Annotated in this window: 101 protein-coding genes and 7 tRNA genes (2 of these 108 cut by a window edge); 83 read left to right on the forward strand and 25 right to left on the reverse strand. The window is 56.0% G+C overall.

The genetic code is table 11. The features are described from left to right. Positions 1-110, reverse strand: the 5' end (the start) of a protein-coding gene (locus tag OK409_RS17900; protein WP_010671044.1) for a PTS lactose/cellobiose transporter subunit IIA. 199 nt of this gene lie to the left of the window's left edge; 110 of the gene's 309 nt are visible here — the first part of the coding sequence; it begins with the start codon at positions 108-110; the stop codon falls past the left edge of the window. 178 nt (positions 111-288) lie between these two features. On the opposite strand from OK409_RS17900, the gene OK409_RS17905 reads away from it, so the two are divergent. The 5 genes from OK409_RS17905 (at position 289) to OK409_RS17925 (ending at position 4,723) form a co-directional block, all read left to right on the forward strand. Continuing rightward, positions 289-1,647, forward strand: a complete 1,359-nt coding sequence (locus tag OK409_RS17905) for a PTS sugar transporter subunit IIC (protein ID WP_010248669.1) — start codon at positions 289-291, stop codon at positions 1,645-1,647. Next, the gene (locus OK409_RS17910) at positions 1,644-3,071 is read left to right on the forward strand and encodes a glycoside hydrolase family 1 protein (protein ID WP_010671043.1); all 1,428 of its coding nucleotides are present in this window, start codon (positions 1,644-1,646) and stop codon (positions 3,069-3,071) included. Before OK409_RS17905 ends, OK409_RS17910 begins: the two co-directional genes overlap by 4 nt. Before the next feature lie 15 nt (positions 3,072-3,086). Continuing rightward, a complete protein-coding gene (locus OK409_RS17915) occupies positions 3,087-3,404 on the forward strand; it encodes a PTS sugar transporter subunit IIB (RefSeq protein ID WP_010248665.1) in 318 nt (105 codons plus the stop codon). Positions 3,405-3,500: 96 nt separating this feature from the next. Continuing rightward, entirely contained in the window at positions 3,501-4,274 is a 774-nt protein-coding gene (locus tag OK409_RS17920) for an FCD domain-containing protein (RefSeq protein WP_010248663.1), read from the forward strand. Next, the gene (locus tag OK409_RS17925) at positions 4,271-4,723 is read left to right on the forward strand and encodes a GNAT family N-acetyltransferase (protein ID WP_167430391.1); all 453 of its coding nucleotides are present in this window, start codon (positions 4,271-4,273) and stop codon (positions 4,721-4,723) included. Before OK409_RS17920 ends, OK409_RS17925 begins: the two co-directional genes overlap by 4 nt. Positions 4,724-4,763: 40 nt before the next feature. Here OK409_RS17925 and OK409_RS17930 read toward each other — a convergent pair whose 3' ends face one another. The 4 genes from OK409_RS17930 to mutH form a co-directional block, all read right to left on the reverse strand. Continuing rightward, entirely contained in the window at positions 4,764-5,804 is a 1,041-nt protein-coding gene (locus OK409_RS17930) for an NADP(H)-dependent aldo-keto reductase (protein ID WP_010248659.1), read from the reverse strand. 140 nt (positions 5,805-5,944) lie between these two features. Next, positions 5,945-6,163, reverse strand: a complete 219-nt coding sequence (locus OK409_RS17935; RefSeq protein WP_003853956.1) for a YgdI/YgdR family lipoprotein — start codon at positions 6,161-6,163, stop codon at positions 5,945-5,947. Between the two features lie 118 nt (positions 6,164-6,281). Then, entirely contained in the window at positions 6,282-6,992 is a 711-nt protein-coding gene (locus tag OK409_RS17940; RefSeq protein ID WP_010248654.1) for a TerC family protein, read from the reverse strand. Positions 6,993-7,091: 99 nt separating this feature from the next. Beyond that, positions 7,092-7,769 carry a DNA mismatch repair endonuclease MutH gene (gene mutH / locus OK409_RS17945; RefSeq protein WP_010248652.1) on the reverse strand — a complete coding sequence of 226 codons (678 nt, stop codon included), beginning with the start codon at positions 7,767-7,769 and terminating at the stop codon, positions 7,092-7,094. A gap of 684 nt (positions 7,770-8,453) precedes the next feature. On the opposite strand from mutH, the gene rppH reads away from it, so the two are divergent. From rppH to recD, 12 genes are all read left to right on the forward strand, one after another. After that, positions 8,454-8,981, forward strand: a complete 528-nt coding sequence (rppH, locus tag OK409_RS17950; RefSeq protein WP_009087042.1) for an RNA pyrophosphohydrolase — start codon at positions 8,454-8,456, stop codon at positions 8,979-8,981. 12 nt (positions 8,982-8,993) lie between these two features. Then, positions 8,994-11,240: a phosphoenolpyruvate--protein phosphotransferase gene (ptsP, locus tag OK409_RS17955; protein WP_010248647.1), complete on the forward strand. Its 2,247-nt coding sequence runs from the start codon at positions 8,994-8,996 to the stop codon at positions 11,238-11,240. 326 nt (positions 11,241-11,566) lie between these two features. Further along, entirely contained in the window at positions 11,567-12,448 is an 882-nt protein-coding gene (gene lgt / locus OK409_RS17960; RefSeq protein ID WP_010248645.1) for a prolipoprotein diacylglyceryl transferase, read from the forward strand. Continuing rightward, on the forward strand, positions 12,445-13,239 hold the full coding sequence (thyA, locus tag OK409_RS17965) for a thymidylate synthase (protein WP_010248642.1): 795 nt from the start codon (positions 12,445-12,447) through the stop codon (positions 13,237-13,239). Before lgt ends, thyA begins: the two co-directional genes overlap by 4 nt. A 187-nt stretch (positions 13,240-13,426) precedes the next feature. Continuing rightward, the gene (locus OK409_RS17970) at positions 13,427-13,897 is read left to right on the forward strand and encodes a prepilin-type N-terminal cleavage/methylation domain-containing protein (RefSeq protein ID WP_264367293.1); all 471 of its coding nucleotides are present in this window, start codon (positions 13,427-13,429) and stop codon (positions 13,895-13,897) included. Further along, complete coding sequence (locus OK409_RS17975; protein ID WP_264367306.1) at positions 13,894-14,421, forward strand: prepilin peptidase-dependent protein; 528 nt, start codon at positions 13,894-13,896, stop codon at positions 14,419-14,421. Before OK409_RS17970 ends, OK409_RS17975 begins: the two co-directional genes overlap by 4 nt. Next, complete coding sequence (locus tag OK409_RS17980; protein WP_264367294.1) at positions 14,418-14,822, forward strand: YgdB family protein; 405 nt, start codon at positions 14,418-14,420, stop codon at positions 14,820-14,822. The genes OK409_RS17975 and OK409_RS17980 overlap by 4 nt, the downstream gene beginning before the upstream one ends. Before the next feature lie 25 nt (positions 14,823-14,847). Then, complete coding sequence (locus OK409_RS17985) at positions 14,848-15,108, forward strand: prepilin-type N-terminal cleavage/methylation domain-containing protein (RefSeq protein WP_370513289.1); 261 nt, start codon at positions 14,848-14,850, stop codon at positions 15,106-15,108. A gap of 101 nt (positions 15,109-15,209) precedes the next feature. Further along, complete coding sequence (gene recC, locus OK409_RS17990) at positions 15,210-18,587, forward strand: exodeoxyribonuclease V subunit gamma (protein ID WP_264367295.1); 3,378 nt, start codon at positions 15,210-15,212, stop codon at positions 18,585-18,587. A 108-nt stretch (positions 18,588-18,695) separates the two neighbouring features. After that, entirely contained in the window at positions 18,696-21,599 is a 2,904-nt protein-coding gene (gene ptrA, locus OK409_RS17995) for a pitrilysin (RefSeq protein WP_264367296.1), read from the forward strand. Further along, positions 21,596-25,135, forward strand: coding sequence for an exodeoxyribonuclease V subunit beta (recB, locus tag OK409_RS18000; RefSeq protein WP_264367297.1), 3,540 nt, complete (start codon positions 21,596-21,598; stop codon positions 25,133-25,135). Before ptrA ends, recB begins: the two co-directional genes overlap by 4 nt. Further along, the gene (recD, locus tag OK409_RS18005; protein ID WP_010671032.1) at positions 25,132-26,973 is read left to right on the forward strand and encodes an exodeoxyribonuclease V subunit alpha; all 1,842 of its coding nucleotides are present in this window, start codon (positions 25,132-25,134) and stop codon (positions 26,971-26,973) included. The genes recB and recD overlap by 4 nt, the downstream gene beginning before the upstream one ends. 49 nt (positions 26,974-27,022) lie before the next feature. On the opposite strand, the gene argA is transcribed toward recD, so the two are convergent. Next, entirely contained in the window at positions 27,023-28,351 is a 1,329-nt protein-coding gene (gene argA / locus OK409_RS18010; RefSeq protein WP_010248624.1) for an amino-acid N-acetyltransferase, read from the reverse strand. A gap of 232 nt (positions 28,352-28,583) precedes the next feature. Here argA and amiC point away from each other — a divergent pair, with 232 nt between their 5' ends. Next, positions 28,584-29,828 (forward strand): N-acetylmuramoyl-L-alanine amidase AmiC, encoded by a 1,245-nt coding sequence (gene amiC / locus OK409_RS18015; RefSeq protein WP_010248623.1) that lies wholly within the window; start codon positions 28,584-28,586, stop codon positions 29,826-29,828. Positions 29,829-29,938: 110 nt separating this feature from the next. On the opposite strand, the gene OK409_RS18020 is transcribed toward amiC, so the two are convergent. The 3 genes from OK409_RS18020 to OK409_RS18030 form a co-directional block, all read right to left on the reverse strand. Next, positions 29,939-30,015 (reverse strand) — tRNA-Met (locus OK409_RS18020). Between the two features lie 54 nt (positions 30,016-30,069). Continuing rightward, a tRNA-Met gene (locus OK409_RS18025) sits at positions 30,070-30,146 on the reverse strand. A 65-nt stretch (positions 30,147-30,211) separates the two neighbouring features. Next, positions 30,212-30,288: transfer RNA gene (locus OK409_RS18030), tRNA-Met, on the reverse strand. Positions 30,289-30,491: 203 nt separating this feature from the next. Here OK409_RS18030 and mltA point away from each other — a divergent pair. Together mltA and tcdA are read left to right on the forward strand one after the other, a co-directional pair. After that, entirely contained in the window at positions 30,492-31,640 is a 1,149-nt protein-coding gene (gene mltA, locus OK409_RS18035) for a murein transglycosylase A (protein ID WP_010248620.1), read from the forward strand. Between the two features lie 48 nt (positions 31,641-31,688). Continuing rightward, on the forward strand, positions 31,689-32,501 hold the full coding sequence (tcdA, locus tag OK409_RS18040) for a tRNA cyclic N6-threonylcarbamoyladenosine(37) synthase TcdA (RefSeq protein ID WP_033786744.1): 813 nt from the start codon (positions 31,689-31,691) through the stop codon (positions 32,499-32,501). Here the strand turns inward: tcdA and csdE are convergent. Beyond that, positions 32,480-32,935: a cysteine desulfurase sulfur acceptor subunit CsdE gene (gene csdE / locus OK409_RS18045; RefSeq protein ID WP_010248617.1), complete on the reverse strand. Its 456-nt coding sequence runs from the start codon at positions 32,933-32,935 to the stop codon at positions 32,480-32,482. The two genes, tcdA and csdE, sit on opposite strands and share 22 nt — an antisense overlap. Before the next feature lie 2 nt (positions 32,936-32,937). Continuing rightward, a complete protein-coding gene (csdA, locus tag OK409_RS18050; RefSeq protein ID WP_264367298.1) occupies positions 32,938-34,146 on the reverse strand; it encodes a cysteine desulfurase CsdA in 1,209 nt (402 codons plus the stop codon). Positions 34,147-34,355: 209 nt separating this feature from the next. On the opposite strand from csdA, the gene OK409_RS18055 reads away from it, so the two are divergent. The 4 genes from OK409_RS18055 to rlmM all read left to right on the forward strand — a co-directional run bounded on the left by OK409_RS18055 (position 34,356) and on the right by rlmM (position 37,371). Continuing rightward, positions 34,356-34,580 carry a YgdI/YgdR family lipoprotein gene (locus tag OK409_RS18055; RefSeq protein WP_010248613.1) on the forward strand — a complete coding sequence of 75 codons (225 nt, stop codon included), beginning with the start codon at positions 34,356-34,358 and terminating at the stop codon, positions 34,578-34,580. Between the two features lie 334 nt (positions 34,581-34,914). Then, entirely contained in the window at positions 34,915-35,832 is a 918-nt protein-coding gene (locus tag OK409_RS18060) for a transcriptional regulator GcvA (protein ID WP_003854641.1), read from the forward strand. Positions 35,833-35,882: 50 nt separating this feature from the next. After that, positions 35,883-36,278, forward strand: coding sequence for a DUF423 domain-containing protein (locus OK409_RS18065; protein WP_010248611.1), 396 nt, complete (start codon positions 35,883-35,885; stop codon positions 36,276-36,278). Further along, positions 36,271-37,371: a 23S rRNA (cytidine(2498)-2'-O)-methyltransferase RlmM gene (gene rlmM, locus OK409_RS18070; protein ID WP_010248609.1), complete on the forward strand. Its 1,101-nt coding sequence runs from the start codon at positions 36,271-36,273 to the stop codon at positions 37,369-37,371. Before OK409_RS18065 ends, rlmM begins: the two co-directional genes overlap by 8 nt. A 24-nt stretch (positions 37,372-37,395) precedes the next feature. Here rlmM and xni read toward each other — a convergent pair whose 3' ends face one another. The 3 genes from xni to queF form a co-directional block, all read right to left on the reverse strand. After that, positions 37,396-38,151 carry a flap endonuclease Xni gene (gene xni / locus OK409_RS18075; RefSeq protein WP_258993549.1) on the reverse strand — a complete coding sequence of 252 codons (756 nt, stop codon included), beginning with the start codon at positions 38,149-38,151 and terminating at the stop codon, positions 37,396-37,398. A 34-nt stretch (positions 38,152-38,185) separates the two neighbouring features. Beyond that, entirely contained in the window at positions 38,186-39,550 is a 1,365-nt protein-coding gene (gene ppnN, locus OK409_RS18080; RefSeq protein ID WP_010248605.1) for a nucleotide 5'-monophosphate nucleosidase PpnN, read from the reverse strand. A 169-nt stretch (positions 39,551-39,719) separates the two neighbouring features. Beyond that, the gene (gene queF, locus OK409_RS18085) at positions 39,720-40,565 is read right to left on the reverse strand and encodes an NADPH-dependent 7-cyano-7-deazaguanine reductase QueF (protein ID WP_022623809.1); all 846 of its coding nucleotides are present in this window, start codon (positions 40,563-40,565) and stop codon (positions 39,720-39,722) included. Positions 40,566-40,627: 62 nt separating this feature from the next. Between queF and syd the strand changes: the two genes are divergently transcribed. The 4 genes from syd to OK409_RS18105 all read left to right on the forward strand — a co-directional run bounded on the left by syd (position 40,628) and on the right by OK409_RS18105 (position 43,331). Next, positions 40,628-41,176 carry a SecY-interacting protein gene (gene syd / locus OK409_RS18090; protein WP_033772510.1) on the forward strand — a complete coding sequence of 183 codons (549 nt, stop codon included), beginning with the start codon at positions 40,628-40,630 and terminating at the stop codon, positions 41,174-41,176. A gap of 587 nt (positions 41,177-41,763) precedes the next feature. Next, entirely contained in the window at positions 41,764-42,093 is a 330-nt protein-coding gene (locus OK409_RS18095) for a YqcC family protein (protein ID WP_022623807.1), read from the forward strand. After that, positions 42,093-42,872 (forward strand): tRNA pseudouridine(65) synthase TruC, encoded by a 780-nt coding sequence (gene truC, locus OK409_RS18100; RefSeq protein WP_033772508.1) that lies wholly within the window; start codon positions 42,093-42,095, stop codon positions 42,870-42,872. The genes OK409_RS18095 and truC overlap by 1 nt, the downstream gene beginning before the upstream one ends. A 12-nt stretch (positions 42,873-42,884) precedes the next feature. After that, positions 42,885-43,331, forward strand: coding sequence for a flavodoxin (locus OK409_RS18105; RefSeq protein WP_010248594.1), 447 nt, complete (start codon positions 42,885-42,887; stop codon positions 43,329-43,331). Positions 43,332-43,408: 77 nt separating this feature from the next. On the opposite strand, the gene garD is transcribed toward OK409_RS18105, so the two are convergent. Next, positions 43,409-44,968 (reverse strand): galactarate dehydratase, encoded by a 1,560-nt coding sequence (gene garD, locus OK409_RS18110; protein ID WP_010672140.1) that lies wholly within the window; start codon positions 44,966-44,968, stop codon positions 43,409-43,411. A gap of 574 nt (positions 44,969-45,542) precedes the next feature. Between garD and OK409_RS18115 the strand changes: the two genes are divergently transcribed. The 6 genes from OK409_RS18115 to OK409_RS18140 all read left to right on the forward strand — a co-directional run bounded on the left by OK409_RS18115 (position 45,543) and on the right by OK409_RS18140 (position 52,524). After that, complete coding sequence (locus OK409_RS18115) at positions 45,543-46,904, forward strand: MFS transporter (RefSeq protein WP_010248591.1); 1,362 nt, start codon at positions 45,543-45,545, stop codon at positions 46,902-46,904. Continuing rightward, positions 46,901-48,247 carry an enolase C-terminal domain-like protein gene (locus tag OK409_RS18120; RefSeq protein ID WP_010248589.1) on the forward strand — a complete coding sequence of 449 codons (1,347 nt, stop codon included), beginning with the start codon at positions 46,901-46,903 and terminating at the stop codon, positions 48,245-48,247. Before OK409_RS18115 ends, OK409_RS18120 begins: the two co-directional genes overlap by 4 nt. Positions 48,248-48,257: 10 nt before the next feature. Next, positions 48,258-49,589 (forward strand): glucarate dehydratase, encoded by a 1,332-nt coding sequence (gene gudD / locus OK409_RS18125; RefSeq protein WP_010248587.1) that lies wholly within the window; start codon positions 48,258-48,260, stop codon positions 49,587-49,589. Between the two features lie 45 nt (positions 49,590-49,634). Next, complete coding sequence (gene garL / locus OK409_RS18130; protein ID WP_010248585.1) at positions 49,635-50,405, forward strand: 2-dehydro-3-deoxyglucarate aldolase; 771 nt, start codon at positions 49,635-49,637, stop codon at positions 50,403-50,405. 19 nt (positions 50,406-50,424) lie between these two features. Beyond that, entirely contained in the window at positions 50,425-51,309 is an 885-nt protein-coding gene (gene garR, locus OK409_RS18135; RefSeq protein WP_010248583.1) for a 2-hydroxy-3-oxopropionate reductase, read from the forward strand. Positions 51,310-51,384: 75 nt separating this feature from the next. Continuing rightward, complete coding sequence (locus OK409_RS18140) at positions 51,385-52,524, forward strand: glycerate kinase (protein WP_031291930.1); 1,140 nt, start codon at positions 51,385-51,387, stop codon at positions 52,522-52,524. A gap of 54 nt (positions 52,525-52,578) precedes the next feature. Here OK409_RS18140 and barA read toward each other — a convergent pair whose 3' ends face one another. Then, positions 52,579-55,308, reverse strand: a complete 2,730-nt coding sequence (gene barA / locus OK409_RS18145) for a two-component sensor histidine kinase BarA (RefSeq protein ID WP_069025325.1) — start codon at positions 55,306-55,308, stop codon at positions 52,579-52,581. A 94-nt stretch (positions 55,309-55,402) separates the two neighbouring features. On the opposite strand from barA, the gene rlmD reads away from it, so the two are divergent. The 6 genes from rlmD to queE all read left to right on the forward strand — a co-directional run bounded on the left by rlmD (position 55,403) and on the right by queE (position 64,238). Continuing rightward, entirely contained in the window at positions 55,403-56,719 is a 1,317-nt protein-coding gene (rlmD, locus tag OK409_RS18150) for a 23S rRNA (uracil(1939)-C(5))-methyltransferase RlmD (RefSeq protein WP_179257607.1), read from the forward strand. A gap of 29 nt (positions 56,720-56,748) precedes the next feature. After that, complete coding sequence (gene relA, locus OK409_RS18155) at positions 56,749-58,980, forward strand: GTP diphosphokinase (RefSeq protein WP_010248576.1); 2,232 nt, start codon at positions 56,749-56,751, stop codon at positions 58,978-58,980. A gap of 158 nt (positions 58,981-59,138) precedes the next feature. Then, on the forward strand, positions 59,139-59,927 hold the full coding sequence (mazG, locus tag OK409_RS18160) for a nucleoside triphosphate pyrophosphohydrolase (protein ID WP_064703516.1): 789 nt from the start codon (positions 59,139-59,141) through the stop codon (positions 59,925-59,927). A gap of 229 nt (positions 59,928-60,156) precedes the next feature. After that, positions 60,157-61,794, forward strand: a complete 1,638-nt coding sequence (pyrG, locus tag OK409_RS18165) for a glutamine hydrolyzing CTP synthase (RefSeq protein WP_010248572.1) — start codon at positions 60,157-60,159, stop codon at positions 61,792-61,794. A gap of 76 nt (positions 61,795-61,870) precedes the next feature. Continuing rightward, entirely contained in the window at positions 61,871-63,166 is a 1,296-nt protein-coding gene (gene eno, locus OK409_RS18170) for a phosphopyruvate hydratase (RefSeq protein WP_010248571.1), read from the forward strand. Between the two features lie 400 nt (positions 63,167-63,566). Further along, the gene (gene queE / locus OK409_RS18175) at positions 63,567-64,238 is read left to right on the forward strand and encodes a 7-carboxy-7-deazaguanine synthase QueE (protein WP_010248569.1); all 672 of its coding nucleotides are present in this window, start codon (positions 63,567-63,569) and stop codon (positions 64,236-64,238) included. 109 nt (positions 64,239-64,347) lie between these two features. Here the strand turns inward: queE and queD are convergent, their stop codons facing one another. Continuing rightward, on the reverse strand, positions 64,348-64,707 hold the full coding sequence (gene queD, locus OK409_RS18180) for a 6-carboxytetrahydropterin synthase QueD (protein WP_010248568.1): 360 nt from the start codon (positions 64,705-64,707) through the stop codon (positions 64,348-64,350). 299 nt (positions 64,708-65,006) lie between these two features. On the opposite strand from queD, the gene cysJ reads away from it, so the two are divergent. Genes cysJ through OK409_RS18195 form a run of 3 tightly spaced genes read left to right on the forward strand, consistent with a single transcriptional unit; the run spans position 65,007 to position 69,270 of the window. After that, positions 65,007-66,818, forward strand: coding sequence for an NADPH-dependent assimilatory sulfite reductase flavoprotein subunit (cysJ, locus tag OK409_RS18185; RefSeq protein WP_264367299.1), 1,812 nt, complete (start codon positions 65,007-65,009; stop codon positions 66,816-66,818). After that, the gene (cysI, locus tag OK409_RS18190) at positions 66,818-68,539 is read left to right on the forward strand and encodes an assimilatory sulfite reductase (NADPH) hemoprotein subunit (RefSeq protein WP_022623798.1); all 1,722 of its coding nucleotides are present in this window, start codon (positions 66,818-66,820) and stop codon (positions 68,537-68,539) included. The genes cysJ and cysI overlap by 1 nt, the downstream gene beginning before the upstream one ends. Beyond that, positions 68,536-69,270: a phosphoadenylyl-sulfate reductase gene (locus OK409_RS18195; RefSeq protein WP_010248562.1), complete on the forward strand. Its 735-nt coding sequence runs from the start codon at positions 68,536-68,538 to the stop codon at positions 69,268-69,270. Before cysI ends, OK409_RS18195 begins: the two co-directional genes overlap by 4 nt. Positions 69,271-69,330: 60 nt before the next feature. Here OK409_RS18195 and OK409_RS18200 read toward each other — a convergent pair whose 3' ends face one another. Further along, positions 69,331-69,615, reverse strand: a complete 285-nt coding sequence (locus OK409_RS18200) for a YciI family protein (RefSeq protein ID WP_158131416.1) — start codon at positions 69,613-69,615, stop codon at positions 69,331-69,333. 9 nt (positions 69,616-69,624) lie between these two features. After that, positions 69,625-70,638, reverse strand: coding sequence for an aminopeptidase (locus OK409_RS18205; RefSeq protein ID WP_264367300.1), 1,014 nt, complete (start codon positions 70,636-70,638; stop codon positions 69,625-69,627). 363 nt (positions 70,639-71,001) lie between these two features. Here OK409_RS18205 and cysG point away from each other — a divergent pair, with 363 nt between their 5' ends. The 13 genes from cysG to rpoS all read left to right on the forward strand — a co-directional run bounded on the left by cysG (position 71,002) and on the right by rpoS (position 82,374). After that, positions 71,002-72,417, forward strand: coding sequence for a siroheme synthase CysG (cysG, locus tag OK409_RS18210; protein WP_228312472.1), 1,416 nt, complete (start codon positions 71,002-71,004; stop codon positions 72,415-72,417). A 9-nt stretch (positions 72,418-72,426) separates the two neighbouring features. Next, a complete protein-coding gene (gene cysD, locus OK409_RS18215; RefSeq protein ID WP_010248554.1) occupies positions 72,427-73,335 on the forward strand; it encodes a sulfate adenylyltransferase subunit CysD in 909 nt (302 codons plus the stop codon). A gap of 11 nt (positions 73,336-73,346) precedes the next feature. Beyond that, positions 73,347-74,774, forward strand: coding sequence for a sulfate adenylyltransferase subunit CysN (gene cysN, locus OK409_RS18220; protein ID WP_010248552.1), 1,428 nt, complete (start codon positions 73,347-73,349; stop codon positions 74,772-74,774). Further along, positions 74,774-75,379: an adenylyl-sulfate kinase gene (cysC, locus tag OK409_RS18225; RefSeq protein WP_013358869.1), complete on the forward strand. Its 606-nt coding sequence runs from the start codon at positions 74,774-74,776 to the stop codon at positions 75,377-75,379. Before cysN ends, cysC begins: the two co-directional genes overlap by 1 nt. A gap of 54 nt (positions 75,380-75,433) precedes the next feature. Next, positions 75,434-75,754, forward strand: coding sequence for a DUF3561 family protein (locus OK409_RS18230; RefSeq protein ID WP_010248547.1), 321 nt, complete (start codon positions 75,434-75,436; stop codon positions 75,752-75,754). A 177-nt stretch (positions 75,755-75,931) separates the two neighbouring features. After that, complete coding sequence (ftsB, locus tag OK409_RS18235) at positions 75,932-76,249, forward strand: cell division protein FtsB (RefSeq protein WP_010248545.1); 318 nt, start codon at positions 75,932-75,934, stop codon at positions 76,247-76,249. A gap of 3 nt (positions 76,250-76,252) precedes the next feature. Further along, positions 76,253-76,969 (forward strand): 2-C-methyl-D-erythritol 4-phosphate cytidylyltransferase, encoded by a 717-nt coding sequence (gene ispD, locus OK409_RS18240; protein WP_010248543.1) that lies wholly within the window; start codon positions 76,253-76,255, stop codon positions 76,967-76,969. After that, entirely contained in the window at positions 76,969-77,451 is a 483-nt protein-coding gene (ispF, locus tag OK409_RS18245; RefSeq protein WP_010248541.1) for a 2-C-methyl-D-erythritol 2,4-cyclodiphosphate synthase, read from the forward strand. The genes ispD and ispF overlap by 1 nt, the downstream gene beginning before the upstream one ends. Then, entirely contained in the window at positions 77,448-78,488 is a 1,041-nt protein-coding gene (gene truD / locus OK409_RS18250) for a tRNA pseudouridine(13) synthase TruD (RefSeq protein ID WP_033786729.1), read from the forward strand. Before ispF ends, truD begins: the two co-directional genes overlap by 4 nt. A 191-nt stretch (positions 78,489-78,679) precedes the next feature. Beyond that, positions 78,680-79,441 carry a 5'/3'-nucleotidase SurE gene (gene surE, locus OK409_RS18255; protein ID WP_003849099.1) on the forward strand — a complete coding sequence of 254 codons (762 nt, stop codon included), beginning with the start codon at positions 78,680-78,682 and terminating at the stop codon, positions 79,439-79,441. Beyond that, positions 79,435-80,061: a protein-L-isoaspartate(D-aspartate) O-methyltransferase gene (locus OK409_RS18260; RefSeq protein ID WP_010248537.1), complete on the forward strand. Its 627-nt coding sequence runs from the start codon at positions 79,435-79,437 to the stop codon at positions 80,059-80,061. Before surE ends, OK409_RS18260 begins: the two co-directional genes overlap by 7 nt. A gap of 162 nt (positions 80,062-80,223) precedes the next feature. After that, on the forward strand, positions 80,224-81,324 hold the full coding sequence (gene nlpD, locus OK409_RS18265) for a murein hydrolase activator NlpD (RefSeq protein WP_033772486.1): 1,101 nt from the start codon (positions 80,224-80,226) through the stop codon (positions 81,322-81,324). Between the two features lie 57 nt (positions 81,325-81,381). Then, a complete protein-coding gene (rpoS, locus tag OK409_RS18270; RefSeq protein WP_003849090.1) occupies positions 81,382-82,374 on the forward strand; it encodes an RNA polymerase sigma factor RpoS in 993 nt (330 codons plus the stop codon). A 139-nt stretch (positions 82,375-82,513) separates the two neighbouring features. Here rpoS and mutS read toward each other — a convergent pair whose 3' ends face one another. Both mutS and narL read right to left on the reverse strand, forming a co-directional pair. Then, the gene (mutS, locus tag OK409_RS18275) at positions 82,514-85,075 is read right to left on the reverse strand and encodes a DNA mismatch repair protein MutS (protein WP_163637630.1); all 2,562 of its coding nucleotides are present in this window, start codon (positions 85,073-85,075) and stop codon (positions 82,514-82,516) included. A 306-nt stretch (positions 85,076-85,381) separates the two neighbouring features. Further along, positions 85,382-86,029 carry a two-component system response regulator NarL gene (gene narL, locus OK409_RS18280; protein ID WP_264367301.1) on the reverse strand — a complete coding sequence of 216 codons (648 nt, stop codon included), beginning with the start codon at positions 86,027-86,029 and terminating at the stop codon, positions 85,382-85,384. A 316-nt stretch (positions 86,030-86,345) separates the two neighbouring features. Between narL and OK409_RS18285 the strand changes: the two genes are divergently transcribed. The 7 genes from OK409_RS18285 (at position 86,346) to OK409_RS18315 (ending at position 96,188) form a co-directional block, all read left to right on the forward strand. Then, positions 86,346-87,737, forward strand: a complete 1,392-nt coding sequence (locus OK409_RS18285) for a NarK family nitrate/nitrite MFS transporter (RefSeq protein WP_010248529.1) — start codon at positions 86,346-86,348, stop codon at positions 87,735-87,737. A 101-nt stretch (positions 87,738-87,838) separates the two neighbouring features. Then, the gene (locus OK409_RS18290; RefSeq protein ID WP_010248527.1) at positions 87,839-91,600 is read left to right on the forward strand and encodes a nitrate reductase subunit alpha; all 3,762 of its coding nucleotides are present in this window, start codon (positions 87,839-87,841) and stop codon (positions 91,598-91,600) included. After that, positions 91,597-93,141 (forward strand): nitrate reductase subunit beta, encoded by a 1,545-nt coding sequence (gene narH / locus OK409_RS18295; protein ID WP_010248525.1) that lies wholly within the window; start codon positions 91,597-91,599, stop codon positions 93,139-93,141. The genes OK409_RS18290 and narH overlap by 4 nt, the downstream gene beginning before the upstream one ends. After that, positions 93,138-93,866, forward strand: coding sequence for a nitrate reductase molybdenum cofactor assembly chaperone (gene narJ / locus OK409_RS18300; RefSeq protein WP_033772484.1), 729 nt, complete (start codon positions 93,138-93,140; stop codon positions 93,864-93,866). The genes narH and narJ overlap by 4 nt, the downstream gene beginning before the upstream one ends. Then, positions 93,863-94,540 (forward strand): respiratory nitrate reductase subunit gamma, encoded by a 678-nt coding sequence (gene narI / locus OK409_RS18305; RefSeq protein ID WP_022623789.1) that lies wholly within the window; start codon positions 93,863-93,865, stop codon positions 94,538-94,540. Before narJ ends, narI begins: the two co-directional genes overlap by 4 nt. Before the next feature lie 149 nt (positions 94,541-94,689). Further along, positions 94,690-95,772, forward strand: a complete 1,083-nt coding sequence (gene mltB, locus OK409_RS18310; protein ID WP_010248519.1) for a lytic murein transglycosylase B — start codon at positions 94,690-94,692, stop codon at positions 95,770-95,772. 80 nt (positions 95,773-95,852) lie between these two features. After that, on the forward strand, positions 95,853-96,188 hold the full coding sequence (locus tag OK409_RS18315) for a zinc ribbon domain-containing protein YjdM (RefSeq protein ID WP_010248517.1): 336 nt from the start codon (positions 95,853-95,855) through the stop codon (positions 96,186-96,188). A 34-nt stretch (positions 96,189-96,222) separates the two neighbouring features. Here OK409_RS18315 and OK409_RS18320 read toward each other — a convergent pair whose 3' ends face one another. Next, complete coding sequence (locus OK409_RS18320) at positions 96,223-97,110, reverse strand: dihydrodipicolinate synthase family protein (protein WP_124890289.1); 888 nt, start codon at positions 97,108-97,110, stop codon at positions 96,223-96,225. A gap of 167 nt (positions 97,111-97,277) precedes the next feature. On the opposite strand from OK409_RS18320, the gene tam reads away from it, so the two are divergent. The 14 genes from tam (at position 97,278) to luxS (ending at position 108,312) form a co-directional block, all read left to right on the forward strand. After that, on the forward strand, positions 97,278-98,048 hold the full coding sequence (tam, locus tag OK409_RS18325; protein ID WP_264367307.1) for a trans-aconitate 2-methyltransferase: 771 nt from the start codon (positions 97,278-97,280) through the stop codon (positions 98,046-98,048). A 105-nt stretch (positions 98,049-98,153) separates the two neighbouring features. Then, positions 98,154-98,648, forward strand: a complete 495-nt coding sequence (pncC, locus tag OK409_RS18330) for a nicotinamide-nucleotide amidase (protein WP_010672121.1) — start codon at positions 98,154-98,156, stop codon at positions 98,646-98,648. 95 nt (positions 98,649-98,743) lie between these two features. After that, positions 98,744-99,811, forward strand: a complete 1,068-nt coding sequence (recA, locus tag OK409_RS18335) for a recombinase RecA (RefSeq protein WP_010248510.1) — start codon at positions 98,744-98,746, stop codon at positions 99,809-99,811. A 123-nt stretch (positions 99,812-99,934) separates the two neighbouring features. Further along, positions 99,935-100,453, forward strand: coding sequence for a regulatory protein RecX (locus tag OK409_RS18340; RefSeq protein WP_010248508.1), 519 nt, complete (start codon positions 99,935-99,937; stop codon positions 100,451-100,453). Between the two features lie 133 nt (positions 100,454-100,586). Further along, the gene (gene alaS / locus OK409_RS18345) at positions 100,587-103,214 is read left to right on the forward strand and encodes an alanine--tRNA ligase (RefSeq protein ID WP_264367302.1); all 2,628 of its coding nucleotides are present in this window, start codon (positions 100,587-100,589) and stop codon (positions 103,212-103,214) included. A gap of 250 nt (positions 103,215-103,464) precedes the next feature. Continuing rightward, complete coding sequence (gene csrA, locus OK409_RS18350; RefSeq protein ID WP_008927091.1) at positions 103,465-103,650, forward strand: carbon storage regulator CsrA; 186 nt, start codon at positions 103,465-103,467, stop codon at positions 103,648-103,650. 283 nt (positions 103,651-103,933) lie between these two features. Next, positions 103,934-104,026, forward strand: a tRNA-Ser gene (locus tag OK409_RS18355). A gap of 8 nt (positions 104,027-104,034) precedes the next feature. After that, positions 104,035-104,111 (forward strand) — tRNA-Arg (locus OK409_RS18360). A gap of 83 nt (positions 104,112-104,194) precedes the next feature. After that, positions 104,195-104,271, forward strand: a tRNA-Arg gene (locus OK409_RS18365). Positions 104,272-104,342: 71 nt separating this feature from the next. After that, positions 104,343-104,419, forward strand: a tRNA-Arg gene (locus OK409_RS18370). Between the two features lie 596 nt (positions 104,420-105,015). After that, a complete protein-coding gene (gene yqaB, locus OK409_RS18375) occupies positions 105,016-105,582 on the forward strand; it encodes a fructose-1-phosphate/6-phosphogluconate phosphatase (protein WP_031594176.1) in 567 nt (188 codons plus the stop codon). After that, complete coding sequence (locus tag OK409_RS18380; RefSeq protein WP_010248498.1) at positions 105,579-106,007, forward strand: YqaA family protein; 429 nt, start codon at positions 105,579-105,581, stop codon at positions 106,005-106,007. The genes yqaB and OK409_RS18380 overlap by 4 nt, the downstream gene beginning before the upstream one ends. Before the next feature lie 31 nt (positions 106,008-106,038). Beyond that, the gene (gene gshA / locus OK409_RS18385) at positions 106,039-107,646 is read left to right on the forward strand and encodes a glutamate--cysteine ligase (RefSeq protein WP_264367303.1); all 1,608 of its coding nucleotides are present in this window, start codon (positions 106,039-106,041) and stop codon (positions 107,644-107,646) included. A 150-nt stretch (positions 107,647-107,796) separates the two neighbouring features. Next, positions 107,797-108,312: an S-ribosylhomocysteine lyase gene (luxS, locus tag OK409_RS18390; RefSeq protein ID WP_009086888.1), complete on the forward strand. Its 516-nt coding sequence runs from the start codon at positions 107,797-107,799 to the stop codon at positions 108,310-108,312. Between the two features lie 61 nt (positions 108,313-108,373). Here luxS and OK409_RS18395 read toward each other — a convergent pair whose 3' ends face one another. Both OK409_RS18395 and OK409_RS18400 read right to left on the reverse strand, forming a co-directional pair. Continuing rightward, positions 108,374-109,660: an HlyC/CorC family transporter gene (locus OK409_RS18395; RefSeq protein WP_022623780.1), complete on the reverse strand. Its 1,287-nt coding sequence runs from the start codon at positions 109,658-109,660 to the stop codon at positions 108,374-108,376. Between the two features lie 15 nt (positions 109,661-109,675). Further along, a complete protein-coding gene (locus OK409_RS18400) occupies positions 109,676-110,476 on the reverse strand; it encodes an inner membrane protein YpjD (protein ID WP_010248489.1) in 801 nt (266 codons plus the stop codon). A 165-nt stretch (positions 110,477-110,641) separates the two neighbouring features. Between OK409_RS18400 and ffh the strand changes: the two genes are divergently transcribed. From ffh to rplS, 5 genes are all read left to right on the forward strand, one after another. Further along, positions 110,642-112,003, forward strand: a complete 1,362-nt coding sequence (gene ffh / locus OK409_RS18405; RefSeq protein WP_010248486.1) for a signal recognition particle protein — start codon at positions 110,642-110,644, stop codon at positions 112,001-112,003. 142 nt (positions 112,004-112,145) lie between these two features. Further along, the gene (gene rpsP / locus OK409_RS18410; protein ID WP_003849041.1) at positions 112,146-112,394 is read left to right on the forward strand and encodes a 30S ribosomal protein S16; all 249 of its coding nucleotides are present in this window, start codon (positions 112,146-112,148) and stop codon (positions 112,392-112,394) included. Positions 112,395-112,412: 18 nt separating this feature from the next. Continuing rightward, positions 112,413-112,961 carry a ribosome maturation factor RimM gene (gene rimM / locus OK409_RS18415; RefSeq protein WP_010248480.1) on the forward strand — a complete coding sequence of 183 codons (549 nt, stop codon included), beginning with the start codon at positions 112,413-112,415 and terminating at the stop codon, positions 112,959-112,961. Positions 112,962-112,996: 35 nt separating this feature from the next. Further along, positions 112,997-113,761 carry a tRNA (guanosine(37)-N1)-methyltransferase TrmD gene (trmD, locus tag OK409_RS18420; RefSeq protein WP_010248477.1) on the forward strand — a complete coding sequence of 255 codons (765 nt, stop codon included), beginning with the start codon at positions 112,997-112,999 and terminating at the stop codon, positions 113,759-113,761. Between the two features lie 44 nt (positions 113,762-113,805). Beyond that, positions 113,806-114,153, forward strand: a complete 348-nt coding sequence (gene rplS / locus OK409_RS18425) for a 50S ribosomal protein L19 (protein ID WP_003849035.1) — start codon at positions 113,806-113,808, stop codon at positions 114,151-114,153. A 96-nt stretch (positions 114,154-114,249) separates the two neighbouring features. Here the strand turns inward: rplS and OK409_RS18430 are convergent, their stop codons facing one another. Continuing rightward, positions 114,250-114,786 carry a GNAT family N-acetyltransferase gene (locus OK409_RS18430; protein WP_010248470.1) on the reverse strand — a complete coding sequence of 179 codons (537 nt, stop codon included), beginning with the start codon at positions 114,784-114,786 and terminating at the stop codon, positions 114,250-114,252. A 288-nt stretch (positions 114,787-115,074) separates the two neighbouring features. Here OK409_RS18430 and OK409_RS18435 point away from each other — a divergent pair, with 288 nt between their 5' ends. Next, positions 115,075-115,343, forward strand: partial view of a 3-deoxy-7-phosphoheptulonate synthase gene (locus OK409_RS18435; RefSeq protein WP_111535045.1) — the 5' portion only. 811 nt of this gene lie beyond the right edge of the window; only the first 269 of its 1,080 coding nucleotides appear in the window; it begins with the start codon at positions 115,075-115,077; its stop codon lies beyond the right edge, outside the window.

Consider the following 115,343-nt stretch of genomic DNA (forward strand, 5'->3'; position numbering starts at 1 on the left):
TCAGCCCCGGTCCAGTCGCGTTTGCGCGCACACTGAATCGCCATCATCGCCGACGAACGGGCTTCCCCTGCATTGATCAGCAATTCCATCATGGTCTGTTCGTAATCCATAACGCCTCCGCTATTGGTATGCCAAATTGGCCGTTTTAATCATACTGGAATGCCAATAAGCGTTTCCGGGAGGCTCGTCACAGAAAAAACCGAGGGGATTCGTCATTTTGGTATGCCACTAACAGGGAAGACCATGACGATTACAGGAATACCGATCTTACATCTCTGAGGGTTGATCATGTCTCTACAGGACCGCCTTATCGATTCCCTGGGCAGCTTTGCTACCCGCTTTAACAGTTATCGCTACATCATGGCGATTAAAGCCTCATTCATTACCCTGATGCCGGTGATCATTGTTGGCGCCTTCTCGGTATTGATCTCTAACATGGTGCTGGACAGCAAAAATGGCCTTGCCAGCTTTGCCGCCCTGGCTTTTTTAGCTGACCTCAAGCCCATCACCAGCAGTATCAATTACGCTACGCTCAGCTTTCTCAACATTGGTGCGGTGTTCCTGATTGGTATTGAGCTTGGGCGCATCAACGGTATAAAAACGCTGTTTCCCGGCCTGCTGGCGATCATCTGCTTTGTATCCGTAACGCCGACCACCTTACAGATGATGGTCGATGGGCAGATGCACCTGGTCACCGACGTGCTGGCCAAACAATTCTCCGATACCAAAAGCCTGTTTCTCGGCATGTTTATCGCCATTCTGTCGGTAGAGATCTACTGCCGCCTCGAACAGGTTGAACGGCTGAAAATCAAAATGCCCGACACGGTGCCGCCCAATGTGGCCGCCTCTTTCTCCGCGCTGATCCCCTCAATCATCACCGTGACGCTGATAGCGACTTTTGGCTTTATCTTCCATCGCGTCACCGGCATGTACCTTTACGACGCGGTATACCAGGTGGTGCAGCAGCCGCTGGAGTCGGTGGTGCAGAGCCTGTGGGGCATTCTGATTCTGATGTTCGTTGCCCAGCTGTTCTGGGTGATTGGTATTCACGGCAATCAGATGGTGAAGCCGATCCGTGAGCCGCTGTTGCTGGGCGCGATTATGGTCAACATGACCGCTTTTGAGCAGGGAAAAGAGGCACCGAACATCATCACCATGCCGTTCTGGGATGTTTATATGAGCATCGGCGGCTCCGGCCTGACCATCGGGCTGCTCACCGCCGTGATGCTGGCAACGCGACGCAAAGAGATGCGTGAAATCGCCAAACTGTCGTTCGGGCCAGGCATTTTCAATATCAACGAGCCGGTTATATTTGGTATGCCGATTATGCTTAACCCGATCCTGGCTATCCCTTTCATCATCACACCGCTAGTGACAGGTTCTATCGGTTACTTCGCTACGGTGATGGGATTTGCCGGGAAAGCCGTGGTGATGGTGCCATGGACCACGCCTCCGATTATCAATGCCTGGCTGTCAACGGCCGGATCGATGGGTGCGGTGGTGACGCAGATCGTCTGCATTCTGGTGTCAGTACTTATCTATCTGCCATTTGTGAAAGTCGCAGCCCGCCGCGCGGATGCAGCAGAAGCAGCGGAAGCAAAGAGCCTGCAACCTGAGCTGAACCCCAACCGAACGGAGGTGTTATGAGTCGTCAGACTGTCCATATACCTGAGAATTTCATTCTGGGAGCTGCTGCCTCCGCCTGGCAGACGGAAGGCTGGAGCGGAAAAAAAGCGGGGCAGGACTCCTGGCCTGACGCCTGGTATCAGCAGGATCGTCACGTCTGGCACAACGGCTACGGCCCGGCGGTTGCCACCGACTTTATCAACCGCTTTAGTGAGGATGTGGCGCTGATGAAGGCCAGCGGGCTGACCCACTACCGCACTTCGATCAACTGGTCGCGTTTCCTGATCGATTACGAAACCGCTACGGTCGATGAGGAGTACGCGGCTTACTATGACCGGCTCATTGATGAAATGCAGCGCCAGGGCATTGAACTGATGCTCTGTCTGGAGCATTACGAGCTGCCCGCCACGCTGCTGGACCAGTATGGCGGCTGGCAGTCAAAGCATGTCGTTGAACTCTTTATCCGTTATGTCGAACAGGTGTTTAAACGCTATGCCGGTCGGGTCACGCGCTGGTTTGTGTTTAACGAGCCGATTGTGGTGCAGACCCGCGTCTATCTCGACGCGCTGCGCTGGCCTTATGAGCAGAACACCCATAAATGGATGCAGTGGAACCACCACAAGAATCTTGCTACCGCCCGGGTAGTGCAGCTGTTCCGCGCGGCAGGCTATGCCGGTCGCATTGGTACCATACTCAATCCGGAAGTCACCTATCCGCGATCGTCAGCCCCGCACGACCAGAAAGCGGCGCATATTTATGACCTGTTCTACAACCGGGTGTTTCTCGATCCCGCCATTAAAGGCGAGTATCCGGCGGAGCTGCTGGCGCTGCTTGATAAGCATCAGATTGAGTGGGAAACCACCCCGGAAGAGCTGGCGATTATTGCCGCCAATACCGTCGATGAAGTCGGGCTTAATCTCTACTATCCGCATCGCGTGAAGGCACCGTCCCGCGCCTGGCATCCCGAGACTCCCTTTCATCCAGCCTGGTATTACGAACACTTTGAACTGCCGGGGCGACGTATGAACCCTTCGCGCGGCTGGGAAATTCAGCCTGAAATTATCTGGGATATGGCGCAGCGGATGCGCGATGAGTACGGCAATATCCCGTGGTTTGTGGCGGAAAGCGGTATGGGAATTGAGAACGAAGCGCAGTTCAAAAATGCCGACGGGGAGATTCAGGACGATTACCGCATCGCATTTATCAGCGAGCACCTGCATCAGGCGATACGCGCCAGTCAGGCGGGTATTAACTGTCAGGGCTACATGCTGTGGGCGTTTACCGACAATGTCTCGCCAATGAATGCCTTTAAAAATCGCTATGGTCTTATCGAAATCGACTTAGATAAGCAGCGTCAGCGCCGTATGAAGAAATCTGCCCACTGGTTCCGTACGCTGCGCGACACGCAGCAATTTACTCTGTGGCTTGATGATGAGCCGAAATAACGCGAGGAAACGAGCATGAAACGAATTGTTCTGGCCTGTGCTGCGGGCATGTCGACCTCAATGGTGGTGACGCGGATGGAAAAGGAGGCTGCCGCTCGCGGACTGGCATTTCAGATCTACGCCATTCCGGAGCAAAATCTGCGTGAAGAGCTGCAAAACTACGGCAACGAGGTGGTGGTCGTGCTGCTGGGGCCACAGGTGCGCTTCAAACTGGAGGAGAACAGAAAACTCACCGACAGCTATCAGTTGCCCATCGCGGTGATCGATACGGTTGCTTACGGCACGCTGAATGGTGCAAAGGTACTCGATCAGGCGCTGGCTTTGATACACTGAGCCCCAGTTTGCGAGCCAGCCTCTCCGGTTCGCGGGCATTGTCGCGCAGGGAACCGCGGCAATGCCGTTAGCGCATTGATTGCAAAGGGTGACAGTGTGGACAAAGCCGAAGCGCCGCAAGAAAAAAAGCAGTATCAGGAAATTGGTCAGCACCTGCGTCAGCAGATCTGTGACGGGCACTATCCGGTGGGATCGCGCCTGCCGCCTGAACGTCAGCTGGCTGAAACCTGGGGCGTCAGCCGGACCATCGTGCGCGAGGCATTATTGATGCTGGAGCTGGAAGGTACGGTGGATATCCGCCAGAGCTCCGGCGTCTATGTGATGCGTATTCCTTCCGCCAGTGATGACGAAGAAGAGGCCTTCTTCCGCAGCGACGTTGGCCCGTTTGAAATGCTACAGGCACGTCAGTTGCTGGAGAGCAATATTGCAGCCTTTGCCGCAAAAATGGCGACCAAAGCGGACATTGAAAATCTGCGCCGAACGCTGGAACAGGAGCAGCGTGCTATCGCCGCCAACGACAGCAGTCAGGACAACGACAAGTTGTTTCATCTGCTGCTGGCGGGTGCCAGTCAGAACCAGATGCTGCTCGATACCGTCACCAGTATCTGGCGACATCATGACAGCAGCCCGCTCTGGCAGCAGCTGCGCCCGCAGTTTGAAACCCGCGCCTATCGCCTGAAGTGGCTCGGCGATCACCAGACAATCCTGGCCGCTCTGCGTCGGCGTGATGTGATGGGGGCCTGGCAATCCACCTGGCAGCACCTTGAGAACGTCAAGAATACGCTGCTGGAGCTTTCCGACGCCGATGCGCCTGACTTTGATGGCTACCTGTTTGATTCAGTCCCGATCTTTCAGGGGAAACTGATGTGATTGAGATTGTATCGCTCAGCGATGCCCCCCAATTTGCCGATCAGATCATCGACTGGCAGTGGCGCGCATTTGGTGAAGCCACCAGCCGGGCGTTCTTTGCCAGTGTGGTGAACAGCAGCCTTATCGGTGCTGATTTTCCAGTGACTTTCGTTGCCGTGGAGGCGGGCAGGGCAGTCGGCACGGTGGGATTCTGGCGCTGCGACCTGATCAGCCGTCAGGATCTTTTCCCCTGGCTGGCGGCGCTCTATGTTGATGAGTCGGTGCGCGGCAAAGGTGTCAGTCAAGCGCTGCAGCAGCATGTCATCGCCTATGCACAGGCACGGGGCTATCCACAGTTGTGGTTATGGTCAACGTTTGAGGGTTACTACGAACGTTATGGCTGGCTGCCACAGGGTGAAGCGCTGGAGTATCCCGCTAAGCCGGTAAAACTCTATTATCGCGACCTGTAAGAGATGCCAGCCGCCATCGCGGCAGCTGGCAACAGAGCGCTCAGGGAGCCGGATAGGTATAACGACGGTGGATCGCCTCAATGCCTTCCAGGATCTCTGCATTTAAGGTCAGATTGAAGCTGTCGATATTGATCTGCAACTGTTCAGGCGTGGTAGCGCCCAGCAGCGTGCTGGCCACAAACGGCTGCTGACGCACATAGGCCAGGGCCATCTGCGACGGGTCAATCTGATGCTGCTGAGCCAGTGCCACATATTCGGCAATCGCCTTTTGTGACTGCTCACCGCTGTAGCGGGTAAAGCGGCTGAACAACGTGTTGCGTGCGCCCGCAGGCTGCGCGCCATTCAGGTATTTGCCGCTCAGCGTTCCAAACGCCAGGCTGGAATACGCCAGCAGCTCTACGCCTTCATGCTGGCTGATTTCGGCCAGACCCACTTCAAAGCTGCGGTTCAGCAGGCTGTAGGGATTCTGAATGCTGATAATGCGCGGCAGCTCATGCTTCTCCGCCAGCTGCAGATAGCGCATCACGCCCCACGCGGTTTCGTTCGACACCCCGATATAGCGGATCTTACCGGCGCGCACCTGTTCGGTCAGCGCTTCCAGCGTCTCCAGCAGCGTCACCTGAGCAGTGGTTTCGCTGTACTGATAGCCGAGCTTGCCAAAATAGTTGGTCTGACGCTGTGGCCAGTGCAGCTGGTAGAGGTCAAGGTAGTCAGTATTCAGGCGTTTCAGGCTGGCATCGAGTGCTGCGCGGATATTTTTACGGTCCAGCGCCATATCCGGGCGAATCGACGCATCATTGCCACGTGAAGGCCCGGCCACTTTACTGGCCAGAATGATTTTGTCGCGGCTGCCGCGCTGTTTAAGCCAGCTGCCAATATATTGTTCGGTCAGACCCTGGGTTTCCGGACGCGGGGGCACCGGATACATCTCGGCAGTATCAATAAAGTTGATGCCGGAACGGATAGCTAAATCCAGTTGAGCATGGGCGTCGGCTTCGCTGTTCTGTTCGCCAAACGTCATGGTGCCCAACCCCAGCTGACTCACTTCCAGCGTGCTGTGGGGAATACGATGATAGTGCATTGCCAGCTTCCTTTTCTTTATGGAATGGAATGTTGTGTCCTCAGGGACTATAGCGCGAGCAATGGCGGGGAAGGAAGGGGGAAAAGTCGGGGAAATAACCTGCCAGCCGGGAATGGGTGGCAGGTGATTAAATCGGGCACTTAACGTTCAATGATCGTAGAAACCTCATCGCTGTTAATCTGCACCATATGACCCGTCTGGTCAGTGTACTCCACCAGGCCGGTCTCTTTATCAATGCTCGGCTTGCCTTCGGTCATGATCATCCGGCCATCTTTGGTCGCCATGACATAATCAGAACTGCATCCACTTAAGAATGCGGCGGTTACCATCACCAGTGCTACTCCTGCCAACCCTTTCATCACGCCTAATCCTCACAAATGGTCAAGTGCAAACAGTGTAGTAATAAATGGTTTTGCCGGCAGGGTTAATCGTATGAATCTGAAAATAACCGGGCGAGCAGGCTCGCCCTTGACTTTATCAGGCGTGCTTTTTCTTACTGCGCATCAGGTTAAGACACTCAACCGCCATTGAGAAGAACATAGCGAAATAAATGTAACCTTTTGGTACGTGGACCGCAAAACTCTCCAGGATCAGCGTGAAGCCGACCAGAATCAGGAAAGAGAGAGCCAGCATTTTCACTGACGGATGGCGGTCAACAAACTCACCGATCGCGCGCGCAGCGAACATCATCATCAGCACGGCAATAACCACCGCCGCCATCATAATGAACAGATGATCGGAGAGGCCGATGGCCGTGATCACCGAGTCGAGGCTGAAAATAATGTCGAGCATCATGATCTGCACAATCGCACCCAGGAAGGAATGGACGCGGGTGTTGTGTTCGCCTTCGCTGCCTTCGATCGTTTCATGGATCTCCATGCTCGATTTCCACAGCAGGAACAGTCCGCCAAACAGCAGAATCAGATCGCGCGCCGAGAACGCATGATCCATCAGCGTAAAGAGCGGGTTAGTCAGACGGGCTACCCACGCGATAGAAGCCAGCAGGCCAAGACGCATCAGCATCGCGCCCATCAGACCAATGCGACGTGCGCTGGCTTGCTGGTGTTTTGGCAGTTTAGCGACCACCAGCGACAGGAAAATGATGTTATCAATACCCAGCACCACCTCAAGGATGGTCAGGGTGCCCAGCGCCAGCCAGGCGTTGGGATCGGAAATCCACTCAAACATACCGACATTTAATCCTAAACGAAAAGTAAACGGCGATTATACGCATTCATTTCGCCGATCTCCCACAAAATTGCGACACATCAACGCGGGTGGCGACGTTCAGAGGAGAAAATGACGCGCCAGCAGGGGCCCGGTGAAGCTTTTCTTCAGGTAGAAACCGCGCGGCAGCGTCATGATTGGCTGGCCCTGATCGCCGATTCCTTCTGTCAGCGCTTTGCTATTGGCGGCTTTGGGCCGTATTTGCAGCCAGGCACCATGTCGCGCGGTAATCTGCTCTACGCGACCCAGCACAATCATATCCATCAGCTCTTCCCAGTCCTGTCGCAGCATCTCATCTTCTTCCGCATCGGGGCTCCATAACAGCGGCGCGCCGACACGGCGTTCCCGCAGCGGAATCTCACGCCCGCCTTCAACCGGGATCCACAATACCCGCGCCAGCTTGTGGCGCACATGGCTGGTGAGCCAGGTCACGCCGCTGTTGCCGGTCAGAGGTGCCACGCAGACAAAGGTGGTTTCCAGCGGCTTACCCTGCGCATCAATCGGGATAGTTTTCAGTTCGATACCCAGATGGGCAAAGTCCTGCTCCGCTTTGCTGCCTGCGCTGGCACCAAGATGCCACTCCAGCAGCATGCCGACCCAGCCCTTGTCGCGTTTGAGATCCGCAGGCATGGGCAGACCGGCGCGCGCGGCCAGGGTTTCCAGGGTTAAACCGGCTAAATCCTGCGCGCGTGCCAGCAGGCTGGCTTCATCTTCAGGTGGTCCTGGCTGGTAACTCATGGTGAACACTCGCAATGATTAAAATTTGTACAGCAGCGGGTGAGTCACGTTTCTCACATAAATAATCCGCGTCAGGGATCGATAATAACATGATAGATCGTGCTTTTTTTAGCGGATTGCACGCTCGCCGCCCCAGGTGCTTCAGGGTTATCCCAGCTTACCCGCAACAATGAACAGGATCTCCAGCCCGGTTATCCACAGAAAAATGGGATAACCACCGTCTGAGTGCGGTACTGGTTCCATTTACAGCCTTGACTTTTCACGATCTGGCCATAATTTCGCCGCTCTGGCCTAACCCTGAGCGATTATCTGTGGATAAAAAGCAGTGTGCTTATATTTTAAGCAATTGTCAGTTGCCATGAAAATATTCACTATTTATAAAAGATTTACCGGTAAGGTTTTCGATTTAATTTCATTAAAAATCAGATGGATGTGTTGCTGTCTCATTTTGGCTCTTCAGCGCGCACGGAAAAGGTTATTCAGATAACTCCCGCGTTCTGCACAAAGCTATCCACAGAAAAGGTGAATAAGATCGATCTTTTTCTCGGTCATTGTTTATAACTTTGCCATTTTCTGTGAGTTATCCCGGCGATGATGGCTTAACCCCCCATGAATCCAGTGGTTTACCGCCTGTAAGGAGTGTGAAACAATCAGCTCATTCAAATTTTGCTTTGAGGTAGTCCGGTGATCGATGATGATGGCTACCGCCCGAATGTTGGTATCGTAATCTGTAACCGGCAGGGACAAGTGTTATGGGCCAGGCGCTTTGGACAGCACTCCTGGCAATTTCCTCAGGGAGGCATCAATCCCGGTGAAACCGCAGAACAGGCGATGTATCGCGAACTGTTCGAAGAAGTCGGATTACACCGGAAAGATGTTCGAATACTTGCTTCTACCCGTAACTGGTTACGTTACAAGTTGCCAAAACGTTTGGTGCGTTGGGACACAAAGCCGGTATGTATCGGCCAGAAACAAAAGTGGTTTCTTCTGCAGTTAATGTGTAATGACGCGGATATCAATGTGCAGCACAGCAGCACGCCCGAGTTCGATGGCTGGCGCTGGGTCAGTTTCTGGTATCCGGTGCGTCAGGTTGTCTCCTTTAAGCGCGACGTTTATCGTCGGGTGATGAAGGAATTCGCTGGCGTGGTGATGTCTATGCAGGAGAGTGCGGGGCAGCGAAATAATCCTGCCCATCGACGTAAGAGAGGATAGGCCACGCCCTTTATGCTCACTCAGTTGCGCGAAATTGTAGAAAAAGTGGCGAGTGCGCCGCGTCTCAATGAAGCACTCGACATCCTGGTTAATGAGATCTGTCTGGCGATGGATACGGAAGTCTGTTCCGTTTACCTCGCCGACCACGATCGTCACTGCTACTACCTGATGGCGACGCGCGGACTTAAAAAACCGCGTGGCCGCACCGTGACCCTGGCGTTTGACGAGGGGATCGTCGGTTTAGTGGGCCGTCTGGCCGAACCGATTAACCTTGCTGACGCCCAGAGTCATCCCAGCTTTAAATATATCCCCGCAGTGAAAGAGGAGCGCTACCGCTCCTTCCTCGGCGTGCCGATTATCAGCCGTCGCCAGTTACTGGGCGTGCTGGTGGTGCAGCAGCGCGAGCACCGTCAGTTTGATGAAAGCGAAGAGTCGTTTCTGGTCACCCTTGCCACCCAGATGGCGGCATTGCTGTCGCAGTCGCAGATGGCTCAACTATTTGGTCAGTTCCGGCAGACGCGGGTGCGCGCAATTGCAGCTGCGCCTGGCGTGGCGGTAGCACCGGGCTGGGTAGATGAGACGCAGCCACTGCTCGATCAGGTTTCGGCTGCCTCAACGCTGGATGTTCATCGCGAACGTGAGCGTCTGTCGCTCGCCATGAGTGAAGCCACCAGTGAATTTCGTCGCTTCAGTAAACGCTTCAGCGCCAGCGCTCAGAAAGAGAGTGCGGCCATTTTCGACCTTTACTCTCACCTGTTAACCGATGCCCGACTGAAAAAAGATCTGTTCGATGAGATCGAACGCGGATCGGTCGCCGAATGGGCAGTGAAACAGGTCATCGAGAAGTTTGCTGAACAGTTTGCCAGCCTGACGGACACCTACCTGCGTGAACGCGCAGGCGATCTGCGGGTGCTGGGTCAGCGCCTGCTGTTTCACCTTGACGATACGCTGGTCGGGACCAATGCCTGGCCGGAACGCTTTGTGCTGGTGGCCGATGAGCTGACCGCCACCACTTTAGCTGAGCTGCCGCATGAGCGGCTGGCGGGCGTGGTGGTGCGTGACGGCGCAGCCAACTCCCATGCGGCGATTCTGACCCGCGCGATGGGGATCCCGACGGTCATGGGCGCTGACATCCAGCCTCATCAGCTCAACAAACGTTTGCTGATCGTCGATGGGTATCGCGGTGAGCTGTTGATCGATCCCGAGCCGGTGCTGGTGCAGGAGTACCAGCGTTTGATCAGCGAAGAGAATGCGCTGAGCAAAATGGCCGAAGGCGTGGTCGATCAGCCCGGTGAGCTGAAAAGCGGCGAGCGCGTGCAGGTGATGCTGAATGCCGGCTTAAGTCCGGAGCATGAGCAGACGCTGGGCAACTGGGTAGATGGCATCGGTCTCTACCGCACCGAAATCCCGTTTATGCTGCAGAACGGCTTCCCGTCGGAAGAGGAGCAGGTGGCACAGTATCAGGGCATGTTACAGCTGTTTCACAACAAGCCTGTGACGCTGCGTACCCTGGATGTGGGGGCAGATAAACAGCTACCCTACATGCCTATCAGTGAAGAGAATCCCTGTCTGGGCTGGCGCGGCATCCGCCTGACGCTTGACCAGCCGGAAATTTTCCTGGTGCAGGTGCGCGCGATGCTGCGTGCCAACGCCGCATCCGGCAACCTCAGTATTCTGCTGCCGATGATCAGCCATATCGATGAGATCGACGAAGCGAAAAAGCTGATCGATCGCGCAGGACGCGAAGTCGAAGAGATGCTGGGCTATACGATCCCCGCGCCGCGCATCGGCATCATGATTGAAGTGCCGTCGATGCTGTTTATGATCCCGCATCTGGCGTCGCGGGTCGATTTTGTCTCGGTTGGCACCAACGATCTGACCCAGTATCTGCTGGCGGTGGATCGCAACAACACCCGCGTGGCCAATCTCTACGACTCGCTGCATCCGGCGATGCTGCGTGCACTGAATACGATTGCGCAGGAAGCCCGTCTGGCCAATCTGGAATTGTGCCTGTGTGGTGAAATGGCCGGCGATCCAATGTGCGTGGCGCTGCTGGTCGGGCTGGGGTATCACCATCTCAGCATGAACGGCAAAAACGTACCACGGGTGAAATACCTGCTGCGCCATCTGGATCACGAAGAAGCGCAGCAACTCAGCGAGCAGGGTATGAATGCTCATACCGCCACCGAGGTTCGTCATCTGGTCTCGACCTTTATGGAGCGTCGCGGGCTGGGCGGTTTAATCCGCGGCGGTCGCTAAGCGCGACTTCAGGCTATTTTATTTGCCATTCTGGCCCTGGGCAGTGCTCACACAGGCTGCTTTAGCAACCTGAACGCCCGTCAGGGCGGCCCTGAAGGGGCGAGCACAGCGAGTAATCCTCACGTACTATGTGTACGCTCCGGTTGTTGCGCGCTGTCCGTGACCAGTCTGGCTGCAACAATATACGCCTGACGGGTCAGACTCTGGGCGTTATCCGCGTTTACATTTGCGGGACAATTCACAAAACCGGCTGTGCTATGATGCGCAGCCTTAATTTATGTGCCTGACAACGCCCCTTTTCAGGGTAGAAAAATAGACGGTGAATGATGAATAACGGCTATATTGCATTTCCGCAGTTCGATCCGGTGATCTTCTCGATTGGACCGGTTTCGCTTCACTGGTACGGTCTGATGTATCTGGTGGGCTTTGTTTTCGCCATGTGGCTGGCTGTCCGCCGCGCCAATCAGCCGGGCAGCGGCTGGAAAAAAGAGGAAGTGGAGAACCTGCTTTATGCCGGTTTCCTGGGGGTCTTCCTGGGTGGACGCATCGGCTATGTGCTGTTCTACAACTTACCGCTGTTCCTGGAAAATCCACTCTATCTGTTTAAAGTCTGGGATGGCGGCATGTCGTTCCACGGTGGCCTCATCGGGGTGATTGTCGTCATGCTGGTCTTTGCCCGCCGCACCCGACGTAATTTCTTCCAGGTGGCTGATTTCATCGCGCCGCTGATCCCGTTCGGTCTGGGTGCCGGTCGTCTCGGCAACTTCATTAACGGTGAGCTCTGGGGCCGTGTCGATCCGGGCTTCCGCTATGCCATGCTGTTCCCTGGCTCCCGCAGCGAAGATGTCGCGCTGGCCGCCACCAATCCGCAATACCAGGCGCTGCTCAACACCTACGGCGTGCTGCCGCGTCATGCTTCGCAGCTCTATGAACTGGTGCTGGAAGGGATAGTGCTGTTTATCATCCTGAATCTGTTTATTCGTAAGCCACGCCCGATGGGCAGCGTCTCTGGCCTGTTCCTGATTGGCTATGGCGCCTTCCGTATTATCGTTGAGTTTTTCCGCCAGCCGGATGCCCAGCTTGGCCTGTTTGAAGGCGGAATCAGTATGGGACAGATCCTCTCTGTGCCAATGATTATTGCCGGTATTATTATGATGATCTGGGCGTATCGTCGTCGCCCGCAGCCACAATTTCGCGAGGAAAAATGAAACAGTATCTGGATTTAATGCAACATGTGCTGCACGAAGGCACGCCAAAAGCTGACCGTACCGGCACCGGTACGCTTTCAATTTTTGGTCACCAGATGCGTTTCAATCTGCAGGATGGTTTTCCGCTGGTCACCACCAAGAAATGTCATATCCGCTCGATTATTCATGAGCTGCTGTGGTTTCTGAAAGGCGATACCAACATCGGTTATCTCAAAGAAAACAACGTCTCCATCTGGGATGAGTGGGCGGATGAGAATGGCGATCTCGGCCCGGTGTATGGCAAACAGTGGCGCAGCTGGGGAACGGCCAGCGGCCAGGAGATTGACCAGTTAAGCCAGGTGATGGAGCAGCTGAAGCGCGATCCCGACTCACGCCGGATTATCGTTTCTGCCTGGAACGTCGGCGAGCTGAGCGAGATGGCGCTGGCTCCTTGCCACGCGTTCTTCCAGTTCTACGTGGCGGACGGCAAACTCTCCTGCCAGCTCTATCAGCGCTCGTGCGACATCTTCCTGGGCCTGCCGTTTAACATCGCCAGCTATGCGTTGCTGGTACATATGGTGGCGCAGCAGTGCGATCTGCAGGTGGGCGACTTCGTCTGGACCGGCGGTGATACCCACCTCTACAGTAATCATCTGGAGCAGGCGCGCCTGCAGCTGACCCGCGAACCGCGTCCGCTGCCATCACTTGTTATCAAACGCAAACCGGCGTCGCTGTTTGACTATCAGTTCGAAGATTTTGAGATTGAAGGCTACGATCCGCATCCCGCGATCAAAGCCCCTGTCGCCATCTGATTCGCGATAAAAGATAACGCCCTGGCTTCATCGCCGGGGCTTTTTTTTACCCGCAAACCGGTAAATCTGCGGCAACGCTCGCACGCTTCTGCCAATTCATGCTGTTGGGGAAGCTTCTCTGCGACGTACTTTCCAGCCTGCCAAACCGCGCCTTGTTTCATCTGTTCATCACCCGCATTCTGACGCTATGAAAACAGCACACTTACGCGGTTTTACCCTGCCGGAACTGCTGCTGGTGATGGTGATTGCCGGCATGCTGAGCGTTGCCGCGCTGCATGGCTGGCAGCGCTGGCAACAGCGGCTGCAACTGCGCGACAGCGCCCAGCAACTGCAGGGATTCCTGCTTCGGCTGCGTGCCCAGGCCAACCGGCAAAATAGCGATCTGGTTTTATGGTCACGGCCTGGCGATCCCTGGTGCATCGGTGCCGGAAGCCTCCCCGTTGCAGGGTGTGATAGCCGAAAACGGCTGCAATTCGTGGCGCCGCACGCTGGCGTTTCGCTCTATGGCATCCGGGGTGAACCGGGCTTCTATGGCCGACGTAATGTGGCCCGGGCGGGTAGCATTGAGCTGGGTAATAGCGCCGGACGAATGCGGCTGATTATCTCGGCCAGAGCCCGTATTCGCCTCTGCATGACGGATGAGGAGACGTGTCGTTGAAAATGGCCGGATTCAGCCTGCTGGAGATGCTGATCGCCTTAGCAATCAGCGCCGTCGTGATGTTAAGTGCTGGCCGTTTTCTGCCGCTGCTGCTGGCAGAGAACGCCGGCGTGATGCAACGGGCGCAGCTGCGTCAGGAGTTACAGCAGATGATGGCGACACTGGAAAAAGCGGTGCGGCGTGCCGGTTATTGTCACGGTGAGTGTGGCAGTGGGGCGCTGCAAATCAGAGAGAACTGCCTGCTGCTGCGCTGGGATGAGAACAGCAACGGTAAATGGGAAGGGGTGAGCTATGCAGAGAGTGACTATTACGGTTATCGCCTGCGACAACAGCAGCTTGAGATGCAGCGAGGTGTTGACCAGTGTCAGTCAGCGGGCTGGGAGCGGCTCTCCGATCCCGCGTTTATGACGCTGGAGCAGTTCAGCGTCAGCCAGCAGGGCACGCAGGTCAGGATAGTGCTGCAGGCACGGGCCGGACGCTGGCTTGAAACGGTGGAGAGCTGGGTTGAGGCAGATAACCTGTGAAGCAGCGAGGCAGCAGCGCTCTGGGCATGGTGTTGATGATTATGGTCATTGGCAGCTTTACGCTGCATGCCAGCCGTAAGATGTCTGAGCAGGGAATGCGACTGCTGGCGGATGAGCAGCAGTTTATTCAGGGTTTCTGGCGGGCGCAGTCTGCGCTGCAATGGGGCATCTCCCTGAGCTGGTCAGCCAGTGAGGCGGCTAGCTGTCAGCAGGATGATCGCCAGGGCTGGCGCAGCTGTTTACAACGAGGTGAAAAGGATGAAGGTCTGCTTAAAGGGGAGGCCAGCGGCAGTGGTATGGCGGTCTGGCAGTGGGTGCGGTTACGGGGCAATCAGATTACCGCGTTGCCGCACGGCTGGATCGATTACTGCCCGCTTACGCCCCCGGCCACCTGCCAGTAAGCGCGGTGGATTCAGCCTGCCGGAAGTGTTGTTTGCTCTGCTGTTAATGGCATTAAGCAGCAGCACGCTGTTGCACTATCATCGCGCACTGGCACTGGGATTCAGCCAGCAGTGGTATCAGCGTGAAGCATGGCGGGTGGCTGAGCAGCAACTGATGGGACATGAGAGTCCCGGCTGGACTTCAATACTGCAACAGCAGAGCGGCCCTTCAGGTTGCACCCTGGATCGGGCTGACGTGACGGGGCCTTATCAGCGCAGTGCCACCCTGACGCGGCTGCGATGTTAACTCTCCCCGGTCGCCCTTTTGATGGGTTTCAACCGCGATACGCGGTAAAGTGACAGAGCCGCAATACCGCAGTCACGTTCTGAGTTATCACAGGAGTTTTCATGTTTCACGTTTATCACTCAAATCAGCTTGATATGCTGAAGATTCTGGCGGCTGAGGTGATTAAACGTAAGCCTCTTGATGATCCTTTCGCCTCAGAAATGGTGCTGGTGCAGAGTCCGGGTATGGCGCAGTGGCTGCAGATGGAGCTGGCGCAAACCTTTGGTATTGCTGCCAATATCGAATTCCCGCTGCCCGCCAGTTTTATCTGGGAGATGTTCGTCCGCGTACTGCCCGACATCCCGGTAGAGAGTGCTTTCAGTAAGACCAGCATGGGCTGGAAGCTTATGCACCGGCTGCCGGAGATGCTGAAGCACGAAGAGTTTGCTTCTCTGCGCCACTATCTCCATGACGACGGCGACAAGCGTAAACTGTTTCAGCTCAGCTCCCGCGTGGCCGATCTGTTCGACCAGTATCTGGTCTATCGTGCCGACTGGCTCAACAGCTGGGAGCGTGGCGAAACCATTGAGGGGCTGGGCGAGGCGCAGCGCTGGCAGGCCGCCCTGTGGCGCGATCTGGTGAGTTATACCCAGGCCCTGCGCCAGCCTGAATGGCACCGCGCCAACCTCTATGCGCGATTTATCCAGACGCTGGATCAGGCGAAAAGCACGCCGGAAAATCTGCCCAAACGGGTCTTTATCTGTGGCATCTCTGCGCTGCCGCCGGTCTATCTGCAGGCGTTGCAGGCGCTGGGACGTCACATCGACATTCATCTGCTGTTCACCAATCCCTGCCGCGATTACTGGGGCGATATTCAGGATTATGCGTTTCTGGCGAAACTACAAAGTCGTCAGCGCCGACGCCATGGTGCTGATGAATCACGCGGACTCTTCCGGGATGCTGAGCAGGCACCGGCGCTGTTTAACGATGCCGGTGAACAGCAACTGACCAACCCTTTGCTCGCCTCCTGGGGCAAGCTGGGGCGTGACAACCTGTTTCTGCTGAGTCAGATGGAGTCAAACGACGACATCGATGCTTTTGTCGATGTGGAGCCGGACAACCTGCTGCACTGTATGCAGCACGATCTTCTCAATCTGCAGGATAACGCCATCATCGGACTGAATGCGGCGGAACTGGCACACAGCGATCAGAAACGCTGCCTGGATCCGGAGGATCGATCAATTGCGGTGCAGGTCTGCCACAGTGCCCAGCGCGAAGTTGAAGTGTTGCAGGATCATCTGCTGGCGATGATGGAGGCCGATCCGACGCTGAAAGCACGTGACATCATCGTCATGGTGGCGGATATCGACGCCTACGCCCCTTTTATTCAGGCGGTGTTCGCCAATTCACCTGCCGATCGCTATCTGCCGTTTGCGATTTCAGATCGCCGTGCCAGTCAGGCTCATCCGGCCATTGTAGCGTTTTTGCATCTGCTGGCACTGCCGGACAGCCGTTTTGTCTCGGAGGATGTGCTGGCGCTGCTCGATGTCCCGGCGCTGGCTTCCCACTTCGCCATTGATGAAAGCGGCCTGCGTTTACTGCGGCGCTGGGTCAGCGAATCGGGGGTACGCTGGGGGCTGGATGATGCCAGCGTAGAAGCCCTGTCACTTCCGGTTACCGGCCAGCACACCTGGCGCTTTGGCCTGCAGCGTATGCTGCTGGGTTATGCGATGGAGAGCCACAACGGTGACTGGGAAGGAATTCTGCCTTATGACGAGTCGGGTGGTCTGGTGGGGGAGCTGGCGGGACATCTGGCCGAGCTGCTCTCCCGGCTTAATCACTGGCGGCAGCTGCTTGCCGAACCCCGGCCACTGGCGGCCTGGCTGCCCATGTGCCGGGAACTGCTCAATGCCTTTTTCAGCCCCGATGCAGAAACCGAGGCCGCCTTGCTGCTGGTGGAAGAGCAGTGGCAGCAATTGATTGAATATGGCATGGATGCGCGGTTTGAAGAGGCGATTCCGGTGGCGCTGTTGCGCGATGATCTGCGTAGCCGGCTTGATCAACAGCGCATCAGTCAGCGTTTCCTGGCGGGGCAGATTAACTTCTGTACCCTGATGCCAATGCGCTCCATTCCTTTTCAGCTGGTCTGTTTGCTGGGCATGAACGACGGCGTCTATCCCCGTACTTTAGCACCGTTAGGTTTTGATCTGATGCAGCAGCAGTCCCGCAAAGGCGACCGCAGTCGCCGCGATGATGACCGCTATCTCTTCCTGGAGGCGATGATTTCGGCGCAGCAGCAGCTCTATATCAGTTATATCGGCCGGGCGATTCAGGATAATACGGAACGCTACCCCTCGGTGCTGGTCACAGAACTGCTGGATTACATTGGACAGAGTTTTTATCTGGACGGTGATGGCCATCTTGAGCTGGATGAGAGTGCCGAACGGGTGCGGATGCACCTGCAGCACCTGCACAGCCGGATGCCGTTTGCCGCCGAGAATTTCCAGCCTGCTGCCAGACTGCAAAGTTTCGCCCGTGAGTGGCTGCCTGCTGCGCGAGGCGCGGGGCAGCCGCAGCCCGATTTTGTGCAGCCGCTGGAGGCGCCGTTAATTGACGCGCTGACGCTGGAGGCGTTCCTGCGCTTCTGGCGACATCCGGTCCGGGCCTGGTTCCACCAGCGGCTTGGCGTGAGTTTCTGGCTGGAGGAGAACGAACTGCCCGACAGCGAGCCGTTTGCGCTCGACAACCTTGAGCGTTATCAGATTAACGCGCAGTTGCTGAATGCGCTGGTCGAAGGCGAGGATACTCAGCGGCTTTATGCGCACCATCGTGCGGCCGGTAATCTGCCTTATGGCGCGTTCGGTGAGCTGTTCTGGCAGGCGCAGCGCGATGAGATGCAGGAAGTAGCGGCAGAAGTGGTCACCCAGCGCAGCGACGGCGAGAGCTGGGAAGTGAATCTGCAACTGGAGCAGGTCAGCTTAACCGGGTGGCTGACGCAGGTTCAGAGTGATGGATTGCTGCGCTGGCGGCCTGGCGTACTCAACATGAACGACGGACTGCTACTCTGGCTGGAACATCTGGTCTACTGCGCGCTGGGCGGCACCGGCAGCAGCCGGATGTTTGGCCGGCAGCAGAGCCGCTGGTGCTTCCTTGCTGTGCCGCAGGCAGAGGCGATTGCTGCGCTGAATGAGTATGTCACGGGGTATCTCGCGGGTATGCGTCAGCCGCTGATGCTGCTTAACAAAAGTGGCGGCGCATGGCTGACCGCCAGCTACGACAAAAAAAGTCAGCAGTTACTGACTGATGAGGCAACCCAGCTTAAGGCGCGTAATCGCCTGCTGACGGCCTGGTCAGGCAACTATCAGCTTGAGGGTGAAGGCAGCGATCCCTATCTGCAACGTCTTTGCCGGGTGCTGGATGAGCCACAACTACAGCAGATAACTGAGGCGGCACAGCGCTGGTATTTACCGGTGCTGGCTGCACATCAGGATGATGAATAGCCGATCAGAAGGCGTTTTTGCTGACTGACTCATTACACAGAAATTTTGCTCTGCTTTGAGCCGCCGCGTCCGACATTGGCGGTTTATCGGGAAACGAGAGGGGTTTACATGCGGGTACACGCACGCTGGATAGCGGCGCTAATGTTAAGCCTGATGGCTTGCACAGCGCAGGCGCAGGCGCAGGAGCAGGCATCATCAGGCTGGCAGCCGGTTAACGACACTATTCGCAAAAGTGAACAGGATCCCCGCCACTATCAGGCTATCCGGCTTGATAATGGGATGACGGTATTACTGGTTTCCGATCCTGTGGCACCGAAATCGCTGGCGGCGCTGACGTTGCCGATAGGATCGCTGGACGATCCCGATCAGCAGGCGGGACTGGCGCACTACCTTGAGCATATGGTGCTGATGGGTTCAAAGCACTACCCGCAGCCCGACAACCTGGCTGAATTCCTGAAAAAGCATGGCGGCAGCCACAACGCCAGCACAGCCTCTTACCGCACCGCCTTTTATCTGGAAGTGGAAAATGACGCGCTGGAACCGGCGGTTGATCGCCTGGCGGATGCGGTGGCTGAGCCGCTGCTGGATCCGGTTAACGCTGACCGCGAGCGCCACGCCGTGAATGCCGAGCTGACCATGGCGCGCTCGCGCGATGGCCTGCGTATGGCACAGGTCGGCGCGGAAACCCTGAACCCGGCGCATCCGGCGTCACGTTTCTCGGGCGGCAATCTTGAGACCCTGAAAGATAAGCCAGGCAGCAAACTGCATCAGGCGCTGCAGGACTTTTATCATACGCATTACTCCGCCAATCTGATGAAAGCGGTGATCTACAGCAACAAACAGCTGCCGGAGATGGCGTCGATTGCGGCTAAAACCTTTGGCCGGGTGCAAAATCATGACGCCAGCGTGCCGGAGATTACGATGCCGGTGGTGACCGATGCGCAGCAGGGCATCATCATCCATTACGTTCCGGCTCAGCCGCGCAAGCAGCTCAAAATTGAATTCCGCATTGCCAACAACAGCGATCGGTTCCGCAGTAAAACCGACACGCTGATAAGCTATTTAATCAGTAACCGCAGCAAAAACACGCTGACTGACTGGTTGCAAAAACAGGGGCTGGCCGACGGGGTGAATGCGGGTGCTGACCCGATGACCGAGCGCAACAGCGGCGTGTTTGCGATTACCGCGTCACTGACTGATAAAGGTCTGGCGCAGCGCGACCAGGTCGTGGCGGCGATATTCAGCTACATCAATCTGCTGCGTCAGCAGGGGGATGATAAGCGCTATTTCGATGAAGTTTCGCATGTGCTGGCGCTCGACTTCCGCTATCCCTCAATTACCCGCGATATGGATTACATTGAATGGCTGGCCGACACCATGCTACGCGTACCGGTTGAACATACGCTGGATGCACCTTATCTGGCGGATCAGTACGATGCCGCCGCGATTAATGCCCGGCTGAAAGAGATGACCCCGCAGCATGCGCGTATCTGGTACATCAGTCCGCAGGAGCCGCACAACAAAAAAGCCTATTTTGTGGATGCGCCTTATCAGGTTGAGAAGATCACTCCACAAACCTTTGCAGACTGGCAGCAGCGCGCCAGCCAGATTACGCTGGCGATGCCCGTGCTGAACCCCTATATCCCGGACGACTTCACCCTGTTACCGTCAGACGGCAAAACGTATCAGCATCCGGTGAGACTGGATAACCAGGATGATATGCGTATTTACTGGATGCCCAGTCGTTATTACGCCAGCGAGCCAAAAGCGGCGATCACCCTGGCGTTACGCAATAAGCACACCATCAGTGATGCCCGTCAGCAGGTGCTATTTGGCCTGAATGACTACCTTTCCAGCCTGGCGCTGGACGAGCTTAATTCACAGGCTTCAGTGGGCGGCATCAGCTTCTCAACGGGTGAAGATGAAGGGCTGGTATTCAGCGCCAACGGCTTCACTCAGCGTCTGCCGACCCTGCTGAAGAAACTGGTGGAAGGTTATGCCACTTTCCAGCCGACAGAACAGCAGCTGGAGCAGGCGAAATCCTGGTATCTGGAGCGGCTGGACGCGGCGGAAAAGGGCAAAGCGTTTGAACAGGCGATTCAGCCGATGCAACTGCTGTCGCAGCTGCCATATACCCAGCGCGAGGCTCGCCGCAAGCTGGTAAGCACACTCTCACTTAAGGATGTTACTGACTATCGCGATACGCTGTTCCGCGACGCGACGCCGGAGATGCTGGTAGTGGGCAACCTCAGTGCTGACAGCGTGACGCAGCTGGGGCATGAGCTCAAACAGCAGATGCAGAGTCATGCGACCCGCGACTGGCATAGTCAGTATGTCTCGATTAAAAAACCGCTGAAAGCCAACCTGCAACAAAAAGGCAGCAGCACCGACTCCGCCCTTGCCGCGCTCTATGTTCCACTGGGATACAGTGAATATCAGAGCATGGCGCACAGCTCCATGCTGAGCCAGATTGTGCAGCCGTGGTTCTACAATCAGCTGCGGACCAAAGAGCAGCTCGGCTACGCGGTGTTTGCCTTCCAGATGCCAGTGGGTCGCCAGTGGGGGATCGGCTTCCTGCTGCAAAGTAACAGCAAGCAACCGGGCTGGCTGTTGCAGCGCTACCAGGCCTTCTACCCGCAGGCGGAAAAACGTCTGCGCAGTATGAGCCAGGCAGACTTTGCCCAGTATCAGCAGGCGATGATCAATGATTTGCAGCAGCGTCCTCAGACGCTCTTTGAGGAAGCGGATCGCTTTAGCCGCGACTTTGATCGGCAGAATGATCAATTTGATACCCGGCAAAAAATGACAGAGCAGGTTCAGCGGTTAACCCCGGCGAGCCTGGCAGACTTTTTCCGGCAGGCCGTGATCGAACATAAGGGCATGGTGATGACCTCGCAGATTGCAGGCACCGGCAATGGCAAAGTTGAGTTTGCCCGTCAGCCTGGCTGGAAAACCTGGAGTGAAGTGGCACAACTGCAGCAGTCGCTGCCGGTAAAGAGTGAGACCCAATGACGCAGTTACCTCCCGTATCGCTGAATCCTTTAACGCTGCCGCTCAGAGGCGAGCGGCTGATTGAGGCGTCAGCGGGCACCGGAAAAACCTTTACCATTGGTCTGCTCTATCTGCGCCTGCTGCTGGGACTGGGCGGTGAAAACGCCTACAGCCGGCCGCTCTCAGTCGAAGAAATTTTAGTCGTGACCTTTACCGAGGCCGCGACCGCCGAATTGCGTGGGCGCATCCGCGAGAATATTCATCAGCTACGTCTGGCCTGTATCCGCGGCAAAAGCAGCAATCCGATGTACCAGTTACTGCTGGAGCAGATTCCGGATCTGAGTCAGGCCGCCGCGCAGCTGCTGGCTGCCGAGCGGCAGATGGATGAAGCCGCCATTTTCACCATTCACGGCTTCTGTCAGCGGATGCTGAATCTCAATGCCTTTGAGTCGGGCATGCTGTTCGAGCAGGAGTTGATTGAAGATGAGCAGGCGCTGCTGAAGCAGTCGGCCGCCGATTTCTGGCGTCGTCAGTGCTATCCACTGAGTCTGGATGTGGCGCGGATCATCGCCGCAGAGTGGAGCGGGCCGGACAGTCTGCTGGCCACGCTGCGCCCCTGGCTACAGGGGGAGTCCCCGGGGCTGAAACGTCCGCCTGCCGCCGATGAGACGCTGGCATCACGGCACGCCCGCAATCTGGCGCGCATCGAGGCCATCAAGCAGCAGTGGCAGGCGCTCAGCGCCGATGTTGAGGGCATTATCACTGCATCTGGCGTTGATAAGCGCAGCTACAGCAGTAAACATCTGCCCAACTGGGTCGCCCGCGTCACGCAGTGGGCCAGCAGCGACACGCTGGATTATCAGCTGCCCAAAGAGCTGGAGCGCTTTGGACAGCAGGTGCTGGAGGAGAAAACTAAAAAGGGTGAAGCGCCGCGTCATTCGCTGTTTGAGGCGATCGATCAGTTTCTGGCAGAACCGCTGTCGCTGCGGGATGTCATCATTGCGCAGGCGCTGACCGATGTGCGCGCCACGGTGCAGCGCGAGAAACGGTTACGTGCACTGTTAGGCTTCGACGATCTGCTCAGTAAACTGGATGAAGCGCTGCAGCAGCCAGGTGGCGTTTTGCTGGCAGAAACCATCCGGGCGCGTTACCCGGTGGCCCTGATTGATGAATTCCAGGATACCGATCCGCAGCAGTACCGCATCTTCCGCACGCTCTATATTAATCAGCCTGAACAGGCACTGTTTCTGATCGGCGATCCTAAGCAGGCGATCTATGCGTTTCGCGGTGCGGATATTTTTACCTATCTGCGGGCCAGAAACGAAGTCAGCGCTCACTACACGCTCGATACCAACTGGCGTTCATCACCTGAGATGGTCGGGAGCGTCAACCGCCTATTTTCTCAGCTCGATTCGCCTTTTCTGTTCTCGGCGATCCCCTTTCAGCCAGTTAAGCCTGCTGCGCCCAATCAGTCGCTGAAACTGATTTTTGACGAGCAGCAGCAACCGGCTTTACGGTTCTGGCTGCAGCCTGGCGAGGGCGTGGGTAACAGCGATTACCAGCAGTTTATGGCACAGCAGTGTGCGGCCGATATCAGCCGCTGGCTGGTGGCCGGACAGCAGGGGCGCGCCCGCCTGGGCAAAGGCGAGGCGCTGCAGCCGGTGCGGGCTTCCGATATCACCGTGCTGGTGCGCAGTCGCAATGAGGCCGGTTTAATCCGCGACGCGCTGAATGCGCTGTCGATTCCTTCGGTCTATCTCTCCAGCCGGGACAGCGTCTACACCACGCCGGAAGCGCGCGAACTGCTCTGGTTACTGCAGGCGATACAGGCACCTGAGCAGGAACGTCTGCTGCGCAGCGCGCTGGCGACCTCAATCTTTGCTATTGATGCAGCAACGCTAGACGCGCTGACACAGAATGAACGCGAGTGGGATGCGCTGGTGGAGCAGTTTGCCGTCTGGCAGCAGCTGTGGCATCAGCGCGGCGTGTTACCGATGCTGCGTGACGTGATGATCAGGCGGCAGCTGGCAGAGAATATGCTGGCCTCGGAGAACGGTGAACGTCGCCTGACCGATCTGATGCATCTGGGTGAACTGCTGCAGGAGGCTTCGGTGCAGCTGGAGAGTCCGCACGCCCTGGTGCGCTTCCTGGCGCAGCAGATTGCCCGGCCAAACAGCCAGGCCTCCAGCCAGCAGTTGCGTCTGGAAAGCGACCGCCATCTGGTGCAGATCATCACCATCCATAAATCGAAAGGACTGCAATATCCGCTGGTCTGGCTGCCATTTGCTGCCGGGTTCCGCGAGGCGGCCAGCGCGCTTTATCACGATCGCGACACGTTCACGGCACTGCTGGATGTGCAGGGTGATGCACAAAGTCTGGCGCTGGCCGAAGAGGAGCGCCTGGCGGAGGATCTGCGTCTGCTCTACGTGGCGCTGACCCGTTCGGTCTATCACTGCAGCGTCGGCATTGCGCCACTGATCAAAGGCACCCGCAAAAAAGAGGGCGAAAGCGATCTGCACAAGAGCGCGCTGGGCTACCTGGTGCAGCAGGGTGAGGCGGCGGATGCGCAGCAGCTCAGTCAGCGATTGAATGCGTTAACCGGTGAAGGGATTGCGCTGGTTGAAGAGGCTCTGCTGCCGGGAGAAATGTGGCAGGATGCGCAGCAGGGCGATGAGGTTTTAAGCAGCCGCGACATTACGCGCGCGCTGGCTGACGTCTGGCGGGTAACCAGTTATTCAGGCCTGCAACAGCATCACAGCTCGCCGCTGCTGGATGCGATGCCCAACTTTGATATTGATGCCGCGGGCGAAGAAGAGAAGGGTGAAGAGGCTGCATTGACACCCCACCACTTTCCGCGCGGAGCGGCACCCGGTACGTTTTTGCATGGTCTGTTTGAGTCGATCGACTTTACCGAACCGCCGGACAGCGTCTGGCTGGAAGATCAGCTGCAGCATAATGGCTATCCGCTGAGCTGGTTGCCGGTTCTGGAACAGTGGATTGACCGGGTCTTACATACGCCGCTCAATGCTGAGGGGCTGACGCTGTCGGCGATAAAAAGCAGCGAACGCCTGATTGAGATGGAGTTCTATCTGCCGATCAACAATCTGCTGACTGCGGCGGATCTTGACGCTCTGCTGCGCCGGCACGACAGCCTCTCTCAGCAGGCCGCCCCCCTGGATTTTCGTCAGGTGCGGGGCATGCTGAAGGGCTTTATCGATCTGGTCTTCCGCTGGCAGGGAAAATATTATCTGCTCGACTACAAATCGAACTGGCTGGGGGATAGCCACGCCGCTTACACGCCAGAGGCGATGGCGCAGGCGATGATTGGCCACCGCTACGATCTGCAATATCAGCTCTATACGCTGGCGCTGCATCGCTATCTGCAGCATCGCCTGCCGGACTACGACTATCAGCGTCACTTTGGTGGGGTGTTTTATCTGTTTTTGCGCGGGATGGATGGCAGCTCGCCGGACAACGGCATTTTCGCCACCCGACCTGCTGAAGCCTTTGTGGAAGAAATTGATGCACTGTTTGGTGAAACCGGGGAGATGTTATGAGTGACATGCTGAGTCTGCTGCTGCAGGCGGTAGAGAAGCGTCTCCTGCGACCGCTGGATATACAGTTTGCCCAACTGGTGGCCCCGGAATCACAGCCTGGGCTGCTGCTCGCTGCGGCCTGCGTCAGCGCTGACGCGGGTGAGGGGCACGTCTGTTTACCGCTGAGCAACCTTTGCGAAGCGAATCTGTTCGCTGGTCGCCAGCCTGCGCTGGCTCAGGCGATCTGGCACGCCGCTGGTGCGCCGGAAGACTGGACAGCACGCTTTGCTGACTGGTCGGCTGTGAGTGATGGCAGCCTGGTTACGCCGCTGGTGCTGAGCAATCAGCGTTTATATCTGCATCGGCTGTGGCAAAGCGAAGGCCGGGTCGCCGACTTCTTCGCTGCGCAGGAAGTGAAAACTGCGTTTGATATGCATGCTGCAGGCGACGTGCTGAACAGCCTGTTTGACGACCAGCCGGAGAACTGGCAGAAAATTGCGGCGGCCGTGGCGCTGACCCGCAAGACTGCGGTTATTTCCGGCGGGCCGGGTACCGGTAAAACCACCACAGTGGCGAAACTCCTCGCTGCCCTGATTCGCCTGAATCCCGGTGCACTGCGGATTCAGCTGGCGGCACCGACCGGCAAAGCCGCCGCGCGACTGACCGAGTCACTGGGCAGTGCACTGCAGGAACTGGCGGTCAGCGACGAAGAACGCCGGCGTTTTCCTGCCGAAGCCACCACGCTGCATCGCCTGCTGGGCGCACAGCCCGACACTCAGCGGCTGCGCTACCATGCCGGTAACCCACTGCACCTTGATGTGCTGGTGGTTGATGAAGCGTCGATGGTCGATCTCTCAATGATGGCAAAACTGATCGCCGCGCTGCCTGCCCATGCCCGCGTCGTGTTTCTGGGCGATCGCGATCAGCTGGCCTCGGTCGAAGCCGGTGCGGTGCTGGGCGACATCTGCCGCTGCACCGAAAGCGGCTACAGCCTGGCACGGGCTGAACAGCTCGCGCTGCTGACCGGCTGCACACTGCAGGGCAGTGACGATGTGCAGGCACCCGCAGTCCGCGACAGTATCTGTCTGCTGCAGAAGAGTTATCGTTTTGATGACTCATCAGGCATCGGCCAGCTGGCAAAAGCGATCAATCGTGGCGATGCAGAGCAGGTCAGGGCGGTGTTTGCTGCGGCTTATGAGGATATCAGTTACCAGCCGCTGAACAGCGCTGACGCTTATCAGGCGATGCTGGATGAGGTAGCCCAGGGTTATCAGCCCTTCCTGCAGTTGATCAGACAGCAGTCGTCGCCCGCAGAAGTGATTGCCGCTTTTGGCCGTTATCAGCTGCTGTGTGCATTACGTGACGGGCCATTTGGCGTGCAGGGTCTGAACCAGCGTATTGAGCAGCGACTGATGCAGCTGCAGCGCATCCGTCGTCCTGGCATGGGCAGCCGCTGGTATGAAGGGCGTCCGGTGATGATCACCCGAAATGACAGCGCGCTCGGCCTGTTTAATGGCGATATTGGCATGACGATGCGGGATGAAGAGGGCAACCTGAAGGTCTTTTTCCCGCTGCCGGATGGATCGATCAAGGCGATTCAGCCGAGCCGGTTACCCTCACATGAAACGGCCTGGGCGATGACGGTGCACAAATCACAGGGCTCGGAGTTTGATCATACCGCGCTGGTGATGCCCACGCAGTTTCTGCCGGTGCTGACCCGTGAACTGGTCTATACCGCGATTACACGTGCACGGCGGCAACTGACCATCTACAGCGAACCCGGCGTATTTCAGCGTGCCGTGCAGCTGCAAACGCAGCGACGCAGCGGTCTGGTGGAGCGACTAGGGGAATCTGGCTGAGAAGAGAGGGGACAGACCACGCGGGGGGGCCTGTCCCTTACGGATTGAATCAGGTGAGATCGGCCATCAACACTTTTGAACGGCGCTGATAGTTATACATCTCTTTTTTACTCTCGGGCAGGGACTCAATATCTACCGGCGTAAAGCCGCGTTCCTGGAACCAGTGGATGCTGCGGGTGGTTAACACAAACAGTTTTTCCAGCCCCATCTGGCGTGCCTGAAGTGCCACGCGTTGCAGCAACATCTCACCGCGTGAAGAGCTGCGATAGTCAGGATGAACCGCCACACAGGCCATTTCGCCAATCTTCTCATCCATAAATGGATAGAGTGCTGCACAGGCGATGGTCAGATTATCGCGCTGAATGATGGTGAACTTATCAATTTCCATTTCCAGCTGCTCGCGCGAGCGACGCACCAGAATACCCTGCTGCTCCAGCGGACGGATCAATTCGAGGATGCCGCCGATATCATTGATATTGGCGCGACGGATCTGTTCTGCCGACTCCATAACGATCTGGGTACCGATACCGTCGCGTGAGAAGAGCTCCTGCAACAGCGCGCCATCTTCCTGATAACTGATCAAATGGCTGCGGCGTACACCGCTGCGGCAGGCTTTCACCGCACCACGCAGGAAGCGAACGGTCCCGGAAAGATAATCGCCTTCCTTTTCAATCTCATCGATACGAGCCTGCGCATCATTCGGGAAAAGCTCGGAGATGATTTCACCCTCGCTGTTCAGCACGCCCTGCTCAGAGCAGAAGCCGATCATTTTTTCCGCTTTGAGTTTAATCGCCAGCTGGGTAGCCACTTCTTCCGAGGTCAGGTTAAAGCTTTCGCCGGTAACAGAAACCGCAACCGGGCCCATCAGCACAATCGCATCGTTATCCAGCTGGCGATGAATAGCCTCTTCATCAATACGACGGATACGGCCGCTGTGACAGTAATCCACGCCATCATCCACGCCCAGCGGCTGTGAAATAATGAAGTTGCCGCTGACCACGTTGATATGCGCGCCCTGCAGCGGCGTGTTGTTGAGACTCATTGAGAGGCGGGCCGTGATATCTAACTGCAGTCGGCCAGCGGCCTGCTTCACTAACTCCAGCGATTGCGCGTCGGTGACCCGGGTAAACTTATGGTAAACCGGCTCCAGCTGCTGCTGAGCCAGGCTGGCATCAATCTGCGGTCGTGCGCCATACACCACGACGAGGCGAATGCCCAGGCTGTGCAGCAGGCCGATATCATTAACGATGCCAGAGAAGTTCTCATGCTCAATCGCTTCGCCACCCAGCATGATGACAAAGGTTTTACCCCGGTGGGCATTGATATAGGGAACGGTATGGCGAAAACCCTGAACCAGTTCGGTACTACGTTCCTTCACGGCCAACCCTCAGTGAATGTTTATTCGTATTTTTTGTATTTTTATGCTTTTACGTCCGGTTTTGCAAGTCTTAATCCTGACGAAAATTTACGTTTTTCTGGGTGTCAAAGCCGCTAACAGCCTGCATTATTTAGGGTTTCCGGGGTGACATCATGCTGCGGATTGGATAAAGTTTTCGCCGCCATTTTAGTAACTGGCGCTTTTTTAGACATTACACAGCAGCTGGAGCGGCATGTCAGACGTTAATTCCCATTTTTCACGCAGACGATTTTTACAGGGGACGGGCGCCTTACTGCTGTTAAGCGTCAGCCGGACAGGGTTGGCGGCGAAGAACCACATTGTGGCGGTGCGTATCTGGCCCTCATCGACCTACTCGCGGATGACGCTGGAGTCCAATGTTGCGCTGAAGTACAAGCAGTTTGCGCTGAGCAATCCCGAACGCCTGGTGATTGATATTCAGGGCCTGCATCTCAATCCGGTTCTGAAAGGGGTAGATAAGCAGGTTCGGGTCGACGATCCCTTTATTAAAAATGCCCGTGTGGGCCAGTTCGACAGCAACACAGTGCGCGTGGTACTGGAATTAAAGCGCAACGTCGCGCCGAAGATCTTTAATCTCTCGCCGGTCGCCGGGATCAATCACCGGCTGGTGGTCGATCTCTATCCGAGCCAGAACCAGGTTGAGGACGATCCTCTGCTGGCCCTGCTGAAAGATTACAACCAGGGCGATCTGGAGAAAGATGAAGGGGTGCAGGCGCCCTTACCCGGCAAAGCGGGGCGCGATCGTCCGATCATTATCATGATCGATCCCGGTCACGGTGGGGAAGATCCGGGCGCGCACGGCAAATATAAGACCCGCGAGAAAGATATTGTGCTGAAGATTGGACGGCGACTCAAAGCGCTGATCGATAAAGAGTCCAATATGAAAGCCTATATGACGCGCAATGAAGATGTCTTTATTCCGCTGCGCGTCAGGGTTGCCAAAGCCCGTAAACAGCGTGCCGACCTCTTTGTGTCGATCCATGCGGATGCCTTTACCAGCCGCGCGGCACGCGGCTCTTCAGTGTTTGCCTTATCAACCAGCGGTGCCACTTCGGCGGCGGCTCGTTTCCTGGCTCAGACTCAGAATGAATCAGACCTGATTGGCGGCGTCAGCAAAAGCGGTGACCGCTATCTCGATCACACCATGTTCGATATGGTGCAGCGTCAGACGATTCATGACAGCCTTAAATTCGGCAAAGAGGTGCTGCATCGCATGGGGCGCATCAACCATCTGCACAAACGCACCGTGGATCAGGCCGGATTTGCGGTGCTGAAAGCCCCTGATATCCCGTCAATTCTGGTCGAGACGGCGTTTATCAGTAATGTGGAGGAGGAGCGCAAGTTGCGAACCACCCGTTACCAGCATCAGGTGGCAGAGGCGATTCTGAACGGCATCAAAGCGTATGTAGAGAGTGGGGCGGCACTGGCCCATCGGTAAGGGAGTGCGGGTAGCCGGGCTATCCGCGCGCTTTTCAGGGCAGAAAGAGGCTGAAGCGGCTTTTGGGAACGTCAGAAACAAAAAAACACCCTTTCAGGTGTTTAAATGATTGGTTGCGGGGGCCGGATTTGAACCGACGACCTTCGGGTTATGAGCCCGACGAGCTACCAGGCTGCTCCACCCCGCGTCCGTATCATACTTTTTTCACATTGTGACTTCTGTAAAACAACTGCAGAAGTATTGGTTGCGGGGGCCGGATTTGAACCGACGACCTTCGGGTTATGAGCCCGACGAGCTACCAGGCTGCTCCACCCCGCGTCCGTATTGCTTCTATTACTTTTACTTCTCACATTGTGACTTCTGTAAAACTGCTGCAGAAGTATTGGTTGCGGGGGCCGGATTTGAACCGACGACCTTCGGGTTATGAGCCCGACGAGCTACCAGGCTGCTCCACCCCGCGTCCGTGGAAGCGCACTATACTCTCCGCGCTAATTCATGCAACCCCTTTTTGCAGATAAAAGCCAAATTAACAGCCAGTTGCTGAAGGATTCAACCATCTGGTTAATTATTAAACTGATATGCGTGACGTCTGAGCGGATGCATTTCATTCTGTCGGGGGCTTTGCTATCGTCGCGGGGCGAACAGTTATAAAAAGAGAAGATAATGAAATCACATTGGGTGAAGTATGCACTCACTGGCGCGTTAATAACGCTGCTGGCGGCCTGTAGCTCCAAACCGACCGATCGCGGTCAGCAATATAAAGATGGCAAACTGGAACAACCGCTGGCGCTGGTGAATCAGCCCAATGCCAAAGGCGCACCGGTTAATGGCAGAGACTTTGGCGAGCAGGTCCGTCAGATTCAGTCCGCCTCATCCGCCCTGTATAGCCGTCAGAACGGCACCTATAGCGCGATTGAGAGCTGGCTGATGGCGGGTGCCGATACCCGACAGCTTCGTCAGTATGGGCTTAACGCCTGGCAGATGGAGGGAACGGATAACTACGGTAACGTGCAGTTCACCGGTTACTACACACCGGTAGTAGAAGCGCGCTACACCCGTCAGGGTGAATTCCAGTATCCCATCTACCGCATGCCACCGCGCAAACGCGGAGAAAAATTACCGAGCCGCGCCTCTATCTATAGTGGCGGACTCGATGACCGCTACATCATCGCCTACAGCAATTCCCTGATTGATAACTTCATGATGGATGTGCAGGGCAGTGGTTATGTCGACTTTGGCGATGGCCGCCCGATGACCTTCTTTGGTTACGCCGGTAAAAATGGCTGGGGTTATCACAGCATTGGCAAAGAGCTGATCGATCGCGGTGAAGTGAAGCGCGAAGATATGTCGATGCAGGCGATTCGTCAGTGGGCGCAGGAGCACTCACCGCAGGAGGTCCGTGCGCTGCTGGAAACCAACCCATCATTTGTCTTCTTTAAGGCTGAGCCGTTTACGCCGGTGCGCGGTGCCAGCGCAGTTCCGCTGGTGGCGAAAGCCTCCGTTGCGTCTGACCGCTCAATTATTCCGGCGGGCACCGTACTGCTGGCTGAAGTGCCGCAGTTAAATGAGAAGGGCAAATTCAACGGCAAATATGAGATGCGCCTGATGGTGGCACTCGACGTGGGTGGCGCGATTAAAGGCCAGCACTTTGATATCTATCAGGGTATCGGCCCCGACGCTGCGCATCTGGCGGGCTTCTATAATCACTACGGACGCGTCTGGGTAATTAAAGCCGCACCGGGTGCCGGACAACCGCTGTTCTCCAGCCCGCAAAACGGTAATAATGGTTCACTGCTTCTCGGCGCTAACTAACTTCTTCTCTGCGGGCCTTCGGGCCCGCACGACGTAACAGGTTCAACTATGAAAGTGTTAAATGACGCCTGGCATCAGCGCTTTGGCGGCACGGCGCGTCTCTATGGCCAGGATGCGCTGCAACGTTTTGCTGACGCACACTTCTGCGTCATCGGTATTGGCGGTGTCGGATCCTGGGCGGCGGAAGCGCTGGTGCGCACCGGGATTGGTAAAATCACCCTGATTGATATGGATGATGTCTGTATTACCAACACCAACCGGCAGCTTCATGCGCTGCAGGGCAACGTCGGCAAAGCTAAAACGGACGTGATGGCAGAACGGCTGCGTGCGATTAATCCTGACTGCGAAGTGATCTGCATTGATGACTTTATTACGCCAGAGAACACCGCCGAACTGATGGCAGCCGGTTTCGACTATGTGATCGACGCTATCGACAGCGTGCGACCGAAAGCGGCGCTGATCGCCTGGTGCCGCCGGAATAAGATCCCGCTGATCACCACCGGTGGCGCGGGTGGGCAGATCGATCCGACTCAGATCCAGGTCGCCGATCTGGCGAAAACCATCCAGGATCCGCTGGCGGCGAAGCTGCGCGAACGACTGAAAAGCCTGGGCGTGGTGAAAAACAGCAAGGGCAAACTTGGCATCGACTGCGTCTTTTCTACCGAAGCGCTGGTCTATCCGCAGGCTGATGGCAGCGTCTGTGCTTCACGCAGCACAGCGGAGGGGCCGAAGAGAATGGATTGCACATCCGGCTTTGGCGCGGCCACCATGGTAACCGCCACCTTCGGCTTTGTTGCCGTCTCGCATGCGCTGAAGAAGTTTCTGGCGCGTGCTGCCCGTCAGGACGCCGTCAGCGCCTGACGCGCGGCGTGCTCCACTGCGGCGGCCAGCGCTTGCAGGCCGCTGCTGCGGGAGGCACTGAGCTGGGCGCGCAGGCCCAGTTCATCAAACAGTTTTAAGGGATCCATTGCCAGCAGCTGTTGCGGCGTCTGGCCCTCAACGGCGGTCAGCAGCACGGCCAGCAGACCGCGCACAATACGTCCTTCACTGTCACCATAGAAATGCAGCGTGCCATCTTCGCGTAACTGGCTGCCCAGCCAGACCCGATTTTCACAACCGCTCAGTTCAATTTCCGCTGTTTTCAGTTCCCCGGGTAAGGCAGGCAACTGGCGGCTCAGCTGGATCAGCTGACGATAACGATCTTCCCACTGATGAAAGCGGCCAAAGCTCTCTTTCAGGCTGGCAACGGTAATCTCTTCGCCAAACGGGTGTGGCGCTAACGGCGATGAATGCATAATCAAAACTCCGATAACAGCGAGATGGCGCTCTTCATGGCGCGCACCAGCGCATCAACATCCTGCAGATTATTATAGGGTGCAAAAGAGGCCCGCAGCGTGCCGCTGACGCCCAGCGCCGCCAGCAACGGCTGCGCGCAGTGCTGGCCAGCGCGCAGGGCGATTCCCTGCTCAGCCAGCAGCGTCACCAGATCGCTGTGATGCAGGCCAGCGAATTCAAATGCCAGCAGGCTGGCATTTGAACAGCGGAAGCTGCGGAAACCGGGTAATTCCGCCAGCTGCTCTTCCGCCAGCGTCGCAAGATGCTGACTCCAGCGCTCCGCTTCGGGCAGATCGTACTGCGCCAGCCAGCTCAGTGCTGCACTCAGGCCCACCACGCCCGCCACATTCGGGGTGCCAGCCTCAAAACGCCACGGCACCGGCTGCGGCGTGAATCCGCTGAAATCGACATCCGTTATCATCTTACCGCCGCCCTGCCAGGGCTCCATCGCCTCCAGCAGTTCCGCTTTGCCATATAACACGCCAATGCCCATCGGGCCGTAAATCTTATGTCCGGAAAAGGCGTAAAAGTCGATATCCAGCGCCTGTACGTCAGGCGGACAATGCACCACGCCCTGTGCGCCATCGACCATCACTTTCGCGCCCACGGCGTGAGCCAGCGGGATCGCCTGATCGAGTGCGGGACACCCGCCGGTGACGTTCGACATCTGTCCGACCGCCAGCAGGCGGGTACGGCTGTTGAGCAGGGTGGGCAACTGGCTGATATCCGGCAGGCGATCCGCGCCTAACGGCCATTTTACGACGCGGGCACCGCACGCCTGCGCAGCCATCAGCCAGGGCACCAGGTTGGCGTGGTGTTCTGCCTCGCTGACCACAATCTCATCACCAGGCTGTAAGCGCGGGCGCAGCCAGCTGTTTGCCACCAGGTTTATCGCTTCGGTGGTGCCGCGCGTCCAGACAATCTCACGATCGTCAGCGGCATTAAGCCAGCGGGCAACCTGGTTGCGCGCCTGCTCATAGCGATGGGTTAAGGCCTGGGCGGCGGCAAACTGGCTGCGATGGACTGTACCCGCGCTGAGGCTGTAAAACTGCTGCGTGCTGTCAATGACGGCCTGCGGCTTCAGCGTGGTCGCTGCGCTGTCGAGATAAACGCCTGCGTCGGCGAGTGCGGGAAACTGCTGGCGAAATGCGGTGGGATTAAATGCGGTCATGCCTGGTCCATGATAAGAAAAATTAGGACCACACTGAAAGAATGGTCTGCGTCTGGCAAAGCTGGAAAAGCGCGTTATGCTGAATATTGCAAGGTTTGAACCAAACCCGCATAACGATCGGACGTTTACTAGTCGATCTCACTTATCGGCTGCCTCTGGTTAGCGTAACGCGGGTGGTTTGATGCAATCAATCTACAAGGAGATAGCAGATGAAAAAATTAACCGCAGTACTGGCCGTGTGTACCCTGGCTTTTACCCTGAGTGCCTGTTCAAGCAATTACGTGATGCATACCAATGATGGTCGCACCATTGTGGCTGCCGGCAAGCCTAAAGTCGATAACGATACCGGCATGATCAGCTATAAAGATGCGAATGGCAACGAGCAGCAAATCAACCGCTCTGATGTCAAAGAGATGGTAGAGTCTGGCAACTAAGCAGCAAAAAAAAAGCACCGCAATTTGCGGTGCTATTTAAAAATCACTATGGACAGACAGGGTAAATCTACAGGAATTAAGAGTTCGATCCGCAATCGTCGGATCAAAAATTGCAAACACAACATCACGACCACAAGCCAAAAGCTTTCAGAAAATCTGCGAACTCACTCACAAATCTAAAAACTTTTCGTTCCGGCTCAGGAAGTGCGGCAACTATAGGTATTTGCTGGAGGTTCCTCAACGGACAAATTATAATGCCTCGGATTAAAAATTCTAATACGTAAACGCTTTGTATAAGTCAGCGTATTTTTTGCCGATCCGGATACGGAAAACCATGTCGAAACGCCTTCCTCCTCTCAACGCACTGCGTGTTTTTGATGCAGCTGCACGCCATTTAAGCTTTACCAAAGCCGCAGAAGAGCTGTTTGTCACCCAGGCTGCTGTAAGCCATCAGATTAAATCTCTGGAAGATTTTCTGGGGTTAAAGCTATTTCGCCGGAGGAATCGTTCGCTATTACTGACCGAAGAAGGACAAAGCTACTATCTCGATATCAAAGAGATTTTCTCGGCAATCAACGAAGCGACCCGCAAACTGCAGGCACGCAGTGCCAAGGGTGCGCTGACCGTTAGTTTACTGCCGAGCTTTGCCATTCAGTGGCTGGTTCCCCGCCTCTCCAGCTTTAATATGGCTTATCCGGGAATCGACGTGCGTATCCAGGCGGTTGACCGCGACGAAGAGAAACTGGCCGACGATGTCGACGTGGCGATTTTTTACGGCCGGGGTAACTGGCCCGGCCTGCGGGTTGAAAAACTTTATGCCGAATATCTGCTGCCGGTCTGTTCACCGTCGCTGATGACCGGGGATAATCCGCTAAAAACACCGATGGATCTGTCGCGTTTTACTCTGCTGCATGATGCTTCCCGCCGGGACTGGCAATCTTATATCCGGCAACTGGGCCTGCAGCATATCAATGTACAGCAGGGGCCAATCTTCAGCCACAGCGCCATGGTGTTGCAGGCGGCGATTCATGGTCAGGGCGTGGCGCTGGCGAATAACGTCATGGCGCAGAGCGAAATAGAAGCCGGGCGATTAATCTGCCCGTTTAATGATGTATTAGTCAGTAAAAACGCTTTTTATCTGGTTTGTCATGACAGTCAGGCAGAACTGGGTAAAATAGCCGCCTTCCGGCAGTGGATCCTGGAAAAAGCTGCAACCGAACAAGAAAAATTCCGCTTTCGCTATCAACAATAACGTATTGATTTATTTGCATTCAGATGCAAAAGGACTCTGAGGATCGGTTAATGTCCAGTCGTGCCATGTTTGTTTTTTCGGCTATCAGCGGATTTCTGCTGGTGGCTTTTGGCGCATTTGGTGCCCACGTTTTGAGTCAGTCGCTTGGTGCGGCTGAAATGGCCTGGATTCATACCGGGCTGGAATATCAGGCTTATCACACCTTAGCGGTGATGGGGCTGGGTGCTGCGATGTTACGCCGCGCCAATATCTGGTTTTACTGGAGCAGTGCGCTGATGGCGCTCGGCACCGTGCTGTTTAGTGGCAGCCTCTATTGTCTGGCGCTGTCACATCTGAAGTTTTGGGTTTTTATCACCCCCGTGGGCGGGGTCTGTTTCCTCGCCGGTTGGGTATTGATGTTGATTGGCGCGCTGCGTCTTAAACGAAAGGCAGAACGCCATGAATAAAGTTTTACTCTATTGTCGTCCCGGTTTTGAAAAAGAGTGTGCGGCGGAAATCAGCGCCAAAGCGGCTGAACGTGAAATCTACGGCTTTCCACGGGTTAAAGATGACTCTGGCTACGTGCTGTTTGAGTGCTATCAGTTTGAAGATGCCGAGCGGCTGGCACGTGAGTTGCCATTTGACGAGCTGATTTTTGCCCGTCAGATGCTGGTCGTCGGCGAAATGCTGCGTGACCTGCCGCAGGAAGATCGCATTACCCCGATTGTCGGCATGCTGACCGGCGTAGTGGAAAAGGGCGGCGAACTGCGTGTTGAAGTGCCAGACACCAACGAAGCCAAGGAGCTGACTAAGTTCTGCCGCAAGTTCACCGTGCCGCTGCGCTCGGCACTGCGTGAAAGCAAAATCCTGTTGAATTATGAGAGCCCGAAACGCCCGGTCGTGCATGTGTTTTTCATCGCACCGGGCACCTGTTACGTCGGCTACTCCATCCGGGAAAACAGCTCGCCGTTTTACATGGGTATTCCACGCCTTAAGTTCCCCTCCGATGCGCCAAGCCGTTCCACCCTTAAGCTGGAGGAGGCGTTTCACGTCTTTATCCCTGCGGATGAGTGGGATGAGCGTTTAGCCAGCGGCATGTACGCCGTGGATCTCGGTGCCTGTCCGGGCGGCTGGACTTATCAGCTGGTGCAGCGCAGCATGATGGTATATGCGGTGGACAACGGACCGATGGCACCGAGCCTGATGGATACGGGCCAGGTGATGCACGAGAAAGCGGATGGCTTTAAATTCCGTCCGCCACGCACCAACATCAGCTGGCTGGTGTGTGACATGGTGGAGAAGCCGGTGCGCGTGGCTAACCTGATGACCGACTGGCTGGTCAACGGCTGGTGCCGTGAAGCGATCTTCAATCTTAAGTTGCCCATGAAAAAGCGCTATGAAGAGGTGACGCAGAATCTGGCCATGATGCAGGAACGATTTGATGATAATGGCATTAACGTGCAGATTCGCGCCCGCCAGCTTTATCATGACCGCGAAGAGGTGACCGTACATGTGCGCCGAATCTGGGCGGCTGCCGGTGGTCGTCGCGACGAACGCTAATCGCCGGGCTGAGTGCAAGGGCACTCAGCCGGTATAACGCAGCGTATTCAGATTGCCCTGCAATACCAGATCCCGCTTCAGGGTTGCGACCTGACGGCTGATCTCTGCCATCTGCTGACCCTCAGCGAGCTTCTCCCGCCATCTGGCTGGCACCTGATCCAGTTGCTGATAGATCCCATCAAGCGTGTGAAACTCTGTCAGCAGCTGTTTCGCGCTTTTCGGACCGATGCCGGTGATGCCCGGAATTTTACTGCTGCTGATGCCGCACAACCCCCAGTAGTCGGGTAACCGCTGTGGCGCCACACCAAATTCAGCCTCGATAAAAGGCAGATCAAGCCAGCGTTTCTGGAAGTAGTCGCGGATGCGGATCTCAGGTGCCAGCAGCTGACAGTAGCCTTTGTCGGTTGAAACAATGGTGGCCTGATGTCCGGCCTGAGCCATTTTCACCGCCAGCGTCGCCGCTAAATCGTCCGCTTCATCCTCGCCCGCTATCCAGCAGCTTACGCCTGCGGCGCGAAAGGCCTCCTGTAATGCCGGCATCTCTGCCTGTAAATCGTCTGGCATCGGCGGGCGACCGCTTTTGTAATCGGGTAGCAGCTGATGACGCCAGCCCTGATGACGCGCTTCGCCATCAAATACCGCCACCGCATGAGTCGGATGGGCGTGACCCAGTATCTGGCGCAGCGCGGCCACGCAGCCTTCGACACAGGGTGAGCCCTGTACCGCATGCAGACGGCGAATCAGATTCAACGCGTCAACAATAACAAGATGAAGAGCCATGAGAGTATGGGCAGCCCGGGGGCTGCCTCCTGGTTTATTTGATAATTTCGTAGCAGGGAATGTAGGCGGTGCCTGGCAGTTTCATGCGTTGCTGTGCAACGAATCCCTGAAGCAGCTCATCCATGCGGTGCATGATGTCGGGGTCGCCATGCAGTTTGTAGCGTCCCTTCTCGCGGATTTCGCGGATGCCCATCTCTTTGACGTTACCGGCTACGATGCCTGAGAAGGCGCGGCGCAGGTCAGCAGCCAGCTTTTCGGGTGGCTGATTGGTGTAGAGATTGAGATTCGCCATGTTTTCATGGGTTGGCAGGAACGGCACCTGCAGATCGGGTTCAATGCGAATCGACCAGTTAAAGCTGTAAGCATCGCCGGTTTCGCGACGATTCTCTTTTACCTGCGGCATCGCTTTCTTCATCAGACGCGCCACTTCGGCTGCATCGTTGATGATGATCTGATAATGCTTACGCGCCTGTTCGCCCAGGGTGTTAACGATGAAATCATCCAGCACGCGGAAGTAGTCGGCGCTCTCTTCCGGCCCGGTCAGGATCAGCGGTAATACCTGATCGCTGTTCTGCGGATTCATCAGGATGCCCAGCAGATAGAGCAACTCTTCTGCGGTCCCTACGCCGCCCGGGAAAATGATGATGCCATGGGCAATGCGCACAAAAGCTTCCAGACGTTTTTCGATGTCCGGCATGATGATCAACTCATTCACCAGCGGATTCGGCGGTTCAGCCGCAATGATGGAGGGTTCGGTCAGGCCGATAAAGCGGCTGTCACGATAGCGCTGCTGAGCATGGCCTACGGCGGCCCCTTTCATTGGCGCTTCCATCACGCCCGGCCCGCAGCCGGTGCAGATGTTCAGTTCACGCAGTCCAAGCTGAGTTCCGACATTGCGGCAATACTGGTACTCAACGGCGTTGATCGAGTGACCGCCCCAGCAGACCACAGTGTTGGGATACTCGCCGATGTGCAGCGCCCGCGCGTTACGCAGAATGGAAAACACGGTGTTGGTAATAGTGGCGGAGTCATTTTCTTCAGCCGCAGTTAACCGACCCGGCATGTTGAGCTGGCCGCTGACAAACAGGATGTCACGCAGCACCGCAAACAGGTTAGCCTGCAGTGAACGGATGATACGGCCATCCACAAACGCCTCTTCCGGTGGATTGATCAGCTCCAGTTTGACGCCGCGCTCACGGCGCAACACATTGATGTCGAAATTTTCAAAGCGGGAGAGCAGCTCCTGGCTGCTGTCAGTCTGGCTGCCGGAGTTAAGCACGGCAAGAGAGCAGTTGCGAAACAGCTGGTAGAGGTCGCTGCTGGCTGTGCGCTTGAGCATATCGACTTCCAGCTGTGAAAGCAGATCCATTGAGCCAAGAGGGCTGATATGGGTAATCAAATGAACTCCTTTACACCCGCCTGGGTGCGTGTTGGCACTGCAACGGCAGTGACGAAAATCCCTGGTCGGCCACCCGCAGGTAGCCGCCATCACCAGAGTAGCCTTGTCGGCCCGCACAGCTCAAGCGGAACTGCGCTTAGTGCATGCAGCCTGCGAGAAGTCTCGCAAACTACTGACGGACCAGCCGCGAAAAACCGGGCGAGAAGGGCACATTAGTGCGCCATGGATTGATATCCAGCCCGCCACGACGGGTGTAGCGTGCATACACCGTCAGCGCTTCCGGATGGCAGAAACGCATCACATCATTAAAAATGCGTTCGACACACTGCTCGTGAAATTCGTTGTGCTGGCGGAATGAGACCAGATAGCGCAGCAGCGCTTCACGGTCGATACGCGGGCCTTTATAACGAATCATCACGGAGCCCCAGTCGGGCTGATTGGTAATCAGACAGTTTGACTTGAGCAGGTGGCTGACCAGCGTCTCTTCAACGATTTCGCTGCCCGCAGCATCGGCCAGATAGTCAGCATTGAAGCGGTAATCCTCTATGGCGATATCCTGCTCATCAATACAAACCCCCTCAAAATGGCCGATGGGCTGACCTTCCACTTCATTGAGACGGAACAGCGCGACCCGCGCTTCACCTTCAGCACAGGCACTCAGGTCACGCTCCAGCGTCTGACGAACCTCGCCCCAGTCGGCAAAGCGGGTCTGGTTGAAACTGTTAAGGTAGAGCTTGAAGCTTTTTGACTCGATAAGGTTGCGGCTCTGCGCATCGAGCACCACTTCGCCAACGGCGACCTGTGGCAGACCTTTGCTGTTGAGCCACGAGAGTTCATACAGGGTCCAGATATCACTGCCGGTAAAGGGCAGACTGTCGGGAAACAGGCCAAGGGGTTCACGATTCAGGCTGCGCGGCACCGCCTGCAGTAAGCTGTTGTCATAATGATCGTGATAGGCTGTGGGTTTGCCCAGCGTCAGGTTGCTGAGTGCCTGATCCTGTTCGTGAGTAGTCATTGCGGTTACCACCAAAATTAATCAAAGTGGCTAAGTGTAACCCATCAGAAGTGAGAATATGAATGATGCAGCAAACTGCCGCCGCGTTGCGCGACTTTACCACCCGGTACTGCCAGCACTGGCTTCAGCAGGCCGGGCATGCGCCGGCCAGCAGCGATCTCTTTGGCGTACCTTCGCCCTGTGCCCTGGAGGATCGCGATCAGCGGGTCGTCTGGCAGCCGCAGACTTTTACTCTGCCACAGACGCTGGATGCGGTTGAGCGGGCGATCGACATCCAGCTCCAGCCGCAGATCACAGCTTTCTATACCACGCAGTTTGCCGGCGATATGCAGGCCAGTTTTGGTGAGAATCAGCTGACACTCTTACAGGTCTGGAGTGAGGATGATTTCCTGCGGTTACAGGAGAATCTGATCGGGCATCTGGTGATGCAGCGCCGCCTTAAACAGTCGCCTACGCTGTTTATCGCCACCACCGAGTCAGAACAGGAGATCATCTCGCTTTCTAATCTCAGCGGCGAAGTGATTCTGGAGCAGCCCGGCGGTAAACAGCGTGTGAAATTAGCGGAAACGCTTGAGATATTTCTTAAGTCATTACAACCGGTTATCATCTGAGTTGCAGTGATTTGCCCCTGACCTTGTGAGACATCTCTTACATGTGCTGTGAGAGATCGCTATATAACAGGTGAGACTTCCGGAAGGCTGAGATGTAAAAATATTGTGAATCATCAACTTAATGGCGTTTATCTGAATTTACGCCGCACATTTCGTAAAGTTCTGCTGTGAGTACCTTGTGCGCGTAACGAGTTCTGTCAAAATGTTTCGCACTGCAGGAGGCTCAGGAAAAAGATATCGTCAGGATGATGATAAGCCATGAGGCAGGAACGTAACGGAGCTTACGGCACACGGAAGGTTTCAGGACGAAACAGGATCGCTCAGGATTGAGCAAGGGACACCTCCAGGATGGAGAATGAGAACCCCCTCAGAAGAGGTGGTGGGCCAGGATGCTAAGGATACATCAGGACGATGCGCGACAGGAGTTCGCACTGGACAAGTTGTCATGGAAGAGCAGGGAGCATTAACGTGGCGGGATGGCTGCAAACGAACCGGGAGCACTGTTTATACAGTGCTCCCTTTTTTTGTGCCTGTGCCAACAAGTGATATGCTTGCCGCCCATTTTTGACTGCTCGCGGAGGTGGCGCATGACGCCTGAACAATTGATTACGCAACGGCTGGAACAACTGGAAGCAGTGATGCGTGAGCATCATCTCTGGCAGAGTACCCCGCCGGCCGAGGGGGCGCTCGAGAGCCGCGAACCCTTTTGCCTGGATACGCTGGAGCCGCTGCAGTGGCTCCAGTGGGTGTTAGTCCCGCGGATGCATGCCCTGATTGCGGCCCGACATCCGTTACCACAAAATTTTGCCGTGGCCCCCTATTATGAGGTGGCTCTGGTGCCTGACCAGCCGGGTATTGCGCCGCTGTTGCTGACCCTGCGTCAACTTGATGCGTTAATCACGGATGCTGCCCACTGATGCTGGAGATACTCTATCAGGATGAGTGGCTGGTTGCCGTCAACAAGCCCAGCGGCTGGCTGGTTCATCGCAGCTGGCTGGATCGCCATGAAACGGTGTTTGTGATGCAGACCGTTCGTGATCAGATTGGACAGCATGTGTTTACGGCGCATCGTCTCGACAAGCCCACGTCAGGGGTACTGCTGATGGGGCTCTCCAGTGAAGTCGGACGTCTGCTTTCCCTGCAGTTTGAACAGCATCAGATGCAGAAAACCTACCACGCTGTGGTTCGCGGCTGGCTGGAGAGCAGCGGGACGCTCGATTATCCGCTGGTGGAAGAGCTGGATAAGATTGCCGATAAACACGCCACGGAAGCGCGCACCGCACAGCCCGCGGTCACCGATTATCAGTCACTGGCAACGGTCGAGATGCCGGTCGGCATTGGCCGTTATCCCACTTCGCGTTATAGCCTGGTTGAACTGGCTCCTAAAACCGGTCGCAAGCATCAGCTGCGTCGTCATATGTCACACCTGCGCCATCCGATTATTGGCGATTCGGCGCACGGCGATCTGCGTCAGAACCGGGGTGCCGCCGAACATTTTGGCGCTAACCGCCTGATGCTGCACGCCAGCAGCCTGGCATTAACTCATCCGGTGACCGGTGAACCGTTGTTGCTTCGCGCCGGACTGGATGGCGTCTGGCAGAACCTGATGAACCAGTTTGGCTGGCAGGATCGCATTCCTGAGGTGCCGCGGGTTGAGTTTGACGCAGCGCCAGGACAGGATAACGTTTCAGAATAAGGGAGAAAGCAGATGGCAAAGATTGGCATTTTTGTAGGTACGGTATATGGCAATGCGCTACTGGTCGCGGAAGAAGCAGAGCCCATTCTGCAGCAGCAGGGGCACAGCGTAACGGTGTTTGACGATCCGACGCTGGCTGACTGGCAAAACTATGCCAGCGACGTGGCGTTAATTGTCACTTCTACTACCGGGCATGGCGATTTTCCCGACACGATTTCAGGTCTGTTCCATGCGATTAAAGATCAGCTCGGTCATCAGCCCGCGCTGCGCTATGGCGTGATTGCGCTGGGTGACAGCAGCTATGACCATTTCTGTGGCGCGGGTAAAACCTTTGACGCGCTGCTGCAGGAGCAGGGCGCTCAGCGGGTTGGTGAGGTGTTACTGGTTGATGCCACTGAAAATCCGGAACCGGAGGCGGTAACCTCGCCGTGGGTTGAAGCCTGGGGCGCGCAGCTCTGATTGCAAGGCCAGGCTTATCTCTGCCTTACAGAGATAAGCCTGTAGTGTGCGCACGGCGATATCCGTTGAGTGCACTGTCAGGTGACAGGCGCCGGGTTAAACACCGCCAGCTGATTACGAATGCCCCAGCGATCGGACCAGGTCTGCTTCCTGCCACTGGCGATATCCAGAATCAATTCAAACAGTCGCCAGCCCACCTGCTCAATACTCTCTTCACCGGTAGCAATCGTCCCGGCATTGATGTCCATCAGATCGTGCCAGCGCTCTGCCAGCGCATTACGCGTCGCCATCTTGATCACCGGAATCGCGGCCAGACCGTAAGGCGTACCGCGACCAGTAGTAAACACCTGCAGGGTGATACCGGATGCCAGCTGCTGTGTACCGCAGACAAAATCGCTGGCGGGCGTGGCCGCGTAGATCAATCCGCGTCGCGTGGGCCGCTGGCCGGGCGAGAGCACTTCAACAATGGCGCTGCGTCCCGATTTTGCGATCGAGCCAAGCGCTTTTTCCACCACGTTCGCCAGCCCGCCTTTCTTATTGCCCGGCGACGGGTTAGCGCTGCGATCGGTCTGGCCCTGGTCGAGGTAATTATCATACCAGGCCATCTCCTCCAGTAAGCGCTTACCGACTTCCTGATTAATCACCCGCGGCGTCAGCAGGTGAATCGCATCACGCACTTCCGTGACTTCCGAGAACATCACGGTGGCACCGCAACGCACCAGCAGATCAGAGGCAAAGCCCACTGCAGGATTTGCCGTCACGCCCGAAAACGCATCGCTGCCACCACACTGCATGCCGACAATCAGTTCTGCTGCAGAGCAGGTTTCGCGCTGGCGCTGATTCAGCCGCTGGAGATGACGCTCCGCCACCTGCAGAATCTCATTGACCATCGCGCCAAAGCCCACCAGCTTTTCATCCTGCAGACGCACGATGTCATGGTCGTCCAGCGAAATCGCCTGCACGTCGGGGGTGCCAGTCAGCAGACGCTCTGGCTGTAACTTTTCACAGCCGAGGCTGACGATCATCACTTCGCCGCCGAAATTTGCATTCAGCGCCAGGTTATGAATGGTGCGAATCGGCACGACCGCCGCGGGTGCGTTGATCGCCACCCCACAGCCATAAAGGTGGTTCAGGGCAACCACACCATCCACGTTCGGATAGCGCGGCAGTAAATCCCGTTCAATGATCTGTACGACATGATCCACCACACCGGCCACGCAGTGGACGCTGGTGGTGATGCCGAGCAGGTTACGCGTGCCTACGCTGCCATCCGCATTGCGGTAACCTTCAAAGGTATAGCCCTCCAGCGGCGGCAAATCAGGCGGAACCTGAGTGGCTAACGGCAGACTCTCCAGCGGAGGGGCTTCCGGCAGCGCAACCAGTGATTCATCAATCCAGCTGCCCTGGGCAATATCCCGCAATGCATAGCCAATGACTTCGCCATAACGCACGATCTCTGCACCCTGATTAATCGCGCTCAGCGCCACTTTGTGGCCCTGCGGCACATGCTCTGTGAGGGTCAGGCCATCCGCAAACTGCGTACCGGCTGGCAGACCCAGACTGTTAACCACAATCGCCACATTGTCGTGCTCATGGACTTTGATATAGAGCGGTTGTTCATCTGTTTTTGGGTTCATCGCTCACCTTCCTGTCTGTCGTACCGTACTTGTGCGGCACGCTGTAATGATCTGACCTGTCACGCCCTTGTTTGCCAGCTTCAGTATAGGGAGGCGGGGCGGGTCGCGCATTGTGCAAATGACCACCATTAAGGCAATTCACCTCGCTGTTTTGGGTCGATTATCCAAAAGCAAGTGAAGACCCTCACAAACAGCGGGGGAAAGCGTTATCCGGGGCGGATTTTGCACGGGTATTTGCCACTTTCGTGAGCTATACCGCAGGCTTTTGTGCATTCGCCAGACAATCACTTCAATAAGGCGATTATTCCAGGGCGATGCGCCAATGTGATCGCCTCAGGCTGTTCTTATACTGAGTTCCGTTAGCCAAAGTCAGGTTATCTGTCACGACGTATTATTCATCCGAAAGAGGTTGCCTGGAGTTATTACCGGCCGCGGCTGCCAGACGCCGGATGGATAAATAAAGTTTGCCAAAACAAAAAGATCGCCGTGTTTAACCCAACTTCTCTCTGATACCCAACGCGATGTGTATGCAGTCAGAGCGAATGTAGCTCACGCTATATTTCAGGAGTGCATCATGAATAGTTTCAGCCAGACCGCGGAAACGGTGCAGAAACGCACCAATGCCCGTTACTGGATTGTGGTGATGTTATTTATCGTCACCTCATTCAACTACGGTGACCGCGCAACGATTTCGATTGCCGGTTCGGCGATGTCAAAAGATATTGGCCTCGATTCGGTCGGACTCGGCTATATCTTCTCTGCCTTCTCATGGGCGTATGTTATTGGTCAGATTCCGGGCGGCTGGCTGCTTGACCGCTTCGGCTCAAAACGCGTCTATTTCTGGAGCATCTTTACCTGGTCGCTCTTTACCTTTTTGCAAGGGTTCGTCGATCTGTTCAGCGGCTTCGGCATCATCATGTCGCTGTTTATTCTGCGCTTCCTGGTGGGACTGGCCGAAGCGCCCTCTTTCCCTGGCAACAGCCGCATCGTCGCGGCCTGGTTTCCGGCGCAGGAGCGCGGCACGGCCGTGGCGATCTTCAACTCGGCCCAATACTTCGCCACCGTTATCTTCGCGCCCATCATGGGCTGGCTGGTCTCTTCCGTGGGCTGGGCGCACGTGTTCTGGTTCATGGGCGGCCTGGGCATCATCCTCAGCTTCATCTGGCTGAAAGTGATCCACGATCCCACCGATCACCCTGGCGTGAATAAAGCCGAACTGGAGTACATGGAGCAGGGCGGTGCGCTGATCAACATGGATGTCAAAAAGGATAGCCGCAAAGTGAGCTGGAGCGAGAAGTGGTTCCAGATCAAACAGCTGCTGACGTCACGCATGATGCTGGGTATCTACCTCGGTCAGTACTGCGTTAACGCCTTAACCTACTTTTTTATCACCTGGTTCCCGGTCTATCTGGTACAGGCGCGCGGCATGTCGATTCTCAAAGCGGGCTTTATTGCCTCGATTCCGGCGGTGTGCGGCTTCCTCGGCGGCGTACTGGGCGGGGTGATCTCCGACTGGCTGATGCGTAAAACCGGCTCGCTGAATATCGCGCGTAAAACGCCGATCGTGCTCGGCATGCTGCTCTCTATTTCGATGGTGATGTGTAACTACACCGATACCGAATGGGTGGTGGTGTTCTTCATGGCACTGGCGTTCTTTGGTAAAGGCATCGGTGCGCTGGGCTGGGCAGTGATGGCAGATACCGCACCGAAAGAGATCAGTGGCCTGAGCGGCGGTCTGTTCAACATGTTCGGTAACTTCTCTGGCATCGTGACGCCTATCGCCATCGGTTACATCATCGCCACCAGCGGCTCCTTTGAAGGCGCGCTGATCTATGTCGGTATTCACGCCTTTGTCGCCGCATTCAGCTTCCTGGTGATCGCGGGCGATATCAAACGTGTCGAACTGAAAACCTGGCCCGGTAAGGATGCATTATGAATACGCAAAGTTCGCCGGTGATTACTGAGATGCAGGTTATCCCGGTCGCCGGTTATGACAGCATGCTGCTCAATATTGGCGGTGCGCACAACGCCTGTTTTACCCGCAATATTGTGGTTCTCACTGACAGCGCCGGTCACACCGGCGTCGGTGAAGCCCCCGGCGGCGACACCATCTATCAGACGCTGGTAGAGGCGATTCCGCAGGTGAAAGGCCAGCAGATTGCGCGAATGAACCGTCTGGTACAACAGGTGCACAAAGGCAATCAGTCGGCTGACTTCACCACCTTCGGCAACGGTGCCTGGACTTTTGAGTTGCGGGTCAACGCGGTAGCTGCGCTGGAAGCGGCGCTGCTTGATCTGCTGGGACAGTGTCTGGGCGTACCGGTGGCTGAACTGCTGGGGCCAGGTAAACAGCGTGATGAAGTGACGGTGCTGGGCTATCTGTTCTATCTCGGTGACCGCCGCAAGACCGATCTGCCCTATCTGAGTGGTGAGCAGGCCAGCCACGACTGGTATCACCTGCGTCATCAGGAAGCGCTGACCAGCGATGCCGTGGTACGGCTGGCTGAGGCGGCTGCGGATAAATATGGCTTCAAAGATTTTAAGCTCAAAGGCGGCGTGTTGCCGGGCGAGCAGGAGATTGCCACCGCGGCGGCGCTGAAGCAGCGCTTTCCCGACGCCCGCATTACGGTCGACCCGAACGGCGCCTGGCTGCTGGACGAGGCGATAGCGCTGTGTAAAGGGATGCAGGATGTGCTGAGCTACGCTGAAGATCCGTGCGGCGCGGAGCAGGGCTATTCGGGACGTGAAGTGATGGCCGAGTTCCGGCGCGCAACCGGCTTACCGGTGGCCACCAATATGATCGCCACCAACTGGCGCGAGATGAATCACGCGGTGATGCTCAATGCGGTCGATATTCCGCTGGCGGATCCTCACTTCTGGACGCTGAGCGGTGCCGTGCGGGTCGCGCAGCTCTGCGATGAGTGGGGCCTCACCTGGGGCTGCCACTCCAATAACCACTTCGATATTTCGCTGGCGATGTTCACCCATGTGGGTGCAGCGGCGCCAGGCAATCCTACCGCGATTGATACCCACTGGATCTGGCAGGAGGGCGATCAGCGCCTGACGAAAAATCCGCTGCAAATCCGCAACGGGAAAATTGCCGTACCGGATGCGCCGGGTCTGGGCATTGAGCTCGACTGGGAGCAGGTAAACAAAGCCAATCAGCTTTATCAGTCACTGCCCGCCGGTGCGCGTAACGACGCTACGGCGATGCAATATCTGGTCCCCGGCTGGACATTTGATCGCAAACGCCCGGCATTTGGCCGTGCAACAGCATAAGGAGCAGGAGATGAGTTCAACACCGAAAGTCACCGCCATGCAGGTTATTCCGGTCGCAGGCTACGACAGCATGCTGCTGAACCTCAGCGGCGCTCACTCGCCATTCTTTACCCGCAACATTGTGATTATCAAAGATAACGCCGGACACACCGGCGTCGGCGAAATCCCGGGCGGCGAAAAAATCCGCCAGACGCTGGAAGATGCAGCGTCGCTGGTGATTGGCAAAACCGTGGGCGAATACAAAAACATTCTCAGCCTGGTGCGCAGCACCTTCGCCGACCGCGATGCCAGCGGGCGCGGCACCCAGACCTTCGATCTGCGCACCACTATTCATGTGGTGACCGGCATTGAAGCGGCGCTGCTCGACCTGCTGGGTCAGCATCTGGAGGTTAATGTGGCCTCGCTGCTGGGCGACGGACAGCAGCGCGACCGCGTTGAGATGCTCGGTTATCTCTTCTACATCGGCGACCGCCGCAAAACGTCCCTCTCTTACCAGAGCCAGGAGAGCGATCCCTGCGACTGGTATCGCCTGCGCCACGAAGAGGCGCTAACCCCGGAGACGGTGGTGCGGCTGGCGGAAGCGGCGTATGAGAAATATGGCTTCAACGATTTCAAACTCAAAGGTGGCGTACTGCGCGGCGGCGAAGAGGCCGAAGCGGTCACAGCGCTGGCTAAGCGTTTTCCTGAAGCCCGTATCACCCTTGATCCCAACGGGGCCTGGTCGCTCAACGAGGCGATCATGCTCGGCAAACAGCTCAAAGATGTGCTCGCCTACGCAGAAGATCCCTGTGGCGCGGAGCAGGGGTACTCCGGCCGTGAAGTGATGGCGGAGTTCCGCCGCGCCACCGGCATGCCAACCGCCACCAATATGATCGCCACCGACTGGCGTCAGATGGGCCATACCCTGTCGCTGCAGTCGGTGGACATTCCGCTGGCGGATCCGCACTTCTGGACCATGCAGGGTTCGGTGCGGGTAGCACAGATGTGTCACGACTTCGGCCTGACATGGGGCTCGCACTCCAATAACCACTTCGACATTTCGCTGGCGATGTTCACCCACGTCGCCGCTGCCGCGCCGGGCGCGATCACCGCCATTGATACCCACTGGATCTGGCAGGAGGGCAATCAGCGCCTGACCAAAGAGCCATTCCAGATCAAAGGCGGCATGGTGCAGGTACCGCAGAAGCCCGGTCTCGGCGTCGAGTTGGATATGGATCAGGTGATGCAGGCCAACGCGCTCTATCAGAAGCAGGGGCTGGGCGCGCGTGACGATGCCGAAGCGATGCAATTTTTAGTGCCGGGATGGACCTACGACAACAAACGTCCCTGCCTGGTACGTTAACCTTTTCGGCTCCCCACGGGGAGCCATCGTCACAGGAGTTTAACCATGAGTAATGCAGCCTGGCCAAATGGATTTCGTCGTCGTTTATTAGCGGGTGAAACCCTGATCGGCAGCTGGTGTGCGCTTGCCAGCCCGATCTCTACCGAGATTTTAGGGCTGGCCGGTTTTGACTGGCTGGTCCTGGATGGCGAACACGCGCCCAACGATATCACCACGTTTGTGCCGCAGCTGATGGCGCTTAAAGGCAGCCACAGTGCGCCCGTGGTGCGTCCGCCCTGCAACGAGCCGGTGATCATTAAGCGTCTGCTGGATATCGGGTTTAACAACTTCCTGGTGCCCTTTGTCGAGACCGAAGAGGAAGCAGTGCGTGCCGTCGCCTCAACGCGCTATCCGCCAGCCGGCATTCGCGGTGTCTCGGTTTCGCATCGCAGCAACATGTACGGCACCCTGCCGGATTACAACAGCACCATCAATGACAACATCACGGTGCTGGTGCAGATCGAAACCCAGCAGGCGGTCGACAACATTGACGCCATCGCGGCGGTGGACGGTGTCGACGGTATTTTTGTCGGGCCGGGCGATCTCTCTGCTGCGCTGGGCTATCTCGGTCAGCCCGCCCATCCTGAAGTGCTGAAAGTGATTAAACACATTTTTGAACGCGCCAAAGCCGCCGGTAAGCCGAGCGGCATTCTGGCACCGGTGGAAGCGGACGCGCGTCGTTATCTGGAGTGGGGTGCCACTTTTGTCGCCGTCGGCAGCGATGTCGGTATGTTCCGCAACGCCTCTCAGGCGTTATGCGACAAATTTAAGCGCTAATCAATCAAGGGGAAACGCAATGAAAATTGGATTTATCGGCCTGGGTATTATGGGCAAACCAATGAGTAAAAATCTGGTGAAAGCCGGTTATTCGCTGGTGGTGCGCGATCATAACGCTGACAACGAAGCGGAACTGACTGAACTGGGCGCGACCGTGGCGAAATCGCCAAAAGAGGTGGCTGAGCAGTGCGATGTGGTGATTACCATGGTGCCCAACTCGCCGCAGGTCATCGAAGTCTGTCTGGGTAAAAATGGCATTATCGAAGGGGCGAAGCCAGGCCTGGTGGTCATCGACATGAGCTCCATTGCGCCGCTGGCGAGCCGTGAAGTCCATGATGCGCTGGCAGAAAAAGGGATCAAAATGCTGGATGCGCCGGTCAGTGGCGGTGAACCTAAAGCGATTGAAGGCACACTCTCTGTGATGGTCGGCGGTGATAAAGCGGTGTTCGATACCTGCTACGACATCATGAAATCGATGGCGGGATCGGTGGTACATACCGGCGACATCGGTGCGGGTAACGTGACTAAGCTGGCCAACCAGGTGATTGTGGCGCTGAATATTGCGGCGATGTCCGAGGCGTTATCACTGGCGACCAAAGCGGGTGTGAATCCGGATCTGGTTTATCAGGCGATTCGTGGCGGCCTGGCCGGCAGCACGGTACTGGATGCCAAAGCGCCCATGGTGATGGATCGCAACTTCAAACCCGGCTTCCGCATTGACCTGCATATCAAAGATCTGGCGAACGCGCTGGATACCTCGCACAGCATCGGCGCGCATCTGCCGCTGACGGCGGCTGTGATGGAGATGATGCAGGCGCTGCGTAACGACGGGCAGGGTAGCGCCGACCACAGCGCGCTGGCCTGCTATTATGAGAAGTTAGCGAAGGTTGAAATCGCCCGCTAAAACCCGGTGTCGGTCTCTGCGGAAACCGGACTGGTTCAGAGCCGTTTCAATTACTCAACTGCGCTCGGATTGCCTATGAAAATCGTAATCGCACCGGATTCATATAAAGAGAGTTTATCCGCCCTGGATGTGGCATCGGCGATTGAAGCGGGTTTCCGTGACATCTTTCCCGATGCGCATTACGTGAAAATACCGGTCGCCGACGGCGGTGAAGGAACGGTAGAAGCGATGGTGGCGGCGACGAAGGGAAAAATCGTCAGGCTGAAGGTGACGGGGCCGCTGGGAACAGAGGTTGACGCCTTCTATGGCCTGTCCGGCGATGAGTCCACCGCCTATATCGAAATGGCAGCGGCCAGTGGACTGGAGCGGGTGCCTGCATCGCAGCGTGACCCGCTGATAACGACCTCATTTGGCACCGGCGAGTTGATCAGACATGCGCTGGATAAGGGGGTCGGCCACATCATCATTGGTATCGGCGGCAGCGCCACCAATGATGGCGGAGCCGGCATGATGCAGGCGCTGGGCGCCCGGCTGCTGGACGACCAGGGCTGCGAGATCGGTCACGGTGGCGGTGCACTCGCCGATCTTGCCAGCATCGATATTGACGCGCTGGACGCCCGCATTCATCAGTGCCGCATTGAAGTGGCCTGTGACGTCACCAATCCGCTGACGGGCAAAGAGGGTGCATCGGCCATTTTCGGCCCTCAGAAAGGGGCGACACCGGCGCTGGTGCAGCAGCTCGATCAGGCGCTGGCCCATTACGCCGCGATTATTCACCGCGATCTCGATATTGATGTGCTGCATATTCCGGGCGGCGGCGCAGCGGGCGGTATGGGGGCGGCGCTGCACGCCTTCTGTCAGGCGGAGCTGCGACGCGGCATTGAGATTGTTACTGAGGCATTGGGGCTGGCGGAAGAGGTAAAAGATGCTGACCTGGTGATTACCGGTGAAGGGCGTATCGACAGCCAGAGTATTAATGGCAAGGTGCCGATCGGCGTCGCCAGCGTGGCAAAGCGCTTTAATAAGCCGGTGATTGGCATCGCCGGAAGCCTGACGGCCGATGTCGGCGTGGTGCATCAGCACGGGATCGATGCGGTATTCAGCGTGCTCTACAGCATCTGTACGCTGGATGAGGCACTCGCCAGCGCCGGAAAGAATGTTGAGATGACGGCACGTAATGTGGCAGCCACGTTAAAGCTGGCCGGGTTTAACTAACCACCAGCATTACCCGGCCACTCCACATCGGCCGGGTTTAACTCACCGCCAGCCTTATCCAATCCCTAACAGCTGGCGGGCTTCTCGGGCGACGTTCTCCATCTCATCCTGCAGCTCCAGCAGCTCCGGCTCCAGCGCAGCGATATCGCTGGCCTCCAGCAGCTCTCTTTCCAGCTGATGGCAGAGTTGCTTCATGCGCGGCACGCCGCTGTAGCTGGCACTGCCGTGCAGCTTGTGAATAATCTCACGCAGGGCGTTGACCTCATTGGTCGACATAAACTGCGCCATCTTCGCATGCACTTCCGGTAAAAATTCCAGCAGCATCCGCAGCAGATCGCGCGCCAGATCGGCTTTGTTCGCCGCCTGTCGCAGCGCCAGTTGCCAGTCCAGCGTGGGTAATATTGGCAGCAGTTCCGGCACGGTGACCACTGGTGGTGGCGTATAGCGCGCCAGCAACTGTCTTAACTTGCTCTCATCAATCGGTTTGGCAAGATAGTCATTCATGCCCGCCTTGATCAATTGTTCACGCTCGCCATCAATCGCATGGGCGGTGACCGCCACAATCGGTGTACTGGCATGATGCGGCATGCTGCGGATAATTTCGCTGGCGCGAATGCCATCGATGTCCGGCATCTGAATATCCATCAGAATCACATCCAGCGACTGCTGACGTGCCTCACGGATGGCGTGTTCGGCGCTGCTGCACAGCAGGATGTTCTGCACCTGCTCCTCCAGCAGCGCGCCAATCAGCTTGAGGTTGGCGGGGTTATCATCCACCGCCATCACCGTCAGCGGCAGCCGGGGTGAAAGCGGCAGTTCGCTGATCTGACGGGTATGCAAATCCAGTAACATCGGCAGGAGTCGCGTCAGGGAGATCGGTTTAGCGATGCAACCGTCGATGCCGCGTACCTTCAGCTCATCTGCCAGCAACATCATCGGGCTGGGGAGCGCCATCAGCACGTTGTCGGCCCGATCCAGCAGCGCATTAATCATGCGTTCATTGAGCAGCTCAGGCTGGCTGATGTCGACCGGCATCGCCATCAGCAGCAGCGGATAGTGAGACGCTTTTAATCCCTCCAGCGTTTCGCTGTAATCGATCTGCAATGGTGTGGCGCTTAACATTTCCAGTGCTGCGCTGGCAACGTTAGCATCCGCTTCCACATAGGCAATGCGCGCATGTGACAGCGCATCCAGCACGCGTGGCATGCCGGGCGCATTGGGATTGAGATCCAGCTGCACGCGAATCACAAAGGTAGAGCCCTTGTCCGGCTGACTGCTGAAGGTGATTTCGCCGCCCATCTCCCGCACCAGTTTCTGGGTGATCACCAGCCCCAGCCCGGTCCCCCCATGACGGCGCGAAATGCTGGCGTCAGCCTGACGGAACGCCTGGAACAGCTGTGTCTGTTGCTGCTCAGAGATGCCGATGCCGCTATCTTCAACCTGAATCTCCAGCTCGACGCGCGTCTGTGTGATCACCCGCTGTCCGACGCGCAGGCCGATATACCCTTTCTCAGTAAACTTGATGGCGTTGCCGATCAGGTTAATCAGAATCTGTTGCAGGCGCAGCGCATCGCCAATCACATTGTCCGGCACGCTGCTGTCACACACCACCGTCAGCTCCAGCCCTTTGTCATGCGCCGACGGAGCCAGCAGCACCAGCGTTTCATCCAGTGTGGCACGCAGCGGGAAGGGGATCGCCTCCAGCATCAGTTTGCCCGCTTCCAGCTTCGAGAAATCGAGCACGTCATTGATAATACTGAGCAGGTTATTGGCTGAACGTTCAATGGTCTGCATATAGTCGCGCTGGGTGGTGCGCAGCTGGGTTTTCAGCATCTGCCGGGTAAAGCCCAGCACGCCATTAAGCGGCGTCCGCAGCTCATGCGACATATTGGCCAGAAACTCAGACTTGATGCGCGCCGCTTCCTGGGCGCGTTTCTTCGCCAAATCCAGCTCAACGTTCTGAATCTCCAGCTGTTCCAGCGTCTCTCGCAGATCGTAGGTCGCCTGATCGATATTGTGCTGCATCTCTTCGTGATAGGCGGTCAGCGACATCGCCATCGCATTAATCCCGTTTTTCAGAATGCTGAGTTCACCCAGCATGTATCCCTCAACGCGGCTGTCGAGCTGGCCACGACGGATGCGGTCAACGGTGGTGACCATATTGCGGATCGGGCCGGTGACATCGCGCATCAGACGATAGGCAAACAGCATGGCCAGGCAGAGGCAGAAGAGCAGCATCAGCGTGGCGACAAACACCTCTTTGTACTGCTGCAGGCGCACCGACTGCAGATCCAGCTCTATCGCCACGTAGCCCAGCGGATTGCCCGACGGCTTGGCATCTTCGTCCGGCAATTCATCCACATCGTAACGCTCGGTGGTGATCGGTGTGCGCAGAATCAATACGTTGCCGTGACGCTCCATGGAGACATCGTCGGGCAGGGCGCGGATATCATCCTGTTGCAGCAGGCTGAGGTTCTGCTTGTGATTGGAGGTGACGTAGAGCTGGTTGTGATTATCAAACACCGAGATCGCCCGGACGATGCCCGAATGGCGGCGGTGCAGCAGGCTGACCAGTTCACGCATGGCGTCACGATTGTGCCAGGTCATGCTGTATTCGCTGGAGATCGCCAGCGGTTCAATGATATTGGCTCCGGCATCGATAACCTGGCGCTGCAGTTCATTGTAGCGGTGCACCACAAAAAATGAGCTGAGCAGCAGGCCAACCATCAGCGTGGGTGCCAGAATTAAAATCATCATTCGCGCCCGCAGGCTGTATTTGGTCATAATAGTCGCCTGGCTACTCCGGCATTAACGTCCCTGTGCATGCTGTCGACAAAAACAATGCAGGTCGTTTTCGATAAAGAGAATTAATAACACTATGGCGCAATTTTACGTTGCAAAACAGCGCGTGACGACGCAACAACGGATTACCGTCACCATTGAGGCGCTTGATCCGTTCGGACAAGGGGTGGCGCGTCACAAGGGCAAAACCCTTTTTGTTGCCGGTGCCCTGCCTGGGGAACAGGCGGAGGTCATGCTGACAGAGGATAAACGTCAATTTGCCCGGGCGAAAGTGACACGACTGATTAGCCGCAGTCCGGCGCGCGTCACGCCGCGCTGCCCACATTATGAACGCTGCGGCGGCTGCCAGCAGCAGCATGCCGATGTGGCGCTGCAACAGCAGAGCAAAGCCCAGGCGCTGAGCCGGATGCTGCGCCAGGCCGCCGCACAAGAGGTGGCGGTGGATGAGGTGATCGCCGGTCAGCCCTGGGGCTATCGTCGTCGCGCCCGTCTGGGGCTGCAATGGCAAAATAAGGCGCAGCGTTTGCAGATGGGCTTCCGTCAGGAAGCCAGCAACGATCTGGTCGATATTCAGCAATGCCCCATTTTAGTGCCCGAACTTGAGGCTTTACTGGTTCCATTGCACCAGTGTCTCAGTGACTTACGCGCCGTCAGGCGTCTCGGGCATGTGGAGCTGGTGCTGGCAGACAACGGGCCGCTGATGATTCTGCGCCATCTTGATGCGCTGCATGCGGATGACCGTGAAAAACTGGAACAGTTTTCGCATAAGCATCAGCTGATGCTGTTCCTGGATGCGGGCGAGGAAGAATTGAGTGCGTTAAGTAAGTCGACGCCGTTTTATCAATCTCACCAGCTTAAGCTAACCTTCAGCCCACAGGATTTTATTCAGGTTAACGACAGTGTTAATCAGCAGATGGTCGCAAAGGCAATTGCCTGGCTCGATCTGCAGCCGGAAGACCGGGTGCTGGATCTGTTTTGCGGCATGGGAAACTTCACACTTCCTATAGGAATCTTCGTACATAATGTGGTTGGTGTGGAGGGGATTGCAGCATTAGTGCGGCAGGCAGCGTATAATGCTGATTTGAATAATCTTAAAAATGTCAGTTTCTTTCAGCATAATCTGGAAGAAGAAGTGTCGCGCCAGCCGTGGGCGGCACAGGGATTTAACAAGGTATTACTCGATCCGGCACGCGCCGGGGCTGCGGGCGTAATGGCGCATGTGGTTAAACTTGCACCAGATCGCGTGGTCTATGTTTCGTGTAATCCCACCACACTCGCCCGCGACAGCCAGACATTGCTGTCGGCAGGCTACCAATTGGAAAGGGTCGCGATGCTGGATATGTTCCCACATACCCGTCATCTCGAATCCATGGTGCTGTTCAGAAAAACATAAGCGATGTATGTCGTTGTGCAGGAGAGGTTATGGTTGCGGTCAGAAGTGCGCATTTAAATACTGAGGGGGATTTCGCCCTCGACCAGTGGATCGCCAGTCTCGGTATTGCCAACCCGCAATCATGTCAACGTGTGGCCGAGACCTGGCGCTACTGTGAAGCGCAGACGCAGGGCCATCCTGATCAGTCGCTGCTGCTGTGGCGCGGTATTGAGATGGTTGAAATCCTCTCAATGCTCAGCATGGATATCGAAAGCCTGTGTGCGGCGCTGATTTTCCCGCTGGCTAACGATGAAGTGGTGAGTGAAGAGGAGCTGGAAACCGCCGTCGGCAAAGGCATTGTCTCGCTGGTACACGGCGTGCGCGATATGGACGCCATCCGCCAGCTGAAAGCGATCCACAACGACTCCATGGCCTCTGAACAGGTGGATAACGTCCGCCGCATGCTGCTGGCGATGGTAGAAGATTTCCGCTGCGTAGTGCTGAAGCTGGCTGAACGCATCATGAACCTGCGCGAAATGAAAGATGCGCCGGAAGATGAGCGGGTACTGGCCGCCAAAGAGAGCACCAATATCTATGCGCCACTGGCCAATCGTCTCGGTATTGGTCAGCTCAAATGGGAGCTGGAAGATTACTGCTTCCGCTACCTGCATCCCGACGAATATAAGCGCATCGCCAAATTACTGCATGAGCGGCGTATTGACCGTGAGCAGTACATCGAAAACTTCGTCAGCAATCTGCGCAAAGAGATGGTCAAAGAGGGCGTGCGCGCTGAAGTCTATGGCCGTCCGAAACATATCTACAGCATCTGGCGCAAGATGCAGAAAAAATCGCTGGCCTTTGATGAGCTGTTTGACGTGCGGGCGGTGCGCATCGTCGCCGATCGCCTGCAGGATTGCTACGGTGCGCTGGGTACGGTGCATACGCTCTATCGCCATCTGCCCAGTGAATTCGATGACTACGTCGCTAACCCCAAACCCAACGGCTACCAGTCGATTCATACGGTGGTGTTAGGGCCGCAGGGCAAAACGGTGGAGATCCAGATCCGTACCCGCCAGATGCATGAAGATGCCGAACTGGGCGTGGCTGCGCACTGGAAATATAAAGAGGGGCCAACTTCCAGCAGCGCGCGTGGCGCGGCCGGTCATGAAGAGCGGATCGCCTGGCTGCGTAAGCTCATCAGCTGGCAGGAAGAGATGGCGGACTCCGGCGAACTGCTGGAAGAGGTCCGCAGCCAGGTGTTCGATGACCGGGTCTACGTCTTTACCCCGAAAGGCGACGTGGTGGATCTGCCCGCTGGATCGACGCCGCTCGACTTTGCCTATCATATTCACAGCGACATCGGTCACCGCTGCATCGGCGCGAAAATCGGTGGCCGTATCGTGCCGTTCACCTACCAGCTGCAGATGGGCGATCAGGTTGAGGTGATCACCCAGAAGCAGCCGAACCCGAGCCGCGACTGGCTCAATCCGAATCTGGGCTACATCACCACCAACCGTGGACGCTCGAAGATCCACAACTGGTTCCGCAAGCAGGATCGCGACAAGAATATAATCGCCGGACGGCAGATTCTGGATAACGAACTGAATCAGCTGGATATCAGCCTGCGCGAAGCCGAAAAACTGCTGCTGCCGCGCTATAACGTCACCTCGCTTGAAGAGCTGCTGGCGGCGATTGGCGGCGGCGATATCCGTCTTAACCAGATGGTTAACTTTCTGCAGGCGAAGCTGAACAAGCCGAGCGCCGAAGAGGAAGATCGCGAAGCGCTGCGCCAGCTGACTCAGAAATCGTACACTCCCTCTTCACGCAAAGAGAGCGGACGTGTCGTCGTGGAAGGCGTGGGCAACCTGATGCACCACATTGCCCGCTGCTGCCAGCCGATTCCGGGGGATGATATTGTCGGCTTCATCACCCAGGGGCGCGGCATCTCTATTCACCGCGCCGACTGCGACCAGCTGGCTGAACTCATTTCGCATGCGCCGGAACGTATCGTCGATGCGGTGTGGGGCGAAAGTTACTCCAGCGGCTACTCGCTGGTGGTGCGCGTGACCGCCAACGATCGCAGCGGCTTACTGCGCGACATCACTACCATTCTCGCCAACGAGAAAGTGAATGTCCTGGGCGTCTCAAGCCGCAGCGACACCAAAAAACAGCTGGCGACCATCGACATGGATATCGAGATCTACAACCATCAGGTACTGGGACGTGTCCTGGCGCGTCTGAACCAGGTCTCTGATATCATTGACGCCCGTCGCCTGCACTGATATTCAGGCAGGCACTGAGGCAACCGGCAGCAGGAGGTTGCGCAGGCGTTTTCTGCACCACCAGACACGGCCGGACGCGGTGAATAGCGTCCGGCCGTGTTGTACGCTTTGCCTCTTCGCCCGTTGCCTGTCATCTCACTAATCAAGGATCCTCCTGAATGAACGCTATTGAGCGCCTGCTTGGCATAATGAAAACCCTGCGCGATCCACAGAATGGCTGTCCGTGGGATCGTGAACAGACCTTCGCCACCATCGCGCCCTATACGCTGGAAGAGACCTACGAAGTGCTGGATGCTATCCAGCGCGAAGATTTTGACGATCTGCGCGGTGAACTGGGCGATCTGCTGTTCCAGGTGGTGTTCTATGCGCAGATGGCCAGCGAACAGGATCGCTTTAATTTTGAGGATATCTGCCACGCAATCAGCGACAAGCTGGAGCGCCGTCATCCACACATTTTTGGCGATGCCACAGCAGAAACCAGCAGCGAAGTGCTGAAAAACTGGGAAGCGATAAAAACCGCTGAGCGGGCTGACAAAGCCCAGCATTCGGCGCTGGATGATATCCCTAAGGCACTGCCCGCACTGATGCGCGCCCACAAGATTCAGAAGCGTTGTCACAATGTCGGATTCGACTGGACCACGCTGGGGCCGGTGGTGGCTAAGGTGCATGAAGAGATTGATGAAGTGATGCACGAGGCGCAGCAGAGCGTGGTGGATGGTGAGAAGCTGGAAGAGGAGATTGGCGACCTGCTGTTCGCCACGGTTAACCTGTCGCGTCATCTTGGCAGCAAAGCAGAGACCGCGCTGCAAAAGGCCAACGACAAGTTTGAGCGCCGCTTCCGCGAAGTCGAAGCGATCATCGCTGCACAGGGGTTAAGTATGCCGGGTGCCACGCTGGAGCAGATGGAAGCCGCCTGGCAGCAGGTGAAACGGGGCGAGAAGCGCTGATTATTCCAGCGCTGTGCATAAAGTCACCGCTTTCGCTTACTCGATTCAGCCTGACGGCAACTTTGTGACGCACGTCAACATTTCATTGGCGGCTATCGGCTATGTTAGCCGCAGCAATGCGTTGGAGGATGGCGGTGATTCATCAATTGTGGCTGATAGCGGTTTCCAGTATACTGTTTTCCCGTCCTGGTTATTCCACCGTCTTTAAACCTAAACTCTCAGGTTCAGCATGACAACGAATTATATTTTTGTGACCGGCGGGGTCGTTTCCTCTCTGGGTAAAGGCATTGCCGCAGCCTCCCTCGCAGCCATTCTCGAAGCCCGTGGTCTGAACGTGACCATCATGAAGCTGGACCCGTATATCAACGTGGATCCAGGCACCATGAGCCCGACGCAGCACGGTGAAGTTTTCGTCACTGATGACGGCGCTGAAACCGATCTGGATTTGGGTCACTACGAGCGCTTCATCCGTACCAAAATGTCGCGTCGTAACAACTTCACCACTGGCCGTATCTACTCAGAAGTCCTGCGCAAAGAGCGCCGTGGCGACTATCTGGGCGCAACCATTCAGGTTATTCCGCACATCACCAACGCCATCAAAGAACGCATTATTGAAGGCGGTGAAGGTCATGATGTGGTACTGGTCGAAATCGGCGGCACGGTCGGGGATATCGAATCACTGCCGTTCCTGGAAGCGATTCGCCAGATGGCCGTTGATGTGGGCCGCGAACACACCATGTATATGCACCTGACGCTGGTGCCGTATATGGCGGCTGCCGGTGAAGTGAAAACCAAACCGACCCAGCACTCGGTGAAAGAGCTGCTGTCGATTGGTATTCAGCCAGACGTGCTGATTTGCCGTTCTGACCGTGCCGTACCGGCCAACGAACGCGCTAAAATCGCCCTGTTCTGTAACGTCCCTGAAAAAGCGGTTATCTCGCTGAAAGACGTTGATTCCATTTACAAGATTCCTGGCATGCTGAAATCGCAGGGCCTGGATGACTATATCTGCAAGCGCTTCAACCTGAATGCACCGGAAGCCAACCTGGCCGAATGGGAGCAGGTAATCTACGAAGAAGCCAATCCGGGTGGTGAAGTCACCATCGGTATGGTGGGCAAGTATGTGGAATTGCCGGATGCCTACAAGTCGGTCATCGAAGCGCTGAAACATGGCGGCCTGAAAAATCGCGTCACCGTGAACATCAAACTGATCGATTCGCAGGATGTTGAATCACGCGGTGTCGAATTACTGAAAGATCTGGATGCGATTCTGATCCCGGGTGGCTTCGGTTACCGTGGCGTGGAAGGCAAGCTGATGACCGCGCAGTATGCACGTGAAAACAACGTGCCGTACCTGGGCATCTGCCTGGGCATGCAGGTTGCGCTGATGGAGTTCGCCCGCAATGTCGCCGGGATGCCGGGCGCCAACTCCACGGAATTTGTGCCAGACTGTAAATATCCGGTGGTGGCATTAATCACCGAATGGCGTGACGAAGATGGCAACGTCGAAGTCCGCAGCGAGCAGAGCGATCTGGGCGGCACCATGCGTCTGGGCAGCCAGCAGTGTCAGTTAACGCCGGGCAGCCAGGTTCGCCAGCTCTACGGCTCTGACACTATCGTTGAGCGCCATCGCCACCGCTATGAAGTGAACAATATGCTGTTAAAGCAGATTGAAGCAGCCGGTCTGCGCGTAGCAGGTCGCTCTGGTGATGATCAACTGGTTGAGATTATCGAGATCCCGAACCATCCGTGGTTTGTGGCCTGCCAGTTCCATCCTGAGTTTACCTCGACCCCACGCGACGGCCATCCGTTGTTTGCCGGCTTTGTTAAAGCCGCACATGAGCATCAGAAGCGTTTAGCGAAGTAAGTTTCACAGGCAGCGCGCGAACTTTTCGCGCGTTGCTTGTCTTAGGATTGACTAACTTGTACTGAGGAAAATCGTAATGTCCAAAATCGTAAAAGTCATCGGTCGCGAAATTATCGACTCACGTGGTAACCCGACTGTTGAAGCTGAAGTGCATCTGGAAGGCGGTTTCGTAGGCCTGGCAGCTGCACCATCAGGTGCCTCTACCGGTTCACGCGAAGCGCTGGAACTGCGTGACGGTGACAAATCACGTTATCTGGGCAAAGGCGTAACCAAAGCCGTTGCTGCAGTAAACGGTCCGATTGCTGAAGCGGTAAAAGGCAAAGACGCGAAAGATCAGGCGAACATCGATAAGATCATGATCGACCTGGACGGTACTGAGAACAAATCTAACTTCGGTGCTAACGCCATTCTGGCCGTTTCACTGGCAGCTGCTAAAGCCGCTGCAGCCTCTAAAGGTCAGCCGCTGTACGAGCACATCGCTGAACTGAACGGCACCCCAGGCAAATACTCTATGCCACTGCCAATGATGAACATCATCAACGGCGGCGAACATGCCGACAACAACGTCGACATCCAGGAATTCATGATCCAGCCGGTTGGCGCTCCGAACCTGAAAGAAGCCATCCGTATGGGTTCTGAAGTGTTCCACAGCCTGGCAAAAGTGCTGAAAAGCAAAGGCATGAGCACTGCAGTGGGTGACGAAGGCGGCTACGCGCCTAACCTGGGTTCCAACGCCGAAGCGCTGGCTGTTATCGCTGAAGCGGTAAAAGCAGCAGGCTACGAGCTGGGCAAAGACATCACCCTGGCGATGGACTGTGCGGCATCTGAGTTCTACAAAGATGGCAAATACGTTCTGGCCGGTGAAGGCGGTAAATCGTTTACCTCTGAAGAGTTCACCCACTTCCTGGAAGATCTGACTAAACAGTATCCGATCGTTTCTATCGAAGATGGCCTGGACGAATCTGACTGGGACGGCTTCGCTTACCAGACCAAAGTACTGGGCGACAAAATCCAGCTGGTGGGTGATGACCTGTTCGTTACCAACACCAAAATCCTGAAAGAAGGTATCGATAAAGGTATCGCTAACTCCATTCTGATCAAATTCAACCAGATCGGTTCTCTGACCGAAACTCTGGCTGCGATCAAAATGGCGAAAGACGCGGGCTACACTGCCGTGATCTCTCACCGTTCAGGCGAAACCGAAGATGCGACCATCGCTGACCTGGCGGTAGGTACTGCAGCGGGCCAGATCAAAACCGGTTCAATGAGCCGTTCTGACCGTGTTGCTAAGTACAACCAGCTGATCCGTATCGAAGAAGCGCTGGGTTCTAAAGCGCCATTCAACGGTCTGAAAGAAGTTAAAGGTCAGTAATGACTGTGCGTTGATGTCGCGCTAAGTGACATCATCGGCCTCTGAAGCCCCGCCTTGTGCGGGGCTTTTTGTTGGTGGCGGTGTGCAGACGCAGATGGAAAGGCCCGATCGCCAAAGCGGCATCTCTGCCGGCCGGGTCCGTGCGATTACGCACCTCATCCCTGAGGTACGCCCGTTACCGGGACAACGTTTTGCGTTGTTCAAAAACGCTTCCGGCGTTTTTGTCCTGAGCGCGGGACGCTTTGCTCTTCGGTCCTGGCCATCCACGTTCTGAGCCTGTCAGCCGTCTGAAGCCCCTCATTTGTGTTTTGTCCGGCGCGGAGAAAAGGCACAACGCGTGGTTGAGCTGCGCGGCAAATCTGCCATAATCAGCGCCCTGTTTTTTTCAAGCGAGTCCGTAATGCAATACCCGATTAACGAAATGTTCCAGACACTGCAGGGCGAAGGTTATTACACCGGCGTGCCTGCCATTTTCATTCGTTTGCAGGGATGCCCGGTGGGCTGTAGCTGGTGCGATACCAAACACACCTGGGAAAAGCGGACAGATCGGGAAACGTCGCTGGGCGATATTTTGATCAAGACGGTGGAAAGCGACGCCTGGGGGGATGCCGACGCGGCGACCCTGGTGAGTGCCATTGCGCAGCAGGGCTGGACGGCGCGTCATGTGGTCATCACCGGCGGTGAACCGGCGATATACGATCTGCGTCCGTTAACCACTGCGCTGGAGCAGCACGGTTTCCAGTGCCAGATTGAGACCAGCGGAACCCACGAGATTCACTGTTCTGAACGGACCTGGGTGACCGTCTCGCCGAAGGTCAACATGCGCGGCGGCTACGATGTTCTGCCCCAGGCGCTGAGCCGGGCCGATGAAATCAAGCATCCGGTAGCGCGCGAGCGTGATGTGGAAGCGCTGGATCGGCTGCTGGCAGGCATTGATGACACCAAAGCGCGTATCATCGCCCTGCAGCCGATCAGCCGCAAAGATGATGCGACACGACTCTGTATTGAGACCTGCATTGCCCGTAACTGGCGTCTGTCGATGCAGACCCATAAATATCTCAATATCGCCTGATCCTGATAAAGCGGCACGCAATGAGCCGTTAACCACAGGGAAGTGTTGAGCGTCAGAGGCAGGACGGAGAGAAAAGCCGCGTCGGATCGAAGGGTTCGATCCGACAGGGTTAGCCGCGGTAAACGCAGCCTGCGGTGCAGGTTTCTTTGATCATCACCGCACTTAGCAGCGGCAGTTGCGGCTTCATCTGATCCCAGATCCATTTCGCCAGCACTTCGCTGGTGGGATTTTCCAGGCCGGGAATATCATTCAGATAGTAGTGGTCCAGCCGATTGTAGACCGGCTTAAACGCCGCCTTCAGCTCAGCAAAATCCATAACCCAGCCGGTATGCGCATCCACTTCGCCGGTAATCTCCAGACGAACCAGGAACGAATGACCGTGCAGACGGCCACATTTGTGTCCGGCCGGCACATTCGGTAGATGATGCGCGGCTTCGAACTGGAACTCTTTAAACAAGGTGGTAGACATAGTGGTTCTCAGACATTAAAAAACCGCTGAATTCTACCTGATTACCGCTTTTTTCGCACCCGCCCCGCACAAACCGATACTTTTCCTGCGCGTTTATACAGTGGCGTCCAGCTAATTAACTGATATATCACCGCTTTGCTTACCACTTTTAACGATTATTACTACCTGGAAAACCATTTAGTCATTTTGGTTATTTGATATGTCGAAGGTGTATTTAATCGTTAATATACGGACCGGTAACCTACGCACTCTTCCGCCATTTTACGGTCCGGACTTCTGATACTGGAATTTTTAACGCGATGACGACTCAGGCACCTGGTTCACTGCTTCCGCTCTCCCCGGAACAACTCGCTCGCTTACAGGCGGCGACGACAGATTATTCCCCGACTCAACTGGCGTGGCTGTCAGGCTATTTCTGGGGCAGGGTGGAACAGATCCCGGGTAGCGCCGTCGCCAGCTCTGCATCTGCTCCGGCTCCGGCCGAAGCGCCCGCCATTACGCTGCTTTCCGCTTCCCAGACCGGCAACGCACGTCGTCTGGCTGAGCAGTTGCGTGATGACCTGCTGGCCGCAAAGCTGAACGTAAACCTGGTGAATGCCGGTGACTACAAGTTCAAACAGATTGGCCAGGAAAAAATGCTGGTGGTTGTAACCTCCACGCAGGGCGAAGGCGAACCGCCGGAAGAGGCGGTGGCGCTGCATAAATTCCTGATGTCAAAAAAAGCACCGAAAATGGAGGGTGCCGCCTTCGCAGTGTTTGGCCTGGGCGACACCTCTTATGAATTCTTCAGTCAGGCGGGTAAAGATTTTGACAGCCGACTGGCGGAGCTGGGCGGCGAGCGTCTGCTGGATCGCGTTGATGCGGATGTTGAGTATGCGGAGCAGGCCGCGGCCTGGCGCAATGCACTGACGGAAATTCTCAAGAAACGCGTGCCGACCGAATCCCCGGCGCAGGCTGCGGCGACAGCAGCCGGCAGCGTCAACGAAGTCACCACCAGCCCCTATACTAAAGAGTCGCCGCTCAGCGCGAGTCTGGCGGTGAATCAGAAAATTACCGGACGGGACTCAGATAAAGATGTGCGCCATATCGAAATCGATCTGGGCGATTCCGGTCTGCGCTACCAGCCTGGCGATGCGCTGGGCGTCTGGTATGAGAACGACGCGGCGCTGGTCAGCGAACTGCTGGAGCTGGTCTGGCTGAAAGGCGATGAGCCGGTAGAGGTTCAGGGGAAAACCCTGCCGCTGGCGGAGGCGCTGCAGAAGCATTTCGAGCTGACGGTTAACACCGCGCAGATCGTGGCGCAGTATGCCCAGCTGTCACGCAACGCGGAGTTGCTCTCACTGGTGGATGATAAAGCCAGGCTGCAGCACTATGCGCAGCACTATCCGATTGTGGATATGGTGCGCCTGGCACCGTCCGAACTCAGCGCTGAACAGCTGACCGGACTGCTGCGACCGCTGACGCCGCGACTCTACTCTATCGCCTCTTCGCAGGCTGAAACCGATACCGAAGTGCATATCACCGTCGGTGCCGTTCGCTTTGATATTGAAGGTCGCCAGCGTGGCGGCGGTGCATCGACCTGGCTGGCCGATCGCATCGAAGAAGAGGGCGAAGTCCGGGTCTTCATCGAGCACAATGACAATTTCCGCCTGCCGGCTAATCCGGATGCGCCGGTGATCATGATTGGCCCGGGCACCGGCATCGCGCCGTTCCGCGCCTTTATGCAGCAGCGCGACAACGACGGTGCCGGCGGCAAAAACTGGCTATTCTTTGGTAATCCGCACTTCACCGACGATTTCCTCTATCAGGTAGAGTGGCAGAAATATGTGAAGGATGGTCTGCTGACCCATATCGACCTCGCCTGGTCACGCGATCAGGCAGAGAAGATTTACGTACAGGATAAGATCCGCGCGAAAGGGGCCGAAGTGTGGCGCTGGATTGAAGAGGGCGCGCATCTTTATGTCTGTGGCGACGCGAATCGTATGGCAAAAGACGTCGAGCAGGCATTGCTGGATGTGGTGGTCGAACACGGCGGAATGGATCGTGAAACGGCCGACGAATTTTTAAGTGAGCTGCGCATTGAGCGCCGTTATCAGCGAGACGTTTACTAATGAGCGATAAACACCCTGGACCGCTGGTTGTAGAAGGCAAATTAGCAGACGCTGAGCGTCTGAAGAAGCAGAGCAACTATCTGCGCGGCACCATTAAAGAAGATCTGGAAGAGGGTCTGACCGGCGGTTTTACCGGCGACAACTTCCTGCTGATTCGTTTTCACGGCATGTACCAGCAGGACGATCGCGATATTCGTGCCGAACGTGCGGAGCAGAAGCTGGAGCCGCGCCACGCCATGATGCTGCGTTGCCGGTTACCGGGCGGCATCATTACGCCGACTCAGTGGCTGGCCATCGACAAATTTGCCACCGATAAAACCATCTATGGCAGCATCCGTCTGACTAACCGTCAGACCTTCCAGTTTCACGGCATTCTGAAGAAGAACGTCAAGCCGACGCATCAGATGCTGCATGAGGTGGGGCTGGATGCGCTGGCGACCGCCAACGACGTTAACCGTAACGTGCTCTGTACGTCGAACCCGGTTGAGTCGGAACTGCATCAGGAAGCGTATGAGTGGGCGAAGAAACTCTCTGAGCATCTGCTGCCACGCACCCGAGCCTATGCGGAGATCTGGTGGGATAAAGAAAAAGTCGCCACCACCGACGAAGAGCCGATCCTCGGTGAAACGTATCTGCCGCGTAAATTCAAAACCACCGTGGTGATCCCGCCGCATAACGACGTGGATCTGCACGCCAACGATCTGAACTTTGTCGCTGTCGCCGAGCACGGCAAGCTGGTGGGCTTTAACCTGCTGGTGGGTGGCGGGCTGTCGATTGAGCACGGTAACAAAGCGACCTATGCGCGCACCGCCAGCGAGTTTGGTTACTTCCCGGTGGAGAAGATCCTCGACGTTGCCGAGGCGGTGGTCACGACGCAGCGCGACTGGGGCAACCGTACCGACCGTAAAAACGCCAAAACCAAGTACACCCTGGAACGCGTTGGCGTCGAGACCTTTAAAGCCGAAGTTGAAAAACGGGCAGGCGTGACGTTTGAGCCGATCCGTCCTTATGAGTTCACCACCCGTGGCGATCGCATTGGCTGGATTAAAGGCATCGACAACAAATGGCACCTGACGCTGTTTATCGAAAATGGTCGCCTGCTCGACTATCCGGGCCGACCGCTGAAAAGCGGCATCGCTGAAATTGCGAAAATCCATCAGGGCGATTTCCGCCTGACCGCTAACCAGAACCTGATTGTGGCGGGCGTGCCGGAAAGCGAAAAAGCGCAGATCGAAGCAATCGCGCGCGAACATGGTCTGATGGATCACGTTACGGCGCAGCGCGAAAACTCGATGGCCTGCGTGGCGTTCCCGACCTGTCCGTTGGCGATGGCAGAAGCCGAGCGCTTCCTGCCTGCCTTCGTGACCAAAGTGGAAGGGATCATGCATGCGCATGGCGTTGGCGATGAGCACATAGTGTTACGCGTTACCGGTTGTCCCAACGGCTGTGGCCGTGCCATGCTGGCTGAGCTGGGGCTGGTGGGTAAAGCGCCAGGTCGCTACAACCTGCATCTGGGTGGAAACCGCAGCGGAACGCGTATTCCCCGCATGTACCGTGAAAACATTAACGAAAGCGAAATTCTCGCCACCATTGATGAGCTGGTGGGACGCTGGGCCACTGAGCGCCAGGCCGCGGAAGGCTTTGGTGACTTCACCATCCGCGCGGGCATTGTTGCGCCGGTGCTGGACCCGGCACGCGATTTTTGGGAGGAAGCAAAATGAGTCACCCCGACCTCGCAGCACTGAATGAGATGTCCAAAGTCCAGCGTGCTATGGCGCTGGCCGCGACCAATGCGCAGTTGGAGAAGTCATCTGCGGAAGAGCGGGTCAGCTGGGCACTGGAGAATCTGCCGGGTGCCTACGTGCTCTCCTCCAGTTTCGGTATTCAGGCCGCGGTGTCGCTGCATCTGGTGACGCGTCAGCAGCCCGATATTCCGGTGATCCTGACCGACACCGGCTATCTGTTCCCGGAGACCTATCGTTTTATTGATGAGCTGGCGGACCAGCTCAATCTCAACCTTAAAGTGTTCCGCGCCGAAACCTCACCGGCCTGGCAGGAAGCGCGCTACGGCAAACTGTGGGAGCAGGGCGTCGAGGGGATTGAGAAATATAACGAGATCAACAAAGTTGAGCCGATGAATCGCGCCATTGAAACCCTGGGCGCACAGACCTGGTTTGCCGGATTGCGCCGCGACCAGTCGGGCAGCCGGGCGAATCTGCCGGTGCTGGGCGTCCAGCGTGGCGTCTTTAAGCTGCTGCCGATTATCGACTGGGATAACCGCCAGATTCATCAGTATCTGGAACAGCATAAGCTGAAGTACCATCCGCTGTGGGATGAAGGCTATCTATCGGTGGGCGATACCCATACCACCCGCAAGTGGGAGCCGGGTATGGCAGAAGAAGAGACGCGCTTCTTCGGTCTCAAGCGCGAGTGTGGTCTGCACGAAGGCTGACGCAGGACTTCTCTCCCCCAACACAGGGAGAGAAGATTTTGGCTGCAGTCAGGCGGGAAGCTAAACGCCTTTTAATCCGGCAAACGCCTCTGCTGCACGAGTCACATTCACTTTCGTCACCTCATACTCTGCCACCGTGACAAACGGATCTTCCGCTAAAATTGCATCCAGCTCTTCTCGTTCCATCTCCCTGACCAGCAACATGCCGCCCGTGCGCGGATCTTTACGTCCCGCTGCAATAAAAAAGCCCGCGTCAAAATAGCGATCCAGCCATTCGATATGGGCTGCCAGCAGCGCTTCAACTTCTTCTACCGGACGAACGTAATTCAGAAAGACCACGTACATGTCAGATCCTTACACTTTGGGGTTGGTCAGTTCACTGAGCAGCGGCAGCAGCACGCGAACGCTGTCGCGGGTTCGCAAGGTTATCTGCCCCGGCAGCCAGCGGTCGAGATAGCTCAGATTATCCAGGTCAGTCTGATGGCGGGTAACGCCATCAGGAAAGTGGGGACTACGATGACGCTGCAGCGCACCATCTTTATTACCCAGCGTCCAGTTGCTGGCGGTCACATCCAGCAGCGGAAAGCCCGCCTTGTCGAAGGCATTAAGAGCGTCAAAATCTTTACGGTTCAGCTGATGACTGGCGGCGGGAATGCCCTGCTGGCGTGCCAGTAACAGGGCTCGTTCGCTGGTCTGCTTGCGCACCGCCCGGGGCGTATTCATGCCGCTGTTAAAATAGAGATGATCGCCGGTGATCAGGCTATTCAGATCGATGACCAGCAGGGTATTCTTCTTCTCACGCGTGCTCATCCGCTCAACATAATCATCCATGCCGTGCAGATCTGCCTCTCCGGCGCTCAGCGCCACAAAGCGTATGCCGTAGTGCAGCGGTTTGCGGCTCAGCTGCTGCGCCAGCTCCAGCATCACGCCAAGACCCGATGCATTATCATCGACGCCCTGCAGGCGTAAGCCGCCCAGGTTGTGCTGGGCCTGGCTGCTATTTTGCGGCGTCCAGGTATCCAGATGTGCCACGATCAGAATCTCCTGCGGCACGCTGCCTGCACGCGCGGCAATCACCGAGGTTGCCGTGAGCTTATGCCAGCGCTGCGTGCCGTCCTCTTCCTGCCACTTATAGCCGGTCCTGAACTGGCGGGTATTGGTCTTATACCCCAGCGCGGTAAATTGCTGTTGCAGGTAGTCGGCTGCCATCAGCTCAGCCGGGCTGCCGCTCATCCGGCCAGGAAACAAGGTGGCGATGTGCCGGACCTGCTGTTCGGCAAACTGGCCAGGCGGAGTGGCCAGAGCCAGCGGAGAAATGAGTGCGCCAAATAAAATTGTCGCTACCCTCATGCGGAGGGAATAAAACATAGTGCATCCTTTTTCATTATTCGGGAGCCGTTCCGCATGGGGGCCAGGGCCAGCCATGCCGCGCGCATTATATCCTTTTTGTCCCGTGACTTTGTTAGTGGAATCGGGCGCTGTCACTACCGAAAGGCGTAACGGACCATTATCGCTGGCACTTATCTGCTTTTACTGCCGCAGGTGTGGCTTTCAATATGTGAGCCTGTTCACGAAAAAGCCATTAAATTTCATCTGTTAAGACCAAATTGTTCTGTGCTTTGCGGCGTCGTTATTCCATTCGGTAACTACTCATTCCAATTCGTAATTTCATCTGGATAAACTCAGCGACGTATAGTCGCGTTAATACAAAGTTAAAACATCAGGGTTAACGTGGACTATTTGCCTCTTTTTGCCGATCTTTCTGGCCGCCCGGTTCTGGTTGTCGGCGGGGGAGATATTGCGGCGCGAAAAATTGAACTGCTGCGCCGTGCACGCGCGCGCGTTCTGATCGCATCTCGTGAACTCTGCCCTGAACTGCAGGCACTGCTGGATAAGCAGGAGCTGGAGTGGCTGGCGACCGAATTTGACCCGGCCCAGCTGGATGGCGTTTTCCTGGTGATTGCCGCCACCGACGACAACCATCTCAACAGCCAGGTGTTTGAAGCCGCCAACGCGCGGCATAAGCTGGTTAACGTGGTGGATGACCAGCCAAAATGCACCTTTATCTTCCCCTCGATTGTTGACCGCTCACCGCTGGTGGTGGCGATCTCCTCCAGCGGCACCGCACCGGTGCTGGCACGCATGCTGCGCGAAAAAATCGAAACGCTGCTGCCTGCCAGTCTGGGTCAGATGGCTGAAGTGGCCGGACTCTGGCGCGATAAAGTTAAACAGCGCTTCAGCCGCATGTCTGACCGTCGGCGCTTCTGGGAACGCGCTTTCGATGGCCGGTTCGCCAGTGAGATGTCTGCCGGTAACGTCGAAGAGGCGAAACGCACGCTGGACCGTGAGCTGCTGGAAGAGCCGACCCGTCAGGGCGAGATCTTTCTGGTGGGCGCCGGGCCGGGCGACAGCGGTCTGCTGACGCTGCGTGGCCTGCAGGTGATGCAGTTAGCCGATGTGGTGCTCTACGACCATCTGGTCAGCGAAGAGGTGCTGGATCTGGTGCGCCGCGATGCCGATCGCATCTGCGTCGGCAAACGGGCCAGCGCCCACACGTTGCCGCAGGAAGAGATCAATCAGATGCTGGTTTCACTGGCGCTGAAAGGCAAGCGCGTCGTGCGCCTCAAGGGCGGCGATCCCTTTATCTTTGGCCGCGGCGGCGAAGAGCTGCAGGCGGCTCGTCAGGCGGGTGTGCCGTTCCAGGTGGTGCCGGGCGTCACCGCGGCAGCCGGTGCGACAGCCTATGCCGGTATTCCGCTGACCCACCGCGACTACGCGCAGAGCGTGATGTTTATTACCGGTCACTGCCGTCCCGATGGGGATGACATTGACTGGCCATCGCTGGCGCGTGCGCGTCAGACGCTGGCGATCTACATGGGAACCGTTAAAGCCGCTGCCATCAGCGAGGCGCTGATTCAGCACGGTCGCGCGCCATCAACGCCGGTGGCGGTGATCAGTCGCGGCACCCGTCAGGATCAACAAGTGCTGACCGGCACCTTAGAACAACTTGAGGCGCTGGCCGCCTCGGCACCCACTCCGGCGCTGCTGGTGATCGGAGAGGTGGTTAATCTGCACGGGCAACTCGCCTGGTTTAAACATTCAGCACAGCAGGGGGCTCGCGAGTCCGCCGTTGTCAATCTGGCTTGAGGGAAAATCATGGACCAAAAACGACTCACTCATCTGCGTCAGCTGGAGGCGGAGAGTATCCACATCATTCGCGAAGTGGCGGCGGAGTTCAGCAATCCGGTGATGATGTACTCCATCGGCAAAGACTCCTCGGTCATGCTACATCTGGCGCGTAAAGCCTTCTACCCAGGCACGCTGCCCTTCCCGTTGCTGCATGTGGATACCGGCTGGAAATTCCGTGAAATGTACGAATTTCGCGACCGCACCGTGAAAGCGATGGGCGCAGAGTTGCTGGTTCACCGCAACCCGGAAGGCGTGGCGATGGGCATCAACCCCTTTGTTCACGGCAGTGCCAAACACACTGACATCATGAAAACCGAAGGGCTAAAGCAGGCGCTGAACAAATATGGTTTTGATGCAGCCTTTGGCGGCGCACGTCGTGATGAAGAGAAGTCACGCGCCAAAGAGCGTATCTACTCATTCCGTGACCGCTTCCATCGCTGGGATCCGAAAAACCAGCGCCCTGAGCTGTGGCACAACTACAACGGTCAGATCAACAAAGGCGAAAGCATCCGCGTCTTCCCGCTGTCGAACTGGACCGAACTGGATATCTGGCAGTACATCTTCCTGGAAAACATCGAGATCGTGCCGCTCTATCTCGCCGCACCGCGTCCGGTGCTGGAGCGTGATGGCATGCTGATGATGATCGATGACGATCGCATCAACCTGCAGCCGGGTGAAGAGATCACCGAACGGATGGTCCGTTTCCGTACGCTCGGCTGCTGGCCGCTGACCGGCGCGGTAGAGTCCGAGGCGCAGACGCTGCCGGAGATCATCGAAGAGATGCTGGTTTCCACCACCAGCGAGCGTCAGGGCCGCATGATCGATCGCGATCAGTCCGGTTCGATGGAACTGAAAAAACGTCAGGGTTATTTCTAAGGAGACGCCAGATGAATACCGTAATTGCACAACAGATTGCCGACCAGGGCGGCGTTGAAGCCTGGCTGACCACGCAACAACACAAGAGCCTGCTGCGTTTTCTGACCTGCGGCAGCGTTGACGACGGAAAAAGTACCCTGATTGGACGTCTGCTACACGACACCCGTCAGATCTATGAAGATCAGCTCTCGTCGCTGCACAACGACAGCAAGCGTCACGGCACCCAGGGCGAGAAGCTCGATCTGGCGCTGCTGGTGGATGGTCTGCAGGCTGAGCGTGAGCAGGGCATTACCATTGATGTGGCCTACCGCTACTTCTCGACCGAAAAGCGTAAATTTATTATCGCCGACACGCCGGGACATGAGCAGTACACCCGTAACATGGCGACCGGCGCGTCAACCTGCGATCTGGCGATCCTGCTGATCGATGCGCGTAAAGGCGTACTGGATCAGACCCGCCGCCACAGCTTTATCTCGACGCTGCTGGGGATCAAACACCTGGTGGTGGCGATCAATAAGATGGATCTGGTGGAGTACAACCAGGAGCGCTTCGAGCAGATCAAACAGGATTACCTCGACTTTGCTGCGCAGCTGCCGGAAGACCTCGATATCCGCTTTGTGCCGATGTCGGCGCTGGAAGGGGATAACGTCGCTTCTGCCAGTCAGACCATGCCGTGGTATAGCGGCCCGACGCTGCTGGATGTGCTGGAGACCGTGGAGCTGAAGCGCGTCGTCGATCATCAGCCGATGCGTTTCCCGGTGCAGTATGTCAACCGTCCGAACCTCGATTTTCGTGGCTATGCCGGCACTCTGGCGTCGGGTAGCGTGCAGGTAGGCCAGCGCGTTAAAGTGCTGCCTTCTGGCGTGGAGTCGACCATTGCCCGCATTGTGACCTTCGATGGCGATCTGCAGGAAGCGGGTGCAGGCGAAGCGATTACCCTGGTGCTGCAGGATGAGATTGATATCAGCCGTGGCGATCTGCTGGTGGATGCCAGTGAAGAGCTGGCAGCGGTTCAGTCTGCCAGCGTTGACGTGGTCTGGATGGCAGAGCAGCCGCTGCAGGCCGGTCAGAGTTATGACCTGAAAATCGCCGGTAAGAAAACCCGTGGCCGGGTAGAGAAGGTGCTGCATCAGGTCGAGATCAACTCACTGGAGACGCGCCAGGTCGATACGCTGCCGCTGAACGGTATCGGTCGCATTGAGATCACCTTTGACGAACCGATGGTGCTCGACAGCTATCAGCAGAACCCGGTAACCGGCGGCATGATCTTTATCGATCGCCTGAGCAACGTCACCGTGGGTGCCGGCATGATCCATCAGCCAAACCATGATGCCCCGGTTAATACCGGCGAGTTCAGCGCGTTTGAGCTGGAACTGAATGCGCTGGTGCGCCGCCACTTCCCACACTGGAATGCGCGCGACCTGCTGGGCGGTCAGTAATGGCTCAGCACGACGATAACGTGGTGTGGCATGATCATCCGGTGACACGCGCCTCTCGCGAACAGCAGCATGGCCATCAGGGCGTGGTGCTGTGGTTCACCGGGCTTTCGGGCTCGGGGAAATCCACCGTTGCCGGTGCGCTGGAGCAGGCGCTGCACCGCATCGGCGTCAGCACCTATCTGCTGGATGGTGACAATGTGCGTCACGGCCTCTGTCGTGACCTCGGTTTCAGCGATGATGATCGTAAAGAGAATATCCGTCGCGTCGGTGAGGTGGCGAAACTGATGGTGGATGCCGGACTCGTGGTGCTCACTGCCTTTATTTCGCCGCATCGTGCCGAGCGTCAGATGGTGCGCGATCTGCTGGAGCCGGGACAGTTTATCGAGGTATTTGTCGATACGCCGTTAGCCGTGTGTGAAGCGCGTGATCCGAAAGGGTTGTACCGCAAAGCGCGCGCCGGTGAACTGCGTAATTTTACCGGTATCGACAGCGTCTATGAGGCGCCCGATAGCCCGGAAATCCAGCTGGATGGCGAACAATTGGTTACAAAACTGGCCGCCCAATTGTTAGACCTGCTGCGTGACCGCGATATCATCAGATCCTGAAGAGACAGCGGCAAATCGTTTCTGATTTGCCGCCCTCGCGCCAACAGGATGCCTATGCAGAACATTACCCCAATGCTCGCCCGAAAAGATGACTCCTCCCCGGATGAGCCGCGCTCATTGCTGCCGGGCGGCGTTATCGGCTTTCTCGCTTACTGGTGCGCGCTGGCGATTCCTTTCCTGCTGTTCGGCTCTAACACGCTGTTCTTCTTTCTTTATACCTGGCCATTCTTTCTGGCGCTGCTGCCGGTTGCGGTGGTCACGGGTATCGCGCTGAATACGCTGCTGAGTGGACAGTGGCTGTGGGCCGCGCTCGCCACGGTGATCATGGTGGTCACGCTCTTCTGGTTAATGTTCTCTTTTCTCTCTGGCTGGTAAGCCCTCAGTGCGCCCGCGCTGATGTGCAAACGCATCGGCAGGTTACAAATCTTTTCCCGTCTGAATCGGTACTGATTCATATTTTGCGCAGACGCGCAGCAAAGCGCGCCATTTTCTCCGCTGGTGTGGAGTCCTGTGCAAAGTTATGGGATGATTGGGCCGTTTTTAGGGGGCGGGATGGGAAAACTGACGTTACTGTTATTGGTGCTGCTTGGCTGGCTGCAATATTCGTTGTGGCTGGGGAAAAATGGCATCCATGACTATACGCGCGTCAATGATGATGTCGCGGTGCAACAGGCAAACAATGCCAAACTGAAATCGCGAAACGATCAGCTGTTTGCCGAAATTGACGATCTCAATGGCGGCTCGGAAGCGATCGAGGAGCGTGCACGCAATGAACTGGGCATGATTAAGCCCGGTGAGACTTTCTATCGTCTGGTGCCTGACCAGAACAAACGCAACGCGCAACAAGCAGCGCTTAACCAACAACGATAAAACATGAACACTCTGGCCTCCCTTGCGGATGTGATTGCCGTGGTGCCCGCTGCCGGGATCGGCAGCCGCATGCAGGCAACCTGTCCGAAGCAGTATCTGACGATTGGTCAGCACACCCTTCTGGAACACAGCATTGCGCGTCTGTTTTCCCATCCCGCTATCAAACAGGTGATTGTCGCCCTCAGTCCTGATGACCAGCACTTCGCTTCACTGCCGCTGGCACGCGATCCGCGCGTGCTCAGGGTGACAGGCGGAGAGACCCGCGCCGAATCGGTGCTGGCCGGATTGCAGGCCGCACAGGGTTCCGCCTGGGTGCTGGTCCATGACGCCGCGCGTCCCTGTCTGCATCCCGACGATCTCCAGCAACTGCTCAACGTGCGTGAACAGAGCCACGTTGGCGGGATTCTGGCCGCGCCAGTGCGTGACACCATGAAACGGGGCGAGCCGGGCAAAGCCGCGGTGGCCCATACCGTAGAGCGCGACGATCTCTGGCACGCCTTAACGCCGCAATTTTTCCCTCATGCGCTACTCACCGCCTGCCTGACGCGGGCGCTGGCAGAAGGCGCGACCATCACCGATGAAGCCTCGGCGCTGGAGTATTGCGGCTACCACCCGCTGTTAGTCAGCGGACGCAGTGATAACATCAAAGTCACCCGGCCAGAAGATCTGGCGCTGGCGGCTTTTTATCTGAGTCAGATTCAATTAAAGGAGAGCGCATGATGCGTATCGGTCACGGTTTTGACGTTCACGCCTTTGGCGGAGAGGGTCCGTTAGTGATTGGCGGTGTGCGGATCCCGTTTGAGCAGGGTTTTATCGCCCATTCGGATGGCGATGTGGCGCTGCATGCGCTGACTGACGCGCTGCTGGGCGCAGTGGCGATGGGCGATATCGGCAAGCTGTTTCCTGACACCGATCCGGCCTTTAAAGGGGCGGACAGCCGCGGCCTGCTGCGTGAGGCCTGGCGCCGTATCGAAGCCAAAGGCTATCGCATCGGTAATGTCGACGTCACGATTATTGCTCAGGCACCGAAAATGCTGCCGCACGTGCCACAGATGCGGATCAATATTGCAGAAGATCTGGGCTGCCATATGGATGCGGTCAACGTCAAAGCGACCACCACCGAGAAGCTGGGCTTTACCGGGCGCGGCGAAGGCATCGCCTGTGAAGCGGTGGCGTTAGTCCTGAAAGCTGACAGCCAATGATGCTGAATTACCTGCACGGCACACCCGTGGCCTCCGGCGTGATCAAAGCCAATCCGGAAGATTTCGTGGTAGTTGAAGATCTCGGTTATGGCGCGGATGGTGAAGGTGAGCACCTGCTGGTGCGCATCCGTAAAGTGGGGGCCAATACCCGCTTTGTGGCTGAGGCACTAGCGAAGTATCTCGGTATTCATCAGCGCGACATGAGTTATGCCGGAATGAAAGATCGCCATGCGGTGACGGAACAGACTCTCTGTTTTCGCCTGCCGGGTAATGCGATGCCCGATCTGCGCGGTTTTGAGCTGGAAGGGGTCGAGATTCTGCAGGCAGTGCGTCACAAACGTAAGCTGCGCATCGGCGCACTGGCGGGGAACGCGTTCCGGCTGATCATCCGCCAGATCAGTGACCGTGATGCGGTTGAAACGCGTCTGGCGCAGATTCGCGATGCGGGCGTGCCGAACTATTTTGGTGAACAGCGTTTTGGTCGCGGCGGCAATAACCTGGTGATGGCAGAAAAGTGGGCGCGCAATGAGATCATTATTCGCGACCGCAACAAGCGCAGCCTGATGCTCTCTGCCGCGCGCAGTGCGCTGTTTAATCAGGTGACCAGTGCGCGTCTGCAACAGCAGGGTAGGCTGACTCAGGTGCTTAACGGCGATGCGTTGCAGCTGACCGGACGAGGCAGCTGGTTTGTCGCGCAGCCTGATGAACTGGCAGAGTCACAGCGCCGGGTTGAGCAGCATGAGCTGCGCATCACCGCGCCGCTGCCGGGACGGGGCGAGCCTGGCCCGCAGGCTGACGCGCTGGCCTTTGAACAGCAGGCGCTGGCTGATGAGACGCTGCTGCTGGGACTGATTGAACGTGAGAAGGTTGATGCTGCACGCCGTGCCATGCTGGTGGTGCCGCGCGATATGCAGTGGAGCTGGTGGGATGATGTCACGCTGGAACTGGCATTCTGGCTGCCAGCGGGCAGCTTTGCCACCAGCGTGGTCCGGGAGCTGCTGACCCACGCGGACTCGCCCGATCAGATTGATGAGTAATCTTCGCCGCAACCTGACCCGCAGTGTGGGTAATGTTGCGGCAAACCCCCACCGTCGTGTGATTTACGCCTACCACTTCCTTGCGCGCCTCGCTAGAATGCAAAAATCGCCGTCTATTCCTCACCTGTTGCCATGCCGTTAAAACAGGTTCCGTCACGGCGACCAGTCGAATAAAAAAAGGTCAGAACGAAATGCGGATATTGCTCAGTAACGATGACGGCATTCATGCGCCAGGCATTCAGACTCTGGCGAAAGCCCTGCGGCAGATTGCTGACGTGCAGGTTGTTGCCCCCGATCGTAACCGAAGCGGTGCCTCGAACTCATTAACGCTGGAAACGCCTCTGCGCACCTTCACCCATGAAAACGGCGATATCGCCGTCCAGATGGGGACGCCGACCGACTGCGTCTATCTGGGGGTGAATGCGCTGATGCAGCCGCGTCCCGACATTGTGGTGTCGGGCATCAATGCCGGCCCCAATCTGGGCGATGATGTGATCTACTCCGGCACGGTGGCGGCAGCGATGGAAGGGCGACATCTTGGCTTACCGGCTATCGCGGTTTCGCTCAATGGCCATCAGCACTACGCCACCGCGGCGGCCGTGACCTGCGCGCTCCTCAGGGCGCTGACGCATGAACCGCTGCGCACCGGCCGCATTCTCAACATCAACGTTCCCGATCTGCCGTTGTCAGAACTCAAAGGCATCCGCGTGACGCGCTGTGGCAGTCGCCATCCGGCGGATCAGGTGATTGCGCAGCAGGATCCGCGTGGCAATACACTCTACTGGATTGGTCCGCCAGGCGAAAAACTGGATGCGGGCCCGGATACGGACTTCGCCGCCGTGGATCAGGGCTACGTCTCTGTCACGGCACTCCATGTCGATTTAACGGCGCACAGCGCGCAGAACGTGCTCAGTGACTGGCTGGCTAAAGCTGAGGTGAACCTGGCATGGTGAATCGGCGTATTGAGACGTTGCTGTCACAACTGCGTCAGCAGGGCATCGATGATGAAAACCTGCTGAAAGCCATCAGTGAGGTGCCGCGCGAACGTTTTATCGACGAAGCGTTCGAGCATAAAGCCTGGGACAATGTTGCCTTGCCCATCGGCTCCGGTCAGACGATATCACAGCCCTACATGGTTGCGCGGATGACCGCGCTGCTCGGACTTAATCCGCATTCGCGTGTGCTGGAGATTGGTACGGGTTCAGGTTATCAGACGGCGATTCTTGCCCATCTGGTGGACCATGTTTATTCAGTGGAACGCATCAAAGGGCTGCAGTGGCAGGCCAAGCGCCGTCTGAAACAGCTGGATCTGCATAATGTCTCAACCCGTCATGGTGATGGCTGGCAGGGCTGGCCTTCACGTGGCCCCTTCGATGCCATCATCGTCACGGCTGCACCGCCTGAAATTCCGATTGCGCTGATAGCACAACTGGCAGAAGGCGGCATCATGGTGCTGCCGGTTGGCGAAGATCAGCAGGTACTGAAGCGCCTGCGTCGTCAGGGCGAAGAGGTGATGGAAGAGACCATCGAACCAGTGCGTTTCGTCCCGCTGGTGCAGGGCGATCTGGCCTGACCCTCTTCGTATTTCTTCACAACTGTTTCATAGCACCACGTACCTGATGTTGTTACTATCCAGTTTATTCATCGAAAACGCAGATTTTATCGCGCCGCGCAGAGTATCCTGCTGGCAGATACAGTGAAACAGATAGATCAGAGTTGCCATCACGGGGGATTAATGAGCACGGGAAGCACACTTTTTCAGTTACGCCGTCTGGCGGCGCTTTCACTGGTAGGTTTTTGGCTGGCAGGCTGCAGCTCCAGCGACAACTCACAGGCACCCATCAGTCGCGTTGGCGATAATGGTGGCATGAACACTAACCAGTCTGGAGCAGACACGAGTTCAGGCGGCGTTCCTGCCACGCCAGCCCAGGGACAAATGTTAAGCAAAAATTCAGCATCTGCCCCCGCTAGTGGTGGAATGATTAGTACCAACAGTAATGTTGAGACGCAGAATGGCCGGATTGTTTACAATCGCAGTTATCAGAACATTCCTAAAGGTAGCTACTCCGGTGAAACTTATACCGTTAAGCGTGGCGACACATTGTTTTACATCGCCTGGATTACCGGCAACGATTTCCGTGATTTAGCCCAGCGCAACAATGTTCCTGCGCCATATGGCCTGAATGTCGGACAAACTTTGCAGATTGGCAATGGGTCGGGTCAGCCGATTACCGGCGGCAATCCCATTACCGTTGCTGATGCAACGCAGGGCGGCGTTCCGGCGGCGCCACAAATTAAATCGCCTGCTGTTGCACAGCAACCTGTTATTACGTATTCTGATGATTCAGGTAATTCGGGTGGCAGCAAAATGTTGCCTTCGAATGGAGCAAATGTTGCAACGACAACAGCTCCAGTCGTTACCGCACCCCCAACGGTTAGCAGTACAACCAACAGTTCAACGCCGGTCGGAAGCTGGCGCTGGCCGACTGACGGGAAGATCATCGATAACTTCTCTGCCGCCGAAGGTGGCAATAAAGGTATCGATATCGCCGGGACGCGCGGACAATCTGTGGTCGCCACTGCTTCAGGACGAGTGGTTTACGCAGGTAACGCACTCCGGGGTTACGGTAATTTAATCATCATTAAACACAACGATGATTACCTGAGCGCCTACGCCCACAACGATACAATGCTGGTCCGGGAACAACAGGAAGTTAAGGCGGGGCAAAAGATCGCTACCATGGGTAGCACCGGAACCAGTTCAGTCAGATTACATTTTGAAATTCGTTACAAGGGGAAATCCGTAAACCCGTTGCGTTATTTACCGCAGCGATAATCCGGCAGAACAAAACAGGTTTATGTTCTGCCCTGGAATCACGGGTAGGAGCCGCTTATGAGCCAGAATACGCTGAAAGTAAACGAGTTACATGAGAATGCGGAATTCGATGAGAACGGAGCTGAAATTTTTGACGAGAAGGCACTCGTTGAAAATGAAGCCAGTGATAGCGACGTAGCGGAAGAAGAGTTGCTATCACAGGGTGCGACGCAACGTGTGTTAGATGCGACGCAGCTCTATCTCGGGGAGATTGGCTATTCTCCGTTGTTAACGGCAGAGGAAGAAGTCTTCTTCGCTCGCCGTGCATTGCGGGGTGATATCCCTTCCCGTCGCCGTATGATCGAAAGTAACTTACGCCTGGTGGTGAAAATCGCTCGTCGTTACAGCAATCGTGGTTTAGCCCTGCTGGACCTGATTGAAGAAGGTAACCTCGGCCTGATTCGCGCCGTAGAGAAATTTGACCCGGAGCGCGGGTTCCGTTTCTCAACGTACGCCACCTGGTGGATTCGTCAGACTATTGAACGGGCGATCATGAATCAAACCCGTACCATCCGTCTGCCGATTCACATTGTGAAAGAACTGAATGTTTATCTGCGTACTGCGCGTGAACTTTCCCACAAGCTCGACCATGAGCCGAGTGCGGAAGAGATCGCAGAGCAGCTTGATAAACCGGTTGATGACGTAAGCCGCATGTTACGTCTCAACGAACGCATTACCTCGGTTGATACGCCATTAGGCGGTGATTCTGAAAAAGCGCTGCTGGATATTCTGGCCGATGAGAAAGACAACGGACCGGAAGACACCACGCAGGACGATGATATGAAACAAAGCATCGTTAAATGGCTGTTCGAACTGAACGCCAAGCAGCGTGAAGTGCTGGCACGTCGTTTCGGCCTGTTGGGCTATGAAGCGGCAACACTTGAGGATGTGGGTCGTGAAATCGGCTTAACCCGCGAGCGTGTACGCCAGATTCAGGTTGAAGGTTTACGCCGTCTGCGTGAAATCCTGCAGGCGCAGGGCCTCAGCATTGAAGCACTGTTTCGTGAATAATCGTTAACAGTAAATCTGAGTTTGAATGCGAAAAGCGATGGTGAAAACCATCGCTTTTTTTATGTCTGCAGAAAAGTGATTTGCGGGCGAGCAAGCATCGCACCGCGCATTAACGCGGTGCGATGTAAGGGATGTAATATCAGACCAGCGATTTAAGACGATAAATCCAGTCGAGTGCCTGACGCGGTGTCAGCGTATCCGGATCCAGCGCCTCAAGCGCCTCCACGGCAGGCGAGGTCTCTTCAACCAGCAGCGGCAGCTGAGAGCCATCGACCGTCGATGACGCGGAGTGGTTTGAAACGGTCTCAAGTTCCTTCAGCTTATTGCGTGCCCGCTTAATCACCTCTTTGGGTACGCCGGCCAGCGCCGCCACCGCCAGACCATAGCTCTTACTTGCCGCGCCCTCCTGGACGCTGTGCATAAAGGCGATCGTGTCGCCATGTTCAACGGCATCCAGATGGACGTTGACCACGCCTTCCATTTTTTCCGGCAGGGTTGTCAGCTCGAAGTAATGGGTGGCAAACAGCGTCATCGCCTTGATACGGTTCGCCAGGTTTTCGGCGCAGGCCCAGGCGAGCGATAAACCGTCGTAGGTGGATGTTCCGCGTCCAATCTCATCCATCAGCACCAGGCTGTTTTCGGTGGCGTTGTGCAGGATGTTAGCGGTTTCGGTCATCTCAACCATAAAGGTCGAGCGCCCGGAGGCGAGATCGTCAGCGGCACCGACACGGGTAAAGATGCGATCCAGCGGGCCAATCAGCGTCTCATCGGCAGGAACAAAACTGCCAATCCATGCCATCAGCGCAATCAGCGCCGCCTGGCGCATATAGGTACTTTTACCGCCCATGTTGGGGCCAGTAATAATCAGCATTCTGCGCTGGGGTGCCAGTGACAGTGGGTTGGCAATAAACGGCTCTTTCAGAACCTGTTCCACCACCGGATGGCGTCCGCCGCTGATTTTAATCCCGGCTTTATCCTGCAATACCGGGCGGCAATAGTTCAGGGACCAGGCGCGTTCTGCCAGGTTGCTTAACACATCCAGCTCTGCCAGCGCGGCGGCACTCAGCTGCAGCGCTTCAAGATGCGGCAGCAACTGATCGAACAGCGCTTCATACAGGCTTTTTTCCAGCGACAGCGCTTTACCCTTGGAGGTGAGTACTTTGTCTTCGTACTCTTTCAGCTCCGGAATGATATAGCGTTCAGCATTTTTCAGGGTCTGACGACGGACATAGTGCATCGGTACCTGATGGCTCTGTCCGCGGCTCACCTGAATGTAATAACCATGCACGCCGTTAAAGCCGACCTTCAGGGTATCCAGTCCCAGCTTCTCGCGTTCGCGGATCTCCAGCCGGTCTAGATAGTCGGTTGCGCCATCTGCCAGTGCGCGCCACTCATCCAGCTCCGCGTTGTAGCCGGGTGCAATGACTCCGCCGTCGCGGATCAACACAGGCGGTGACTCAATCACCGCCTGTTCCAGCAGCTCACGTAACGCAGTGAACTCGCCCATCTGCGTGCGCAGCTTCTGCAACTGCGGTGCCTCAACATCGGCCAGCAGCTGGTTAAGTTCTGGCAGTTGCTGAAACGCATGACGCATGCGAGCCAGATCGCGCGGACGTGCGGTGCGCAGGGCCAGGCGAGCCAGGATTCGCTCCAGATCGCCGACCTGACGCAGCACCGGTTGCAGCACGTCGCTGAGATTTTGCAGCTCAGCAATCGACTCCTGACGCTGGTTAATGATGCGCGCATCGCGCAGCGGCATATGCAGCCAGCGTTTCAGCATCCGGCTACCCATCGGGGTGACCGTTTTATCCAGCACCGCCGCTAAGGTGTTGTCGGTGCCGCCAGCCAGGTTCTGGGTGATCTCCAGATTACGGCGGGTGGCCGCATCCATGATGATGCTGTCCTGCTGCCGCTCCATGCTCAGCGAGCGGATGTGGGGCAGCGTGGTGCGCTGGGTATCTTTAACATACTGCAGCAGGCAGCCCGCCGCGCTCAGTCCGAGGTGCGCATTCTCCACGCCGAAGCCATTGAGATCGCGGGTGCCGAACTGCAGGTTCAGCTGCTGGCGTGCAGTGTCGATCTCAAACTCCCACAGCGGACGGCGTCGCAGGCCGCGTCGCTGATCGATCAGCGACATCGCCTGGAAATCTTCGGGGTAGAGCAGCTCCGCCGGATTGGTGCGCTGCAGTTCTGCCGCCATGGTTTCAGCATCGGCAGGTTCGCTGAGGCGAAAACGGCCTGAGCTGATATCCAGCGTGGCGTAGCCAAAACCACGCGGGCTTTGCACGATCGCCGCCAGCAGATTGTCGTGCCGCTCCTGCAACAGCGCCTCATCACTGATGGTGCCTGGGGTAACGATGCGCACCACTTTGCGTTCGACCGGGCCTTTGCTCAGCGCCGGATCGCCTATCTGCTCGCAGATGGCAACGGATTCGCCCAGCTGCACCAGTTTAGCCAGGTAACCTTCAACCGCATGATAGGGCACACCCGCCATCGGAATCGGCTCGCCCGCTGACGCACCGCGCTTGGTGAGTGAAATCTCCAGCAGCTGCGAGGCACGTTTTGCATCGTCATAAAACAGCTCGTAGAAGTCACCCATACGGTAAAACAGCAGAATGTCAGGATGCTCCGCCTTGAGACGCAGGTACTGCTGCATCATCGGCGTGTGGGAAGGAAAGTCCTTTTCGGTTGGCTCTTGCATAAGGTTTTAGCTCATTTTTAATGCGGTAAATTTCTGGCGGTCAACGCCCATGAAACCGAAAGGGATTCCAGGCGCGCAGGATAATCAGATGATAACGAATAGGGCAGGGCATATGCCAGCGTGATGCACAGCCGCGATCCTGACCGGGTGTAACCTGACAGGCATCCTGGCAAATGTGGCGGCGGCTGGCGACAAAAAAGTGCCTGTTCTCATGACGCTGATGCGGGGCTGCGAGGCGGCTCGCGATTTCTGCGGCAGTTTATGGCCGGCAGGACGGCACTGCGCCGCATCGGGAAGGGGGAAAGGTCAGTGCAGCCCGTTCTGCAGCGCCCAGACAGCGGCTTCAAGTCGGGATTTAAGGTTCATCTTTTTCAGCAGATATTTAACGTGAACCTTGACCGTGCTTTCACTGATGGCCAGCTTGCGGGCAATCGCTTTATTGGTCATCCCGTCGCTGATCAGTTGCAGAATATCGCGTTCGCGCCGGGTCAGCTGATTGATGTCGCGCGTCTGAGCAGGCTGCGCTTCACGCAACCGGGCGACCAGAATCGGGGTTAACGCCTCGCTCAGCACGATCTGACCGGCAGCAGCCTGATGCAGCGCTTTCAGTAAGGCTTCCGGTTCCATATCTTTCAGCAGATAACCATCAGCGCCGCGCTTCAGCGCGCTGACCACATCCTCTTCATTATCTGAAACGCTGAACACCACCACCCGGCCGGAAAGAACTATCTCACGCAGCTGGGTCAGGGTATCCAGTCCGTTCAGACCTGGCATATTAAGATCAAGCAGGATCAGGTCGGGATCATGCTGCTGTGCCAGCGCCAGGCCATCAATGCCATTACCCGCTTCGGCAACCACCTGCAGCCTTTCATCCAGCGCAATCAGCTGCTTCAGGCCATTGCGCAGCATGGGATGGTCGTCGATCAATAAAAGCGTAAATTTCTCTGCCGTCACAATGGCTCCTGTTCCTGTCACATACGCCAGCCCTGAGCGGGCGGAGAGCCTATCTTACCGGTGAAGCGGGGTCGCTATATACCCCCAATGGACTACTCCTTTATTTCCAGTCGGACACCCTTTTACAGAAGGCATGGGCGGCCGTGTTTAAACCCTATGATTTATAAGGGTTATCTGAATTCAGTCAACTACTTAACCGGGGTGAAGAGAGGGCGCTGCACCTCTGTAACCTGCATTGCCGTTGATTTGTATCAAGCCCGACACCACGGCGGATGCGCAGGATACGCACAATTATTATTCTGCTGATGAGAGATTTATGACCCAATCCACCTCTTTGCAAACCCCGACGCGCGGCGCGTTAATTCAGGACTGGCAACCGGAAAACGATGCGTTCTGGCAGGCGCGTGGTAAACGTATCGCCAGCCGTAACCTGTGGATTTCTGTCTTCTGTCTGCTGCTGGGCTTCTGCGTCTGGATGCTGTTCAGCACCGTTGCGGTTAATCTGAATAAAGTTGGCTTTACCTTCAGCACTGAGCAGCTCTTTTTACTGACCGCACTGCCGTCGGTTTCTGGCGCGTTGCTGCGTGTGCCTTACTCTTTTGTTATTCCCATCTTTGGAGGACGTCGCTGGACCGCCTTCAGCACCGGCATCCTGATCATTCCCTGCCTTTGGCTCGGCTTTGCCGTACAGGACAGCCAGACCTCATTCACCACTTTTATGGTGATTTCCCTGCTGTGCGGTTTTGGTGGCGCTAACTTCGCGTCGAGCATGGGCAATATCAGCTTCTTCTTTCCCAAAGCCCGTCAGGGCGGCGCGCTGGGCATCAACGGTGGCCTCGGTAATCTTGGCGTCAGCGTAATGCAGTTTGTCGCCCCGCTGGCGATCTCCTGTGCCATTTTTGGTTTTGCCGATGTGGGTCAGACCACCGTCACCGGCGACAGCATCTGGCTGGAGAATGCCGCCTGGATCTGGGTGCCGTTCCTGGCGATCGGCACGCTGGCGGCCTGGTTCGGCATGAACGACCTGGCGGCGGCGAAATCCTCGCTGCGTGAGCAGTTGCCGGTGCTGAAACGTCCACACCTGTGGGTTATGGCGCTGCTCTATCTGGCCACCTTTGGCTCATTTATCGGTTTCTCTGCCGGTTTTGCCATGCTGACGAAGACGCAATTTCCTGATGTCGTGATCATGCATTACGCCTTTTTCGGCCCCTTTATTGGCGCGCTGGCCCGTTCAGCAGGCGGCATCATCTCTGACCGCTTCGGCGGTACCCGCGTCACGCTTGTCAACTACGTGCTGATGGCGCTGTTTGCTGCGCTGCTGTTCCTCACCCTGCCGGGTGCCGGACATGATGGCTCGTTCGTTGCCTTCTTCGCCGTGTTTATGGGCCTGTTCCTGACGTCCGGGCTGGGCAGCGGCTCCACCTACCAGATGATTGCGGTGATCTTCCGTAAGCTGACGCTGGAACGTATCAAAGCTGAGGGCGGCGACGATGCGCTGGCACAGCGTGAAGCGGCAACAGAAACCTCTGCTGCGCTCGGCTTTATCTCCGCGATTGGCGCGCTGGGCGGTTTCTTTATTCCGCAGACTTTTGGCCTGTCGCTCGCGATGACCGGTTCACCCGCCGGCGCGATGAAAATCTTCCTGGTCTTTTATCTCTGCTGCATCGCGGTGACCTGGCTGGTTTACGGCCGAAAAGCACGCGCCTGATAACGACAAAGCCGGTGTGGCGCACCGGCACAATTTCACTTTCTGTGTCGGGACAGATGCAGAGTCAGCAATGTCACATTAAGCCTTCAGGAGTATTCCGGATGAGCAAGTTTCTAGATCGGTTTCGCTATTTCAAACAGCTGGCCGAACCCTTTTCCGGCCAGCATGGCCAGACGTTAAACAGCAACCGCGACTGGGAAGATGGCTATCGCAGTCGCTGGCAGCACGATAAAATCGTGCGCTCCACGCACGGCGTTAACTGTACCGGCTCATGCAGCTGGAAAATCTACGTCAAAAATGGACTGGTCACCTGGGAGACCCAGCAGACCGACTATCCGCGTACCCGTCCCGATCTGCCAAACCATGAGCCGCGTGGCTGCCCACGCGGTGCCAGCTACTCGTGGTATCTCTACAGCGCTAACCGCCTGAAATATCCGTTAATGCGCAAGAAGCTGATTCAGCTCTGGCGCGATGCGAAAGCGCAGCACAGCGACCCGGTGGACGCCTGGGCATCAATCATCAGCAATCCTGAAAAGGCCAGAAGCTACAAACAGGCGCGTGGACGCGGCGGCTTTGTCCGCTCCAGCTGGCAGGAAGTCAACGAGATGATCGCTGCCGCGAACATCTGCACCGCGAAGACCTACGGCCCTGACCGCATTATGGGATTCTCACCGATTCCGGCGATGTCGATGGTCTCTTACGCTGCGGGCGCACGTTACCTGTCACTGATTGGCGGAACCTGTCTGAGCTTCTACGACTGGTACTGCGATCTGCCGCCGGCCTCACCGATGACCTGGGGCGAGCAGACCGACGTGCCGGAATCGGCTGACTGGTACAACTCCTCCTACATTATTGCCTGGGGCTCTAACGTGCCGCAGACCCGTACCCCGGATGCACACTTCTTTACGGAAGTCCGCTATAAAGGGACGAAAACCGTGGCGATCACGCCGGACTATGCTGAGGTCGCGAAGCTGTGTGACCAGTGGCTGAGTCCGAAGCAGGGCACCGACAGCGCGATGGCGCTGGCGATGGGCCACGTGATGCTGAAAGAGTTTCATCTTGATCGCGAAGTTGGCTATTTCCGCGACTATGTGCGCCGTTACACCGATATGCCGATGCTGGTGCTGCTGGAACCCCGTGAGGGCGGTTTTTACGCAGCCGGCCGTCAGCTGCGCGCCAGCGATCTGGTGGATGGGCTCGGTCAGGAGAATAACCCGGAGTGGAAAACCGTCGCGATCAACGAGGCGACCGGGGAACTGACCGCGCCGCAGGGATCTATCGGCTTCCGCTGGGGCGAAAAAGGCAAATGGAACCTCGAGCAGCGTGATGGGGCATCACATCAGGAAGTTGAACTGCAGCTCAGCCTGCTCGGCAGCCATGATGAGGTGGTGGAGGTCGGTTTCCCTTACTTCGGTGGCATTACCAGCGAGCATTTCAACAGCGTTGCGCTGGACGAAATCCTGCTGCATAAGCTGCCGGTGAAACGCCTGCAACTGGCGGATGGCAGTGAAGCACTGGTCACCAGCGTCTACGATCTGACGCTGGCGAATTATGGTCTGGATCGCGGTCTGGATGATGCCAACTGCGCGCAAACCTACGACGACATCAAAGCGTACAGCCCGGCCTGGGCGGAGCAGATTACGGGTGTCTCCCGTCAGAACATCATTCGCATTGCCCGTGAATTTGCCGAAAACGCCGAGAAGACCCGCGGTCGTTCGATGATCATCGTCGGTGCCGGTATGAACCACTGGTATCACATGGACATGAACTATCGTGGCCTGATGAACATGCTGATTTTCTGCGGCTGCGTCGGTCAGAGCGGCGGTGGCTGGGCGCACTATGTCGGCCAGGAGAAACTCCGTCCGCAGACCGGCTGGACCCCGCTGGCCTTTGGCCTGGACTGGCAGCGTCCGCCACGCCAGATGAACAGCACCTCCTTCTTCTACAACCACTCCAGTCAGTGGCGCTATGAAACCCTGGCCACCAGCGAATTGCTCTCCCCGCTGGCGGATAAAAGTCGCTACAGCGGCAGCCTGATCGACCTTAACGTCCGTTCCGAACGTATGGGCTGGCTGCCTTCAGCGCCGCAGCTTAACGTCAACCCGCTGCACATCGCGGCGCAGGCGAAAGCCGCCGGTCAGTCGCCGCTGGATTACACCGTGGAAAGCCTGAAGCAGGGCACCATGCGGTTTGCCGCTGAACAGCCGGACGATCCGCAGAACTTCCCGCGTAACCTGTTTGTCTGGCGCTCCAATCTGCTCGGCTCATCCGGTAAAGGGCATGAGTACATGCTGAAGTATCTGCTGGGCACGGAAAACGGCATTCAGGGCAAAGATTTAGGCCAGCAGGGCCGCGTGAAGCCGGAAGAGGTGGAGTGGCTGGATCAGGGTGCCGAAGGCAAACTGGATCTGGTGGTCACACTCGACTTCCGCATGTCGAGCACCTGTCTCTACTCCGATGTCGTGCTGCCAACGGCGACCTGGTATGAAAAAGACGATATGAATACCTCGGATATGCATCCGTTTATTCATCCGCTTTCGGCGGCCGTCGATCCTGCCTGGGACTCAAAAAGTGACTGGGAGATCTACAAAGGCATCGCCAAAGCCTTCTCCGATCTCTGCCCGGGTCATTTAGGCGTTGAAACGGACGTCGTTACTCTGCCGGTGTTACATGACTCGCCCGCGGAACTGGCGCAGCCTTTTGAGGCGAAAGACTGGAAAAAAGGCGAATGCGATCTGATTCCGGGTAAAACCGCGCCACACATTATGGTGGTGGAGCGCGACTATCCGGCGACCTGGGAGCGCTTTACCTCGCTGGGACCGTTGCTGGAGACCCTGGGTAACGGCGGCAAAGGTATCAGCTGGAACACCAGCAAAGAGGTCGATTTCCTCAAGCAGCTGAACTACGTCAAAGCGGATGGCCCGGCAGCGGGGCGGCCAAATATCGACACGGCGATTGATGCGGCAGAAGTGATCCTGGCGCTGGCACCGGAGACCAATGGTCAGGTGGCGGTGAAAGCCTGGCAGGCACTGGGCGTGATTACCGGTCGTGACCACACCCACCTGGCGCTCAATAAAGAAGATGAGAAGATTCGCTTCCGCGATATCCAGGCGCAGCCGCGCAAAATTATCTCCAGCCCGACCTGGTCAGGGCTGGAAGATGAACATGTCTCTTACAACGCCTGCTACACCAACGTTCATGAGCTGATCCCGTGGCGAACCCTGAGCGGCCGTCAGCAGCTCTATCAGGATCATGAGTGGATGCGCGCCTTTGGCGAGAGCCTGATGGTCTATCGTCCGCCAATCGATACCCGCGCGGCGAAGCCGTTGCTGAACAGCAAACCCAACGGTAACCCGGAGAAGGCGCTGAACTTCCTGACGCCACACCAGAAGTGGGGCATTCACTCCACCTACAGCGACAACCTGCTGATGCTGACACTGTCGCGCGGCGGACCGATTGTCTGGATGAGTGAAGATGACGCTCGTGAGCTGGGTATCGTGGATAACGACTGGATCGAGGCGTTCAATGCCAACGGTGCGCTGACCGCACGTGCAGTAGTGAGCCAGCGCATCCCGGCCGGTATGACCATGATGTACCACGCGCAGGAACGTATCGTGAATATCCCTGGCTCGGAGATCACCAGCCAGCGCGGCGGGATCCATAACTCGGTGACGCGGACCTGCCCGAAACCGACCCATATGATCGGCGGTTATGCGCAGCTCTCCTGGGGCTTTAACTACTACGGCACCGTCGGCTCGAACCGCGATGAGTTCGTGGTAGTGAGAAAAATGAACAACGTTAACTGGTTAGATGGGGAAGGCAACGATGCCTGCCAGGGCAGCCAGCAGGAGGTAAAACCATGAAAATTCGTTCACAGGTCGGCATGGTGCTGAACCTCGACAAATGTATCGGCTGCCACACCTGCTCGGTGACCTGTAAAAACGTCTGGACCAGCCGCGAGGGCATGGAGTACGCCTGGTTTAACAACGTCGAGAGCAAGCCTGGTGTCGGCTATCCGCACGCCTGGGAAGATCAGCAGAAGTGGAAGGGCGGCTGGATCCGTAAGATCAACGGTAAGCTGGAGCCGCGCATGGGGAGTCGCATCGGCCTGCTGTCGAAGATCTTCGCCAACCCAGATGTGCCCGCGCTGGATGATTACTACGAACCGTTCGATTTTGATTATCAGCATCTGCACAATGCGCCCGCCGGTAAGCATCAGCCGATTGCGCGTCCGCGCTCGCTGATCACCGGTCAGCGGATGAAAAAGATCGAAAACGGCCCGAACTGGGAAGAGATCCTCGGCGGCGAGTTTGCCAAACGTTCGCAGGATAAGAACTTCGATAACATCCAGAAGGAGATTTACGGTCAGTTTGAGCACACCTTCATGATGTACCTGCCGCGCCTGTGTGAGCACTGCCTCAACCCGGCGTGTGTGGCGACCTGCCCAAGCGGCGCGATCTACAAACGCGGCGAAGATGGCATCGTGCTGATCGACCAGGATAAATGTCGCGGCTGGCGGATGTGCCTCACCGGCTGTCCGTACAAGAAGATCTACTTCAACTGGAAAAGCGGCAAATCAGAAAAATGTATTTTCTGTTATCCGCGCATTGAAGCGGGCCAGCCCACCGTCTGTTCAGAAACCTGTGTCGGCCGTATCCGCTATCTCGGCGTGTTGCTTTATGACGCTGACCGCATTGAACAGGCGGCCGCAGCGGAAAACGAGAAAGATCTCTATCAGAGCCAGCTGGATATCTTCCTTGATCCCAACGATCCGGCGGTGATTGCGCAGGCGCTGAAAGATGGCGTTGCGCAGAGCGTGATCGACGCAGCACAGCGTTCACCGGTCTATAAAATGGCGATGGAGTGGAAGCTGGCGCTGCCACTTCACCCTGAATACCGCACGCTGCCGATGGTCTGGTATGTGCCACCACTGTCACCGATTCAGTCGGCGGTGGATGGCGGGGCGCTGGCGCACACCGGCGTGCTGCCGGATGTGGAAAGCCTGCGCATTCCGGTTGAGTATCTGGCGAACCTGCTGACCGCAGGCGACACCGCACCGGTGCTGCTGGCACTGAAGCGGATGCTGGCAATGCGTCATTACAAACGCGCAGAAAGCGTGGACGGTGAGCATGATATCCGGGCGCTGGAGCAGGTCGGCCTGACCGAAGCGCAGGCGCAGGAGATGTACCGCTATCTGGCGATCGCGAACTATGAAGATCGCTTTGTGGTGCCCTCCAGCCATCGCGAACTGGCGCGTGAAGCCTTCCCGGAAAGCAAAGGCTGCGGCTTTAGCTTTGGCGATGGCTGTCACGGCAGCGACAGCAAATTCAATCTGTTCAACAGCCGCCGTATTGATGCCATCGACGTCAGTAAGAAAACCATCCGTCCGGAGGATGCCTCATGATGACGTTACGTATTCTTTCGCGGCTGCTGGACTACCCGGACGAGGCACTGTTTACCCACTCTTCCGACCTGATCGCGGCGCTGGATGACGCCACTGAACTCAACCTGCAGCAGAGCGCACGGCTGGTGCGTTTTATCAATCAGCTCTGTGCCCGGCCACTGCTCGACGTGCAGGCTGACTACTGCGAACTGTTTGATCGTGGCCGCGCCACCTCGCTGCTGCTGTTTGAACACGTGCACGGTGAGTCACGCGATCGCGGTCAGGCGATGGTTGATCTGCTGGAACAGTATCGTGCCGATGGTCTGGAGCTGGACAGCAAAGAACTGCCCGATTTCCTGCCGCTCTACCTGGAGTATCTCGCCTGTAAAAGCGATGAGGCCGCGCGTCAGGGACTGGACGACATCGTGCCTATCCTGGCCTTGCTGGCGGCGCGGCTTGAAGAGCGTCAGAGCCCCTACGCCGATCTCTTCACAGTATTACTGACGCTGTCCGGTAGCGCGGTTGATCCTGCGGCCCTCAAGCCACAGGTGGCGCAGGAAGCGCGCGACGATACGCCGGCAGCACTGGATGCTGTCTGGGAAGAGGAGCAGATTAAATTTCTCGGCGAACAGGGCTGCGCCTCGGCGCAGCAGGCGATGCATCAGCGTCGCTTCGCCGATGCGGTCGCGCCGCAGTATCTGGACATCGCCGCGGCGACGGCGCGTACCACAGGAGAATCAGCATGAATTTTATTAACACTTTCTTCTTCGATATTTACCCCTATCTCGCCGGAACAGTCTTCCTGGTGGGAAGCTGGCTGCGTTATGACTACGGGCAGTACAGCTGGCGTGCCGGTTCCAGTCAGATGCTGGACAAAAAAGGGATGCGTCTCGCTTCCAACCTGTTCCACATCGGCATCATCGGTATTTTCTTCGGTCACATCGTCGGAATGCTGACGCCACACTGGATGTATGAATCCTTCCTGCCGATCGACGTGAAGCAGAAACTGGCGATGATTGCCGGTGGCCTGTTCGGGGCGATGACACTGGTGGGCGGTGGACTGCTGCTGAAGCGCCGTCTGACCAATCCACGGGTGCGGGCGACCAGTAGCGTCGGTGATATTCTGATCATGACCCTGCTGGTGGCGCAGGCGACGCTGGGCCTGCTGACCATTCCCTTCTCCGCCCAGCATATGGACGGCAGTGAAATGATGAAGCTGGTGGGCTGGGCGCAGGCGGTGGTGACCTTCCACGGTGGCGCTTCGCAGCATCTCGACGGCGTGGCGTTTATCTACCGCGTGCACATGGTGCTGGGAATGACGCTGTTCCTGCTGTTCCCGTTCTGCCGGCTGGTGCACATCTGGAGCGCGCCGGTTGAGTATCTGACCCGTCGCTATCAGCTGGTGAGAAACCGCCGCTAAGCGCATGATGGCTGCGGGGCAGAGAGAGCCCCGCAGCCATTTTAGCCCATGGCTGCCTTGACGTTTTTTTAAGATTTTGCCCTGTATGTCATTGCGCTGAACGTCTACTATTACCGCATCTGAAATTACCCCTCGTTTATGGATAACCGATGCGCCTCAAGTTAGCCTTCCTTGCGTTCATTCCGCTTCTGGCCTCCTGCAGCAGCAAACCTGAAGTCCCGTCCCAGCAGAAGATGCTGGCTGCGCCACAGGGCGGTTTTTTACTGCAGCCGTCGCACAGCGGACAGGCGATGTTTGGCGACTTTGCCGGTAACCCGGCAGCAGAGCAATTTATCGATAAGATGGTGGAGAAGCATGACTTTGACCGTCAGCAACTGCACAACATCATCGGTCAGGCCAAACGACTGGATTATGTGCTGCGACTGATGGATCGTCAGGCACCAAGCTATACGCCAGCGCCAGGACCTAATGGCGCCTGGATCCGCTATCGCAACAAGTTCATTACGCCCGATAACGTGCAAAATGGGGTGGCGTTCTGGAATCAGTATCAGGATGCCCTGCAACGCGCGCAGCAGGTTTATGGCGTGCCGCCAGAAATTATCGTGGGCATCATTGGCGTGGAAACCCGCTGGGGTCGCGTGATGGGGAAAACGCGGATTCTGGATGCGCTTGCGACCTTATCCTTTAACTATCCGCGCCGCGCAGAGTACTTCAGCAGCGAGCTGGAAACCTTTCTGTTGATGTCGCGCAAAGAGCAGGATGACCCGCTGGCGCTGAAAGGCTCCTTTGCCGGGGCGATGGGCTATGGTCAGTTTATGCCCTCCTCTTACAATGATTATGCGGTTGATTTCAACGGAGACGGTCATGCAAACCTGTGGGATCCGGTGGATGCTATCGGCAGCGTGGCGCACTATTTTCAGAAGCATGGCTGGCGCAGCGGCGAAAATGTGGCGGTACCGGCCAGCGGTCAGGCACCGATGCTGGAAGATGGCTTCAAAACCCGTTACAGCGTGAGCATGCTGGCGGCGTCAGGATTGTCACCACAGGGCTCGCTGAACGGTAACGATCAGGTCAGTCTGCTACGCCTGGATTTGGGCACCAGCTACCAGTACTGGTACGGCTTACCCAATTTCTATGTCATTACCCGCTACAACCACAGTACCCATTATGCGATGGCGGTGTGGCAGCTGGGTGAGGCGGTGAGCAAGGCACGCCAGGGCGGCCTGTTATAAAGGCTGTCCTTGTTAACTGTAAGGTTATATGATGACGCCCTTTTTCAGGCCACACAGCCACTGATATTTCTGGAGTCACTATGTCTTTACCTGCCTGCCCGGCTTGTCACGCCGATTACACCTGGCAAGATGGCGATAACCTTAACTGCCCCTCCTGCGGTCACATCTGGACCGAGGGAGAAGGTGACAGCAGCAACGCAACACTTGAAGTGCGTGATGCCAACGGCAATCTGCTGGCAGATGGCGACAGCGTCACGGTGATCAAAGATCTCAAGGTGAAGGGCAGTTCTTCATCGCTGAAGATCGGCACCAAAGTGAAAAGCATTCGTCTGGTTGAAGGGGACCACAACATCGATTGTAAAATCGACGGTTTTGGCCCGATGAAATTAAAATCTGAGTTTGTGAAAAAGAACTGAGATCGGGGGCGCAGGGATGCGCCCGCTTTCCTGCTTAGCTGAACAGCTTATCAATTGCGGCACACTGTTCCGCATTCAGCGTGCCACCGTAGTTTCGTGAGCCGCTGCTCATCGAGTCATAGCGCCGTGCCACGGCCGTTTTAATTGTCGTTACGAAATCATCTCCAATACTGTAAATCGCCATCAGACGGCCGATCTGCTGCTGCAGGTGCGTCAGCTCCGGCAGATTGCCACTTCGCCACGCCGTCATCATCTGCGCAAAGTACTCCGGCACAATATTATTCAGTCCTGAAATGACACCGGCACCGCCCGCCAGCAGGTTCGGGAGCAGGTACTCGTCATACCCCGACAGTACGGCGAAATCGCTACGCACCTTGCGGGTCTCTTCAATCATCATCCGGTTGTGCGACAGGCAATCCACCGTATCTTTAATGCCGGCGAAGTTGGGCAGCTTTGCCGCCAGGGCGGCAATCAGCGCGGGCGTCAGATCGCAGCCAGTGCGGGCTGGAAAGTTGTAGGCAAACCATTTACCACCCAGTTGCGCGTCCAGTGCTTCGAAGTAGTGCATCAGCTGGTTTTGCGTCTGGCCATAATAGTAGGGTGGCAGCACCATCACCGCGTCAAAATCATTTTTCCAGGCGGCTTCAGCCAGCTCCAGCATGTCAGGAATGCAGGTTGCCGAGACGTTCGCGACCATCTTCAGCGATGACAAGGGTCTGGCTTCCTGAATCAGTTGTAAGCGTTCCTGCTGCGTCAGTGAGGCGAACTCGCCAATGCTGCCCATCACCAGTAAGGTATCGATACCGGAGTCATTGAGGCGGGAGAAATGTCGCCCTAGCGCATCAATATCGACCGCACCCTGCGCATTAAACGGGGTGACTGAAGGGCACCAGACACCGGCAAAGGGCGATTTTTCACTCATAAATGACTCCTGAATCGGATGTTAAAAAAATGAAACAGTGTTTTAACTTAATAACTCCGGCCGGTCTCTGCCAGCGCATGATTCAAAAATGAGCAACGGGTCGCACTTTTTCCTCTTTCATCCGTCTCAGTAAGCGGATGCATCTGATAACTGAGCGAGAGGTCATGATGAAAGAGTGGGATCCTGTGCTGTACCGTAAGTTTGAAGCAGAACGAACCCGTCCAGCCCGCGAACTTCTGGCGCGCCTCAGCCTGGAACAGGTTGAGCAGGTGACCGATCTGGGATGCGGGCCCGGTAACAGCACCGAGCTGCTCGCCGATGCCTGGCCACTGGCGCAGATTACCGGGCTGGACAGTTCCGCCACGATGTTAACTCAGGCCGCTGAACGCCTGCCGCACTGTCGTTTTATCCAGGCGGACATCCGCAACTGGCAGGCCGATGTGCCGCAGCAGGTGGTCTACGCCAATGCGTCTCTGCAATGGCTGGATAATCACGCAACGCTGTTTCCCCATCTGGCCAGCCAGCTGGCGCCCGGTGGCGTGCTGGCGATCCAGATGCCTGATAACCTGAATGAGCCGTCGCACCGGCTGATGCGCGAGGTGGCGGCAACGGATCGCTGGCGTTCACGCATCAATGCCGCTGAACGTACACAGCTGCTTTCCACTCGCGAGTATTACGATCTGCTGACGCAGGCCGGCTGTGAGGTGGATATCTGGCGTACCACCTATTATCACGTGATGGCCGATGCGCAGGCAATTATCAGCTGGCTGCAGGCGACCGGTTTACGGCCTTTCCTGGCAACGCTGGATGAGACCGAACAGACGGCGTTTCTGACCGATTATCATCAGCGTTTACTCGCGGCTTATCCGGCTCAGGCCGATGGTCAGGTGTTGCTCGCCTTCCCGCGTCTTTTTATGGTTGCGGTGAAAAACCGGTAAGCGCAGTGGAAAGCTGGCCGCAAAAACAGCTTAATAATGGTGAGTGACCTTGAAAAAGCGGTTTTTCTGCACCACCTTCAACCCACAGCCAAAGGGAGAGTCGCAATGGATGATCAGCAATTGCAGGCGCTTAGTGCGCAGATAGGTGAGAAGCTGAAGCAGCGCAATGCCACCGTAACCTGTGCGGAATCCTGCACGGGGGGATGGATTGCCAAAGTCTTTACCGATATCAGCGGCAGCTCCGCCTGGTTCGAGCGGGGTTTTGTGACCTACAGTAACCAGGCCAAACAGCAGATGGTCAGTGTTCAGGCTGCTTCGCTGTTGCAGTATGGTGCGGTAAGTGATGTGGTGGTGCGGGAGATGGCGCTGGGTGCCCGCAGGGCGGCCCATGCTGACTACGCGATCTCCGTCAGCGGTATTGCCGGTCCGGATGGCGGCAGTGAAGAAAAACCGGTGGGTACGGTATGGTTTGGCTTTGCCGGGCCGCAGGATAACGTATTGACTTTTCAGCAGCATTTTAGCGGCGATCGTGATGCCGTACGCCGCCAGTCGGTGGCATGGGCCCTGCAGAAACTGTATGGCGAATTTCTGACAAATTAAACTTGATACTGTATGACTATACAGTATAATTGTCGGCAACAGAAAGAGTACAGGCACCCTGAGTGCGTGTTTACCCGGCTTGATTAGGAGTTGAAATGGCGATTGATGAAAACAAACAGAAGGCTTTAGCTGCCGCGCTTGGCCAGATTGAGAAGCAATTTGGTAAAGGCTCCATCATGCGCTTGGGTGAAGACCGCTCAATGGATGTGGAAACTATCTCTACCGGCTCGCTGTCGCTGGATATCGCATTAGGCGCAGGCGGTCTGCCAATGGGCCGTATCGTTGAGATCTACGGACCTGAGTCTTCAGGTAAAACCACGCTGACTTTGCAGGTTATCGCATCTGCACAGCGTAAAGGTAAAACCTGTGCCTTTATCGATGCCGAGCATGCGCTTGATCCGGTTTACGCCAAGAAACTCGGCGTAGACATTGATAACCTGCTCTGCTCTCAGCCAGACACTGGTGAGCAGGCTCTGGAAATTTGTGATGCGCTGGCGCGCTCTGGTGCCGTTGACGTGATCATCGTCGACTCCGTCGCGGCGCTGACGCCTAAAGCGGAAATCGAAGGTGAAATCGGTGACTCACACATGGGCCTCGCGGCACGTATGATGAGCCAGGCGATGCGTAAACTGGCCGGTAACCTGAAGCAGTCCAATACCCTGCTGATTTTCATCAACCAGATCCGTATGAAAATTGGTGTGATGTTTGGTAACCCGGAAACCACCACTGGTGGTAACGCGCTGAAGTTCTACGCCTCTGTCCGTCTTGATATCCGCCGTATCGGTGCAATCAAAGAGGGCGATAACGTGGTCGGCAGTGAGACCCGCGTTAAAGTGGTGAAAAACAAAATCGCCGCGCCATTCAAACAGGCTGAGTTCCAGATCATGTACGGCGAAGGTATCAATACCTTTGGTGAGCTGGTCGACCTGGGCGTGAAGCACAAGCTGATTGAAAAAGCGGGTGCATGGTACAGCTACAATGGCGACAAGATTGGTCAGGGTAAATCGAATGCCGGCAACTTCCTGAAAGAGAATGCTGCTGTGGCAAACGAGATTGATCTGAAGTTACGTGAGATGTTGCTCAACGGCGCGGATGAAAAACTCGCAGCAGCCGACAAGGCTGCTGAGAAAGAAGACGCGGCTGAAGCGAACGAAGACTTCTAATCTCTGATGCGGGAGGGGCGAAAGCCTCTCCCGTAGTTTTTATCCCCCTCTATTGCCTTTCTTGCCTTCCCTCTGTCCTGTTCTGTCGCCATAATCTCCCCCTGTTTGTACAAGGTGCGCAGTATGACTGAACCCTCTCAGCCCCAACCTAATGTCGTCTCTTACTCTCGTCTGCTTGACCGGGCGATGCGTATTCTGGGTCAGCGCGACCACAGCCGTGCAGAGTTAGCGCGTAAGCTGCAACAATCAGCGCAGCGTGCTGCGTGGGCGCAGAAAAAAGAGCCCGAAATTGTTACCGAAGCGTTGCTGGAACAGGTTCTTAACTGGTGTCAGGAAAGCGGCTGGTTAAACGACGAGCGTTTCACCGAACGATTTATTCAGAGCCGGAGCCGTAAGGGCTTTGGATCGCAGCGCGTGCGCCTTGAACTGGGCCAGAAAGGCATCGACCGTGAAGCCATTGATCTTGCAATGGAAGAGACAGAGGTAGACTGGGCGGCGTGTGCGGCTCAGCTGGCTGAACGAAAATTCGGACACCCGCTGCCCACAGAGTGGAAAGAGAAAGCGAAAGTACTACGCTATCTGCAGTCAAAAGGTTTTATGAGCGAAGATATCCAGTCCATTTTCAGAAATTTTGATGACTAAAAGCCGATGTAATTTTACTTCCCACTGAAGAAAATTTATCTTATTCCCACTTTTTGTTCCGCTAATCAGGCACCACCAGAATGTGGTCGCGCCGATCAGAGGGAACGTTCGTTAGCGTGATTCCAGGATATATATGAGCAAGAGCACTGCTGAGATCCGTCAAGCGTTTCTCGACTTTTTTCATAGCAAGGGACATGAGGTTGTAACCAGCAGCTCCCTCGTACCGAATAACGATCCAACGTTGTTGTTTACTAACGCCGGGATGAACCAGTTTAAAGATGTGTTCCTCGGTCAGGACAAACGTGACTACACACGTGCGACCACGTCACAGCGCTGCGTACGCGCAGGCGGCAAACACAACGATCTTGAAAACGTCGGTTACACCGCACGTCACCACACCTTCTTTGAAATGCTGGGTAACTTCAGCTTTGGTGACTACTTCAAGAGAGAGGCGATTGGTTTTGCCTGGGAACTGCTGACGAGCGAGCAGTGGTTCAGCCTGCCAAAAGAGCGTCTGTGGGTGACGATCTATGAAACCGACGATGAAGCCTTTGATATCTGGGCGAACGAAATCGGTGTGCCACGTGAACGCATTATTCGCATCGGCGACAACAAGGGCAGCGCGTATGCGTCAGATAACTTCTGGCAGATGGGCGATACCGGTCCTTGTGGTCCGTGCAGCGAGATTTTCTACGATCATGGCGATCACATCTGGGGTGGCCCGCCGGGCAGCCCGGAAGAAGATGGTGACCGTTACATTGAGATCTGGAACATCGTCTTTATGCAGTTCAACCGTCAGGCTGATGGCACCATGCTGCCGCTGCCAAAACCGTCGGTTGATACCGGAATGGGCCTTGAGCGTATTTCTGCCGTTCTGCAACACGTCAACTCCAACTATGAAATCGACCTGTTCCAGAAACTGATTGAGGCCGTGGCACAGGTTACCGGTGCCACTGACCTCAGTAACAAATCGCTGCGTGTCATTGCCGACCACATTCGCTCCTGTGCATTCCTGATTGCCGATGGCGTCATCCCGTCTAATGAGAACCGTGGCTACGTGCTGCGTCGTATCATTCGTCGTGCCGTACGTCATGGCAACATGCTGGGCGCCAAAGAGGCCTTCTTCTATAAGCTGGTTGCGCCACTGGTTGAGGTCATGGGTGCCGCAGGCGAAGAGTTACAGCGCCAGCAGACTCAGGTTGAGCTGGTGCTGAAAAGCGAAGAAGATCAGTTTGCCAGAACCCTGGAGCGCGGACTGGCGCTGCTGGACGAAGAGCTGGAAAAACTGCAGGGCGACACGCTGGATGGCGAAATCGTCTTCCGTCTCTACGATACCTTTGGTTTCCCGGCAGATTTAACGGCTGACGTCTGTCGCGAACGCAATCTGAAAATCGATGAAGCCGGCTTTGAGCGGGCGATGGAGCAGCAGCGTCAGCGCGCACGTGAAGCGAGTGGCTTCGGCGCTGACTACAGCAACGTTATTCGTATTGATGCCGCCTCATCCTTTAAAGGCTACGACCAGCTTGATTTAGCTGCCACGGTGAAAGCGCTCTATGTTGCAGGCGAGGCGGTTGATGAAGTGACCGCGGGTCAGGATGCCGTGGTCGTGCTGGATGAAACGCCATTTTATGGCGAATCGGGTGGCCAGGTAGGCGATACCGGTCTGCTGAAAGGGAAGAATGCTGAATTTTGCGTCCAGGATACACAAAAATATGGTCAGGCAATCGGTCATGTCGGTAAGCTGACCGCAGGGCAGTTGCGTATCGGTGATCGCCTTGAGGCGCAGGTTGATGCGGCACGCCGTGCGCGCATCCGTCTTAACCACTCTGCTACTCACTTACTGCATGCCGCCTTGCGTCAGGTTTTAGGTGAGCATGTGGCGCAGAAAGGCTCGCTGGTTAACGACAAGTACCTGCGTTTCGATTTCTCGCATTTCGAAGCGATGAAACCTCAGGAGATTCGTCAGGTCGAAGATATCGTCAATGCGCAAATTCGTCGCAACCTGCCGGTTGAAACCGAAGTGATGGATCTGGATGCGGCGAAGTCTAAAGGGGCAATGGCACTGTTTGGCGAGAAATATGATCAGCGCGTGCGCGTTCTGACCATGGGTGATTTCTCTGTTGAGCTGTGTGGTGGTACCCATGCTGCGCGCACGGGTGACATCGGGCTGTTCCGTATTCAGGCGGAGTCAGGTACCGCAGCCGGTATTCGTCGTATCGAAGCGATTACGGGTGAAGGCGCGCTGGCGCAGGTCAATGCGCAGAGCAGCCAGCTGCAGGATCTTGCGCAGCTGGTAAAAGCGAACAGCAGCAACCTGAATGAGAAAGTGCGTGGTCTGGTCGATCATGTACGGGCTCTGGAGAAAGAGTTGCAGCAACTGCGCGATCAGCAAGCCGCGCAGGAGAGCGCTTCACTGAGCAGCAATGCTATCGACATTAAGGGAGTGAAACTGCTGGTCAGTGAGCTCAACAATGTTGAACCTAAAATGTTGCGTACCATGGTTGATGATCTTAAGAATCAGCTGGGGTCGGCGATTATTGTGCTGGCAACGGTTACTGAAGGTAAGGTGTCGCTGATTGCGGGTGTGACCAAAGATCTGACTGACCGTGTTAAAGCGGGTGAGTTGATTGCCGGTCTGGCTCAGCAGGTTGGCGGGAAGGGCGGTGGCCGTCCTGATATGGCACAAGCTGGTGGTAACGATGCGGGTGCTCTGAAAGGCGCATTAGCAGGGGTTGAGGACTGGGTCAGCAGCCGTCTGTAAGTGAATTAAAACAAGGCATCGTAAAAAGCGTCAGAACGGTTGTTCCGGCGCTTTTTAATACGATGCTAAAGCAGCAAATGACAAAGTCAGGTTGATGTAGTGTATTTCGGCTAAACTAACTATCAGCAGAATGTATTGGCGCATCGATGTGCATTGGTGTATTTCTCATACACATTGTGCAGCGTTAAATGATGGATAATGCCGGGAGCCTGTACAAGCCCGACTCTTTTAATCTTTCAAGGAGCAAAGAATGCTTATTCTAACTCGTCGAGTTGGTGAAACCCTCATGATCGGTGATGAGGTAACTGTAACGGTGCTGGGTGTTAAGGGTAACCAGGTTCGTATCGGTGTTAACGCGCCGAAAGAAGTGTCTGTGCATCGCGAAGAGATCTATCAACGCATCCAGGCTGAAAAAACGCAACAAACCAGCGTTTAACGGATTCAGCGTCTCGCACCTGTGCGAGGCGCTACCGCTTTCTGTAAAAATCCTGCCTTTTCTTTCTACCTGTTCCTCCTCTGTTTTGTTAACGCCATCATCTTTCATTGTTGATAATTCACTCTTTTTGTCGCCATTTTGTCCCAATTGTGTGTGATTTGCTCAATCAAACAAAGTTTCGGAAAAATTGTTTGACTTAAAAGTCCGGGAAAGTAATATGTGCGCCACGCAGTGCCGATGAGCAGAAACAACGTTCAGACGCACAGTTCGAAAGAAAGCGTAAGGTGAGGTGGCCGAGAGGCTGAAGGCGCTCCCCTGCTAAGGGAGTATACGGTCAAAAGCTGTATCGAGGGTTCGAATCCCTCCCTCACCGCCATTTTCGATGCATCCATAGCTCAGCTGGATAGAGTACTCGGCTACGAACCGAGCGGTCGGAGGTTCGAATCCTCCTGGATGCACCATCGAAAAAAAGAAACAAAGCGAATTAGCAATTCCTTTCATGGTGAGTAGTTAGCACCCTGCGTTGTACAAGAATTTGTTTTATGCATCCATAGCTCAGCTGGATAGAGTACTCGGCTACGAACCGAGCGGTCGGAGGTTCGAATCCTCCTGGATGCACCATTCTTTGTAACATCCTTAGGTTGGTTTCTGTAAGTCCATAAAAAGTTGTACCTCAAAAGATAGACCCCAATGCATCCATAGCTCAGCTGGATAGAGTACTCGGCTACGAACCGAGCGGTCGGAGGTTCGAATCCTCCTGGATGCACCATCTTCTCGAATGTTGGCAGTTCCTCAGTGTGACATGACGCAATAAGCGTTCCGGCCGCACGAAGGGGGATAACGTTGCATCAGCAACGGCCCGCAGGGCGAAGCGCAAGCTGAGTCATCCTCCTGGATGCACCATCTTCTTCTTTAGCCTCAAAATCCCTCAAAGTATCATGGCGCGATGATCGCTAAGACCTCAATAAACACGATAGCGTTACTTCCGTAACCGCCCGTACAGCAAACGCTGAGTGAGTATCCTGAAAAACCTCTGCAGTTTCCCTCTGGCTTCACACGCACTCTTTTCCTGTTTAATCTGCCCCATTGATTCATCATCCTGACTTAAGCGATCCGAAACGCCTGTTTCCCGCATCAACGCCTTCTGTTTTGCTGCCCATGCCCGTCCGCCGCCGCTTGTCTGCCAGAAGAATGTTAAAAAAACGCTGGAATTTCGTACGTTTATCGCTGGTCGTGCACGATCACCTTTATCTGAAAACAAAAATTGTTAATGCTTTCAAAGCATTTGCTGTTCATCCCCCCTGGCGACAACCTGTCCACATTAGGCTAAAGTAATGTCTCATTTGATGAATGTCCGGAGTGACAATGTACGATCAATATGACGCCCTGATTTTCGATATGGACGGCACGATTCTTGATACTGAGCCGACACATCGAAAAGCGTGGCGTCAGGTACTGACGCGTTATGGATTAACGCTGGATGAAGCACGTATTATCGACTTCAATGGCGCACCAACCTGGCGGCTGTCGCAGTTCATCATTGAATCCAATCAGTCGTCACTCGACCCTCATCTTCTTGCCGCAGAAAAAACCGCTGCCGTGAAAGCGATGCTGCTGGAAAACGTGAAGCCACTGCCTTTAATGGAGGTGGTGAAAGCGTATCACGGGCGTCGTCCGATGGCGGTCGGTACCGGAAGCGAACACAGCATGGCAGAGGCGTTACTGACGCAGCTGGGCGTACGTGAGCTCTTTTCGGCCGTCGTCGGTGCTGACGACGTACAGCGTCATAAACCTGAGCCAGAAACCTTCTTACGCTGCGCTGAGCTGATGGGTGTGACGCCGGCACGTTGTGTGGTGTTTGAGGATGCGGACTTTGGTATTCAGGCAGCGAAGGCGGCAGGTATGGCTGTGGTGGATGTCCGCTTACTGTGAGTGACGTTCTTACCTATGCCTCGATGTTCGGCAGCAGCTTTTTAAGTGCAACGCTCCTGCCGGGAAGTTCTGAAGCACTGCTGATAGCACTATTGATAGCAAAAAAGACATCAGTTTACGGGTTGCTTTTGGCCGCATCACTGGGAAACACCTTGGGCGGCTTAACCAACATTCTTATTGGTCGCTTGCTGCCGTTAAAACGTCAGGGGCGATGGCATGACACAGCAATGACGTGGTTGCATCGACTGGGACCTGCAGCACTGTTATTCAGCTGGCTGCCAGTGATAGGTGATCTGCTCTGCGTTCTGGCAGGCTGGTTACGTTTCGCCTGGCTACCCGCGATGCTGTTTCTCGCTGTCGGCAAAACACTGCGTTATATCGTTATCGCGACTGCCACATTACAGGGTATGCAATGGTGGCATTGATTCGCACAGATTCGAGGCTACGGTTAACATTATGCTGAACAAAAATAAATTATTATCACAGCGGGGGGGTAATGTGATCCCGGACGTATCTAAAGCGCTCTCCTGGCTGGAAGCGCATCCCAATGCCCTTAAAGGTATTGGCCGTGGCATCGAGCGTGAAACGCTGCGTGTACAGGCAAATGGCGAGCTGGCAAAAAGCGGCCACCCGGAATCTCTGGGGTCGGCGCTGAAACATGACTGGATCACCACTGACTTTGCCGAAACGTTGCTGGAGTTTATTACGCCAGTGGATCACAGCATTGATCATATGCTGGCATTCCTGCGCGATATTCATCGTCACGTTGCCCGTGAACTGGGTGATGAACGCATGTGGCCGTTTAGTATGCCGTGCGAGATTGACGATGCGGACAATATTGAACTGGCGCAATATGGCACGTCCAATATTGGTCAGATGAAGACGCTTTACCGCGAAGGGCTGAAAAACCGCTACGGCGCGTTGATGCAGACCATCTCCGGCATTCACTATAATTTCTCACTGCCACTCTCATTCTGGCAGGAGTGGGCTGACGTGAAAGATAAGGAAAGCGGAAAAGAGACGATCTCGGCGGGCTATCTGCGGCTGATCCGCAACTATTATCGCTTCGGCTGGGTGATCCCCTATCTGTTTGGCGCATCGCCTGCTATCAGCTCCAGCTTCCTGCAGGGCCGTGAGAGCGCGCTGCCGTTTGAAACCAACGACAAAGACACGATGTGGCTGCCGTATGCCACCTCGCTGCGTCTGAGCGATTTAGGCTACACCAATAAATCGCAGAGCTCTCTGGGCATCACGTTTAACTCACTGGAAGGCTATGTCACTGCGCTGAAGAAAGCGATCAAGACGCCGTCAGAAGAGTATGCAGCGATGGGCACTAAAGATGCCGACGGTAACTGGCTGCAGCTCAACACCAACGTGCTGCAGATTGAAAACGAGCTCTATGCGCCAATCCGGCCTAAGCGTGTGACACGCTCGGGTGAAGCGCCCTCTGATGCGCTGCTGCGTGGTGGTATTGAGTACATTGAAGTGCGTTCGCTGGATATCAATCCGTTCTCTGCAATCGGCGTAGATGAGAATCAGGTTCGCTTCCTCGACCTGTTCCTGATCTGGTGTACCCTGGCCGATGCGCCGGAAATGAGTGCAGATGAGTTGCAATGCACCCGTATAAACTGGAACCGGGTTGTGCTGGAAGGGCGTAAACCGGACCAGAAAATTGCCGTAGGCTGCGGAGAAGCGGAACATTCGCTGGTTGAAGTGGGCAAAACCCTGTTTGCCGATCTGCGTCGGGTTGCTGAAGTGTTAGACAGTCATAATCAGGACAGCACGGAATATCAGCAGGTTTGCGATCAACTGGTAGCATCGTTCGACGATCCTGAGCTAACCTACTCGGCGCGCATCCTTCAGGCAATGAAGGACAATGGTGTAACCGGAACCGGCGTGGCGCTGGCTGAACAGTATCGCCATCTGCTCTGCGAAGAGCCGCTGGAAGTGCTGACAGAAGAAGATTTCACGCGTCAGGCGCAGGCGTCTGTTGCTGCACAGCAGCAGCTGGAAGCAAATGATAAGCTGGATTTTGAAGCGTATCTGGCGAGCCGGGAAGTGTAGAAAAGAAAAAGGCCACATCAATGTGGCCAAATTAACATCTCTGTTGTCAGGGATGATGATAACAAATGCGCGTCTTTCATATATTCAGACGTTGGGCGAACAGAAAAGTTTCATCGTTTTAAAAAAAATTCTCAGAACAGGAGGTGACGTATGCCACTACTGGACAGTTTTACCGTTGATCACACCATCATGGGCGCACCGGCAGTTCGCGTGGCGAAAACCATGAAGACTCCGCATGGCGATACGATTACCGTTTTTGACCTGCGTTTTTGCCGCCCGAACATTGATATCCTCACTGAGCGTGGCATTCATACGCTGGAGCATCTCTTTGCCGGATTCATGCGTGATCACCTGAATGGTGATGGTGTGGAAATCGTCGATATCTCGCCAATGGGTTGCCGCACCGGCTTCTACATGAGCCTGATTGGTACACCAGACGAGCAGCGCGTTGCCAAAGCGTGGAAAGGGGCGATGGAAGATGTTCTGAAAGTGAAAGATCAGAACCAGATCCCTGAGCTGAATGAATACCAGTGCGGCAGCTACAAGCTGCACTCACTGGATGAAGCGCAGCAGATCGCCCGCAATGTGCTTGCGCATGAGATCGGCGTTAACCGCAACGAAGATCTGAAACTGCCTGCTGAAAAGCTGAAAGAACTGCACATCTAGTCAGGGCTTTGCTGCTAAAAAAAACGCCGCATCATGTCGATTGCGGCGTTTTTTTATCGCTTCAGGACCCTACCGATTTTTTCAGTGGCGTCTTCGGCGTAATGCGCACTTGTTTAATCATGTTGTCCTGCACGTCCAGAATATCGACGTTGTAGTGGCCGATCTGAACACGGGTGGCGATGGCAGGGATCTCTTCCAGCGCTTCCAGCAGCATGCCGTTAATGGTGCGCGCTTCCTGCTCTGGCAGCTGCCAGTTAAACGCCTTGTTAATTTCACGCACACTGGCGCTGCCTTCAATCAGCACGGACCCATCATTCTGCGGCATCACTTCTTCTGCCAGTGATGGTGACATGGAGGTGGTGAAGTCACCCACGATCTCCTCCAGAATGTCCTCTATTGTCACCAGCCCTTTGATGTCGCCATACTCATCCACCACCACGCCCGCTTTCTCTTTGTTGCGCTGGAACTTCACCAGTTGGGTGTTCAGCGGTGTCCCTTCCGGGATGTAGTAAATCTCATCGGCGGCGCGCAGCAGCGTCTCTTTGGTGAACTCTTTTTTCTCCGTCATCATGCGCCAGGCTTCGCGCACCCGCAGCATGCCGACGCAGTCATCCAGCGAGTCCCGGAACAGCACAATGCGGCCGTGTGGCGAGTGGCTCAACTGGCGCACCACCGACTTCCAGTCATCGTTGATATTAATGCCGACGATCTCGTTACGCGGAACCATGATGTCATCAACGCTGACTTTCTCCAGGTCGAGCACGGAGAGCAGCATGTCCTGATTACGGCGTGACATCAGGCTACGTGACTCATAGACGATGGTACGCAACTCCTCTTTGCTCAGCGCGGAGTTAATGGCACCGTCAGCGCGGATACCCGCCATCCTCATCAGCAGACGGGTAATGGTGTTGAGTAGCCAGACCAGCGGCAGCATGATGTATTGCAGCGGGACCAGCAGCAGGCTGCTGGGAAAGGCGACGCGTTCGGGATAGAGGGCCGCCACTGTTTTCGGCAGCACTTCAGCAAATACCAGCACCACAAAAGTGAGGATACCGGTTGCGATCGCAACCCCTTCGTCACCGTGAATACGCATGCCTACAATGGTGGCAAGTGCGGAAGCCAGAATATTCACCAGGTTATTGCCGATTAATACCAGGCTGAGCAACCGGTCGGGGCGACGCAGTAACTTCTCCACCCGGCGAGCGGGGCGACTGCCGTTTTTGGCCTGATGGCGCAGCTTATAGCGGTTAAGCGTCATCATTCCGGTTTCCGACCCGGCAAACCAGGCGGAAACCAGTACCATGACGCAGAGAATAATAATCAGCGTGGTGGTTGAAACATTCTCCAACGCAGAACTTCCTTTTTAACGAGAGGTGGGGACAAGCAGATGCTGCAGGATGCGACTGCCGAAGTAAGCCATGGTTAACAGCACCGCACCGCTGCAGTTAAACCAGACGACGCGGCGACCACGCCAGCCTTCATGATAGTGCCCCCAGAGCAAAACGATATAAACAAACCACGCGATGATGGAGAGCACGGCTTTATCGACGTTTTCTGCGCTGAAGAGATCCTGCATATAAAACAGACCGGTGCAGAGCACCAGCGTCAACAGCACGACGCCCACCTGGGTGATGTGAAACATCTTACGTTCAATGGTCAGCAGCGGCGGCATATCCTGTGTGAACGCCAGGCGCTTGTTTTTTAACTGGTAATCGATCCACGCCAGCTGCAGTGCATAGAGCGCGGCAATAATCAGCGTCGCGTAGGCGAACAGCGACAGGCCGATATGGATCATCATGCCTGGCGTGGTTTCCAGATGGGTGATAAACGCATTGGGCACAAAAGTGGCGAAGGCCAGATTGATCAGCGCGAAGCTGTAAACAATCGGCAGCAGCAGCCAGCCACGGTTGCGTGACGCCACAATGGTCATGATGGCGCAAATCAACAGGCTGACCAGCGAGCCTATGTTGAGCAGGCTTAAATTCTGTCCGCTATCAACAGCAAATATGCGTTGCTGCAAGGCCACCGCGTGTGTCACCAGCGCCACACAGGCAGAGAGCATCGCCATTCGCCGCCAGCCGCCGTTACGTTTCAACAGGCTGGGAATGATCAGGGCAAGACTTAAGGAGTAGGCGAATAGCGCCACTATCGCGAAAACGAACATAGATCCTTTCAGGTTCAGTCAGATAAGGAAAAGGCAGTATAGCGCCAGCCGAAGCAGGCTCCAAACGATCTGAGGGGCAATTGCAGAGATCGCTGAGGCTTCGTGTTATAATCCGCCGCATTCTGCCGATCAGGCGCCTCGCGATCTTTTTTTTAGTGAGAGACCATGTTTGATAATTTAACCGATCGTTTGTCGCAAACCCTGCGAAACATCAGCGGCCGCGGAAGGCTGACTGAAGAGAACATCAAAGAGACCCTGCGTGAAGTGCGCATGGCACTGCTTGAGGCTGACGTTGCGCTGCCGGTGGTGCGTGACTTCATCAACCGTGTGAAAGAGAGTGCGGTCGGCCATGATGTGAATAAAAGTCTGACTCCAGGTCAGGAGTTTATCAAAATCGTTCGTAACGAGCTGGTTACGGCGATGGGTGCAGAGAACAATGCTCTCGACCTGGCTGCTCAGCCGCCAGCCGTGGTGCTGATGGCGGGTTTGCAGGGTGCCGGTAAAACAACCAGCGTCGCTAAGCTGGGTAAATTCCTGCGCGAGAAGCACAAAAAGAAAGTCTTAGTGGTTTCTGCCGACGTCTATCGTCCGGCGGCAATCAAACAGCTGGAAACGCTGGCACAGCAGGTGGGCGTGGATTTCTGCCCATCCGATCTCAGCCAGAAGCCGGTCGATATCGTTAACAATGCGCTGCGTGAAGCTCGCCTGAAGTTCTACGATGTACTGCTGGTGGATACCGCCGGTCGTCTGCACGTTGACGAAGCGATGATGGACGAAATCAAACAGGTTCATGCCGCGATCAATCCGGTAGAAACGCTGTTTGTGGTCGATGCCATGACCGGTCAGGATGCGGCAAACACGGCTAAAGCTTTTAATGAAGCACTACCGCTGACCGGTGTTATCCTGACCAAAGTCGATGGTGATGCACGAGGCGGTGCGGCGCTGTCGATTCGTCATATCACCGGTAAGCCGATTAAATTTATGGGTGTCGGTGAAAAAACCGATGCACTTGAGCCGTTCTATCCGGAGCGTATTGCTTCGCGTATCCTCGGCATGGGTGACGTGCTGTCACTGATCGAAGATATCGAAAGCAAGGTTGACCGCGATCAGGCTGAGAAACTGGCTAAGAAGCTGAAAACCGGCGACGGTTTTGATCTCAACGATTTCCTTGAGCAGCTGAAGCAGATGCGCAACATGGGCGGCATGGCCAGCCTGATGGGCAAACTGCCCGGTATGGGACAGTTACCTGACAATGTGAAGTCACAGATGGATGACAAAGTGCTGGTGCGCATGGAAGCGATCATCAACTCGATGACACGCAAAGAGCGTGAAAAACCAGAGATCATCAAAGGCTCACGCAAGCGCCGCATTGCGACCGGCTCCGGTATGCAGGTGCAGGACGTTAACCGCTTATTGAAGCAGTTTGACGATATGCAGCGTATGATGAAGAAAATGAAGAAGGGCGGTATGGCGAAAATGATGCGCGGCATGAAGGGTATGATGCCGCCAGGTTTTCCTGGCCGCTAAAGCGTTCCACAAAAAAGCCCGAAATGGCACGGTTTAGGTTGCTTTTTTCGCCAAAATGAGTAAAATTTTCGGGCTTTTTATACAGCACCCGGACCCCGTTCCTCGATGGGGGCCGGGTGTTTTATTAACTGAAGAGGATGTTATGGTAACAATTCGTTTGGCACGTCACGGCGCTAAAAAGCGTCCGTTCTATCAGGTCGTCGTCACTGACAGCCGCAATGCACGCAACGGTCGTTTTATCGAGCGCGTTGGTTTCTTCAACCCGATCGCATCTGGTCAGGCTGAAGGTCTGCGTCTTGATCTGGATCGTATCGAGCACTGGGTTGGCCAGGGCGCAACGCTTTCTGATCGCGTTAACGCGCTGGTCAAAGAAGCTAAGAAAGCAGCTTAATCTGTCACGGTGGTGAGCATGAGCAGACAAATTGCCGCACAGCCTCCTGTTAACCCGATTGTATTGGGTAAGATGGGAGCCGCCTACGGTATTCGCGGCTGGCTCAAAGTGTTTTCCTCCACTGAAGACGCTGAAAGCATCTTCAACTACCAACCCTGGTTCATCCAGCGCGCCGGTAAATGGCAGCAGGTCGAACTGGACGGTTGGAAGCACCACAATCAGGACCTGATCATCAAAGTCAAAGGCATTGAAGATCGGGATGCGGCGGCTCAGTTAACCAATTGCGAAATTCAGGTTGACTCGACGCAGTTGCCATCGCTGGAAGAGGGCGACTACTACTGGAAAGACCTTATGGGCTGCCAGGTGGTTAACCTTGAAGGCTACGAGATGGGTAAAGTCATCGATATGATGGAAACCGGCTCGAACGACGTTCTCGTCGTTAAGGCAAACCTGAAGGATGCATTCGGTGCTCAGGAGCGGTTAATTCCGTTTCTTGATGAACAGGTTATCAGGAAAGTCGATCTCTCTACTGGCATCATTGAGGTAGATTGGGATCCTGGTTTTTGATCTCCGAATCGAACGGTAACGTAACGGCGAATACAATGTGGATTGGTGTTATTAGCCTGTTTCCAGAAATGTTTCGCGCTATTACCGATTACGGGGTAACTGGCCGGGCTGTAAAAAACGGTCTGCTCAGCATTCAGAGCTGGAGTCCTCGTGACTTCACGCACGACCGGCACCGTACCGTGGATGATCGTCCTTACGGCGGCGGACCGGGAATGCTGATGATGGTACAACCCTTACGGGATGCCATCTCCGCAGCGAAAGCAGCGGCAGGTGATGGGGCCAGGGTGATCTATCTTTCACCTCAGGGTCGCAAACTGGACCAACAGGGTGTTTGCGAACTGGCGGCACGGGACAAGTTAATTCTGGTCTGTGGCCGTTATGAAGGGATTGATGAGCGCGTAATCCAGACCGAAATTGATGAAGAATGGTCAATCGGTGATTACGTTCTCAGCGGCGGGGAACTGCCAGCGATGACGATGATTGACGCAGTCGCCCGGTTTATTCCTGGCGTGCTCGGCAAGCAGGCGTCAGCCGATGAGGATTCGTTCTCGGAAGGTTTGCTGGATTGTCCGCACTATACCCGACCTGAAGTGTTAGACGGCGTGGAGGTCCCGGCAGTACTACTGTCAGGCAACCATGCTGATATTCGCCGCTGGCGTCTGAAGCAGTCGCTAGGCCGTACCTGGCTGAGAAGACCTGAACTTCTGGAAAACCTGGCTCTGACTGAAGAGCAAGCAAGGTTGCTGAATGAGTTCCAGCGGGAATCTCAGCAGCAACAAAACGATGATGTGGAAGAGTAAGCTCTTCCCCGACTATCAGTTTACCCAGGATATGAGATTTAATTATGAGCAACATTATCAAGCAAATTGAACAAGAGCAGATGAAACAGGACGTACCTTCCTTCCGCCCGGGTGATTCCGTGGAAGTGAAAGTATGGGTCGTTGAAGGTTCTAAAAAACGTCTGCAGGCATTCGAGGGCGTGGTTATCGCTATCCGTAACCGCGGTCTGCACTCTGCATTCACTGTTCGCAAAATTTCTAACGGCGAAGGCGTTGAGCGTGTATTCCAGACTCATTCACCTGTAATTGACAGCATCGCTGTTAAACGTCGTGGCGCTGTGCGTAAAGCCAAACTGTACTACCTGCGTGAGCGTACTGGTAAGTCTGCTCGTATTAAAGAGCGTCTTAACTAAGGTATCGCTAACGCGACATCTAAAAGTTAATAGCAAACAAGGGGTTGGCATCTGCCAGCCCCTTTTTTATGTCACTGCCAACCTTGCTGCCTACAGTTAACCGTCGTCCGGCCGCTGAAAATGATAAATCGCGGTATTAACCGGCCCTTCCTCTAATACAATCAGGCCATAGCGACAGCCAATGAACTGACCACCGCACTTCTCAGCCACGCCCCGACTGGCCAGGTTATCCTCTGCTGCCAGAATCTCAATCACCCGGGTCTCTGGGCGTGAAAACCCCAGCGGCAGCAACGCGGCCACCGCGCGGCTGGCGATTCCCTGACGCTGGGCATCACTGCGAACCCAGTAGCCAATTGCGCTGGTGTCACCCGGATGACGGGCAAAGCGTATTCCTGCGCCCCCCAGCAGCTGGTCATGCTGATCAACGATGGCAAACTCTTCCGCTTCCTCTTTCATCCGTTGCCAGTGGGTAAAGCGGATCCAGCTTTCTGCTTCATGAGGCTGATAATCGTGATGCGCCCAGACCATCCATGGGATAAGGCTATCCAGAGAGGCATTAACCGCAGTGGTAAACGCAGATACGTCGCTGAGCTCAAAAGGTCGCAGATAAATATTTTGTGGTGATGGGTACATAACTCTCTCAGCGCGAACAGAATGATTCTTTTATTCTGCCTGTGGGTAGCAGAAAGGCAATAACCTCAACTGTAAACTTATTTTTACAATTGCGTTTGGTTTTTTGTGGTTGAGCTTTTTATTATATGCATGATTTTATTGGTTATTTTAAGTATATTTCGCACCCTTCTTGATCCATGGTAATAAAAGTGTACATATAATATTGCGCTATGTATTGTCTGTGATACAGTATTTGCATTCCTCAGTGAGGAGTCCATGACTGCCAATACGAGCCAAAGGATCGCCATCATGCAAAAAGACGCGCTGAACAATGTGCATATCGCCGGTGAACAGGTATTAATCACGCCTGAAGAGCTGAAAGCGAAGTTTCCACTGACCACTGAACAGCAGGATCAGGTCGCGGCGTCGCGCCAGACCATCTCTGACATTATTGCCGGCCGCGATCCGCGTCTGCTGGTAGTGTGCGGACCCTGCTCAATTCACGATACCGAAGTGGCAATGGACTATGCTCGTCGTCTGCAAACCCTTTCCGAAGAGCTGAAAGATCAGCTCTTTAT

The sequence above is a fragment of the Pantoea sp. RG18 genome, from assembly GCF_025910075.1.
Classification (GTDB): Bacteria; Pseudomonadota; Gammaproteobacteria; order Enterobacterales; family Enterobacteriaceae; genus Pantoea; species Pantoea agglomerans.

Coding starts and splice junctions, on each gene's coding strand:
- OK409_RS17905 (WP_010248669.1), top strand. CDS start 289: ATGTCTCTACAGGACCGCCTTATCGATTCCCTGGGCAGCTTTGCTACC.
- OK409_RS17910 (WP_010671043.1), top strand. CDS start 1,644: ATGAGTCGTCAGACTGTCCATATACCTGAGAATTTCATTCTGGGAGCT.
- OK409_RS17915 (WP_010248665.1), top strand. CDS start 3,087: ATGAAACGAATTGTTCTGGCCTGTGCTGCGGGCATGTCGACCTCAATG.
- OK409_RS17930 (WP_010248659.1), bottom strand. CDS start 5,804: ATGCACTATCATCGTATTCCCCACAGCACGCTGGAAGTGAGTCAGCTG.
- OK409_RS17935 (WP_003853956.1), bottom strand. CDS start 6,163: ATGAAAGGGTTGGCAGGAGTAGCACTGGTGATGGTAACCGCCGCATTC.
- OK409_RS17940 (WP_010248654.1), bottom strand. CDS start 6,992: ATGTTTGAGTGGATTTCCGATCCCAACGCCTGGCTGGCGCTGGGCACC.
- mutH (WP_010248652.1), bottom strand. CDS start 7,769: ATGAGTTACCAGCCAGGACCACCTGAAGATGAAGCCAGCCTGCTGGCA.
- ptsP (WP_010248647.1), top strand. CDS start 8,994: ATGCTCACTCAGTTGCGCGAAATTGTAGAAAAAGTGGCGAGTGCGCCG.
- lgt (WP_010248645.1), top strand. CDS start 11,567: ATGAATAACGGCTATATTGCATTTCCGCAGTTCGATCCGGTGATCTTC.
- thyA (WP_010248642.1), top strand. CDS start 12,445: ATGAAACAGTATCTGGATTTAATGCAACATGTGCTGCACGAAGGCACG.
- OK409_RS17970 (WP_264367293.1), top strand. CDS start 13,427: ATGAAAACAGCACACTTACGCGGTTTTACCCTGCCGGAACTGCTGCTG.
- recC (WP_264367295.1), top strand. CDS start 15,210: ATGTTTCACGTTTATCACTCAAATCAGCTTGATATGCTGAAGATTCTG.
- ptrA (WP_264367296.1), top strand. CDS start 18,696: ATGCGGGTACACGCACGCTGGATAGCGGCGCTAATGTTAAGCCTGATG.
- recB (WP_264367297.1), top strand. CDS start 21,596: ATGACGCAGTTACCTCCCGTATCGCTGAATCCTTTAACGCTGCCGCTC.
- recD (WP_010671032.1), top strand. CDS start 25,132: ATGAGTGACATGCTGAGTCTGCTGCTGCAGGCGGTAGAGAAGCGTCTC.
- amiC (WP_010248623.1), top strand. CDS start 28,584: ATGTCAGACGTTAATTCCCATTTTTCACGCAGACGATTTTTACAGGGG.
- mltA (WP_010248620.1), top strand. CDS start 30,492: ATGAAATCACATTGGGTGAAGTATGCACTCACTGGCGCGTTAATAACG.
- tcdA (WP_033786744.1), top strand. CDS start 31,689: ATGAAAGTGTTAAATGACGCCTGGCATCAGCGCTTTGGCGGCACGGCG.
- csdE (WP_010248617.1), bottom strand. CDS start 32,935: ATGCATTCATCGCCGTTAGCGCCACACCCGTTTGGCGAAGAGATTACC.
- csdA (WP_264367298.1), bottom strand. CDS start 34,146: ATGACCGCATTTAATCCCACCGCATTTCGCCAGCAGTTTCCCGCACTC.
- OK409_RS18055 (WP_010248613.1), top strand. CDS start 34,356: ATGAAAAAATTAACCGCAGTACTGGCCGTGTGTACCCTGGCTTTTACC.
- OK409_RS18060 (WP_003854641.1), top strand. CDS start 34,915: ATGTCGAAACGCCTTCCTCCTCTCAACGCACTGCGTGTTTTTGATGCA.
- OK409_RS18065 (WP_010248611.1), top strand. CDS start 35,883: ATGTCCAGTCGTGCCATGTTTGTTTTTTCGGCTATCAGCGGATTTCTG.
- rlmM (WP_010248609.1), top strand. CDS start 36,271: ATGAATAAAGTTTTACTCTATTGTCGTCCCGGTTTTGAAAAAGAGTGT.
- xni (WP_258993549.1), bottom strand. CDS start 38,151: ATGGCTCTTCATCTTGTTATTGTTGACGCGTTGAATCTGATTCGCCGT.
- queF (WP_022623809.1), bottom strand. CDS start 40,565: ATGACTACTCACGAACAGGATCAGGCACTCAGCAACCTGACGCTGGGC.
- syd (WP_033772510.1), top strand. CDS start 40,628: ATGATGCAGCAAACTGCCGCCGCGTTGCGCGACTTTACCACCCGGTAC.
- OK409_RS18095 (WP_022623807.1), top strand. CDS start 41,764: ATGACGCCTGAACAATTGATTACGCAACGGCTGGAACAACTGGAAGCA.
- truC (WP_033772508.1), top strand. CDS start 42,093: ATGCTGGAGATACTCTATCAGGATGAGTGGCTGGTTGCCGTCAACAAG.
- OK409_RS18105 (WP_010248594.1), top strand. CDS start 42,885: ATGGCAAAGATTGGCATTTTTGTAGGTACGGTATATGGCAATGCGCTA.
- garD (WP_010672140.1), bottom strand. CDS start 44,968: ATGAACCCAAAAACAGATGAACAACCGCTCTATATCAAAGTCCATGAG.
- OK409_RS18115 (WP_010248591.1), top strand. CDS start 45,543: ATGAATAGTTTCAGCCAGACCGCGGAAACGGTGCAGAAACGCACCAAT.
- OK409_RS18120 (WP_010248589.1), top strand. CDS start 46,901: ATGAATACGCAAAGTTCGCCGGTGATTACTGAGATGCAGGTTATCCCG.
- gudD (WP_010248587.1), top strand. CDS start 48,258: ATGAGTTCAACACCGAAAGTCACCGCCATGCAGGTTATTCCGGTCGCA.
- garL (WP_010248585.1), top strand. CDS start 49,635: ATGAGTAATGCAGCCTGGCCAAATGGATTTCGTCGTCGTTTATTAGCG.
- garR (WP_010248583.1), top strand. CDS start 50,425: ATGAAAATTGGATTTATCGGCCTGGGTATTATGGGCAAACCAATGAGT.
- OK409_RS18140 (WP_031291930.1), top strand. CDS start 51,385: ATGAAAATCGTAATCGCACCGGATTCATATAAAGAGAGTTTATCCGCC.
- barA (WP_069025325.1), bottom strand. CDS start 55,308: ATGACCAAATACAGCCTGCGGGCGCGAATGATGATTTTAATTCTGGCA.
- rlmD (WP_179257607.1), top strand. CDS start 55,403: ATGGCGCAATTTTACGTTGCAAAACAGCGCGTGACGACGCAACAACGG.
- relA (WP_010248576.1), top strand. CDS start 56,749: ATGGTTGCGGTCAGAAGTGCGCATTTAAATACTGAGGGGGATTTCGCC.
- mazG (WP_064703516.1), top strand. CDS start 59,139: ATGAACGCTATTGAGCGCCTGCTTGGCATAATGAAAACCCTGCGCGAT.
- pyrG (WP_010248572.1), top strand. CDS start 60,157: ATGACAACGAATTATATTTTTGTGACCGGCGGGGTCGTTTCCTCTCTG.
- eno (WP_010248571.1), top strand. CDS start 61,871: ATGTCCAAAATCGTAAAAGTCATCGGTCGCGAAATTATCGACTCACGT.
- queE (WP_010248569.1), top strand. CDS start 63,567: ATGCAATACCCGATTAACGAAATGTTCCAGACACTGCAGGGCGAAGGT.
- queD (WP_010248568.1), bottom strand. CDS start 64,707: ATGTCTACCACCTTGTTTAAAGAGTTCCAGTTCGAAGCCGCGCATCAT.
- cysJ (WP_264367299.1), top strand. CDS start 65,007: ATGACGACTCAGGCACCTGGTTCACTGCTTCCGCTCTCCCCGGAACAA.
- cysI (WP_022623798.1), top strand. CDS start 66,818: ATGAGCGATAAACACCCTGGACCGCTGGTTGTAGAAGGCAAATTAGCA.
- OK409_RS18195 (WP_010248562.1), top strand. CDS start 68,536: ATGAGTCACCCCGACCTCGCAGCACTGAATGAGATGTCCAAAGTCCAG.
- OK409_RS18200 (WP_158131416.1), bottom strand. CDS start 69,615: ATGTACGTGGTCTTTCTGAATTACGTTCGTCCGGTAGAAGAAGTTGAA.
- OK409_RS18205 (WP_264367300.1), bottom strand. CDS start 70,638: ATGTTTTATTCCCTCCGCATGAGGGTAGCGACAATTTTATTTGGCGCA.
- cysD (WP_010248554.1), top strand. CDS start 72,427: ATGGACCAAAAACGACTCACTCATCTGCGTCAGCTGGAGGCGGAGAGT.
- cysN (WP_010248552.1), top strand. CDS start 73,347: ATGAATACCGTAATTGCACAACAGATTGCCGACCAGGGCGGCGTTGAA.
- cysC (WP_013358869.1), top strand. CDS start 74,774: ATGGCTCAGCACGACGATAACGTGGTGTGGCATGATCATCCGGTGACA.
- OK409_RS18230 (WP_010248547.1), top strand. CDS start 75,434: ATGCAGAACATTACCCCAATGCTCGCCCGAAAAGATGACTCCTCCCCG.
- ftsB (WP_010248545.1), top strand. CDS start 75,932: ATGGGAAAACTGACGTTACTGTTATTGGTGCTGCTTGGCTGGCTGCAA.
- ispD (WP_010248543.1), top strand. CDS start 76,253: ATGAACACTCTGGCCTCCCTTGCGGATGTGATTGCCGTGGTGCCCGCT.
- ispF (WP_010248541.1), top strand. CDS start 76,969: ATGCGTATCGGTCACGGTTTTGACGTTCACGCCTTTGGCGGAGAGGGT.
- truD (WP_033786729.1), top strand. CDS start 77,448: ATGATGCTGAATTACCTGCACGGCACACCCGTGGCCTCCGGCGTGATC.
- surE (WP_003849099.1), top strand. CDS start 78,680: ATGCGGATATTGCTCAGTAACGATGACGGCATTCATGCGCCAGGCATT.
- OK409_RS18260 (WP_010248537.1), top strand. CDS start 79,435: ATGGTGAATCGGCGTATTGAGACGTTGCTGTCACAACTGCGTCAGCAG.
- nlpD (WP_033772486.1), top strand. CDS start 80,224: ATGAGCACGGGAAGCACACTTTTTCAGTTACGCCGTCTGGCGGCGCTT.
- rpoS (WP_003849090.1), top strand. CDS start 81,382: ATGAGCCAGAATACGCTGAAAGTAAACGAGTTACATGAGAATGCGGAA.
- mutS (WP_163637630.1), bottom strand. CDS start 85,075: ATGCAAGAGCCAACCGAAAAGGACTTTCCTTCCCACACGCCGATGATG.
- OK409_RS18285 (WP_010248529.1), top strand. CDS start 86,346: ATGACCCAATCCACCTCTTTGCAAACCCCGACGCGCGGCGCGTTAATT.
- OK409_RS18290 (WP_010248527.1), top strand. CDS start 87,839: ATGAGCAAGTTTCTAGATCGGTTTCGCTATTTCAAACAGCTGGCCGAA.
- narH (WP_010248525.1), top strand. CDS start 91,597: ATGAAAATTCGTTCACAGGTCGGCATGGTGCTGAACCTCGACAAATGT.
- narJ (WP_033772484.1), top strand. CDS start 93,138: ATGATGACGTTACGTATTCTTTCGCGGCTGCTGGACTACCCGGACGAG.
- narI (WP_022623789.1), top strand. CDS start 93,863: ATGAATTTTATTAACACTTTCTTCTTCGATATTTACCCCTATCTCGCC.
- mltB (WP_010248519.1), top strand. CDS start 94,690: ATGCGCCTCAAGTTAGCCTTCCTTGCGTTCATTCCGCTTCTGGCCTCC.
- OK409_RS18315 (WP_010248517.1), top strand. CDS start 95,853: ATGTCTTTACCTGCCTGCCCGGCTTGTCACGCCGATTACACCTGGCAA.
- OK409_RS18320 (WP_124890289.1), bottom strand. CDS start 97,110: ATGAGTGAAAAATCGCCCTTTGCCGGTGTCTGGTGCCCTTCAGTCACC.
- tam (WP_264367307.1), top strand. CDS start 97,278: ATGAAAGAGTGGGATCCTGTGCTGTACCGTAAGTTTGAAGCAGAACGA.
- pncC (WP_010672121.1), top strand. CDS start 98,154: ATGGATGATCAGCAATTGCAGGCGCTTAGTGCGCAGATAGGTGAGAAG.
- recA (WP_010248510.1), top strand. CDS start 98,744: ATGGCGATTGATGAAAACAAACAGAAGGCTTTAGCTGCCGCGCTTGGC.
- OK409_RS18340 (WP_010248508.1), top strand. CDS start 99,935: ATGACTGAACCCTCTCAGCCCCAACCTAATGTCGTCTCTTACTCTCGT.
- alaS (WP_264367302.1), top strand. CDS start 100,587: ATGAGCAAGAGCACTGCTGAGATCCGTCAAGCGTTTCTCGACTTTTTT.
- csrA (WP_008927091.1), top strand. CDS start 103,465: ATGCTTATTCTAACTCGTCGAGTTGGTGAAACCCTCATGATCGGTGAT.
- yqaB (WP_031594176.1), top strand. CDS start 105,016: ATGTACGATCAATATGACGCCCTGATTTTCGATATGGACGGCACGATT.
- gshA (WP_264367303.1), top strand. CDS start 106,039: ATGCTGAACAAAAATAAATTATTATCACAGCGGGGGGGTAATGTGATC.
- luxS (WP_009086888.1), top strand. CDS start 107,797: ATGCCACTACTGGACAGTTTTACCGTTGATCACACCATCATGGGCGCA.
- OK409_RS18400 (WP_010248489.1), bottom strand. CDS start 110,476: ATGTTCGTTTTCGCGATAGTGGCGCTATTCGCCTACTCCTTAAGTCTT.
- ffh (WP_010248486.1), top strand. CDS start 110,642: ATGTTTGATAATTTAACCGATCGTTTGTCGCAAACCCTGCGAAACATC.
- rpsP (WP_003849041.1), top strand. CDS start 112,146: ATGGTAACAATTCGTTTGGCACGTCACGGCGCTAAAAAGCGTCCGTTC.
- rimM (WP_010248480.1), top strand. CDS start 112,413: ATGAGCAGACAAATTGCCGCACAGCCTCCTGTTAACCCGATTGTATTG.
- trmD (WP_010248477.1), top strand. CDS start 112,997: ATGTGGATTGGTGTTATTAGCCTGTTTCCAGAAATGTTTCGCGCTATT.
- rplS (WP_003849035.1), top strand. CDS start 113,806: ATGAGCAACATTATCAAGCAAATTGAACAAGAGCAGATGAAACAGGAC.
- OK409_RS18430 (WP_010248470.1), bottom strand. CDS start 114,786: ATGTACCCATCACCACAAAATATTTATCTGCGACCTTTTGAGCTCAGC.